Raw genomic sequence first — 115,343 nt, forward strand, 5'->3', positions numbered from 1 at the left:
GTGAACGAAAGTGGCAAGGGTTGTAATCGGTTAATCTCTTGACACTGTTTATTACCTTTTATTGAGACAAGCTGTTCGGAAAAAACAACAAATGAACGAAAAGGAACATGTGTGATGGTTCTGGTTTGATTATTTTGTAAAAGAGATAATTGGTTTGATTCTAGACATAATTCGTATGAGTCATCATCGTGTTCATTTTGATGAACATTGCGAAGGTCTGAAATGATTAAATTAGCCTCTTGTGTAAGAGAGATACTATCGGAGGTTTGCTCATTAAACAGGTTTGCCTGAATTAAAAATGTGAATGCGATCGCCCCAATCACGCCGAATAAGGCTAACGATGCTAATAATTCGATTAAGGTGACGCCGGATTGGTTCAAATTTCTTATCTTTTTCATCATATCACCTTACTTTTTGTGAGTTTTATACTATATTTAGTATATAGGAAATCATAGGAAAATGGTGAGCGAAATGGCTAAAAACAATAAAAGGTTAGATAACGAGCGCGGTTTTACGCTGATCGAATTACTCGTTTCTCTATCCATCTTGTCGATCGTCGTGGTGATCTTCTTTTCTTTTTTCACTCAAGCAGCACTGTTTAACCAAAGGGCAGATACGCAGGTGGCAGCGGTGAATGTGGCACAAGTGGTGATGAATGATCTGAAGAAGTATGTTAAAGAAACTGGAGTGCCATTTAATAACATTCAATGTGATTCTCCTTATGAATTTTCAGGTTCTGAGGTTTTCGATGGGAATAGCACTTATCTTACTGACGAAGGTTCGTTCTATATCTTGAACAACAATAAACGGTATTTCGTTGAGACGTCCATGTGTCAAAACGAACAAGAAAAGGATGTCGCTCTAGTTAGATTAAGAGTGGTGTTAAAAGAAGGTTCTCCTAGTAGCTCCGTTACAATCGAAACGTTTGACTACTTAACAGAGAGTGAGGTGCGGAATGAAGAATCTTAATAGCGAAAAAGGTGCTGCGTTAATTGTTGTGTTACTTACGATTGTTGTTATTGGCTTGATGTCAGTTGCGTTGGTGAATCAGGTGATGGGGAGTCACGTGCAGGGGCAGAGGGCGGAGGAGAAGGTGATAGCAAGTAATAATGCTTTTCTAGGACAGAAGCATTTTAGATCATCTATAGTTAGTAAGGTAGAAGGGCAATCCCTTGAAGCAAAAGACCTATTAGAGGTTCTTAACACAACATTTAAAGAACACTATAAGGTTTTATTAGGAAGTTTGAATGATCAATCCTACGAGGTTATAGTAGAAGATATTTCACTAGTTGCAGATAATACTTTGAATATTAGATATAGTACTAAGGGTATTTATAAAGGGTATAAATCTAACCAAGAAGAGATATTAATGCTTCATAAAGTCCAGACAGAAGAAGTAGGTAAAAGATTTAAAGGAAAAGGAGTTATAGATCAATTACTTTACAACAACGGCCATCCACCACCAGATATTCTGAGAGGGCCAATCCAAGTCAATACACTAAAGATAGTAGGGAATAATAATATATTAAATATAAATGGTGATCTAAAAGTGAATAAAGAGATCCAAACTTCAGCAGTAGGTATTAAAGAAGTGAATATCTTTGGTGATTTCTATGTCAGTCAAGGAGCTAAATGGGATTTAAAAGGTGCGATTTGTGTTGAAGGAGACTTAATTGGGGACTTTGAAGGTATCAACACCACCAACGAAGAATGTGGAATTGAGAAAAATACTGTATATTATACTGGTGAATTATACAAAAAAGAAGGGATTGTCACAATTGATCGGTGGAGCGTCTGCTCTCAAGGTGCAATAAATCGCAATGAATGCGAAGGTCAGTAATTTGCCCGACCTCCCCACAATTGATATGATAAATATCGGTCACAAAATGTTGGTGAGTGTCATTATTTAAGGTAGATATTCAGAATGGTTTGGAAGGAGCGCATCGAGTGATTACAATTAAGACAGAGCGTGAGATCAAGTTAATGCATGAGGCGGGAAAGCTGTTGGCCCGCTGCCATAAAGAAGTTGCAAAGATGATTAAACCAGGTGTGACAACGATGGAGATTGATGCATTCGTAGAAGATTACTTAGCTAAACACGGTGCTACACCGGAGCAAAAAGGGTTTCATGATTACCCTTATGCTACGTGTGCATCAATAAACGATGAAATTTGCCACGGCTTTCCTAGAAAACAACCACTAAAAAATGGAGATATCGTAACCATTGACTGCGTCGTGAATTTAAACGGTGGTTTGGCAGACTCTGCTTGGACCTATACCGTTGGTGAGGTATCTCCTGAGGCTGAAGAACTGTGCAAAGTAACGAAGCAATCGTTATATCGAGCGATTCGCCAAGCAAAGCCAGGCAAGCGGCTTGGGGATATTGGGCATGCGATTCAATCCTATGTTGAGGCAAAAGGCTACTCTGTCGTTCGTGATTTTGCCGGACACGGCTTAGGACCAACCATCCATGAAGAACCGAACATTCCACATTTCGGTGTTCAAGGCAGGGGACTTCGATTAAAAGAAGGAATGGTCATTACGATTGAACCGATGATTAACATTGGGGTATGGGGATCTCAAATGGACTCCAATGGCTGGACAGCTAGAACTGTGGATGGGTCTTTGTCTGCTCAGTACGAACATACACTTGCCATTACAAAAGACGGTCCTGTTATTTTAACTGAACAAGATGATGTGTAACATGGACGCTCCTCAATTCGTTGAGGGGCGTTTTAATTTGTTCATGGATAATAAGATAGAAATTGGAAAACATAACCGAATCGACAGAGTAAGGTGGAGAAACGAAATGGACTCGGGAATTGTTGAAGTAGTCATCCGTAGTTTTGGTGCGTATACCATCTTAATGGTGATTAATAACATGCTCGGGAAACAGACCCTCTCTCAGATGACGAATCATGATTTTATTACAGCCGTGATGATGGGGGCAATTGGAGCAAATCTTGCATTTGATACGCAGGTGAGCTATTGGCATTCGTTTATAGCTTTATTGATTATTGGAGGAATTGGATACTCAACAACCTATCTTTCTTTAAAGAACAGAGGGGTTCGAAAGTGGTTTTCCGGGGAGCCTTCGATGTTTATTGAGAATGGGAAAATTCTTGAGAGTAATATGAAAAAACAGAAATTCAATATGGACTCGTTGAATCAATCGTTAAGGGAGAAAAACATTTTTGATATAAATGAAGTTGACTATGCTGTGCTTGAACCGGACGGACATTTGTCTGTAATGAGGAAAAATGATAACTCAAGTTTGTTCCCAGTGGAGTTAATTATGGACGGTAAAGTAATCGAAAATAACTTGAGAGATATTAAACTTTCTAAAGAGTGGCTGGAACGAGAAGTTCGTAAACGTGGATATGAAATAAAAGATGTTTTTTATTGCGTTCGTGGACCTGACGGATCTTTCGCGTTCGATTACCATGACGACCGCTTACGTTCGCCGATTGATCGAGAGCGTTAGCGTGGATAGGCAAGCACCTTCTTCTTTTCCTCACATAATCTAATGAAGAGCGATGTGAAAGGGGAGGGTAATGTGTACAACGATGACAGACAGTTCCCTGGTGGCATTTATTCATTTTTGCTACCGGGTCAAGGTGGGCAACAGCAACAGTTTGGTCCAGGAGGATTTCAACCGTTCGGACCGGGGGGGCAGCAACAGCCGTTTGGACCGCCACCAGGTCAAGGTGGGCCGCCATTTGGACCACCACCGGGCCAAGGAGGTCAAGGAGGACCCCCATTTGGACCACCACCAGGTCAAGGGCAGCAAGGAGGCCAGGGGGGACCACCACCGGGGCCGCCACCATCTTCGCCACCAACCCAAATGCAAGCGGGTCCTGCAGCAGCTTCTGCAGGAGTAGGGGGACCAGGAGGAGCCCAAGTCTTTGCTGTTGATCCTGGTGCGTTAACAGGATGTTTGTTCCGATACACATACATTCGGCTAATCACAGGACAACGCTTTTGGTTCTGGCCGGTGTTCATTGGTAGAACATCGGTTGCCGGCTGGCGTTGGAGACCTAGAGAGTATCGATGGGTTTACACCGGATTTGATACGAGGTTGATCTTGTCATTTTCATGTTAAGAATAAAAGGCAGTCTCCTAGAATGGAGGCTGTCTTTTGCTTATTGCACATACAGACCAAAATGTGAAAATGATCGTGAATACATCGTTATTGACCTACAAATTGAATAGATTGTCACCTCTATCGTACCCTTCATGAAACGAATAAACATGCTTCTATAAAAAGATAAAAAATAACCAAAAAAATTAGTGCTTAGGTTTTACAAAAATAGGTTTATTACGCCTTTATTTATGGTAAAGTTTTAGAAATGGGGATGATGAAGAAATGAGGCTCTATTTGTTTAGGAAATCTGTATCCCTGTATGTTAAACGGGTAATGTTTGCATGCATTAGCCATTTACAACACAAGAGATAAGCGGGAGGAAAGCAAGATGATGAGCGGAAATCATATGGTTACTATAGGTGAGGTCATTATTGAGAGAAGTGAAGAGATAGCGATTCGTCTCTCTGAAGAGCATGATGAGAATTACAACAGTTGCCCAAATCATGGCCTTACAATTGAAGAGACCAATGAATATCGTAAAAGTTTCTTTATCATGTTAGGAGAAGCGTTGAAGTCCGGGAAGTCGGAAGATAAATTAAATCAAGTCTACCTTTGGGGGAAAGAAGCTGGGAAGACTGCAGTGAAAAACGGGGTTTCTGCAGATACCGCCATTCTCCAATTAAGCCCTCTGAGAAAGGTGCTCTATGAAGCTATCAGGGAAGAATTCCAAAAGCTCGCCTTGGGATTTGATGCTTATTTTGCTGTGTCAGATAGGCTTGACCCCCTCATTGATCATGCTGTCTATTCCTTTACGCAAGCGTTTGTGGAATATAACGAAGAAACATTCTCAAGAGCTCAAGACGAGCTCCTCGAACTCAGTGTACCCGTTGTTCCATTGACTAGAAACGTTGCTATTCTTCCTGTCATTGGAACCATTGACACCTATAGATCAAAGAAAATGTTGGATCAGGCTTTGCAAAAAGGAACAGAGCTTGGGTTATCTTATATGATTATTGACCTGTCAGGGGTTCATATGATTGATACAGCGGTAGCTCAGAACCTTTTCCAACTTAACGACGCTCTAAAAATAGTCGGAATAAAAGCCATCATTAGCGGATTGCGCCCTGAATTGGCTCAAACGATTGTGAGTTTGGGCATCTCCTTTAATCAAATGACGGTAACGAACAACCTTGAACATGCCTTAATGAAATCAGGATTAACAATACAACCGGAAAATGATGAAGAACGAGTGCCTGCTAAAAGTTTGCTATTCTAAAAATTAAAGATATCATCCGTTAAATGACGGATGATTTTTTTGTCCGTCGCAAAAGTATGATTTTTCAGTTTTTGTCTGAAAAAATATGGAATATATCTCAATCTTTAGCGCGATTTCTAAGTTTTAAGCACTGGAAATCTTTACCCTTAGCACACAAAAAGGAATCAATATGGCATAATGATGTCCGTGGAGGTGTTGAGTACATGTTAAAAAAACTCATTTACTCAGTATTGGCTGTTGCAGTTGCAGCTCCTTTAGTTGTTGGAAATACAGCTGAAGCAAGCACAACGCACACAGTAGAATCAGGAGATACGTTGTACAAAATTTCTCAACAATACAACGTAAGTCTATCTGATATTATCGATGCAAACAGCGACATCGATAACCCGGACATGATCTACCCTGGGCAGCAAGTCACAATTGGTTCTGCTCAATCAGCTCAGCAACCAAGTCAAACATCTGAGCAAACTTCAAGCGAGCTTTCAGAGTTTGAACAAGAAGTGGTTCGTTTGACAAATGAAGAGCGTACACAGCGCGGACTGCCTGAGCTTGAAATTGCAGAAGACGTGTCTGATGTTGCTCGTGACAAGTCGGCTGACATGAGAGATAACAATTACTTTGATCACAACAGCCCGACTCACGGAAGCCCGTTTGACATGATGCGTAGCTATGGAGTAGATTACAACGCAGCTGGTGAAAACATTGCTGCTGGTCAACAAACTCCAGAACAAGTTGTGGATGCATGGATGAACTCTCAAGGTCACCGTGAAAACATTCTAAGCAACAACTACACTGAAATCGGTGTAGGTCACGTTGAAGGTGGACAATACGGTCACTACTGGACTCAAATGTTTATCTCTAGATAAAGAGATGCAAGAATAATAGATTCACTTATATGAACCTGAGCACCTGCTTCTTGCAGGAACTCAGGTTTTTTTATGTTAGGATGTGTGTGACTAAAAGCAAGAAGCTTCACTGGTGGAATAAACTGTGAGGTCTTTCGGACTTCGGATCATCCACTTATTTTTTGATTGGCGGAGATAATTGTGTGATTGGCGTACTTATTCATCATTTGGAGGTGATAAATGTGTAATTAAGGCACTTATTTTCAAATTAGCGGAGTTAGCTCTCTTCAAGGCAATTGCATCCCTTCACCCAAATTGTCGGGGGTCTGACCCCGTACAATTTTACAAGAGGTTATCTTCGGTTTTTAGAGCGCGGTCCGTTTTTGGGTTGTCGGGTCCGGGTGGTGAATTTTTAGTAAGGAACCAACCACCAACGGCAATTCCTACTAAGACGGTCCAAAAAAAGGCTTTCCATGGGGTGGACTCCGGAACTGAGTGTGGAATTATTGCTACGTCAGGATGGGCTAGGGTGAAAACAACAAGTTTGATACCCACCCAGCCAACAATTAAGAAGGCCGCTGTCTCCAATCCTGGACGTCGATGAAGAACCCTAACGAAATACGTAGCAGCAAACCTCATGATCACAACCCCGATTAAACCACCGGTCAGAACAACAGCGAATTGTCCTCCATCCAGCTCTCCAATGTTCGGTAAAGGTGTAGGAGAGAGGGTCAAAGAAAGTGCGATCGCTGCAAGGATCGAATCGACAGCAAAAGCAATATCTGCGAGCTCCACTTTGAGAACGGTAAGCCAAAAACCTGCTCCATTTGTTTTTTGTGCGGCTTTCTCCATCTTTTGAGATCGTTTTCTTAATACAAACCGTTTTACGATATGGTTCAAGGCGATAAACAGCAAGTAGACAGCACCGATGGCTTGGACTTGCCAAACGTTAACTAGGAATGAGATGGCGAATAAAGAGAGGAATCTAAAAATAAAGGCACCGGCCAATCCGTAAAATAATGCTTTCTTCCGCTCTTTATCAGGTAAGTGTTTAACCATAATGGCAAGAACGAGGGCGTTATCTGCGGCCAATATTCCCTCTAATCCGATTAAAACGAGTAACACCCAAGCGTACTCAAGAAAAAGCGTAGCATCCATTAAACGAACCTCCTTTTACCTACTTTGTCCAACATTTCTAGAATTAGTAGTATATATTACACAACAGAAATCAGAATTTTCGGTTAAATAAAAGAAAACCCACCTAAAATATGGTACGATACACATAAAGTCATTTATAAAAGTGAGGTGCATTCGTTTGTTTGAATGGAATTGGATGACCAAAGATGACGCGATTGCCATTGCAAAATGGGAGTACGAAGAACCTTATCATTTTTACAATATGACAGAAGATGAGGATGACTTGGAAGAGTGGTTAAACCCTTTTAACTGGAAGCATACCCTTGTTGCTTATAAGGACGGCGAGCTAGTTGGATTTGCGACATTTCGCTATAAAGCTAACAATGAAGTGGAAGTGAGTCTGGGTATGAGACCGGATTTGACTGGAAAAGGGTTTGGAAGACAATTTGTCGAACAAGTCAACAATGAAGCCTGTCATCGTTATCGGGCAACTTGCCTTATCGTAAACGTGGCTGCATTTAATGAAAGAGCAATTGCGGTCTATGAACGGGCAGGTTATCGGAAGGTAGCGGCATTCTTGCAACAGACAAATCATAGCAACTATCCTTTTGTAAAACTGAAGAAGAGGATTCATATGGAAGCTAGTAAATAAACAATCATGTATAGGTCAAAGTGTTATTGGACCGACTTGTTGGATTCCTACAAGTCGGGCCTCTTCATATCTATCGGCAGAAGGAGACGAATAGGAGGGTATTATGTTATCACTGTACTTTACTCGACACGGGGAGACGGTATGGAATAGAGAAGGACGTCTTCAAGGCTGGCAGGACTCTCCACTTACAAAGAAAGGAGAGCAGACTGCAAGTAACCTGGGTCATTACTTTTCCAATATCCGCCTTGATACCATCTATTCCAGCCCAAGTGGCAGAACGATAAGGACTGCCGAATTAATCAACAAAGGTGCAAATACACCGATTGTATTGGATAGCAGACTCCGTGAAATTCATTTGGGTGAATGGGAAGGTATGACAAAGGAAGGGATCGCGAAAAAGTACTCAAAAGAGCGGATTGAAACCTTTTGGTCAAATCCTGAGTGTTATAAGCCCGCTGGAGGGGAGACATTTTGTGAAGTTGAAAGCAGGGTGAATGATTTTCTCACTGATTTGTATCAGAAGCATCCGAATGGTCATGTCCTTCTCGTGACTCATACTGTTATTGTAAAACTATTGTTAAAAAGGTTTCACAACCGAATGCTCGATCAACTTTGGGATCCACCGTTTATTCATCCAGGGTGTTTGAATTTAGTTCAAATTGATCGTAAACAGCACATGAATGTTTTGCTAGAAGGGGACATGAGATACGAAAAGCGCCTGGGTTAAGAAGGTACAATATTGATGAAACGTAGGGGGATTAGTCATGAAGACAATTGGTGTGATTGGTGGAATGAGCTGGGAATCAACACAAATATATTACAGGCTGTTAAACGAATATGTAAAAAAACGTTTAGGTGGACTTCATTCCGCTTCATGTATCATTCACAGTTTGGACTTCGCGCCGATCGAGCAAATGCAAAGAGAGGGGAAATGGACAGAGGCGGGTGATGAGCTTGCTCGCATAGCGAAAAACTTGGAGTTAAGTGGAGCCGAAGGGATTATGATTTCCTCGAGTACGATGCATAAGCTTGCTTCGGTCATTGAAGATGCCGTTTCCATCCCTCTTATCCATATCGGAGATGCCATTGCGGAAAGTATAAAGATGAGAAACACTAAAAGTATCGCTCTCCTTGGCACCCGCTATACAATGGAAGAACCGTTTATGATCGAGCGCTTGAAGGAACATGGCTTGAATGTTGTTATTCCTGAAAAAAACGACCGTGAATTGATTCACCACGTTATATTTGAAGAGCTATGCGTAGGAAAAGTAAGAGATACTTCGAGAAAGAGGATGCTTGAAGTAGTAGAAAAAATGTATGGAGAAGGGGTTCATGGTATCGTTTTAGGGTGCACGGAGTTACATATGCTCATCAATCAAAACGATGTAGATCTCCCCATCTTCGACTCCACGCAACTTCACGTTGAAAGAGTAGTTGACTTTATGCTCGAAGAAGAGAACGTCCGGATGTAAAGAACCGATCGCATACCAACGACCGAAGACTTAACTCTGATACCACAGAGACAAGATCCTCACAACGAAAGAAAGGCATGGAAAAAGACAAACTTGAATTTTTTCAGTGCCTTCACGCATCAAAAGGAGAGTGAATGATGTGAAACGAATCTTTTTCGTGTCCTTTCTTTTTATCCTTTTAGCAGGCTGTACTAGTCAAGAAACAGGTTCAAACGATAGTGAAAAAATCGAAGAGACCGATCATCGGGATCAAATAGCACTCGAAGAAGAGTATGAGCAAAGGCTCCAAGAAAAAGATGCTGAGATTGGAGAGCTAAAAGAAATCATTGAACAACTAGAACAAGAAATTGAAGAAAACAAACATCAAGAGGAGACCGAGGTAGAGAAAAAAGAGGAAGAAGCCGACTCAGACGAGGCTCGGCTTCAACTGAATCCTGACCACGACTTTTATACGCAGTTTTGGTTTTCTCAGGTTCAAACAGCCATGGAAGAAGAGTTAGGCTTCGAGCCCGGTGTGACAGAGTGGCAATCATACGAAGGTGAAGAAAGTGAACGCTACCGTGAAGGAGAAAGCATGTATTCATCTATGGGAGCCCTTGCGCTCGACTGGGTAAGAGAGAGGGAAATGGAAGTATACATGGACACGGAAGAGGAGTTGGCTATTCGTACGTATCTGGACCACGATTCAGGTGAAGGGAAAGTGCTAATTCTGTTATGGGGACTAAAAGATGATGCTGTTGCTGGATCTGACTATTTGCTTCACCTGGATCAGTCGGAAGAGGTGTGGCATTTGGTAGAAGTTGAAACGAGACATTATTGCAGAAGGTCCGTAACAGATGACGGTACCATGTGTAACTGAAGCCATTGAAAAAACAAATAACCTCTTTCAGTACCTTTTTTAAAACCAAGGAGGATATACACGTGTTTTATCACATAATCAACGAACAAACAAAACTTGAAATCCTTCAGGAAAAGCATGGAGAAGCTCTTTTTCATCTAACAGATGAAGGGCGCGTGTATTTAAGTGAATGGATGCCGTGGGCTCCCAATACAAAAACTGTTGAAGACACGAAAACGTTTATTCGCTCAACAATGAAAAGCTTTGGTGAGCAAAGAAGCCTTACATGTGCCATTTTATATCAAGATGAAGTGGCCGGTACGATCGCTTTTCATGACATTGACTATGCTAATAAAAAAACGAGCCTAGGATATTGGCTAGGGGAAAAGTACCAAGGGAAAGGCTTGATTACGTCTTCTGCTCGAGCACTTACTACCTATGCTTTCCATACGATCGGGTTGAACCGATTGGAAATCCGAGCTGGTGTTCACAATAAAAAAAGCAGAGCGGTGGCAGAACGTCTGGGATTTACGTACGAAGGTACGGTAAGGCAAGCAGAATTTATACGAGATCACTACATTGATCACGCAATTTACGGAATTTTAAAAGAAGAATGGAAAAACTAAACCTTTAATAGTTTACAAGTACAATGGTTTGTGGTTAGAATACAAGTAACAACATACTCCGTGTTCGCACTAGGGGTGCTTAAAGAACCGTAACTGGTTTTAATAGCTGAGATTCAGGTGAAATTCCTGTTAACCCTTTGAACCCGAACTAGGTAATACTAGCGTGGGGAAGTGCAGTAGACGTCTTTAGCGTATCATTGCGCTTGTTTTTGTTGACTAACACTGCATTTCTCAAATATGAGAAGTGCAGTTTTTTTATTTCATTTAGCGACCGGACTTGTTGAATAAACAGATAAAACTGGAGGAGATTTTCAAATGCAAGGACTAAGTTGTGGAACAAGTAGAATCGTAGGTTGTCGTTTTTCCATCTATCCGATGGCTGATAACTTTGTAGACATTATTAAAGGTGCATTAGAAGAAGTGGACACGGCTAAAGTATGGATGCAAACAGATGATGTAAGTACGTGTGTGAGAGGCAGAAGTGAGCACGTATTTGATGTTACAAAAGCCATCTTCACACATGCGGCTAAAACTGGCGTACACGTCGTCTTTAACGGTACATTTTCAATTGGTTGCCCTGGAGATTCAGATGCAGACACATACATGTCAGAAGACGATGTACGATTGAACGAAGAACAAGCCAGAGTGGAACAAGTAGAAGTAGCTACTCAATTCGCTCTTTATCCAATGAATAACCCTGATTACATGCAAGTGATTGCCGATCAAGTAGCGGTAGCTGACGAGCACGGTACTTTTACAAAAGGCGTTCACTATGCGAGTCGTTTAGACGGAGATGTTCATAATGTCTTCCAAAGCCTTGAAGAGTCTTTCGTTAATGCATCTAAGACACATGAGCGAAGTCATGTAACCATGACAGCAGCAGTATCTGCAAATAGCCCATCAACGAAAGATAAATAAAGGACGGTGCACGGAATGTCAAACGCGTGGAAACTGAGAGAAATTGTTTTAATGTCCATTTTAGGCGTCGTCTTCGGCGTGATTTATTTGATGTTTTACTTCTTTGGTCAAGGCCTGAGGAACGTGTTAGCTCCTTTTGGTCTCGGCCCATTTGGATACGAAGTGATTTTCGGGATTTGGTTTATCGTTTCAATTATCACGGCTTATATCATAAGAAAACCTGGAGCCGCATTAATTTCTGAAACAATTGCGGCTACGATTCAAGTTCTTATCGGTAGTCCAGCTGGACCTCGACTTATTTTATCCGGTCTCATTCAAGGACTCGGAGCAGAAGTAGTTTTCGCTGCGACTCGGTGGAAGAATTACAATTTGAGTGTCCTCGTTTTGGCTGGGGTTTCAGCGGCCATCTTTAGCTTCGTGTGGGGCTGGTTTATCTCAGGATTTGCGGCTCTTTCTACCTCAATGGTACTGGCTATGTTCATCGTCCGTTGTATCAGTGGTGCATTATTGGCGGGGCTCTTAGGTAAGTGGATTAGTGATCAACTTGCAAATACAGGAGTACTAAGAAGCTATGCACTTGGAAAGGAGTGGCAGGCAAAGCGTGAACAAAAAGCATCTTAACAACACGCTTGTAGACGTTGAAAACTACTCGTTTGACTATGAAAGCAATCCTTTTGACCCTCTCTTTAACGAGTTGACGTTTTCGATTAGAAAAAATGAAACGGTTCTTTTGATGGGGCCAAGTGGAGCCGGGAAGAGTACCCTGGCTCTTTGCCTTAACGGGTTGTATCCTGAAGCGGTTGAAGGGTATGCAAAAGGCAGTATTCGGTTTGAAGGGAGACCGATTGAAGACTTCAAACCTGGTGAGTTAAACCAACGTGTGGGCGTCGTATTTCAGGATCCTGAGAGTCAGTTTTGCATGATTACAGTGGAGAATGAACTGGCATTTACCATGGAGAATTTGCAGGTACCAAGAGAGCAAATGGACAGAAAGATGGATCACGTTCTAGAATCCGTAGGAATGACCGCGTTTAGGCAACGAAACATCCATGAATTGTCGGGTGGGCAAAAACAAAAGGTAGCTCTTGCCTCTGTTCTATTGTTAAACCCATCCCTGCTCATCTTGGATGAACCGACAGCCAACCTTGATCCTGCTTCTCGTTATGAATTTATCCAACTCATATACAAACTTAAACAGGAGTGGAATATGAGTGTGCTGATTATCGAACACCAACTTGATGATTGGGTTGAGCAAACGGATCGTGTTCTTGCCATGAATCGTCATGGTCAGTTAATTGCGGATTGTCCGCCTCATGAAGCGTTTTATGACCGCTACAAAGAGATGGTTGGTGAGGGTATCCATTTACCCAAAGTCGTTAAAACAGCTCAAGCAAGTTCCACTTATGCTAAGCCACTTACTGAAGCCGAGCTCCTTAACGTTTTAGGGGAATCGGCGTTAGAGGAAAAAGTGAAGTCTTCCGGTATCCAAGAGGAAAATCAAGAAGTGATCCTTGAATTGAAGGGGGTCTCCTTTTTCAGAAAGAAACATATCCCCATTTTGAATGGTGTAGACCTTTCTTTGAGAAAAGGTGAATTTGTGGGCATCGTTGGTGAAAATGGAGCTGGGAAGTCCACACTACTTCAAATCATGGCCGGGATTTTAACAACAAAAGAAGGGAAGCGGCGTTTCATAAATAAAGAGTATGAGAAGTGGGATGAACGTGAATTACGCCGTGAACTAGGTTTCGTTTTTCAAAATCCAGAGCACCAATTCATTACCGATACGGTTTACGAAGAAATTTCCTTTGGTATGACCTTGAATGGCAAAAAGGAAGAGGATGTAAATGACCGTACCGAGTATCTAATGGATAAGTTTCATTTGGAGAAAAAGAGGTGGGCAAATCCTTTTTCTTTAAGTGGTGGTCAAAAAAGGAGATTGAGTGTGGCGACCATGCTTGACGAAACGCCTCGTTTACTTCTTTTTGATGAGCCTACATTTGGTCAGGACGCGAGAACGACCCATGAGCTTATGAACATGATTACGGACTTAAGAAACCAAGGTACCGCCATTGTTTTCGTCACTCATGACATGGATCTCGTCAATAACTATTGTGACCGAGTTTATGTGTTAAATGAGGGCGAAGTTGCTTACGAAGGGGTCCCATCTGAATTATGGAGCGAAAAAAGTCTATTAGAAAAGGCAAAACTTCGTCTCCCTTACCAAGTTCGCTTACAACAAGAGTTGAAACGGATGGAGAGAAAAGAGGTTGTTGGCCATGCTTAATTCAATCAACCCGACAATGAAAGCCGTAACCATTTTCGTTCCTGGCCTGTTACTTGCTTTCGTTTTTGATCCGTTTACACCTTTTGTTTATCTCATCTTTACCATTGCCATGACGTTTCTGTTAAGTGATCTGTCTTTAAAGCGTTGGCTACTTATTTTTACTCCTTTCGTGTTTGTAGCGCTCAGCTTTTCGTGGATGACGATGCTGTACTCAAGCGATACGTTCAGTGACGGACGTATTTTGTTCTCTTTTTGGTGGTTTGAGGTTACAGAAGGGGCACTGATGGTTGCTCTTAGCTTGGGTCTTCGTTCACTGTGTCTTGTAGCGCTGTCACTCATGTTTGTGCTTACAACGGATTCGACCAAATTCATGTTGAGTTTGATGCAACAAGCGAAGCTCCCACCTAAGCTCACGTTCGGTATTTTGGCAGGTTATCGCTTTTTACCTACTTTCAAACACGAAATGGAAGTGCTGCGTCAAGCTCATAAAATTAGAGGGGTCGGTAGAGCAAAAGGTATCAAAGGAAGAATTCAACAGTTTCGCCGGTATGCAATCCCCCTACTTGCAAATGCAATACGAAAGGCAGAACGAGTAGCTGTGGCAATGGAATCAAAAGGATTTACAGGCTCTACAGAGCGCTCTCACTATCATAAAATGACAGTTCGAAAAAGGGACTGGGTTTTTCTTTCCGCATTTGTGTTCGTATTTTTCGCAACGGTTTTTGCTTCTTATATGTTTGGATATCTAAATATCTTTGGACGTCAATTTTAGTTCAATGCCTCAGAGGGAAACGCAACCCTCTGGGGCTTTTTTGTCCATTCTTATACAGAGGATTACCATCCTGGCGTATAGAAGTAAGGTGATACTTCAGGCATTGAAGAAGTTTGGTTTATCTCTTTTTCGACCACTTAATTTTAATGAGGAGGCTGTTTGAGTGAACATCAATCGAGATCAACAGATCCCAATTAAACGTGAAATTGTGAGAGAGAGGCTAGAGAAAGAATTGACTAATACTCAAGGTGTGGTTGGGCTTTTTTACGGAGGATCAATGGCTTCTGGAACGATGGATCTTTATTCGGATTTGGATGTACGGGTGGTGGTTGAAGATAGGCATTTTACTTTGTTTGTGGGTATAAAGAAAGAACTTGCACGAAAATGGGGACATGTCTTGTTCTTTGAAGACTTGGGTGACCAAGCCCCTTATACGATTGCTCATTATGATGGCTTTTTTAAGGTCGACTTGTTTTTTTATAAAGCAAGTGAATTAGAGGCTTCTGTATGGCAAAAAGACATTCTGATCGTATATGATCCAACCGGTATCGTAACTGCGATGCTTGATGAGTCTGACAGGTTGTCGTATTCGTTTACAAAGGAAGATTTCAAAAGGTGGAGGGGGAAGACACTTGCCTACGTTCACGAAGCCTACCGAAGAGCGATGCGAGGGGAATGGTACTATGCGCACCAGTGTATCGATTCCATCCGTTGGTCCATTGCGAATGGATGGCTTGTGGAAAAAGGCAACGTACCAAATGCACCAATGGACTGGGCAAAAATAGAAGGGAAACGGAGTCCCCTTTCAGTGGAGCAACAAAAACGCCTTAGAAAGTTGGAACACAGGCCTGATTTCTATCATCAGGATAGGTTGCTTGGGGAGTTACTCAGAGCCTATCTGCCTTTAGAAAAGACGTTAAGTCGCATCACAGAAAGTAAAGTCAATCAAGAAGAGACTGAGCGCATTTGGAAGATGGCACTGGTAGGGGAGGAGTAGAAGGGGGGCGTGTATATCCTTTATTATGGGGGATTGATCATATCAGAGAGGGAAGCATTGATCGGCTCGGGTACTTATGATGAATATTACACAAGATATAATGAATCCTTAGTCACTTATAATGAATAAGGAAAAGGATATATTGAATCCTTGTCATTTATAATGAATCATGCCGAGAATATACTGAATCCGAGCAAAAAGAGTCGGTCTCGGGTGGGAGAAAGATGAAAGCAAGCTTGTCACCCTGGCACAACGAAAAGACAAGCACCTTTTAAGCGATGCTTGTCTTAAATCGTTTACGTAAAGTATTCCAGCTTTGCGTTAGGAAAGTACTTCTCGATGTAACTGTGAAGGGTTTCTTTTAGGTCTTCTTGCTCGTCCGTTTGATAGACGTATTTACCAATTCCATATTTGCCCCATTTGTACTTTCGCTTTTCTTCATCTAGCTCAAGCTTTGTCATTGGGTAATTTTTTTGGATTCTTTTTTTAGCAGGCTTGGTAAATCGGTGTTGAATCAGTTCAAACGTTAAATCATCACGGGCCTGTTCTGAAAGCTCGGAATCCAATTTCTTAAACATTTCCTCGTATCCTTCTTTCCACCCTTCGTGGATGTAAATAGGGGCCACGATAAAACCTAGAGGATAACCTGCTTTAGCGACTTTTCCCGCGGCTTGAATTCTGTAATCGAGAGGAGACGTTCCTTGTTCGAAATTTTTTATGACATAATCGGCATTGATGCTAAAGCGGAAGCGGGTTTTTCCTTTGTGATCGGCATCAAGCAAGTGATCCACATGATGATACTTTGTAACAAACCGCAACTTTCCATTTTCGGAATTACCGAAGTACTCAATCGCTTTTTTTAATGAATGGGTTAAATGATCTATACCGACGATATCAGACGTACAGGCAGCTTCGAAACGTGTGTCCTGAGGAGCTCGTTCGGTCATATAGTCCTCTGCTTGCTTAAAAATCTCATCAAGGTTGACGTATGTGCGAATATAAGGCTTGTCTCCCATCGTCGTTTGCAAATAACAGTATTGGCAATGCCCCATACAACCAGTGGCGAGAGGGATTGCGTATTCTGCAGAGGGCTTAGACGTATCGAACTTCAACGTTTTCCTCACACCTACAACGAGAGTAGACTTAGCATTGCGGTACTTTTGCAGGTGATTTTCACCAGGAATGTTACGCACTTGGTTGTGGGATGTCGTACTACGAATCTCGATACCAATATCCTCGAACTTTTTCTTTAACTCGACACCAAGAGGGTACTCTAAAGCTCCGGGTTCAATGTATACCAACTGAGGCATAAAGGGCTTAATCACAGGTTTTCACACCTTTCGTTTCTATATTCTCTAATACAAGTCCTAATCTTGAGGGATGTCAAAGTATTCATTGTACATTTGTTCAGCTTCTTGATAGCTGGAATACATAGCATATTCGTCTGTTAATGGGTAGTGTTCTTCAAACAAAAACAAACTCATGCTTCCAGGGTTGTGGGGGTCTTCGATAATCGAAGCTTCTTGAATTTGTGCTACGTTTTGTGTGTGGGGGTTTCTATAGATCACATAAACCGTATCGCCGGAATGAAGTTCAGATATATTCATAAATCCTGCTCCTTTGCTTTAATGATATGTATAGGTTGAGTTAGTGCCGTGTTCTTATACAAAAAGGAGGATGTAAGATATTACTAAATGCGTAGACCAAAGCAAAAATCACAAAAAAGCCTGCCGCAAGTTTCTGCGGCAGACTTTATTAGATGGGCTTATTGTTCATCCTTAGTTGGTTCTTCAAACGGAACAGGATCATTGTCCAAGGCTTGCGAGTCATCACCGTTGTTTTCTAAAGCAGCAAGTCGTGCATCAAGTTCCTTTATACGTTGCTCGAGAGCGGCCACTTCTCCTTTGGAAGCAAGGTCGAGGTCACTGAAGAATCGTTGTGCTTTCTCTTTTGAGCGGCGATTCCATGTTTCTTCTGTTTCAGTTCCCTTTTTTTCAAAAGCCTCAAACATTTCATTCGCCTCGTCCGGCGTTACTTTTCCTTTAACAATCAGCTCTTGGAAGTATTTTTCAGCCTTTTCTTTGCTTGTTACAGCAGCTCCAAGTCCGATTAAAAATCCTTTTTTTAATAAATCACTCATGCTTATCACTCCTTAGTATAGTTCAATCGTTTTCCCTAAATCCTGAAACCCATCGTTTGTGACGGTACAAAAAGAACCCGCTCATGACGATACTGAAAGTGGACAATCCGGCAGTGACATACAGTAATTCTTCAAGTGCCATCAGCATGCTTACAAACAAGAACGTAAGGCTGATAAAAAAGGTCAAGCTGGATATACCGATTAAAAGAAGGTAGCGGTGATGATCATAACCACGCCATTCTCTTCTTGTTTCAGCCCTTCTTGCGTACTTAGGCCCTTGAAGCCACTCATTTAAGTTACGTGGAACGGCGAGTAAAGGTTTCGCCGAATCTTTAAGAACTTGAAACTGCAAGCTTCCTTCCTCTTCTTCTGTATCGTTGATCCACTCTTGGACGACAGGTTTTCCAAGTCTGATAAAATCAATCTCGGGGTCGACGATCGTCAGAAGTCCTAATGCAATGGAGGCGGCCCTACCGAGAAATGCAAACTCGGTAGGGAGTTGAATGGGTTGTTCTTGAACAAGTTCTTGGAGGTCTTCAAAGATCTCGCCAATTAATTCTTGGTCGACTGTACCAATGCCATTTTCCAAGTAGGCCTCAACGGATTGTTTAAGGATTGCTTGGAGCTTATGTTTATTGGCATGAGGTAGAAGAAACCCAAGCTCTTGGAGTTGTTTGACAACAAGGGGGTAGTCTTCTAGGACGAGCCCTTGAACAATCTTTCTTAATTTAAGCGCATCTTGTTTTTTGATCTCACCGACCATCCCGAAATCAAGCACCACCAATGTACCATCACGTTTCACTAGAATGTTTCCCGGATGAGGGTCGGCATGAAACATTCCATCGTCCAATAATTGATCCATGAAGAATTGAAAAACCCGCTCTGCCAATTGTTTTTGGTTGATGTTATTCTTTTTTAGAAAAGATGTATTATTCATTTTTTCAGCATCAATCCACTCCATCACGAGGACTCGGCGGGTTGAGAAATCTTCATAGTAGTGAGGGATATACAAGTTTTCATTATCATGAAAGCGTTTCTTGAAATAAACCCCGTTTTTAAGCTCTTTTGAGAAGTTCAGTTCGTCTCCCATGACTCTTACAAGCTCTGTGTGGAGAGATTTTAAGTCCGCTTGCTTACCGAACTTCGTAAACCTTTTCGCAATCCATAGAACGATTCGTAGAGCTTTAAAGTCGGTTTTGAATATCTTCTCGATATTATGGCGCTGGATTTTTATGGCTACATCTTCGCCATTGTGTAGTCGGCCTTTATACACTTCTCCGATAGAAGCAGAGGCCACTGGTTGGTCACTGATCGACTCGAGCCAATCCCCGATATTTCTGCCCCATTCCTTTTCGAGGATTTGCCTGGAGATTCTGGCAGGGACCGGTGGGACCCGATCAATTAAATCCTCCAATTCCTTTAGAAAAACCTCAGGGAAAAGATCAGCTCTAGAACTTAAGAATTGTCCGGCTTTAATCATTAACCCTTCAAGTTTGATTGCTTTGTATCGGTATTCCGACGCCTGGTTTTGGAGGAGTTTTTCCCATTTTTCTTTTGTTTCTGCATCCCAGTGGGGGTTGCGTTTGTTAAAGAAATAGAGCTGTGTTAAAAACTTAATAAACATTGTGACAATTACAGTAATGCGGTAGAGTGAATTGTTCTTCATAGACGACCTCCTGACTGCCGACACATTGGCTAAAGCTACCTATTCCCTCAATCCCCTCGAAATATGTCATGGATTTTGTGTCCATTTTAATCACCCAATTAGGTTATCCAAACAAGCCCAAAACAAGTATGACATTCAATAATTCAGTCAATGACACAGAAGTCAATTCGTGAGGCTCCGCTGCACACGATCCGATGCTGCCGGCGAAGTGTTACGAAGGGCTACTTCTAGTGGAAAGGAGAAGCGAGGCATAAACAGGTTAGGGTAACATTTAAACATGTTAGTAATTGAACGACAAACAAAACAAGCATCCAGCCTTCAAAAGACTGGATGCTTGTTATCATTTTTATACTTTTTCCTTTGTAACGAACTTCGCGTATAAGAACGTTAGAACAAAGGGAACAGCGACTGCAATAATCATACCGATAAAGAAAGAGAGCCAAAAGTCCGGAATGATGGAGAGAATACCAGGCAAACCACCGATTCCGATTGAGTTTGCAAGTACACCATTCATGGTAATGAACATACCTGCTACAGATGCCCCGATAATCGCACAGATAAACGGGAACTTGTAACGAAGGTTTACCCCAAATAATGCAGGTTCCGTGACACCAAGGTAAGCTGAAACAGAAGATGTAAGGGACAAACCACGCATGTTTTCATTACGCGTAGCGAACATGATCGCAAGTGCTGCGGAACCTTGTGCAATGTTTGATAGAGCAAGGATTGGCCATAAGAACGTTCCGTTACCAGTTCCAACAAGTTGTAAGTCTACTGCAAGGAATGCGTGGTGCATACCTGTAATAACGAGGGGTGCATATACAGCACCGTATAACAGACCGCCGATAGCAGGGAGAGTGGAGAATAACCATACAAATCCACCTGTAATGCCGTTTGCAATCGTAAATGTTACTGGACCGATAATGATAAACGCCAAGAAACCGGTAACGAGTAGGGCAACAGGTGCGACCACAAGCATTTGAATGGAATCCGGTACGCGTTTTCTTAAAGAAATATCAATCTTAGCTAGAACCCAAGCAGATACAAGTACAGGTAAGACTTGTCCTTGATAACCGATGGCTTCAACACTAAATCCGAACAAATTCCATGTAGGCACGTTTCCTTCCGCACTCGCGTCGGCATAGGACCAAGCATTAAGGAGATCCGGGTGAACGAGAATCAAACCTAAAACGATACCTAACAGCTCGCTACCCCCAAACCGCTTGACTGCCGACCAACCAATCAAAGCGGGTAAGAACACGAAGGCGGCACTGGCGATGATATTAATCATCTCTGCAATTCCTGCCCATTGTGGGAAGCGTTCAACAACCGATTCGGCGAAGAAAATGCCTTCACCAGTGAGGATGTTGTTAATTCCGAGAAGAAGACCAGCCGTTACAATTGCCGGTAAGATCGGGATAAAGATATCGGCAAGCATCTTTACGCCCCGTTGCAACCAATTTTGTTTGGATGCAGAGGCTTCCTTTACATCTTCTTTCGAGGACTCGCCAATTCCGGTCATGGCAACCATTTCTTTGTAAACCTTATCAACTGTTCCTTGACCGATAATGACTTGGAACTGTCCGTTCGTCGAGAAAGAGCCTTTTACAATATCGATGCTTTCCAATTTTTCTGAATCCACCTTGGATTCGTCTTTTAAAGACATTCGTAGTCTTGTTACACAATGTGTGGCTTTTTCAATGTTCTCTTCGCCACCTATGGCTTCGAGTATTTCTTTAACCTGCTTTTCGTATTGAGCCATCTTGCATCCTCCTTAAAAACAAAAATATATGGATCGATTGAAGTAAAAGGAAATAAAGTAATCGTTTTCATAAGCGAGGTTAACAGAACCTGTTTGATAGAATTCCCTACGTTGGAACGATTATGAGCAAAAAAAGGACTCGCTCCTTTATACCTCTGAACTTGCCTTGTTAAACCAGTTATGTGTTATAGAATTATTGTATATACAAGTTTCTTAACTCGATTCTTATTTTATCTTGTATATACACCTATTGCAAGCGTTTTAATTTCATTTTTCGACAAAAATTTTATTTCCTTCTCAAAAGTTGATTAATCAAGGCTTTCGGCCATGAAAAAGGGTGAAAACAAAGCAGTTTATCGCCTCATTTTCACCCTTGACGGTTATTTGTTTTTTACGGTCACATTCATACTGAGCAATCGTCTTGAAAGTAAGTAACTAAACAAGGCAAAGACCAAGAAGCCAATCCAATAAGCGATAACTTGAAGGTCCGTCATTCCCCATGGGACTATGGCAGAGATAAGCATGCCCCCAAGCAAGGCGAAGCAGACAACAATTCCCACTAAGAAGACCGGCTGCAACTGTTTGAAGAGGAGAAACTCGCCATTGTGTTCAACTTTATTTCTTTGGTATAAGAAGTATCCGATAGCGAGTGTTGCGATTGTCCATGGGAGGGCTACCAATAGTGGGTTAACTAAACTTTGGTCCTGCTGATTTAAGAAAGGGAATAGCAATGGTGCTGCATATAAGATCCACTCCGGTGGCTCCCAGTTAAATCTGAAGTGAAGGTCAAATCCGTATCCTAGAAGTACAAATAGTCCGAATGGGAAGATCGCGAATATAAAGGTCAGAACAACCTGGGAGATCATTTCTCCGGCAATCGTCCCAATAAACATAGCAAAAGAGAAAAATAACACATATCCAATGAGTGGAGTTAAAAACAGTTCTGTAAGTGAAAACCACTGCAGTCGGTAAGCATATTCAGATGTGAATAGAATTAAATAGGCAGTAAAGAAAGTTACTGTATGAATAACAGAAATGCTTAACGCACCATAAATCCATTTAGCCAAATACATATCCCCTCGTTTAAAAGGAAGGGAAAAGGTAAAGTCGTTTCGTCTCGTATTTCTTTCAATTCCGATCAATAGACCAGCTAAAATTGCTGTTGCTATAAGGACAAAGAAAGGAAGAGATCCACCGATGAACAATCGGTATATGTCATATTCGGTTGCGCTATAAAAGTGTGGGTATTCACGCCAGTTTTCTATGGCGATCATCGTCTGGAATGGTAGGTGGATAACAAAAATGATAGTGAGAATCCAAATGAGCATTTTAGACTGTTTATAATTTTGTATCCACAGTGCTTTATGAAACAAATTCTTCTCCTCCTAACTTTGCCACAAAAACGTCTTCTAGACTCATAGTGAGTTCTTCGAAAAGAAGCGGATTTTCATTTTTTATTGCAGCCTCGACGCCAGTACTCTCATTAGGAATAATAATTGTATATACGCGTCCCGTTTGGTTTAGGATGTTAACCTGACTTTCGATCTCTTTTGGCATGTATTGGGAGAAGACTACTTGAACTTTCTTGTACATGCTTTTCATTTCATCAAGTTCATAATGGCTGTCTACTTTTCCATCTTTAATCATAATAATATCATTGGCCATAAACTCAAGTTCATCAAGGCGGTGAGATGAAATGATGACAGAAACGTCACTTAAAGCTACTTCTTCTACTAGAATTTTAAGTACGCGCCTTTTCACAATCACATCAAGGCCGTCCGTTGGCTCATCTAAAATAATGTAGCGAGCTTTGGTCGAGAAAGCTACAACGAGAGAGAAGAGGGCCTTCATTCCCTTTGAATAATTACCGATTTTTTTTGTTGGCGGCAGTGAGAAGCGATCCATGAGATCATTGAAGTATTTTTCCTCAAAACGTGGATAAACGGCTTTATAAAGTTTGACAAGCTCTTTTGTAGAGTAACTTTTCAACGCTTCCGATGAATCTGGTACAAATATGACATCTTGTTTTGTTTCGGGATGTTTATATATGCTCTTTCCGTCGATCTTTACATCCCCATGGCTTGGATCGAGTATGCCTACGAGTGTACGTAGCAATGTTGTTTTTCCGGCACCGTTCCTTCCGATAATCCCTACGATATTTCCAGGTTTAATGTCGAATGTAATATCTTTTAATACTTGGTGTTGGTGAATGCGTTTGGAAACCTGTTCAACTTTCACGCTTTTCTCCTCCGATCTGCTCATAAAATTGGCTCATCCATTTCTCTATCTCTTCGCGTTCAATGCCAACGTAATGGCTATCAATAACCACTTTTTTCAACGCTTGCTTAAGCGAATCGACCTTTCTTGGGTCGTGTGTATATTGATAGTCTTCTGCAATGAATGTTCCTCTCCCACGTATGGTCATAATCACACCTTGACGTTCCAGTTCTTTGTACGCCTTACTAACCGTGTTTGGGTTGATTACAATTTGTGCACTCAGTTCCCTCACAGAGGGAAGCTTTTCATTTGGGGTGAGAATCCCTTTTGCACACATCTCTTTTACTTGCTGAATGATCTGTTCATAAAGGGGGATATTCTTCTTTGGATCTATGTTAAAGTACATCGGTTCACCACCTTTATTTGTATGATATGCGTGTGATGTGTGTATTATTAGTAGTAGTACACAATTAGTCTAAACCGTAAGGAAACCTTTGTCAATGTTTTCCGTCCCATCACCCACCTATAAAGAAGGAATTACTTAAGGTTATATAGAAACAGCTATAGTGAAGAATCGAAGGGGGAGCAGAGAATGGGAAGAAAGGTTTTGGTACTTGGAGGAACGCGCTTTTTTGGTAAAAGGCTTGTTGAGAAGCTTATTGAAAATGGAGACCATGTAACCGTTGCGACAAGGGGAAAGCAAGAGGATTCGTTCGGAGATAAGGTTGAACGGGTGAAAGTGAATCGTTCGGACAGGGGGTCAATGGAAGGCGCTTTTGAAGGCACACGCTGGGACCTCATTTACGATCAAATTTGCTTTTCACCAAGTGATGCAAAACTGGCTTGTGACGTTTTTAAGGAGCGAACCAAACACTTCGTTCTAACATCAACGTTATCTGTATACGCCTTTGACGAGAAGGAGCGAAAAGAAGAAAAAGATTTCGATCCTTATACATATGAAATCAAGATGGGAACCAAAGAGGATTTTAGTTATGGTGAAGGGAAGCGTTTAGCTGAGGCGGTCTTCTTCCAGCAAGCGAGTTTTCCTGTTACAGCTGTACGCCCTCCTATTGTCTTGGGAGAGGATGATTATACGGAGCGGTTGCATTTTCACCTTTCAAAAGTGAAGAAACATGAGCCTGTTCATATTTCAAACAAAGATACGAAATTATCATTTGTAGAAGCTGGTGATCTTGCAACTTTTTTGTTTTGGATAGGTTCGCATAATCTTTTTGGACCAGTGAACGCTTCCTCCCCCGATCAAGTAAGTCTTTTAGAGTTGATGACCATGATAGAAGAGGTGATAGGTGTAAAAGCGATTATTTCGGAACCAGACTCACCTCAAAATCAATCGCCTTTTAATTTTCCGAAATCAGCCTATCAAGATGTTTCATTAGCTGAGGCATCGGGCTACTCTTTTATGCCATTAACGGATTGGTTGCCTACATTAATCGAGAAGCTTCATCAAAAAAAGTGAACATGATGGGGAAGAGTCGTATAGTCACGACTCTTCCTCTTTTTTATATAGCATTTCAACATGAGGAATGCCATCCTCTAAATATAGATCGGAAATTGGTTTGAAACCATGAGATTCATAGAAATGTTGAATGTATTCTTGGGCGGAAAGTTCAATCATCGTGGCTTTTTTCTCTGTTAGAATGAACGACATGGCGCGGGACATTAATTCATTTCCGAGCCCTCTTTGGCGGAAGCTTTTGTTTACAATTACCCTCCCAATTCGATAGGAACGGTGACTATTACCTGGTGGGATGATCCTCAAGTAACCGGCTATTTCTTTATTTTCTTTTTTAAAAAGATGAAAAGAATTGAAATCGATGTTATCCAACTCTGGGTAAGAACAGTTTTGCTCGACCACAAAGACATCAACTCGTTCTTTTAAAATAGCATATAGTTCTACCGTATCTAGTTCATCAAAGCGTTTGAGGTGCCACATCAATCATTCATCCTTTCTTTGTTCATCCATTTCTATTTCGGATTCAATCGGGGTGAAGATATTCATCTTTACTTACTAAAATTACTTAAGGCGTAGGTCTTTGGTAAGTCCTTTCTGACTGTTTAGCATTATATAGAATGAGGAGTAGACGAGCTTTTTTCTATTAAATCATGCAAGCACTCTTTTTGGTATATAAAATTTGTCTACTCCATAATAAATGTGAGGGGAATGTAAATGCGTGAGCACACAGAATGTGTGTATTGTGGTAGACCGATTGAACAATTTGAAATTGAATTGTTTAAAAGTGGTGATCATGGTGAACCGGAATGTAAAAGTGACGAATGCGCAGAACTTCGTATGAACGGAATTCAATCCGACGATGATCCTGAGAATCTTGAGGATGAGAGTGGGGGGGAAGAATAATGGTATTACCTATTGGTTTAGGGCGACCGGTCCGTGTGTTTATCGATCCCGGTCATGGGGGGAGTGATCCCGGTGCTATTGGCAACGGGTTACGAGAGAAAGATTTATGTTTGAGTACGGCATTGGTGCTAAGAGATATGCTTCAATCAGAGTACCAAAACGTAGAAGTAAGATTGAGCCGTCAGACCGATGTGTTTGTAAGCTTGGCCGCTAGATCTCAAGCGGCTAACAGTTGGAATGCAGACTTGTTTGTGTCGATCCATTATAACGCTGCGACTGCTGCCGCTCGTGGTTTTGAAACATTCCGTTTTACAAATGCACCAGCACGAACACGACAAATTCATCAAGAAATGCACAGAGTGATGTACAACCAAGCGTGGAGAGGTAGAACGCCTGATCGAGGATAAAAACAGCAGGATTTGCTGTGTTGCGTAATACGAACATGGCTGCAGTTTTAACAGAAGGTGGGTTTGTGACCAACACACAAGATGCTTACTTGTTACGCTCTTCCGCTTTTATTAGAGAAGCAGCGAGAGCCCATGCAGACGCAATTGCCGCCATCTTCTCAATTGTGCAAAGAAGAAGTTCAGGTGGATCTGGTGGTTCAGGCGGTAGCGGGAATACGTGGACAGGTCAAGTATTACGAAATGGCGACCGGGGTCCTTTAGTGAGGAGCCTGCAGGAGCAGTTACTAAACTTGGGGTATAATCTTGGTTCTTTTGGTGCTGATGGAATCTTCGGTAATGTAACTGAAAATGTTGTACGTGAGGTGCAACGAAACGCAGGTATTTCTGTTGATGGTGTAGCTGGGCCCCAAACGTACCAGGAGATTCGAAATGCTAGACCATCTGGCTTGCTTGTGATTGTAGATGTTGACACGTTAAATGTAAGGAACCTCCCTTCCTGGGAAGCAAGTGCCCTTGCAGGTACCGTTCGTCGTGGGGAAGCATTTACCGTAGTGGATCGAGTGAGCGTTCCAGGTAGCTCTACAGACATGTACCGTCTGAAAAGCGGCCTTTATATTACTGCGAGTGATGCATTCGTACGTACTCGTTCCACCTAGTTCATTTTTGGCGGCCTTTAGATAAGGGCAGCTTGTTTTTTATTTACGTAAACGTTTTCTTTACCTCTACGTTTTCCTGTGGTAAAAATGGAGTAACTTGCCATAAGGGGGAAATTGATTTGAAACGAAAATGGTGGAAAGAAGCAGTAGTTTATCAGATTTATCCTAGAAGTTTCAAAGATTCAAACGGTGATGGGATCGGTGATATTAGAGGGATCATTGAGAAGGTTGATTATCTTAAGGAGCTTGGAATCAGCGTAGTTTGGCTTTCACCGGTTTATAAGTCTCCCAACGATGATAATGGTTATGATATTAGTGGGTATCAAGAGATTATGGGCGAGTTCGGCACGCTGGATGATTGGGATGATTTACTGACCGCTCTTCATGACCGTGGGATAAAATTGATTATGGATTTGGTCGTGAACCATACGTCAGATGAACATCCTTGGTTTGTTGAATCGAGAAAATCAAAGGACAATCCATACAGAGATTATTACATATGGCAAGATGCGAAGCCTGATGGCAGTGAGCCAAACAATTGGCTGTCGTTCTTCAGTGGATCGGCATGGGAGTATGATGAGGGTACTGAGCAGTATTTCCTTCATTTATTTACAAAGAAACAGCCGGACTTGAACTGGGAAAATGAGAGAGTAAGAAATGAAGTATTTGATATGATGACGTGGTGGCTCGATCGTGGGATAGACGGGTTTAGAATGGACGTGATTAATAACATCTCCAAAACACCTGGTTTACCGGATGGGTCTGTGAAGGACCCGAAATCAAAATATCAATTTGCTCCCGAACACTTCGCCAACGGTCCAAGACTTAGAGAGTATTTGGCGGAAATGCGTGATAAGGTACTGAACCACTATGACATCATGACAGTAGGAGAAACGGCCTTCTTCCCAGTAGAAGACGCCTGTGATATTACCGATGAAGAAAATGGCTATGTAAATATGGTGTTCCAGTTTGAACATATGGCTGTTGATGGAAAACCGGATACTCATGCAGGAAAATGGGACACTAGGCAATGGAAGCTCCAAGAACTGAAGCAGATTATGACGAAGTGGGACAAAGGCCTTGAAGGTGTCGGTTGGAACAGCTTGTACTTAAACAACCACGATCAGCCAAGACAAGTGTCACGGTTCGGGGATGACAAGAATTATCACGAAGAATCAGCAAAGCTGTTAGCTACTTTCCTTCATACAATGCACGGTACACCTTATGTCTACCAAGGAGAAGAACTAGGCATGACAAACGTTCGATTTGAAAAGGTGGAAGACTATCGTGATGTAGAGATTCACAATATGTATCACGATTTCACTGAAAAAAGAGGCGAGTCGCACGAGACAGTCATGGAGAGGATTTGGACAAAGGGGCGAGACAATGCCCGAACACCCATTCAGTGGGACGATTCTAAACACGGAGGATTTACGAAGGGAACACCGTGGATAGGCGTAAATCCGAATTATAGAGATATTAACGCTAAACAGCAGATAGACGATCCCAATTCCATATTAAATTACTATAAAAACCTGATTGCTCTTAGGAAAAAACACGACATTTTAGTATACGGGACTTATGATTTATACCTTGAAGAACACGAAGAATTGTACGTATATACAAGAACGCTTGGCGATGAAAAGGTACTTGTTGTATTGAACTTCTTTGGAGGAACGCCTGAATTCGTTTTACCGAAAGAGTTGGAAGACTTTAATGGGGAACGGCTAGTAGGGAACTACAAAGATGGAGCTACACAACCTTTAGAAAGAATGACATTACGCCCATACGAAGCCCTTGTATTTAAAGGTGAGTAATAAGAAAAGTCCCGAGACAATGTCTTGGGACTTCTTTAATCGATTCGTTTGTCTCAAAATCCTTTTGAGACATCACATTTACATAATTGTTCGGGGGTCAGACCCCATAGCCGTCAACTTAAGGATTGAGCGTAGTAAATCAGTGGAAGAAAGGTGTAGCCGGAATGTTCTTCGCTTTCCGCGGCGGTGCCGGCGAGCCTCCTCGGGCAAAGCCCTTGCGGGGTCTCTCCTGGCTCCCACGGCCGCAGGAGTCTGCGAACATTCCGGCTACACCTAATCACATGTCCAAGTTCATATCATTTGTGATAAATAAGAGCTTACCGGCTCATCCTGTCGGGTATCTTCCCTTTACAATGTAAAGGGAGGTATTTTTTATGAAGAAGAAAAACATTCTAAAAAAATCAAAAGACGCACTCCGTCGGACTTTTCTACGTTGGCAAGTTGAACAATTATTTAAATCATGGAAGTCGTATTATGGCATTCATAAAATAAGAAACATTAAACAGGAGCGCTTTGAGTGTCACTTGTATGGCCAACTCATTGCACTTTTGATATCTAGTATGATTACATTTGAAGCGCGAAGTGCGTTATATGAAAACGAAGAGATTGAAGTTAGTGAGATGAAATGCACGAAAGAATTACGTGAGAGTGCAGAAGAGTTCTTCCGAGCAAGTGGATCACCAATTAAGATAAATAACCTATTTCATCAATACACAGAAGTCATTCGAAGGAGATGTAGGAAGTGTAAAAAGAAGAATTGTGAGACACCTTTTCTAGTCTTAAAGAACACGATGAAGGAGGAAGAAAAGCTGATACTCTTACATGTTTGAATAAGATGTTTGTTTAAAAGAGAACATCATTTAAAGTAGAAAATGGAGTGAAAGGTGGCGACTCCAGCGGGAATAGCATCAGCCGAAGACCCCGCAGGGCGCCTTTCCCGAGGAGGCTAAGGCGATGCCCGCGGAAAGCGTCCACCTGTAACGGAATTAACCCTTTGTTAAAAAAACTTCCGAAAGGAAGCTTCTTTGTCATGTGAAAAAATGAGAGTGAATGATCAATAAGATAAAAAGCCGCCAAGTTTTGCTTAACTTGACGGCTATGGGGTCAGACCCCAGCATTAGTCGTTGTCTTGGAGGTAGTGGGGCGGCTTTGCTTTTGCTGCCCAGACGAATACGAATGCGACAGCACCAACGAGCACCAGCGGCGGCGCGATCATGATCAAAAAGAATGTCAAATCCATCGTAACTCCTCCTTTATTTGAATGGCAAAGGCTTCTAGGTTGCGTGTCTGTTACGAAAAAACCACTCGTAACAGGATTTTAAAACAAGCAACCGTTCCGCTCCTTGCATAGATAACATTGAAATCGTAAAAATCGAACTTTTTCAGTGCCTTTATTTTTTACCTTCTACATAATCTGCGTCGAATAAGAACAAACGCATGAGTAAGATGAGCGACGGAATAAGAAGCAACAATCCGCCGATAAACGCGATAATTAACGCGAGTGCCATAGCATCATTTGTAAAACCATCATAAATCGTCAAGTACGGATACAGTAGGTATGGCAAGTGTGCCGATCCGTAGGCAAAAAACGCTGTGAAAAACTGGACCATCACGAGAACGAAGGCCGTTCCATAGTTTCGGCGCTTCCAGATCAGAACCGTGGCTGCAACGAATGTGACGAAGGAAATGCCAAACATCCACCAAAGGTCCATCATGTTGGAAAAGTGTACTGGGTTTCTTTTTCCAAGTAAGAAGAAAACCACGATACCGGTAATAATGGTTGGTCCAGCCCAGGATAGAGCATACTTTCGTACGACTTCAAGTGCCGGTTTATCTTTTGCACGACTTGCGTAATAAGTCAAAAACGCTGCCGAGATAAACAGAACACTGAAGATAGCAAGGAAGACGACTCCCCATGAGTAGGCACTTGTAAACAGCTCTCCGTATAAAAGCTGAACATTCCCGTTATCAACGACCAAATAACCACCTTCTGAAATCGTAAGAACGGTTGTCAATGAAGCGGGAATTAATAGTCCTGTTGCTCCATAAAGGAATGAATACAAATGACTGTCTTTTGCTCCGTAAGTGGCGAACGCATAGTAAGAACCACGGAGAGCTAAAAGGATAATCGCTACGCTTCCTGGGATGAGGAGTGCAGTTCCATAATAGTAAGCCGTATCTGGAAAGAACCCGACAATACCCACGAAGAAAAAGACGAGAAAGACATTGGTTACCTCCCAAACAGGTGAGAGGTAACGCTGAATAATGTTGTGTACAACATGTTTTTTATTTGTAATATGACTATAGTAACTGAAGAAGCCGGCGCCGAAATCAATCGACGCCACAATCAAGTAGCCGTAAAGGAAAATCCAAAGTACCGTAATACCAACGACTTCATAGCTCAATGTCGGTACCTCCTTTATTCATTGCTAACACGTTTTTGCTGTGCCATGCCACGCTTTTCAAGCTCATGTTCTACAGGGTTTTTCTTGAACATTCTTCGAAGAACGACAGCACATGTGACACCAAGGATGATATAGAGTGTAACGAATAGGACAAACATCACATCAACATGAGCAGAAGTAGTTGCCCCTTCTTCCGTACGCATAATACCATTAATAATCCATGGTTGACGCCCAACTTCAGCAAAGACCCATCCAGACTCAATGGCAACCATGGATAATGGTCCACCTGCTGCGATTGCCCATAAGAGTGGTTTGTTAAGTGGGTTCCATTTCTTTCTCCAGCTCATCACCACGAACAATACGGAGACGAGGGACAAGTACATCCCAATGCCAACCATTAAGTCAAAGGCGTAGTGAACCCAGAGCGGTGGAAGTTCATCTTCCGGAAAGTCATTTAAACCTACAACTTCGGAATCCGGCGTACCACCAGCTAAAATACTTAAAGCGTAAGGAATCTCAAGTGCATACTTAACCTCGTTATCCTCAGTGAGAATTCCGCCTAGGATAAGCGGTGCTTCTGTTTCTGTCTCAAAGTGCCACTCTGCTGCGGCAAGTTTTTCCGGCTGGTATTCGTGCAAGTACTTACCGGATAGATCACCGATAACTGCCGTTGCAATCGCAAAAACAGCACCTGAAACCATCGTTAAGTGCAATGCTTTCTTGTGGTAGACGTGGTTATTTCCTTTAATAAGGTGGATAGCCGCGATCGTACCAAGAATAAACGCAGAAGTCAGGTAACACGTAATGATGACGTGAGCGACTTTCGTTGGTGTCGCAGGGTTAAACATGGCCGCAAGGGGACTCACGTTTGTAAGAACGCCATCCACGATTTCAAACCCTTGTGGAATATTCATAAATCCATTCACTGTAGTAATAAAGAATGCAGATGCTGAAGCTCCTATTACAATCGGAATCACGAGTAAGAAATGCTTCATCTTACTCTTAAAACGATCCCATGTGTACAAGTAAATACCAAGAAAGATCGCTTCAAAGAAGAAAGCGAAAATCTCTAAAAAGAGAGGCAGTCCTATTGTATGTCCTGCAGCCTGCATGAAATTAGGCCACAATAAACTTAGTTGAAGACCAATCGCTGTACCAGTAACAACACCAACAGCCACTGTGACAACAAACCCTCTGGCCCATCGTCTTGCAAGTAATGTATAGTGAGGGTCATTTCGCTTAATCCCCATCCATTCCGCAATGGCAATCATAAGCGGAACCCCAACACCAATCGTGGCAAAAATAATATGAAAACCAAGTGTCAGAGATGTGAGGATTCGGCTGTATATGACCGGATCATATTCAAAACCAAACATAAAGATCCCCTTTCCATTCTTATCAAATCTACAATCTAATTCTATTAGGGTGCATAAATCGATCACTGTACTTATTTTATTAAATGTGAAATAATAAACATATAGGTGATTACACCTAAATACAAGTGATTTTGTGAGCAAACTTTGAACAGGATGTGAACGATTAAAGACAAATCGTTTACGGCAGTTTGCATGGGAATATTGAGTACAAACAATACTAAATAAAGAAAGCTAATATTCAGAGGAGGCACAAGGGATGCCGTGGATTAAACCAGTAAAGCAAAAAGATATTAAAGATTTAGGTGTATATGAACAGCTAGATCAACCTGTCTCCATTTTTCATCGTCTAATGGCTCATACACCTGAGTTGTTAGAGAGCTTTACCCCATTACAGCAAGCAGTTAAACAAGTAACAATTGGAGATCAGACTCGAGAGATCATTATCACTTACGTTTCTGTCTTAAATGGGTGTGAATATTGTACAAAAGGCCACAAAACCGTCTTGGGAACAATGATAGATCAAAAGGAAGTAGAGAGCCTTTTAGCCGACGACATTCGTTTGTTTGATCCTTCCATTCAAGCCATTCTGAACTATGCGAAAAAATTGGTCGTCGATCGAGCCAGTCTTTCAAAAGGAGATATTGAAGAACTGACCAACCTAGGTTTTTCAACAAAAGAAATCGTAGAGATTAATCATGTGGTTGCTTATACAAGCTATACCAATCAGCTTTCAATTGGTTTAGGATTATAATATTCAAGTGGATATGGAGAGAGGAGGAGAGAGATGCGTTGCCTAATTGCTGAAGAGCATGAGCTCATGCGCTTCGGGATTACTCAACTCTTAAAAGACTTATTTCCCGTGGAATATGTGTTGGAGTCAGTGGAAAAAGAGAATATCATTGCTTTACTAAAAAAGTATCCTTTTGATTGGTTACTTTTAAATCCAACTACACTCTCAAACACTTCCCTTGCAGAGTTTTTATCGCTCGTGAACGATTCAAAAAGAGAGGTGAAAACCGTCATTTTATTAGGGGAAGAAGGGTTTGTCGACCTTTCTGTTTTGGAACACTATCCGATTTTAGGTGTCATTAGACACGATGAACCACTCGAAGATCTCATGCGCGCTTTTGAAGGAATGAACAGAGGAAGAACACATTACTCTCTTCAATCCTCGGCTGAAAAAGGAAAAATCAACGAACGGACGGGAGCCTATTTAACAAAAAGGGAAGAGGAAGTACTTTTGCAAATCATCCAAGGTTATACCGTAACCGAATCTGCCTCTGTTCTTGGTGTGACAAAAAAGACGATTGAAAACCATAGGCACAACCTACGAAAAAAGTTAGAGGTCACTTCACAACAGGAGCTTATGAAAGAAGCACAAAGGTTGGGGTATATTCAGTTCAAGTAATAAAAAAGGTCCAGAGCAACTAAACATTGCTTAGTCGCTCTGGAACCTTTAATGTTCACCAAATTCAAGGTTATCTACAAAAATCCTCGTAGACTCTGAAAACCGGTTTCCAGAGAGGATCATGGGCTTTCGAACGACAATTTCATAAAAAAAGCGTTCCTCTTGAACGAACACTTGATATTCAATCGCCGAATCCGAAATCCAATAAGATATTAGTTCGCCCATTGAGTTATGAAGGGTAGAATCAGGGTACTCCGTATAGCCCTCTGTCTCTAACTTATCTCGAAACGCGTTTTCAACAGGATCTTCTTGTCCTAATGAATGTTTGGTAAGTGTAATGTAGGCCTCATGTTTTTCAACAGCGCCATACATACTATAAAACGTTGCCTGATTGTTTTCTATGTGCACATCAAACTGTTCTTCAATGTAAGTGGAAAAGCCAAGCTCCTGATTCTCGTAAAGGACATATTCATATGTTTCGGTCATTCCTTCAAGTTCAAATTCATGGACCATACGATTTTCCCTTGGAGGCAGTTTGGAGGGAGTGTCTTCCACACTTGAAGGGGATTCATATTCTTCCTCTTCATCTCCTGGAGCAGCAGGCACGTAAGAGTTCGCGGGTGGTTCTTGAGATGTATTTGTTTCACTCATTAAATAAGAGGCTGTAAGAATCCCGGCACCAATAAGAAGCAAAAGAGTAGCTACTACATTCGCAAATAGCATCGTGTAGTTCTTGTTGGTGGGTGGGCGTTCTCGGGTCTGTTCTCTGACCCTTTTATAAAGATCTTCAGGTGACTCGGAAGAAGGCAACTTATCATACCTTTTTCGAAGTTCATCCATCCCTTTTTCAAAATTCATTTTCAAACCCTCCTTTAATCATGGCTGTTTTTAGCTTGTTTTTTCCTCGACGCAATCTCGTCTTTACGGAGTTTTCATTTAACCCCATAATCAATGCAATTTCTGAAAGCGTTCGATCATGAAAATAGAACAATACAATGGGGATCCGATATTTCTCTTCCAACTCATGAAGGTTTTCATTTAACAAAATGGCATAATGGCTAAGTGTTTCTTCATATAGTGGGATTACTGTTTGCTTAGCTTGTTTTATTTTGTATCGTTCACGTTTTTGTTTACGGAATAAATCCTTACAAACGTTCAGTGTAATGCTGTAAAGCCACGTTGTGAATTTACCGTGTGTGTAGCTGTTAAAGAAACGATATACCTTAATGAAAACGTCCTGTGTGACATCAGGTAGATCGTCTTCCGATACACCAATCTGACGGGCAAATCTCTCCACAACTGGTTGGTATTGAATAATCACTTCAAAAAAATCATTTTCATGACTAGGAAGCGTTTCTTTGATTGATGGTTTGTCGCGGGGGTCCAATGGGGCTCCTCCTTCCACTCACACCTATTAAACGCCAGTATTTATGAAAAAGTTTCATCATCAGGACTCATTCTATAGAAGCGTTAGTCTTATGAAGGAATGATTTGAAAAAAATGGTTGACGGAAAGTTTGAAATAGTGCTACGATTAATAACGATTTAAAACTCATTATGAAAGGAGGACAAACAAGATGATCTTAGTAAATATCAAAACTGCGCAATTGAATATATCTTGTTGTAGCTCCAATGGTATTCGTAATGAGGAACGTTTCTTTTAATGTCACGATTCTTTTTGCCTTTCCATGCGCAGTTACAATTTACTTGTGACTGCGCTTTTTATATGGGTGAATTCCATATGTATGAAAGCACACGAGCAGGACGCTTGTGTGCTTTTTTATGGTTTTAAATTGTGTTTTCAGAGAGTCATAGGAAAAAAGGAAAGAAGGGATCATTAATAGGCCCAAGGAGCTTGCCAGCACCGACAGGGAAATAGATAGGCATAGACCTTCACCAAGACTCATGGTAGTGAAGGAAATTATTAGAATAGAATCAAAAAACGGCATTTGCCGATCACATAAATAAAAAAAGACCACTTTTGGAGGGGTTACTATGATTAAAAGATGGAAGTTTAGAAGGTTTTACACCAAAGAACATACGACAGGTGGAGGTTAGCAATTGCAATCGTAGTAAAGATCTTAAGACAGGACGTGACGCATAATGTTTTCGGTACTTAAAAAGTTATTATGGTTTTTCAAAGCCCAATGGAAAAGGTACACATTGGCTTTGTCAATATTGATATTTGTAAGTTTCCTAGAGGTTATACCTCCGCGATTGATCGGAGTCGTGATTGATGATATTCACCAAGGATCATTGACAACGGATCGATTAATGATGATTATGGGGGTTATGCTCGGGCTTATGGTTGTCATCTATGGATTAACATACACATGGATGCGACAGCTGTTTGGAGGGGCGTTTGTTATCGAGCGTTTGCTCCGTTCCAGGCTTATGGGCCATCTAATGAAAATGACGCCCACTTTTTATGAAAAGAATAAATCCGGTGATTTGATGGCGATGGCGACAAACGATTTGAAAGCCATCTCCATGACAGCAGGTTTCGGCGTTTTGACGTTGGTTGATGCGACGGTGTTTCTTGTCATTATCTTGTTTATGATGGGTTTTTTGGTGAGTTGGAAGTTGACCATTGCTGCTTTTTTACCGTTACCAATCATGGCGTGGTTGATGAAACGATATGGCAAAATTATTCATGAACGGTTTACAAAAGCACAGAATTCCTTTGGAGAGCTCAATGACCAAGTGTTGGAATCGATCTCCGGTGTAAGAGTTGTGAGGGCTTTTGTAAAAGAAAAGGACGATCAGGCTCAATTCAAAGCAACGACAGATGATGTTCTTAAGAAAAACATCGCCGTTGCAAGAATCGATGCTTTATTTGAACCGACCATTAAGATCCTCGTCGGATTGAGCTACATGATCGGTCTCGGATATGGAGCGTTTCTTGTCTTTAATAATGAAATTACCCTTGGTCAGCTTGTGTCATTTAACATCTATTTAGGTATGCTCATTTGGCCAATGTTTGCCTTTGGTGAACTGATGAACATCATGCAAAGAGGGAACGCTTCATTAGACAGGTTGAACGACACCTTTTCGTATGATGCAGATGTTAAAAACAGTGAGCATCCAGTAGTTGTGGCAGAGCCTGACACGATCGTAATGGAGAATGTTAGTTTTCAATACCCAAGTTCACCAGAATTGGTGCTCAGTAACATATCACTTCAGGTGAAACGGGGAGAGACGATCGGGATTGTTGGAAAAACGGGTTCAGGTAAAACGACCTTGTTAAAGCAGCTGTTAAGAGAATATCCCTTTGGAACAGGAAGTCTAAAGATTTCCGAGGTGGATATGGAACGAATCGATTTACAGACGATGAAAAGTTGGCTTGGTTATGTTCCACAAGATCATTTCTTATTTTCAAAAACGATCAGAGAGAATGTGCGTTTTGGCCGTCCCGATGCTTCTGATTACGACTTTTACAGAGTGTTGGACTTAGCATCAATCACGAAAGATATTGAGACGTTTCCAAACGGCATTGAGACAACGGTAGGGGAAAAAGGCGTGTCGTTATCAGGGGGGCAAAAGCAACGAGTCTCGATTGCCCGTGCTTTACTTAAAAACCCACACATTCTCATTCTTGATGATGCCTTATCCGCTGTTGATGCAAAAACGGAATCGACGATCATCACCAATATTCGTAATGAACGAAAAGGAAAAACCACGTTCATCACGGCACATCGTATGTCAGCTGTGAGTCACGCTGATCAAATCGTGGTAATGGAAGCAGGAAGGATCATTGAAAAAGGAACTCACGACGAGCTCATGGCGAGTCATGGGTGGTACAAAGAGCAATACACAGCTCAGCAAATCAAGGAAAATCTGAAAAACGAAGAAAAGGAGGTGCATAGCTCATGACACCAACAAAACGACTAATTCGCTATGCCCTCGCATTTAAACGAACGATCATTTTTGCACTCGTTCTTTTGGCTATTGCAGCCGCTGCAGAGCTGACCGGTCCATTTATTGCTAAACACATGATTGATAATCACATCATGGGAATTGAACGACCTTGGTATGAGGTAAGTGATGAAGGAGAGGTTGAATACGGGGGCCGTTCCTATATTCGTAGCGATCGGTATGATCGTACAGAAGAGCCCCTATCTACATTACAAGTCTTACAAATTGGTTTAACGTACGTAGCCATTGATGAGCCTTTAGGTTTTGAAGGGGAGCGCACCTTTGATGAGGGCACGTTGACGATTACTAGAGGAGAGGAATCGGCTGTATATGAAGGCACCCAGCTTTCGGGCGAAGAAGTCTTTTCTTTTTTCCAGCCTGAGGTCAAATACTTGATATTCCTTATGGGAGGGTACTTTCTTCTCGTAGTAATGGCTGCATTTTTACACTACCATCAAAGCTTTCTGTTGCAACGTTCGGCCAATCAAATCATTCAAAAGATGAGAACGGATGTATTTCGTAAAGTGCAAGAACTTCCGATTCACTACTTCGATCGCCAACCGGCAGGGAAGATCGTGTCTCGTGTGACAAATGATACAGAGGCCATTCGTGAACTTTATGTTCGAGTCCTTGCTACGTTCTTTACGAGTATCATTTATTTGGTGGGGATTTATATTGCCTTGTTCTTACTTGAACCAACACTTGCGACAGCAGCCCTTGTACTTTTGCCTATTCTTGTCATTTGGGCGGCCCTATATCGAAAGTTGGCATCAAAATATAATCATGTCATACGAGAACGTGTCAGTGACATCAATGGAAAAATAAATGAGAATATTCAAGGGATGCCTGTCATTCAAGCCTTTGGACGGGAAAAAGAAGTGAATGATGAGTTTGAGAAATTGAACAAAGATCACTTCACATACAATAACAAGCTATTGTCTCTAAATGCCCTTACTTCTTTTAATCTTGTAAACATGTTTCGTAACTTAGCATTCGTAGGGTTGATTTGGTATTTCGGAGGCGCTTCTGTTGGAGTCGGGGCTGTTTTTTCCCTCGGGGTCCTATACGCATTTGTAGATTATTTGAACCGTTTGTTTGAACCGGTGAATAACCTCGTGAATCAGCTCGCACAGCTTGAAGAAGCAAGGGTTGCAGGAGAACGAGTGTTTCAGCTCATGGATGAACCAGGGATTACTTTATCAGACGGAAGCGTAGAGCGCTTTAAAGGAAACATCCGTTTTGATGATGTAAGCTTTGCCTATGAAGAAGAGGAGTATGTGCTAAAAAATATTTCGTTTTCTGCACAAAAGGGGGAGACGGTAGCTTTTGTTGGTCATACGGGTTCAGGTAAAAGCTCCATTATGAACGTATTGTTCAGGTTTTACGATCATCAGAAGGGAACCGTTACAATTGATGGAACGGATATTCATTCGATCACAAAGCAAGCTCTTCGAGAGCATATGGCTATTGTTTTACAGGATCCGTTCCTTTTTACTGGAACGATCGCGTCCAACGTGGGAATGAACGACCCAAAAATCTCCCGCAGAGATATTATCGACGCCTTGCACAAAGTCGGAGCGAAAGAAATGATTGATGCCTTGCCTAATGGAGTCGATGAAAAAGTAGTAGAAAAGGGGAGCACCCTTTCTGCCGGTCAACGTCAGCTAATCTCATTTGCAAGAGCACTCGTGTTTAACCCCCCTATTCTTATTCTCGATGAAGCGACGGCGAACATCGATACAGAAACGGAAGCCGTAATCCAGCGAGCACTCGATGTGGTTAAAGAAGGCCGTACTACCTTTGTAATTGCTCACAGGCTTTCCACAATTCGAAACGCCGATCAAATTATCGTCTTAAATAAAGGAGAAATTAAAGAACAAGGAAATCATGATTCTTTGATGAGACAAAGAGGAACCTACCACCACATGTATCAACTTCAGCAAGGAATAGAAAAGTCGGTAGGGTAAGGGAAAGAGCACATGTAAAACACATGTGCTTTTTTTGTGCCCTTTTTTAAGGATAGGAAAGCTAAACCGTAAATAACGGGACCGAAACCGCTAAATAGTAAAATGAAGCCGTTAATCATACTAGCGAACCTGTAAATAGAATACACGTAGCCGTTAATCATTGGTATGAAGCCGTCAATCACTCAAAGAACAACCTCAGATAAACCATTAGGGACGAATACTGACTTCATTTCCATGATGAGAACGTTTTTGATCACTCAGACAACCCAACCCTTTTTTGTATAAACAGATTCTTAAAAAACACATCATACGTAAACGCGGCTGTATCTCCGCTAGTAACTCGCTTTCCATTCTCTGGAAGAACGTCTTCCTCAAAGCGAATCTGCCCCGTTTTTTCGCCATCCGGTAGGAACGTTGGACAAACAATGGTCCAATCCAGATCGCTTTTTGCAAGAGATTGATAGGCTTCTAAGTGGTCTTGCGCAGCGGTCGTCGTTTTTCGTTTGGATTCACTGGATAGAAAACGATAGGTATCCGGTTCCGCTCGAGATTGAAGGATTCCGGCTGTACCTACTGTGACAACACGTTGAATTTGTTTTTTACCAGCCTCTTCTACTAAGAGAGGAGTAAAAATAGACAAGACATTGTTTTTGTCTGTTGATAGACATGAGATGATCCCGTCTTGCCCTTTTAGTGCCTGTTGTAGATCGCGTCTATCTGTAGCATCCCCTTTAAAAACACCCATGTTTGGTGGAAGGGGGGACGGAAGTTTCTCCGGTGAACGAACAAAAAGGGTGTACGTGTGTGTGTCATTTTCTGCAATCTTGAGTAAATGGGAGCCGACTCTACCGGTGGCTCCGAGTAGTAGAATATTCACATTACGCCCTCCTCTGTTTTCTATTATTATAGCTTTGGGTAAAAAGATAGACAAACGAGAAGATGGGAACGCTTCTTTTTCATAAAGAGACATTCGCGTTATAATGAATAAAAAGATCATGTATTCAGGGGAGTTTCGTATGTTTGAGATTGTTGAAGGAATTAGTGCGGTTCTGCGTGAACCGTTTATGAATGCGGCGAACCGCGCGGAATCCATTCCGTTGTTGTTTGCTTTGCTTCTAGGGTTGGTTGGGGCATTGGCACCGTGCCAGTTTTCGGGAAACTTAAGTGCCATCACGTTGTATGGTACAAAGTCTGTTAATCATGGTGTCTCTTGGAGCGATGCTTTTTTTTATACACTCGGTAAAGTGGCGGCATTTATGTTGATCGGAAGTGCCGTTTGGTTAATCGGACAAGAATTTCAGCAAGAGTTGACGCAGTATTTTCCTTGGATTAGGCGTGTACTAGGCCCTATGTTGATTATCGTCGGTTTGTATATGCTTGGCTTGTTTACAATGAGGTGGACACTACGATTATGGAAAAGACCTGAGCACAGCTCGACAGAGAAAAGAGGCAAGTGGGGCGCCTTTATGCTCGGGTTTAGCTTCTCACTCGGATTTTGCCCAACGATGTTTTTGCTGTTCTTTATGTTACTCATGCCGATGACGTTTACGAGTACGACCGGGTTTTTATTGCCGGCAGTATTTGCTATTGGAACGGCGATTCCTTTCCTTATTGTTATTGGGGTAATTTGGTACCTTGGAGCTGGTGGAGCAGTTAGGAAAAAGGGAAGAAGACTTGGCTTTATTGTTCAGCGAACGGCCGGGGCTGTAATGATCCTGATTGGTGTACTGGACATCGCTATGTTTTGGTAGAGAAACTTCGGATACTTCATCCGAACAAAGTGGCAAAGGGATCTCGCCTAAAAGGAAAGGCACTGAAAAAGGATAACGGGTTCCGTTAACTATCGCAACATAAAAATTGTAAAGCAAAATGACCTTCAAATTGTATGGAAATTTGAAGGTCTATTTTTATTGATATAAAGGGATTTCGATCATAATTTTTGAGGGATTTGTAATGCAATTTGTCGATTAAAATGCGGGGATAGATACAGTAGCCAGTCTACCCACTGTGTTTCGAAAATAAAGGGAGGAATTCCGGCTAAATTGAGAAATACCCATATTTCCTTAATAATAAGGGGAGTTTTTCCGCTTACATTATCAAAATCTTTAGATTTTGTCTTATTTAGAGCTGTTAACCGGAACATCTCTGCTTATCTTCGGCTTCTTAACCTCCTTTACCTTCATTAGGCGGAAATTCTCCGCCTATTTCATACCTAAGCAAAAATTGATATGAGCGGGCGTAATTGGTTTGCAAATTGACGTTTTGTGATAGGAAACGGAACCCATTATGAAAAGATACGATCTTATTCTGTGCCTTTTGTTATGTGTAAAGGGAGGAGGCCTCTAAAGTTAGAGTTGGCATTAGTCAAGTTAGTTCCTCTATGAAGGTTTTCTTCCGTTATTTTTCCTCCAACAGATAGCCTTCTTTTTTCAAGACCGCAATAGCTTCGTCCAAAAGGTCTTCGGTAGGTGCTTCAATAGTATGGAGGTGGACACCGCCTGTAAGTTCCGACAAGTAGGCCGCTTTGTTTAGTTCAATTTTTCGAATGAACTTTTCCGCTTCAACACGGTTACTTACCATAATCGATGCAGTAAGGTCTCCGTAGACAGGGTGTTCAACGATGACATCTCGTACAGTGACACCGTGATCGACGAGTAGAAATAATTCATGCTTTGTTTGGGCTGGTGTATGACTGCTAACAATGATTCGTTGATGCTTTACGCCTTTTTCGTCTTCTTTTCCTACCAATACATAGCCTTGTGATGTTGCGAGTATGGGGTTATTTTTGGCTTTTAATAAGGAAATGTCTTGAACAATCACTTGGCGGCTCACATTCATCTGTTCTGCAAAAGCTGAACCTGTTATTGGTTTGTCACTTTCTTTTAACATGGTGACAATGTTTGATCTACGCTCTTCCCCGAGCCACTTCTTCGTCATTATAAAACTCCTCTTCTGTTTTTCCTATCAAGCTAACTAATACGTCAACGGTGCGTTTTAGGTCTTTGTATGTCGTGGTGTGACTAATCGATACACGGACAAATTCTCGTGCTTCTTGGTTATTCTTACCTATAGACGATAATACATGGGAACCTTCTTGTTTGGCAACTTGGCAAGCACTGCCTGTAGATACGCAAATGCCGTAACGATCAAGGGATAACATGGCGTATTGACCCTCGATTTGTGGTATACGAAAGCCAATGATATGCGGGCATCTTTGTGAGAAGGACCCCTCAATTATGGCTTTTGGAATGTTGGAGGTTAAATACTCAATAAAAAACGTCCTAATCTTCTCCAATTCTCGTTTTGTTTGCTCAATGTTTATGTCAAGAACTGCTTGAGCGAAGGCGGCGATGCCAGGGGTGTTTATGGTTCCAGGTCGAAACCCTCGTTCATGACTTCTGCTAGTAAGGGGACTAACTGGATTCCACGGGACTTCCTCTTTTATATACACAGCCCCTACACCTTTTGGCCCGAAAACTTTATGAGCCGACACCGTTAAGGCAGAAACACCAAGGTCTTTTACTGTAAAGGGAATCTTCCCGAAAGTCTGAACAGCATCTGTATGAAATAAAATCCCTCTCTCGTTTAACACATGTCCGATCTCTTGGAGAGGTTGCAAGGTGCCTATCTCCGAGTTTCCATGTTGGATAGATACCAAAACAGTCTCCTTTGTAAGAGAATCTGTGAGTGTACGTAAGTTAACCATACCATCCTTTTCAACATCCAAATACGTCACGTGAAAACCATCGTTTTCAAGTGCTTTAAATACGGATAAAACGGAAGGATGTTCAATTTTTGTTGTGATTACATGCTTGTTTTTTCCTATAAACGGTGCTGTTAAAGAGTAAATTGCTCGTTCGTTTCCTTCTGTACCACCACTTGTGAAAAAGATTTCATCAGGGGAAGCACCAAGCTTTCCGGCAATCACGTCTTTAGAAGCTTCATAGATTTGCGTGGCAGCAAATCCCCCTTCGTGAAGGCTTGCCGTATTTCCAAACACATGTGCAGCTGTTTCGTGATAAACAGCTAATGCCTTTTTACTCATTGGCGAAGTGGAAGCGTAGTCCAAGAAAATCATATGGTTCAATCCTTTCGATAAATAAAACAGTTGTGTTCAGTGTAAAGTTATGTAAAGATATGTGTCAAGACACCTGTAAATAATGAGGAGGTGTATGGATGGAAAAAAAGACTGTCATCATACTTGGGAGCGGTCTTGCTGCATTGACCACAGCGAAAGAATTATCAACGGATTGTGATGTGATTATTTTCACAAAGCAGACGCAAGGGAGCTCTTGGAGAGCCCAAGGTGGTATTGCTGCTGCGATTGATGAAAACGACCACCCAAACCTACATCTAGAGGATACCCTATTTGCCGGGGTAGACCATTGTAATCAAGAGGCGGCAACAATCCTTGTGAAAGAAGGGACTCAAGCAGTGAGGGAGTGGCTCGCTGAAGGAATGGCTTTTGACAAAGACAACAAGGGAGCACTGGCGTTGTCGTTGGAAGGAGCTCACTCAGTGAGGCGCATTCTTCATGCCGGTGGTGATCAAACAGGAAAACGAATGATGGAGCATAGGGTTGGAACATGTTTATCGATCGCGCTTGTTTCAGATAAAAGCGTCGTAGATTTAATCATAAAGGAAGGGAGCTGTAAAGGGATCTCGGTCAAAACAAAGGCTGGAGAAGTGGAGCATGTATTCGGTGATGCGGTTGTCATTGCTACAGGAGGATATGGAGGGCTTTACGAAACCTCTTCCACAGATCCTGGACTTGTAGGAGAAGGGATTGCTCTTGCCTACCGAGCGGGGGCGAGATTATCCGATTTGGAATTCACCCAATTTCACCCCACTCTCCTTTGGACAAATAACGGTGGTGGGGGACTTGTGTCTGAAGCGGTGAGAGGCGAGGGAGGAATCTTAGTCAATGACCAAGGTGATCGAATCATGGCTCATTATGAATTGAAAGATTTAGCACCTAGGGATGTGGTTGCGAGAGTACTCTATGAAAATGTGAAACAAGGTCGAAAGGTTTACCTTGATATTTCTGGAGTTCCTCAGTTTACTGAAAGGTTTCCCACGATTACTTCTATGTGCAAAAATGCAGGAATTAATTTGGATGAGAAGAAGATACCGGTTCGACCCGGTGCCCATTTTTCGATTGGCGGAATTCACACAGACGTAAACGGTTGTTCGTCTGTACATAGGCTATATGCAATCGGCGAAGTAGCCTGCACCGGTGTCCATGGAGCCAATCGATTAGCGAGTAATTCTTTATTGGAGACCATCGTTTTCGGAAAAAGAGCAGCAAAGCATATTCTTAAGAATGACAATCCTCAAGAACACACGCTTGGTACTACACGAAGGGTGAATCTAAAACCTACCCACTTTCCTGATCAAACAACCATTAGGCGCGTGATTACGGATAAGGTCGGTATTGAAAAGGATAATAAAGGTCTTACAAGGGCCATTGCGTGGTTTGAGGACCACTATGTTAAGCACCATTTACATAGTCTGCGTGAACAGTGGACGGACGAAGAAATAGAGAGAAGTAATATGCTAATCGTTGGTTGGCTTTTAGCCTCCTCTTCACTGTTAAGAACCGAATCAAGGGGGACTCATTATAGGTGTGACTATCCTTTTCCAAATCGTGATCGGTGGTTAGGGGAGAGGGTGTTCCGTCATATTAGTGAGAAGATTAGTACAACAGCTTACGAGAGCGAGAGGGGTAACGGATATGAACAAGTGGATGCTTAAATCAATGCTTGAACAGTGGTTGCAAGAAGATATCGGCTTTACAGACTTGACGAGCGACTCGATTTTTTCAGATGAGGATGAATCGGTAGCAGATTACATTGTTAAAGACGATGGCGTCTTTTTTGGACAACAAATTCTTGAAACGGGATATAAAGAATTAGGTCTTCAAACGGAGGTCACGGTTCATAAAAAAGACGGGGAGAAAGTCCAAAAAGGGGATGTTCTGGCCACTGTTAAAGGAAAAACGAAGGATCTTTTACTAACAGAACGAGTGTTGTTAAACGTGATTCAGCGATTATCAGGGATCGCATCAGCTACAAAGCGCGCGGTTGACAGTGTATCAGATTATCCCGCGTTTATTTGTGATACACGAAAGACGACCCCAGGACTTAGAATGCTTGAAAAAGCAGCTGTAAAAGCCGGAGGAGGAAAAAACCATCGTTTCCGCTTGGATGACGCAGTACTCATTAAAGACAATCATATTGCTGCTTGTGGAAGCATAACGGAAGCCTTGAATCGCGTAAAAGATTCCGTCGGTCATATGGTGAAAATTGAAGTAGAAGTGGAAACGTTGGAAGGGTTAAAAGAAGCTGTAGAGGCAGGGGCTGACGTCATTATGTTTGATAATGTATCCCCACAAACTGCTAAAGAGTGGATGGATAACATTCCGGACGGAGTTACGGCAGAAGTATCTGGAAACATCACAGATAAGACAATTACAGAATACGCGGCCTCGGGCGTGCATCGTATTTCCATGGGGGCATTGACTCATTCCGTATCGGCACTTGACATTAGCCTCACTTTTCAAGATAAGGAGCGTGACTCGTTGTGAGTGTGTTGGAAGGCTTATTAAATGAACGATCCGTTATGCCTGGTCGTTACAAAGAACAATCTGAAACCGAGCTTATGACTCTAATTAAACAAATAAAAAAAGAGATGGGCCCTCGCCTTTACCTCCCTGGTCATCACTATCAAAAAGATGAAGTGATTCAATTCGCCGATGATACGGGGGACTCGTTAAAGTTGGCCCAGCTTAGTGCCGAGAACAAACAAGCGGATTATATTGTGTTTTGTGGTGTGCACTTTATGGCTGAGACAGCTGACATCCTAACAACAGAACGGCAACAGGTCATTTTACCCGACATGAGAGCAGGATGCTCCATGGCTGATATGGCAGACGAAAAGCAGACCAGAGTAGCTTGGGAAAAGCTTACAGATCTTTACGGTGAAACGATCATCCCCCTCACCTATGTGAATTCAACCGCAGCCATTAAAGCGTTTGTTGGGAAACACGGCGGGGCATGTGTAACCTCATCCAATGCAAAAGAAATCGTATCATGGGCGTTAAAGGAAAAGAAGAGAATTCTCTTCTTGCCCGATCAGCACTTAGGAAGGAATACTGCCTATGATCTTGGCATTCCTCTTGAACAAATGCGTATCTGGAACCCGATTACCCATGAACTTGAAGGAGAGGCTACCGAAGACGTTAAAGTGCTGTTATGGAAAGGTCATTGCTCCGTTCACGAAAACTTTAGAATGGAACATATACGTATGCTTCGAGAAGAAGAGCCGGACCGTGCCATTTTGGTTCATCCAGAATGTACGTGGGAAGTGGTCCAAGGCAGTGATTTCGCAGGGTCAACGAGCTATATTATTAACATGATAAAAAACGCTCCTATGGGAAGTAAGTGGGCGATCGGTACCGAGATGAATTTGGTCAAACGATTGATCAAAGACAATCCTCATCTGGATATCGTTTCCGTTAACCCATATATGTGTCCATGCTTAACGATGAACCGTATCGATTTGCCTCACCTTGCCTGGTCATTGGAGAACATCGCAAACAACCATTCAAATAACATCATTCAAGTGTCCGATATCATAAAGAAGGACGCCAAGATTGCATTGAATCGCATGCTTGAACTCGTATGATCAATCTCTCGTGCAGGTGAGATACAAATGTCGCCTGCGCGTTTTTATACGACATAAAGTTCAAATGTTCACATAATTTTTAATAATATAAATTTATTTACAATTCAATTTCACTTCCCTATAATGAAACTGAACGATTGCTCAGTCAGGATGTCTTTTTTTATAAAGTAAAATGAAAGCCTTTACATTTTAACTGAATTTCATAGAGGGAGTGGATCATATGGATTTTTCATTAACAAAAGAACAGCAAATGATTAAAGAAATGGTAAGGGAGTTTGCAAAAAAAGAAATTGAACCGAAAGCGGATGAGGTCGATCGTACGAGTCGCTTTCCTGAAGAAACGTTTAAACGAATTGGAGAGCTAGGACTTTTAGGTATTCCATTTCCAGAAGAATACGGAGGATCTGGTGGTGATACAATTTCGTATGCCCTGGCTGTAGAGGAAATCGGTAAGGCATGCGGAGGTACAGGATTGAGCTATGCAGCAGCAGTTTCTCTTGGGGCTTCCCCACTTTACTATTTTGGAACGGAAGAACAAAAGCAAGAATACCTCGTACCTATTGCCAGTGGTGAAACGCTTGGAGCCTTCGGATTGACAGAGCCAAATGCAGGCTCTGATGCCGGGGGCACCCAAACCAGGGCGGAGCAACATGGGGACGAATATGTGATCAACGGTGAAAAATGCTGGATTACGAACACGACTTATTCACGAATGGTCATTGTTACAGCTGTAAATGGAACTGATTCGAACGGGAAGAAGAAAATATCCGCATTTATTGTGCCAACCGATGCACCAGGTGTGACCATTCGAAGTGATTATGAAAAATTCGGCGTTCGTGGCTCGAACACAACGGAAATTCACTTGGAAGATGTGAGGGTACCAAAAGAGAATATTTTGGGTGATCCGGACAAAGGATTCAATCAGTTCTTATATACCCTTGATGGTGGACGTATTTCAATCGCGGCCCTCGCAGTGGGAATCGGACAGGCCGCTTATGAAGCAGCACTTGCTTACAGTAAAGAACGAAAACAATTCGGAAAAGCAATCGGAAGTTTCCAGGCGATCCAATTCAAGCTAAGCGATATGGCAATGGAATTAGAGCTTGCTCGTAATATGGTCCATAAAGCAGCGTGGCTGAAAGATCAAAAGAAGCCGTTTAAAAAGGAATCAGCGTATGCGAAATTATTCGCTTCCGAAGCAGCGACGAGAGCGTGTAATCAAGCGATCCAGATCCACGGGGGTTACGGATACATGAGAGAGTATAAAGTAGAGCGTTACTTAAGAGATGCAAAGCTGATGGAAATCGGAGAAGGAACATCTGAAATTCAGAGACTTGTAATCGCAAGGGAAATCGGCTGCCCACGAGGGTAATCCAAGCGAGGTATGAAAGGAGTTTTATCATGATTAAAAAACTATTAGTTGCCAATCGCGGTGAAATTGCCGTACGAATCTTTAAAACGTGTGAGCGTTTAGGAATTAAAACCGTAGCGATCTTTTCTGAAGCAGATAAAGAAAGTGTTCATACAAAAGCGGCCGATGAAGCTCGTTATGTAGGAGGATCAAGGGTAAAGGAAAGCTATTTAAACATGGAGAACATTCTTAACGTAGCAAAAGAAACTGGCGCAGACGCCATTCATCCCGGTTACGGATTCCTCTCTGAAAACCCTGAATTCAGTAAGCGTGTAAAAGAAGCAGGTCTAACATTCATTGGACCCGATGAAAAAATCATGGAGACCATGGGGAATAAAATCGCAGCGAGAAAAGCGATGATCGACGCAGGTATTCCCGTTGTTCCTGGGACTACTATTCAAGATACGAACGATGAAAGTGCTGTTGCCAATGCGTGTGCAGACATCGGTTATCCGGTCATGATTAAAGCAGCATCCGGTGGAGGCGGCATAGGGATGCAGCGGGTTGAGCATAGAGATGAGCTAGTCAAGGTTCTGCCTTCCGTTATTAAAAAAGCGGAGACCTTCTTTGGCTCTGCCGAACTGTACATCGAAAAGTTTATTGAAAACCCTCGCCATATTGAAGCTCAAGTTGCTGGAGATATCCATGGGCACGTTCAATGCATCGGTGAGCGTGATTGTTCCATTCAAAGGCGCAACCAGAAAGTGATTGAAGAGGCGCCTGCAATTAATGTAAGTGAGTCTACACGAAAAGCTCTTTACCAGTATGCTGAAAAAGCCGCTAAAGACATTGGCTATACAAATGTAGGGACAATCGAATTTCTTGTCGATCAAGATGAGAACATCTATTTTCTCGAAATGAATACCCGATTGCAAGTGGAACACCCAGTCACAGAAGAAGTTTCTGGGATTGACTTAGTAGAATGGCAGATCAGAATTGCAGAAGAAAAAAGGATTTCTGACTTTAAAGAGAGAAATGTGTCATATGATCATGCGATCGAAGTGCGAATTTACGCAGAAGATCCTGTTACTTTTTTTCCTTCCCCAGGGAAGTTAAAGCGTTGGTCTTTTCCTCATATGGAAGGCATCCGCTATGACTTTGGTGTAGAAGAAGGGACACAAGTAACACCGTTTTACGATCCGATGCTTGCAAAAGTCATTGCCAAGGGGCAATCACGATCCGAAGCCATTGAGCAGATGATTGAGTGTCTCGAACAAGCTCAAGTAGAAGGGATTAAGACTAACATTCCAATGCTGCTTGAGACCTTGGCGCACGACGTGTTTAAAAAAGGATTGGCTACAACGCAATTCGTACAAACGTACGTGATCGAGAAAAAGCGCACACAAGTATAAAGCCGGGAGTGAACAGCAATGAAACAAGTCAAAACGAATATGGCCGGAAACGTATGGAAGATCCAAGTGGGAGTGGGAGATGAAGTAACGGCAGGGCAAGAAGTCGTTATTCTTGAATCCATGAAAATGGAAATTCCGATAACTGCAGAAGAATCCGGTGTTGTCGATGAACTAAAAGTAGAAGAAGGCAGCTTTGTAAACGAAGACGATGTTTTACTTACTTTAAAATAATCAAACGTTAAGGAGTCGCAAGGATGCTACTCCTTAACTGTTTTAAATGGAGGTTCTCATGAGCTATCCTGAGCACGTGTGCATAAAGGAAGTTGGACCAAGAGACGGCTTGCAAAATGAAAAATCCTTTATTCCAACGGAAAGAAAAATTGAATGGATCAATACCCTATCTGAAACAGGTCTTTCATATATTGAAATCACCTCTTTTGTTCATCCGAAGTGGATCCCTGCTTTATCGGACTCCTATGAAGTGGCTGTAGGAATTAATCGTAAGCCAGGTGTCACCTATGCCGCTCTCGTTCCAAATATGAAAGGCCTCGAAAAAGCTCTCCAAGCGGATGTGGATGAAGTATCTGTGTTCATGTCGGCTAGTAACACCCATAACCAAAAGAACATTAACAAATCGATCGAGGATACATTGCCTGTCCTGCAAGAAACCGTACGTGAAGCCATGGCCGCGGGGAAAAAGGTCAGAGGGTATTTGTCTACAGTTTTTGGTTGTCCGTACGAAGGGCACGTACCATCAGAACAAGTAGAACAAATTGCTCTTCGCTTGTTCGATATGGGTGTATATGAAGTGTCTTTAGGGGATACGGTAGGTGTTGGGAATCCCAGTCAGGTGGAAATGTGTTTAAACGAATGGGCGAATAGCCTTCCCTTTAAACAAATCGCTCTTCATTTTCATGATACAAGGGGGATGGCACTTGCCAATACACTCGTTGGTCTAAAAGCTGGTATTACGACTTTTGATGGTGCACTGGGCGGCTTGGGTGGCTGTCCGTATGCAAAAGGAGCTTCGGGGAACGTGGCTACAGACGACCTTGTTCATATGCTTAACGAAATGAACGTTTCAACCGGGGTCGATCTTTCAAAGCTTTTAAAATCGGGGCATTTCATTGAAGCGTCTTTAAATAAACCTTTGCGCAGTCATCAAATGGCTGTCACTAGACTAGAACAAAACGTGGGCAAGGAGTGAGTAAAGTGAGCTTTGTAAATATTGAAATGCAAGATGACCACATAGCATGGTTGACGATTAATCGGCCAGAGGCTGCCAATGCTCTTAACAAGCAAGTCCTTGAAGAGGTTGCTGCAGGTATCAACGAGCTTGCAACCAACAAGAAGGTGCGAGCACTAGTCATTACAGCCACTGGTGAAAAAGTCTTCAGTGCAGGAGCTGACCTGAAAGAACGTCGGGAATTGCCTGTTGAAGAAGTGCCCAATGCAGTAAAGAGGATCAGAGAAACGATTGACTTAATCGACGATTTCCCGGCACCAACGATTTGTGCGTTAAATGGTCCGGCATTTGGGGGCGGGTTCGAACTTGCTTTGGCATGTGATATCAGGATTTGTACACCGCACACCACCTTTGCATTAACAGAAACATCTTTGGCTATTATTCCTGGAGCTGGTGGGACACAGCGTTTGCCTAGAGCAATCGGGATGTCCAGAGCGAAAGAGATGATTTTTACAAGTCAAAAAATTGACGCTCACACAGCGAAAGAGTGGGGTCTAGTAAGTCGTGTGAGTACGGCTGAGTCATTATACGATGAAGTTAAAGCGCTTACAGAAAAGATGGCCCAAAACGGCCCTGTAGCATTAAGACAAGCCAAATATGCCATGAATCAAGGTGCAAACACAGACTTGAAAACAGGCATCGCCATTGAAGCGAAAGCCTACGAAATCACGATCCCCACAGAAGATCGTATCGAGGGATTGGACGCATTTAAAGAAAAAAGAAAGCCGCAATATACAGGTAAGTAAGTCTGCCAAGGAGGAATGGAATATGAGTCATGAAGCACTATGGCAAGAAAAAGTAGAGAAGATCTCTCGTGGGGGAAATGAAAAATATCATGAGAGCAACGAAGCGAAAGGAAAAATGTTTGTTCGGGAGCGGTTGAACCTTTTGCTTGATGAAGGCTCTTGGGCTGAAGACGGTCTGTTTGCAAACTCAGAAAAAGAGGGGTTGCCAGCTGATGGGGTTGTAACGGGAACTGGAAAAATTAATGGTCAGACGGTCTGTTTTATGGCGAATGATTCTACAGTAAAAGCGGGCTCGTGGGGAGCGAAAACCGTCGAGAAAATTATTCGCATCCAAGAAACAGCAGATAAACTTGAAGTTCCGATCTTTTACTTGGTCGATTCTGCAGGAGCAAGAATCACCGATCAGTTGGAAATGTTTCCAAATCGACGGGGAGCGGGAAAGATCTTTCACAATGAAGTGAAATTATCGGGGAAAATCCCGCAAGTATGTATTTTGTTTGGCCCGTCAGCTGCAGGTGGTGCTTATATTCCTGCTTTTTGTGACGTAGTGATTATGATTGATGGGAATGCTTCTATGTACCTAGGATCTCCGCGTATGGCTGAAATGGTTATCGGTGAAAAGGTTTCCCTTGAGGAAATGGGTGGCGCAAAGATGCATTGCTCTGTTTCCGGGTGCGGTGATATTCTCGTTTCCTCCGAGAAGGAAGGCATCGAAAAAGCGAAACAATACTTATCTTATTTTCCAAGTAACTATAAACATAAAACGAAAATTGGCGACAGCAAGCCGGCTCCAGAGTTTGAAAAGACACTTGAAGAGCTGATTCCAAGCAATCAAAATGCTCCTTTTGAAATGAAAGACTTTATCGATCGCATTGCTGATGAAGGTAGCTTCTTTGAAATAAAGGCCTTGTTTGCAAAAGAGTTGATTACCGGTTTTGCAAGAATCAACGGAGAAGCAATCGGAATCGTTGCCAATCAGCCTCGTCAAAAAGGCGGCGTTTTATTTCCCGATTCGGCAGACAAAGCGGCACGCTTTATCACCTTGTGTGACGCGTATCATATTCCCCTATTATTTTTGGCAGATGTACCGGGTTTTATGATTGGAACAAAGGTGGAAAAAGCCGGAATTATCCGCCACGGGGCGAAGATGATCTCAGCTATGGCAGAAGCGACTGTACCAAAAATCAGTGTCATTGTAAGAAAAGCTTATGGAGCTGGACTTTATGCCATGGCAGGACCAGCATTCGACCCTGACTGTTGTATCGCCTTACCCTCGGCACAAATCGCTGTAATGGGTCCTGAAGCTGCAGTCAATGCTGTGTATGCCAATAAAATTGCAGCACTGTCACCTGAGGAAAGACCAGCCTTTATTCAAGAAAAACGTAAAGAATACCAAGAGAACATCGACATTTACCGTTTGGCTTCAGAAATGATCATTGATGAGATTGTACCTGCAAACAAATTGAGAGCCGAATTGGAACAGCGTTTTGAACTTTACCGAACAAAAAATCAAGTCTTTACACAGCGTAAACATCCTGTTTATCCCGTGTAAAGAACACACGTAGGAGGGGAAAAGCGTGAAACAGATTCATTCTTCTTTTGAGGAAGCTGTAAGTGAAATCAAAGATGGTGCAACGCTACTTGTAGGTGGTTTTGGTTTGTGTGGAATCCCGGAGAACTTAATTAAAGCACTAAGGGAAAACGGCGCGAAACATTTGACTGTCATATCAAACAATTGCGGTGTGGATGATTGGGGCTTGGGGCTTCTTCTTGAAAACAAGCAGATTGATAAGATTTATGCTTCCTATGTAGGGGAAAACAAAGAGTTTGAACGTCAAGTTTTGGCCGGAGAACTGGAAGTTGAGCTTGTTCCACAAGGGACACTTGCCGAGCGAATCCGTGCCGGTGGTGCGGGAATTCCCGCATTCTATACTCCTGCAGGAGTAGGAACAAAAGTGGCTGAAGGAAAAGAGGTTCGTGTATTTGACGGCAAAGAATACTTGCTTGAAGAAGCGTTTACAGCAGACTTCAGTTTAGTAAGAGCATATCAAGGAGATACACACGGTAATTTGATTTATAGGAAGACTGCTCAAAATTTCAATCCCCTAGTCGCTGCTGCTGGTAAAGTGACCATTGCAGAGGTTGAAAACCTAGTAGAAGCAGGGGAGCTTGATCCTGAAAAAATTCATACGCCAAGTATTTACGTAAATCAGCTAATTGTAGGAGAGCAAGAGAAACGGATCGAAAGAAAGACGCTGGCTCAAGTCTAATTGGAGGAGGCGAACGAAGGATGAGTGTTGTTGAACGTCAAAAAGTAAGAGAACGGATCGCAAGGCGGGCAGAAAAGGAAATTCACGATGGTGATTATGTCAATTTAGGCATCGGAATGCCGACGATGGTAGCCAACTATATTACCGAAAATAAGAAAGTTGTCCTCCAATCCGAAAATGGATTGTTAGGTATTGGGCCGTACCCAACGGAGGAAGAGTTGGATGCCGATTTGATCAATGCAGGAAAAGAAACAGTAACTGCCATAAAAGGAGCGTCATATTTTAGCAGTGCTGAATCGTTTGCCATGATCCGAGGGGGTCATATTGATGTGGCTATTCTAGGAGCGATGGAAGTAGCTGAAAACGGTGATTTGGCCAATTGGATGATTCCAGGAAAAATGATTAAGGGCATGGGTGGTGCGATGGACCTTGTTCACGGTGCAAAAAAAGTGGTCATCATCATGGAGCATGTAAACCGTGCAGGGGAACCAAAGATCTTAAAGGAGTGCAGCTTACCTCTTACTGGTAAACAAGTGGTTAATCGAATCATTACGGATCGTGCCGTAATGGACGTAACGGAAGACGGATTATTGTTGAAAGAAATCATCGGGGACTACTCTGTGGATGATATTCAACAAGTAACAGAACCAACGCTCATGATTGACCCATCACTGAAATAGGCTAGAGAAAAACCGGCTGACAGGCCGGTTTTTTGATGGGTTAAAAGAAAGACACCACAATTAAGTTGAACACCAAATCCACGCTTCACTGTACGAGCCATGATGAAATGCATCCTTCTACCTTCAACTTGAAAAACCTCTCAATCTCTACTCTAAAATATATTCCTTAAATTACTATTTAACTTTACACATAGACCTTGTGTTTTTAACCAAACTATGATTACAAGGGAGGTGAGAAACATGGCAAACCGCTCAAACCAACTAGTTGTACCTGGTGTACAACAAGCATTAGATCAAATGAAGTATGAAATCGCTCAGGAGTTTGGTGTTGAACTTGGCCCGGATTCTACTGCACGCTCTAACGGATCTGTAGGTGGAGAGATCACTAAGCGTCTTGTACAACAAGCAGAACGTCAATTCGGTGGTCAGCAGTAATAACTGAATAACATGGCTGTAGGGGGAGGGGAACCTTCCCCTTTTTGTGTATTGGAGGTTTCAGTGAATGAGTGGAACGTGTCCTGTGTGTAACGGATTTAGAGTTGTCTCAAAACCATGTGATTTATGCAATCGTCCTATGCAAGACTGTGGAAAGTACACCGACTACTTTGATAAGTATAGCGCATATGAGGAAATTGATACGGTGAAGCTGACAAATCATATTCAAAACGATCAGTCGGCCGATCTCTGTGCTCACCTATTTTACTGTAGTCCTTGTCAAAAAGAGACAATTGTATTGATCGATGAAGAGCAAGGCTTTGAAAAACAAAAAGAGACGCCACTCTTTTTTGATTAAAGAGTGGCGTCCTATATAAGGGGGGTTACACACTTAGCGAAGACGCTGTTCTGTTTCAGGGTCGAAGAAGTGGGCTTTATTCATATCGAACGCGAGCTGAATATCTTGGCCGCTTTCTACGTCCGTACGGCTGTCAACACGTGCGATGAACTCTTGCTCTCCAATTTTGGAGTATAGGAATGTTTCAGCACCCATTAACTCAGCAACGTCAATTTTAGCTTCAAGCTGTGTTTCTCTTGAAGACTCAAGGAACACAGGCTCATCGTGAATATCCTCAGGACGAATGCCAAGGATGATATCTTTGTTGTTGAATTTTTCAACGAGCTTAAGCTTACCGGCTGGTACTTTTACTTTCATACCGTTAAGGTCAATGAAGCCATCAACAAGCTTTCCGGAAAGGAAGTTCATGGATGGAGAACCGATAAATCCGCCAACGAATACATTCTCAGGGTAGTCATAGATGTCTTTTGGACGACCTACCTGTTGAATTAAACCGTCTTTCATAACAACGATACGAGTAGCCATTGTCATCGCTTCCGTTTGGTCGTGTGTTACGTAGATCGTTGTTGTTTGAAGGCGTTTGTGAAGCTTTGTAATCTCTGCACGCATTTGTACACGAAGCTTTGCATCAAGGTTGGATAACGGCTCATCCATCAAGAATACTTTAGGATCACGTACGATTGCACGTCCTAGTGCCACACGCTGACGCTGACCACCGGACATTGCTTTTGGTTTACGATCAAGCATTTCAGTTAGTCCGAGGATTTTTGCAGCGTCACGAACGCGACGATCAATTTCCTCTTTTTTAAACTTTCTTAGTTTAAGACCAAATGCCATGTTTTCATATACGTTCATGTGCGGATAAAGTGCGTAGTTTTGGAAAACCATCGCGATGTCACGATCTTTAGGAGCCACATCGTTTACAAGTCCTTCCCCAATGTAAAGTTCCCCTTTTGAAATATCTTCAAGACCGGCTACCATTCGAAGTGTAGTAGACTTACCACAACCAGATGGACCTACGAATACGATAAATTCTTTATCTTGAATTTCAAGGTTAAAGTCTGTTACGGCTTGTACATCACCGTCATAAATTTTGTATAAACTCTTGAAACTAATATCTGCCATGTAAAACACCCTCCACCAAATTCAACTTTGCGCTATGTAAAAGCGCTTTCTTTTATAGATACAGTGTACCTTTTTCCTAGTAAGAGTGGCTATTGTAAACGTGCACAAAAGTTTTGTAGAATTTTGTGCAAAGTGCAAACGTTTTCAGAAAGCAAGGTTTATTAGTGTAACAAAAGGGATGAAGGGATGAAGTGGGCTTATGATATTTTTAAAATAAGCAGGTAAAAAGAATGCACAAGAGGCTGGGTCATTAGGAAGGGTTTCAGGGTGCAATCCGAATTTCAAAAGCGAATGATTTGAAACGCATAACATTGCTCGGATTATCATTTGAAAAACTCTTCTTTCCCAGCCCCTTAAGGCTATGTCTATTTATCTGCCGATTTTTTTGCTCCTTGAACGAGTAACATGAGGTATACGGCAACGCCATTAGGAAATTGTTTAATATCAAGTGACGTTTTCTCAATGAATTTCTCTACTCTGTATTGAAGTGTGTTACGGTGGACAAACATTCTTTTAGCAGCCAGTGATGTATTCATGTTGCATTCAAGATACGTACGTACAGATTGCTGCAGTTCAACATCGTCTTGAACAGGCTTCAATAATTCACGTAAGGTGCGGATCGCGTCTCGATCCAATCGTGTTAACAGCCAGTGATTCAAGGCCTCTTGTTCATGAAAAACCGTTTGAGACGAATAGCGTCTGGCAGCTTTAAAAACGGTTGATTCCAATTCGAAGCGATCCATAATCGACTCAATTGTCGAGTGTGGGGATCCTACTAAAAAGGACAATTCTACATAAAAGTCACTCGTAAGTGCCGAGACGATACTATTATCAAGGGTGTCATCTTCAAACCCTTCGTCCAGACGCTGAACGAGTATCCCTTCTGTTTTTGTTGTCCATAAAAGGGCGTCTATGGAAGAAAATAAATTATGTATGGCTTCCGAGAAACCTTCGTTATCTGTTAACGTTCCTTTCACATGAAAATGAATGAATCGAACCGGAAGAGGTAAATTTGTCTCCGGAACGATTTGATGGACTAAGAGCTGGGACCACATTTGATCTGATTTTGAGACGGGCATGATGGCTCCACCAACTTTGTCAAACAACGTACAAAGCAACGTTATTTCTTCATGAGTGAGCATCTCTTTTTTAAAATGTAACCGATCCCCTGAGTCGTTTTGAATGATAAGTAGTTCATCTTCACTAATTGATGGGGAGGCTAGAGCATGAGTGTACATTTCCTTTAATTTTTCAAACATCATTAATCCTTTCTTGGGAGTAGTCAAGGGTAAGGTGAATATAAAGAAGGTTTTTCAACACGGTAGCATTGAAAAACCTTTCTTTTTATTGTTGTTTCTTCTTAGTGGTGTGGTGAGGACGTTCTTCATTATGAAGATCGAGTGATTCATCAATCTGTCTTTTTCCATAAGTCAAATGATCTTTTCCACCGGCTAGACCTTCATTTGTCATTCGATCCACATCTAGGTAAGCCTCTTCCCGGCCTTGATTTTCCAAATCTTTTTGTGTCATGAATAGTCTCCTTTTTCCTTTTAGTATGGAGGTGAAGGGAGGTATTCATGCAAAAGCGGTTAGTGTTCTTCGTATACGTGATAAAGCATGAGGTCGTGAACACAATCTTCCAAGAACGACTTTTCCTCAGTAGTCATTTGGTCGGCTCCTTGATGATGCCATGTAATGGAGCCGTCCTTGAAATACTTCCCTTTGTATTTATTTTGTTTATAGTAAAAGTCGAAATCCCATTCTTGGTTAATCATATTGTTTTTGATTTCACGGTAATGAAAGTGAGAAAGCATGTGAGTTCCATCCTTTATAAATGGTGTAGTAAGAATTCAGATTTTTCATCCCTATCTTACCATATTGGAACAGGTTTTTTCACGTTCAAACCGAAAAGCCTCCCAACTCGTGACAGATCAAAGCTACGTGTTGAGCCCCTTTTTCTCGAATATGAGCCTCGTCAAAAATCATCGGTTTACTGTTAATATCAAATACATAAAGGCGGTTGTGTTCATCGGAGCCTATGTCCATAGACAATTCATAAAAGGTGTCGGGAAGAAGAGATGCGGTCTCTTTAGCTAAAGATGTAACGTCTTTCGTATCAAGACCTACCTTTAGTGGATCGAGAAGGTGACCCCCATATAAGGTGTGAGTGGTGAATGCCTCACTCCCGGCCACCCGAATCCCAACACCCGAGCACTCCCACTGGCCTTTTACCCTATGAAGAAGCACACGATAATCGTAAGGAGATCCGTTCCAAGTGGTGAGTTTCACTTGTTCTTGTATTAAAAGTGTTCGTTTGCTCAAGACGGGAACCAATAGTCCCCATATGGCTTCTAAGGAAAGAGGAGGGGTACTCCCTTTTTGAGTCGTTAAAATGCAGGAATCATCATGACGTTGTACCAAGCGATAAATGCCTTGTCCTTTCGAGCCATTACTGTCTTTTATAAGAACATTTCTATGAACGGAAACGAATTGTTTAAATTGAGAAAACGAGGTAAGCTCTTCTGTTTTGGGCAGGTTTAAATTTACAATTGAAAGTTCTAAAAGGTCCTTTTTTGTTAAAAATCGAGGGTTGAATATAGACGTATGGGCGTTGGTTAATGCACGTTTAATTTGTGCGAACGTTTCTTTACGTTCAAGACGTCGAAAGGGTACGCGGTTATAGACGACATCAGGCTTCCCTCCATGAGCTTGAATCCATTCTCGGTTATTTTCGTTGTAAATGTATCCCAAGGTTCGGTGAATATCTTCAAGAGAAGAGGCGGTTACAATCATAAGTACACCACCGATCCTCGATAAGGAGCGATGTATGGATAAATAAAGCCTTTCATCTCCTGTGAAAGGCTTTATTGTGTGTGATTCTGTTAAGACGATTACGAAAGGTCCGACTGCTTTCGTCTTTTCACATAGGGCAACGGAGAAAGGGATTGCTCTTTGTGAAGGTTCAACAAACGAAAGGTCTTTTCCACCGAAGGAATACTGAGTAGTATCTTCATCTCCAAGCCAGGTTTCGTAAAAGGGGTCGTAATAAATCATCTTGTATAAACCGGGGTTGTTTGGAGCGTTTGCTCAAACAAATACGTTCCGTACTCGAAAGGCAACTCCCGTGTAAGAACTTCTTCTTTTCGAAGCCGAGGGTGAGAGAAGATGGAACGCCCAGGCTTGGAATTCGCTTCAAACATCCATGTTTTTTCATTCTTATCTACACCGAAATCAAAACCGATTTCACCGATGAATCCATCTACTTGGTTGTCAATTGTCTCACTGATCAGAAGGGCAGCTTTCTTTAAGTCGTGATAGGTTTTTTCAGTGATCGTGAGGTCAGTTTTGAGCTCACTCAAGGATTTGATTTGACCGCCACTTTTTACGTGCGTCGTGACGCTACCGATTCCTGCGACTTTGGCAGCAAAGGCACTAACTTCCCAAGTGCCTTCACGATTTTTGTTTGTATGAATGCGAAAATCGATCGGTTTTTGTTGATAACTCATTAAGTCAATTCCTTGTTGAATAATCATTTGGGTCAGGCCATTCGGAAATTGTTTTTTTACAAGCCTTTGTAAAGAACTATACCGTCTCAGGCGGTTTTTTTCACGATCTCTAAATCGACAGTAAAACATGTTTTCTTCAGGCGAATAAATGATTTGGTGGATGCCAATTCCAAGACTCCCTTTTGCAGGCTTGATATATACCTGCTTGTGCTCATCGAGGTAGCGACGGATGGTTTGCACATCGGGAGAGAGCGTACTTTCAGGCAAGTAAGAATGAACATTCGAATGTTCAAGTGACAGGTGAATGTCCCATTTGTCAAAAAATCCAGGGTTGAACCAAGGGATGGCATACTCTGTTTTCAATCGATCACGTACTTGGGAGTAACCAGGGTGAGCTTCCGTTTTACGATTGGGAATTCGATCATAGACCACATTTGGTAAAGGTACAGTATGCTTTTCCCATCCTTTTTCATTCCAGTAATAGCCTTCAACTAATCCTTCTTCCCATGAAATGTGAGGAGCTCCAAAAACGAAACAGCTTACCCCAAGCTTTTTAGCCGAAGCCAAGTATTTAGCAAACAAAAAAGAACGTTCACCAATAGGACGAAGAAGAGATTGGGTAAAGCCGGCAGTGTAAATGCCGATATGAGGGCCGAAAGCTAATGTACGACCATCTGAATGGATTCGGTATGGGCCGAGATTAGGCAAGTGCAAATCGTTGATCACATCTTGGCTGATCATCCAATCGTTTGTAAAGGACTCTTTTACAGTTACTTGTTGCTCTTTTGTACCAAACAAGATTGAAATGAACTGTCCGTCATAAAAGGTGGACTCTTTAAAGTAGGACCCAGGAAGAATAACTGTCTTTTTATGGTGAGGAGTGATTTTCCACTCGGCAATAATGTTACTCATTAATCACGGTAGCCCCTTTCTTACGCTTCTTTTGCTGCTTTAATACGTGTTTTTTAATCCGCAAGTATGCGTCGATTGGCCCTTGATGTACGGCTCTTCTTCCAAGGTGATCACTAGTGAATAGAACGGTCTGAAAACCGGGCTTTGAGTTTACTTCAAGGATCCACGCTTTTCCGTCGTTGTCCAAACCAATATCAATGCCCAGCTCGAATAAACGGGGGTGATGCTGTTCCAAATGGTCACCTATTTGGTCGATGATGGCGTCTAGAACGCTTTTTTGTTCATCGGAGAGAGCGGTATGATCAAATGGTTTGATTGCTCCTCCTGAAGAAAGGTTTGACACAATCCCCAGTGGTTCTCCATAGCGGATTCCTCTGCCGAGCTCCGTCCATTTACCCGCTGTCCCCTTTCGTATGATGACTCGGAGATCATATGGACATTGATCACCATCGGTTAATGATAGGTAAGGTTGAATAAGGTAAGGAATACCTCCCGTACGTCGCTTCAGTTCTTCACTCAATTTTATTGGTGTCGCTTGGTGCGACATCTTTTGGGTTGTGGAGGCATCGGTCCACTCAAAAGAGCTTTTTGATTTTGTAACGAGGTGAATGCCTTTCCCGCCTGATCCTGCTAGTGGTTTCATAATCACTTGTTTGTGTTCTTTTAACATGGACACCAAAGAAGATGGCTTAAGAAGCCTCGTTTCAGGTAGAAGTCGAGCAAATCCCTCATGAAGCTTTAACGTTTCGAACACTCGCCACTTATCAGGGAGGCCATATCCTAAAAAGTAAGCTTTCTCTTTTAGCTGACGAACAATTGGAGCTGCTTTTTTCGCTTCATCACTTCGACTGTAAAAGCATCGATCGTAAATGACTTTCGGCAGTATAAAGGACGATGGAAGGAAGGTAAGGCTGTTTTTATCAAATTTCAGACCCTTTACGACGTTCGTTTCTGAATCCCAATCAAATGGGGTAAACACGTGCAACGTCACGTTCTTTAATGAAGCTTCCAGGGCGATTTGGGTGACGTACTCTTTTTCTTGGTCGTGCCCGAGTTGTAAAAGACCCATTGTTACTGATGTCAAAGCGATCACCTTCTATTTTTATTAATCTAACCCACTTAAATAGTGACCAAAGGAGAGAAGCTTTTTTACCGATGGCCGAACTTTATCTTGATCGGGTGTATCGTAGGATTTTGATGGTTTGGAGTTTACTTCTAAAATCCACGGATGCCCGTTATTGTCAATTCCGATATCGATGCCAAATTCACCATAGCAACCTGACTCACCTAGTTCCTCTTCAATGGTCTGCGCTGTTTCAATCGCCAATTCATTTAAGAAACGGATGAGGTGAAAGACATGTAATTCAGGGAAAGCACCTTCGAGGGTATCGAGTACCTTCCGTTGCTCCCCGCCTTTTGCAACGTTGGAAACAATTTGATTTTTAACACCACAACGAGCAATTTTGGATGCGACTTCCCACTCTCCTTTTCCATTTTTAATCGTCAAAACCCGAATATCCACGAGTGATCCATCAACGGTGAAAAGAGGTATGGCCTCTTGTACAACGTAACCTTTTTCTTTGAAACGAGGCTCTAGCGTTTTATAAAAATGATCAAACGATCGAAAGTGAAACGTTCGTTGGATGGTGTCAGAAGGGTATTCAGCCTCTAGGGAATGATCGTGACAGGTCATTCTCAAGATGCCATTTCCTTCTCGTCCCCATATGGGCTTGATGTAGAGTTGCTTATACATTTTTGTGAAGGTTAAAAAGCGTTCGCGATCAATGGAAAGAACAGTATCAGGTAGATAGGGTCGTAACTGCGCATGTTGGAATAGGAGTTGATGCATTTCCCATTTATGAATGAACCGGTCGTTAAAGAAAGGGATATTCTTCTCCTTTAACAGACCGAATAATTTTTTTCCTTTTTTCGAATTCTCTTTTTCAGGTGTGGAAAGGCGGTTATACACCACATCGGGAAATGGAATGGGGCCGTACCTCCACATCCCATCCTTTTGATAAAATCCTTTAAGGTCACTCGCCTCTTGATGATTGAGAGGAATCACGACAAACATTGCTCCTGATTTTTTTGCATAATCAGCGAGTTCATCAGAAAAAGATGTAAGATGTCCGAAGGGTTCTTCTCGGTCCAGATGTCCTTCATTTAAGAGCATGGCAACCAAAGGACCGATGTGCCACGCATGACCTTCTTTAATTTTCAAATAATAGAACGTATCCGCTTTAACAACGCCGTCAAAAGGGAATAGACTTGGAGACAGGACCATGGTTTCGTCTGAGAGGTTGCTGTCAATTGCGATAAGGACCTTTTCTTCCCACGACCCAATAGATAAAGTGACTTCTTTTTCTTCTTGATGAAAATACCGTGATGCAAACGATTTGGAAATCGTCACTTGATTTGGTGCACGTTCTGTATGATCAAAGTGAAAACGGACTGTCGTTTGATCGCCAATGAACGACATGGACATCCCTCATTTGTTACTCTATATGATGAAAGGAACCAAACGATTCCTCATGAAAATTGATATGTGAATGTGAAAGACGATAAACTATTCGTACCTGTACTTTTGGGCGGGCAGATACCCTATACTATGAAACCCTAAAAATATTGGTGCAAATACAGGCAAAAGGTGATGCGAGTGCAAACATTTATGCTAATTTCCCTAATGGTTATCATCGGGGCATTTATCGGAGGGTTAACAAACCTGATTGCAATTAGAATGTTGTTTAGACCTTTCAATCCAATAAAAATAGGGAGCTATCAAGTCCCCTTTACACCTGGGCTCATTCCAAAAAGACGCGGTGAATTGGCTGAGCAGCTCGGGAACCTTGTGGTCGGGCATTTAATAACGGTTGAAGGTGTCAAAAGCAAATTATTTGATAACATGCTCATTCAAGAAATACGTACGTGGTTTAAGAAAAAAGTCCATGAACTCTCTACCAGTTCCAGTACGTTGGAAGAGTGGTGGAAAGGCCAATCCGGTGGTGAATGGTCTGCTACAAAAACAAAAGGCCGCTTCACTACGTCCGTAGCGAAAACACTTGTCAAAACCGCGGATGAATACCGAGGCGAACCACTTCAAAATTGGCTTCCCGAAAGTATAATCCACAAAGGTGAAACCTTAATCCCTGAAACAGCCGACCTGCTTTTGGAAAAAGGGAAAGTCTACGTGAGGTCACATGAAGGGAAAGCCAAAATCGAAGAGATGGTCTCTCGTTACTTTTCTACAAAAGGAAGTTTTGGGGGGATGGTTGGAAGAGTGGTCACAAACATCCCGATTTCAGGAAGGATCCAATATGAGTTACTACGGCTTCTTGACGACCATAAATCACAGGAATTTATTGAATCCCAACTAAGAAGAGAATTCGAGGAACTTAAGGAAAAGAACCTCGACGAGCTTTTTCCTAACGCAGATTGGGAAGGCAGAGCCAACCAGATAGCTGAAGAAATTGCAAAAAAGGTCCCAGTCCTTGGGGAGTGGGACAAACCGATGTCAGAGTGGGCATACCGTTACGAGGCCCAACTCGTCGATTCACTCATGCCCGCCGTTCTTGAAACGTTATCCTCCATTATCGAACGCAACCTTCAACGGATGCTTATGAACTTAAAGCTCGACGAAATTGTAGAAGATCAGGTGAACAGTTTCCCTTTGCCGAAGCTTGAGCAAGTGATCCTTTCCATCGCGAAAAAAGAGCTGAAGATGATTGCTCTTTTAGGTGCTTTAATTGGAGCAAGTGTTGGTCTTGTCCAAGGGTTGATTGCGTTGATGTTTTTTTAGGAGGAGCTTTGAGAGGTTTCTTTCAAAGCAGTATTGATAGGTGGGAAGGCATTAATGAGGAACAGGAAGCGGCGAACGGAGAGGATCAAGGCGCTAATCGGTTAAGGAGCTACGTCACCGTTCATCTTATAAATGAAGAGGCTCCGTCGTTGGCATATCATTTCGAAAAGTAAGAAAATGAGAAAGTGAGGGCTAGCGGGTGAACTCACCTGACTATGTATGTTATAGTCATAAAGAAGCATTCGTACGTTTTCTATTAAACGTACAATACATTTAGGAGGATTTTTATTTATGGCTAACCCTTACGACAAAGCGCATGAACTCGCAAGCGTTCTTAAAGAGAGTGAAGAATTCACTACACTAAAAGAGCTTCACGACACAGTAAACAGTGACGATGTTGCTAAGCGTATGCTGGATAACTTCCGTAAAGTTCAAATTGAACTTCAACAAAAGCAAATGCAAGGTGCGCAAATTTCTGAAGAAGAAATTCAAAATGCTCAAAAGCAATTTGAACTTGTTCAGCAGCACGAAACAATCTCTAAGCTCATGGAAGCTGAACAGCGCATGAGTCAAGTGATTGGTGACATCAACAAAGTCATCACAAAGCCACTTGAAGAGTTATACGGTGCTGAAGGTGAAGGCGAGCAACAGTAATTTAACATGTGATTTCAAGACGTTCTCTTTTATAAGGGAGCGTCTTTTTGTGGATTTAGATGGGGCGGTGCTTGGTGTAGGGGGGAGTGGTGGTGGGCAAGTGGATGAAGAAATGTGAAGTCGATGAATAAACCTGGAAAGTCGATGAAGAAATCGGAAAGTCGATGAATAAACCGAGCAAGTCGATGAAGAATCTCCAGCTCCCCCGAGTCTCTCAACCAACCGCTTCACCAAAAAAATGGCCTCCTCCTAACTGTTCCACCTCCACCATAGTCAACCCATATTCCCCTTACCACCAGTCATCTATCAACGTCCCTTTTTTAGGACATTTCCTGTTCTAAAGCTTTTCTCCTATTCATAAGAATGAACCAACGACCCAGAAGATGGAGGGGATGCAAGCATGACATTTCGCTTATTGGCGTTGGACATCGATGGAACCCTGTTAAAATCGAATCACAAACTTACGAAGGAAACAAAAGAAGCAATTGAATATGTGCGCAATAAAGGTGTGTACGTAACATTGGCTACGGGAAGAACGTACCCGGCTGCAAGAAAAGTAGCAAAAGCACTGAAGATCGAGGATCATGAGCTAATCACTCATGATGGTGCGTTTATAGGTTCGTCAGTGGAAGAGCCGATGTTTGTTAGACGAATTGATTCGGACCGTACTTACCAGATAGTGGATATCCTTGAAAACTACCATTGTCATATTAGACTTCTTCACGAGAAGTATGCGTTGGCAAATAAAATCAAGCAAAAGAATCACCTTGTTGCGAGAATGAATATGGGGGTAGGCGATCCCCTTTTTTACGGAGTTAATTTCGTCGAGTCTTTGAGTCACCATATCATTGATCAACCAATTACGGTGCCAAAAATCCGTGCTCATTTTTGGAATGAGATGGAGCGTGCGGATGCCTTGGAAGAGTTGGAAGAAGTGGTGCCTGGCATTAGACTCACTTCATCCGATGAATCGAGTATTGATATCACTGATGAATCTGTGTCCAAAGCGAGAGGGCTTCAGATCGTCGGGCAAAAACTCGGAATTAGTCTACATGAGATGGTGGCGGTAGGAAGCTTTGTTAATGATAAGGAAATGATTTCTCAAGTGGGATTAGGAGTGGCGATGGGGCAAGCGCCTGAAGAAGTGAGGAGAGCGGCCGACTGGGTCACTCGCTCGAATGATCAAAATGGTGTTGGCTATATGATAAAAGAAGTGTTTAGAAAACAACTCAAAGTGACGAATTAATAGACAAAAGAGGATATCCGCCAAGGGGAAGCGTCCCCTTTTTGGATATCCTCTTTTTTTAGATGTGGAAAAGAACGAGACCGCCCGAATCCCGAACCACTCGGCTCGTATGGTCAGAGAGGTTTTGTTCATCAAGCTTTTGTTGACCGATCTTTTTTGCTTCTTGGTCGTTCTCTGCTACAAAACTATCATTAAGTAAATGCTCGCCATTTTTATCGTAGGCGGTAATAAAAAATCTTGGCATGTGTGACTCACCTCTTAAGTATCTGAATTTTCATTCAATCGCTCTTCTATTTTATCTGTAAGGGTTTGCAAAATCAAGAAGTACGTCCAAACGGAGAAAAAACGTACAGAATCTGGTAAAGTAAGATAAGGAAACATGGAAATTGGAGAGGAGAACACCGATGACACTAGAGCTAAAACATGTAACGAAGCGATTCGGCGAGCACACTGCGGTTAATGACATTACCCTAACCATTCCTAAAGGTGAGATGTTTGGGATGCTTGGTGCAAATGGAGCTGGAAAAACGACAACGTTTCGTATGATCTTGGGATTGATTGATCAAACAGAAGGAACGATTACGTGGAAAAGTAATAAAATTGGCTATGAATCGAGTCACCTTGTAGGGTATTTACCTGAAGAAAGGGGGCTGTATCCGAAGATGACCGTCGCTGACCAACTTGTATACTTGGGACGCCTTAGAGGGATGAAAAAGGCGAAAGTTCTGGAAGTATTAAAGCAATGGTTGGAGCGCTTTAACATAACAGAATACTTACATAAGAAAATCGATGAGCTTTCAAAGGGAAACCAACAAAAGATTCAGTTCATTGCCTCGGTTATTCACCAGCCAGAGCTTCTCATTTTGGATGAACCTTTTAGTGGTTTGGATCCTGTTAATGTTGAACAGTTAAAGAAAGCTGTGTTAGATCTGAAAAATGAAGGAACGACGATTGTTTTTTCTTCACATCGGATGGAGCATGTGGAGGAATTGTGCGAACACTTATGTATTCTCCAAAAAGGAGAGCCAATCGTCAATGGGCAGTTAAAAGAAGTGAAACGCTCCTATGGAAAGAAGAAGTTGATGATAGAAGCGGAATTTGACGTTTCTTACTTGGAAGCCGTTGAGGGGGTTACGTCCTTTACACCCTATTCCAATGGAGCAAAGCTTGTCATTACAAAAGAAGCAGTAGCAGATCAGGTGTTTAAGGCTTTGGCTGGACGTGGATCCGTTCGTAAGTTTGTATTAGAAGAGCCGTCTTTAAATGATATTTTCATTGAAAAAGTAGGTGCTTCTTATGAATAAGTTCTTTATTATCTTATTTCATACGTTCTTTTCTAAGCTACGCTCAAAGTCTTTCATCATATCAACCATCATTACGGCCGTAATTGTGGCAGGGATTGCTAACATAGACCGGATCTTTGAGGCGTTTGAAGATCGGGGAACCGAAGTCGCTGAAGTCGGTGTAGTCGATGAAGAGAACGAATACACGGCCCTAGTACAAGAACAGCTTGGACCTTTTTCCGACCAAGTGAGGCTGACTCCTTTATCCGAGTCCGTAGAGGAAGGGATTGACCGCGTTGAACAAGGGGAACTGCAAGGCTTGCTTCTGTTGGAAGAGGGGCCTGACGGGTTGCCTCAAGGGATATTTAAAGCCCAAACTGTGGCTAATCAGCAAGCACCTCAGGTCATTGAACAAGCACTTCAGCAAGTGAAAATTGAAGTGGCAACGGCTAGACTTGGTCTTGATGAAGAAACGGTCGAAAGCATTTATGCTCCAGTAAGCTTTCAAACGGAGGCATTGAGTGATACAGCACGATCAGAAGAAGAGCTCACACAAACCCGATTTTTAGTGAATGCCCTCGTTGTGGTCATTTACTTTTCCGTTCTTGCTTACGGGAACATGATTGCCATGGAAGTAGCGACGGAGAAATCGTCACGAGTGATGGAGATTTTAGTGTCTAGTGTCTCACCAGTTAAGCAAATGTTTGCCAAGATTTTTGGCATCGGTCTTTTAGGGATTGTCCAATACATGTTAATCATTTTAATAGGATTTTTATCAATGAGAGGAAGTATGGAGTCTGATGGGTTTATTGGGGATATGATGTCTGGTGTTCCCGTTAGCCTAATCATCTTTGCTCTTGTTTTCTTCCTACTAGGTTATTTGTTTTATGCGACCATATCCGCTGTTCTTGGATCATTGGTAAGTAGAACGGAAGAAGTAAATATAGTTATTACACCTCTTACGATGATTGTCGTTGTGGCATTCTTGATTTCCATGTTTGGATTAAATGCTCCGGAATCGGGAATTATCACAGTTACGTCCTATATTCCGTTCTTTACACCGATGGTCATGTTTTTACGTGTAGGGATGTTGCAACTACCATTTTGGGAAATTGCCCTTGGTATCATTGTGATGGTGATATCAATCGTTTTTCTTGCTTTAATCGGTGCCCGGATTTATAAAGGCGGCGTACTCATGTATGGTAAAGTATCTTCTTTAAAAGATATCAAACAAGCGCTCGCCCTTTCAAAAAAAGAATCGTAATTATCCACCCTTCTTAGGGCCTTGCATAATATGGGCAGTGAGGGGGGATGGACCATGGACACAAACAGCATACACGACTTGTGCAAAGATCATATGTACCGTTACGTCTTGGTAACACCACACAAGATACGATGGAATCGTTGAGAACGTAGACGAGGACTATTTATATTTGGCCGTACCGACGGGTGGATTGGATGCTGAGGGAGGTATGAGGGTTTATGGAGGATACAGCTATTACCCATATTACTATCAACCCTATTATGGCCCGAGGAGACGGTTTCAACGATTAGTGCTACCACTGGCAGCCCTCACGGCAATTTCACTGCTGCCGTTTAATTAATACGATTAAAAGAACTGTGCCCAATGTTGAAGAGGTACAGTTCTTTTTGTGTGGAAAAATGAAAGTTTAACACCGAACAAACGATCGCTTTTTGTGGTATAATGAGCGAAAAAGGTTGAGGGATGTGAGACAGTGGAGACTGTTCGTTTCATTCATTGCGCAGACCTGCATTTGGATCGGCCGTTTGAAACCTCGAAGCTTCCTGCTTCTTTATTGAACCGTTTAAAACGAAGTGCATACGTTTCTTTTGCAAAAATTATTGATGAAGCCATCGCAAAAGAAGTGGATTTTGTTGTCATCAGCGGAGACTTGTACGATCTTGAACATCGCAGCTTAAAAGGTCAATTATTCATGCGAAAGCAGGCTGAACGATTAAAGGAAAAAGACATACTATTATACATTATTCATGGAAACCATGACCCCCTAACAGAGAATGAGAACGGGATACGTATGCCTGAGAACGTGACGGTGTTCGGTTCAAAAACGTCGAGTGTATTACATAAAAATAATCAAGTGCGAGTGTATGGATTTAGCTACGATAAAAGAAGCATTGTTGAAAATCGGATTAAAGAATATGAGACGGAAAAGAAAGAAGACGCGCTCTTTCATATCGCTCTTCTTCATGGACAGGAAGAAGAGCAACCTGATCATGATCCGTACGCCCCTTTTAGAGTAAATCAACTGATTGACACAGGGTTTGACTATTGGGCGTTAGGGCATATTCATAAGCGGCAAATTATATCGGAAAAGCCATTTGTCGTATACCCTGGCAATATTCAAGGCGGGCATCGCAACGAAAGAGGAGCGAAAGGTGCCTACTACGTTGAACTTTCAAAGGTAGACGGGAAATTAACATTTTTAGATACTTCTGTGGTGGACTGGCACAGAGTGGAAGTGTCTATTAATGGGGTCGATTCGATGGACGGTTTTATTGCTAAATGCGAAAAAACGATTGATGGTGTTGGCAAAGAAAACAAGTTTGATTTGATTGACTTGGTCGTTACTGGTTCCGGTCCTCTTCACCAAGAACTGCAAAATCCGGTGGTGGTGGAGGAATGTATTGACGAACTTAGAGGGGACGAAGACGTTCTTTTCGACTTTTCGTATTGGGTTCACCGTTTGGCAGTGCAAACGAAGCCTGAAATGGACAGAGAGAAAGCGAAGGACCAGTCTAATATTTTAGGAGATGTACTCCAAGTGATCGATGGCATTGAAGTATCGGATGATATCTTTTCCGAACTTTACAATCACCGAACGGCGCGAAAATACGTAACTCCATTAACAGATGCAGAAAAGAAAGAACTTTTGGATCAAGCAGAGCAGTGGCTTGTTTCACGTCTATTAAAGGAGGAAGCCTAAGTGATTATCAAAGAAATCGACATCTACGGATTCGGTAAATGGACGAACGAAAGGTTCACGTTAGACCCTTCCATTCAACTCGTCTTCGGAGAAAATGAAGCAGGTAAATCAACTTTAATGGCGTTTATTCAGGCTGTATTATTTGGCTTCCCGAAAAAGAATGAGCAAAAAAAATCCTATGAACCGCTTCATCATTCTATATATGGTGGCAGCTTGGTCATAAAAACGGAGCATGACGATCAAGTTATTATTGAGAGAGTTCGAAAAAATCGAATGAAAGGTGAAGTTACTGTCAAGTATTCCACTGGTAAGACAGGAGGAGAAGAAGAGCTTGACGTTATACTAAATGGGATCTCACAAACGGTATTTGAAGGGATCTTTTCATTCGACTTGTCAGGTCTACAAGGTTTGGAAAAGATGAATCGGGAAGAAATGAACAGTTTTCTCTATGACACCTCAATCTCAGGAGGGCCTTCATTATTGCAAAGTGAGAAAGAAGCCGATGAACAGATGCAGGCATGGTTTAAATCGAGAGGGAAAAAAACACCAATTAACCTAACCCTAAAAGAGCTCCAAGAAAAAGAAAAAGAAGTTCTGGAGTGGAGGGCAAAACTCGCGGAATATGATGATTTGGCAAACAAGATCGACTCTACAAAACAACGGATTGATGAAGTGGCAACAGATAAACATACATTAAAGCAAACCCTTTCAGAGTATGATCGAGTGAAAAAGATGCTTCCGTTGTATGGGGAATATAAAGTAATAGAGGCAACACTTCCAAATGAAAAGGAGCTATCATTTCCGGAATCTGGTATCGAAAGGCTTGAGCGCTCGATAAACGAAGAAAAAGAGCTTCAAATCAATTACACTGAAAAAGAAGAGCAGAAAGTTCTACTCGAAGAAAAGGTTAAAAGCCTCAGAAACCAGCTTTCTCCATTGGATGTAAAAGAGATTGAACGTCAAGTGAAGAAATTGAATAACGAAGAGGGACGATATAGAGAGCTCACAAAATCAAAAACAAGCGTTTTGCAAAAGAAGGATCTTCTTGAAAAGAAACAAAAGGTAATTGAAATGGAATGGGGCATCGAGGATCAACAACACCTAAAAAAACGTGATATAACACGGCAGGCTAACGATAAACTCAGGGAATTAAGGAAGGTGTACGAAGAGTCGGATGAGGCTCTTACTCGACTTGAGGATCAACAAGGACAGCTTAAAAAAGAGCAAGAACGTCTATTACTAGAGTTTGAGCAAACGGAACAAGGCTTGCTGAGTGAAAGTGAAAAGGCACAAGCAGAGCAAACGCTTGATATGTATCATCAACTTGAAGCTTTTAAACCTCAGCTTACGATGCTAAAACACCGTTTAAACGTTCTTGAATCGAAAAAAGAATCAGAGAAAGACTCGTATGCAACACCCCTCACATTCGGTGCAATTGTTCTCATCTTAATAGGTGGTTGGAGCCTATTTACTGGCGCTATACTTCAAGGGATTTTTACATTAGGAATTGCTTTACTTGCCCTCTTTTTTATTAAGGTACGACCGAAGGGAGATTGGAATCGAGGATCTGGAGAGATCGACCAAGTGAGCAGTGAAATACGTAAGTGGGATGAGATAGAAAAACAGCTCAATCAACAACCAGTATCTAATTGGAAAGAAAAACTTACGTTGCATGAGCGCGCGGTGCGAGAAGCGGAACAAATCAATCGAGAGCTTGGCCAAAGGAAGCGGTCTGCACTAAACGTAAGTCAAGATATATCTTCATACCAACAGAAGGTGAATGAAGCATTGGGTGAACTGCAACGATGGGCCAAATCTACAGGGTTTGAACCAGGATATACTGCAGAACAATATGAAGACATGTTCACTGCCACAACCGAGTGGAAACAGTTGGATGAAGAAAGGCAAAGGTGTAAAAAGGAGCTCATAGAGCTTGATCACCAAATCAATCGTTTTTTGGATAGCGTTAATAATGTGGCAACCTATGTAGGGCTTTCCAAAGAACAGCCCCCATCCCTAATCTTAAGCGAGTTGGAGCGATGGGTTGAAAATGAGAAAGATTTAATTAGCATTTGCGAAAAAGCGGTAAACGACTTGGAAACCTTAACTCAGGAGCTACGAAGCATTAATCGTCGTATGGCAAAAGAAAAAGCGGTTGTATCATCGTTGTTTGATGAAGCCGGAGTAACAGATGAAGAAAGCTTTCGAAAAAAAGAAATGGAGTGGAGAGAAGACAAAAAGAAGAGAACAGATGCGCGCACGCTCCTAGCCCAGATGAAAGCAATATCGTCTAAAGACACGTGGGAAAAGGACTGGGAACGGTGTGAAGAATGGAAAGATACGATTGATGATCACATCGAAAACTTTCTTTCTCGCATACATGCATACGAGCGTGAAGAGAAACAACTCATAGAGCAACGTACAAACTTTAAACACGTTCTTAGAGAATTGGAAAACGGAACAACCTATGAAGACCTTCTCCAACAGTTTGAGGTTTTAAAGCAAGAATTGAACACCTATAGCAAAGAATGGTCAATGCTTGCTTTAGCAAAAGAGATCATTCAGAGAACAAAGAGGCGATATGAAGAAAAAAGACAGCCAGCTGTTCTGCAAGGGGCGGAACAGTACTTCAAAACGTTAACGGATGGCAGATATGTTAAATTGTTCGCTCCCCTCGGTGAAACCAGGTTTGTTGTAGAACGAAATGATGGAGCGAGGTTCGGACCAGCCGATTTAAGTCAAGGCACTTGTGAGCTATTGTATGTAGCGATTCGTTTCTCTCTTGTGGAGCACTATAAACAAGAAGAGCCACTTCCTATTATTATTGATGAGGCTTTCGTAAACTTTGATGCATTAAGAAGGGATCGAGTCATAAAAGCAATCAATCGCCTAGGAAAGACACACCAAATCCTATACTTTACCTGTCATAAAAACGTACAAGAAGAAATGAATCGAGAACCTCTTATTTTAAATGAACAAGTGCTTTTGCGTTAGCTTTTCAACCGCTGCCCTTTTAGAAGGTGGCGGTTTTGTATTGCAACGGATCAGGTTCATGCTAAGGGAACGGCCGAATAAGGGGTGAAACAACGCCTATAAAACCCTTTCATTTTCATATTTGTACATAATTTCGGGCTTTCTTGTTCTTTTAGGTGAAATTATTATAAAATAGCTACACAAGGGGTTTGGGACTAAGTTCGATTACAACATACAATTGAAGGATGTGGTCTTTATGGACAACAACTATAAAATTTATTTAGTAGAAGACGAGAAAAATCTAGCGGAAGTCATTAAAGCTTATATGGAAAAAGAGGGGTGGGACGTAACGATCTTCCTTGACGGGAAGGAAGCACACGATTCCATCAATAAACCACCTCATCTGTGGGTATTAGATATCATGCTACCGGGAATGGATGGCTATCAGCTCTTAAAAGCAATAAAAGCCGACCAAGATACACCTGTTATCTTCATCTCGGCGCGAGACAAAGATCTCGACCGTGTGCTTGGTTTAGAGCTTGGAAGTGACGATTATTTGGCCAAGCCGTTTATGCCGGAAGAACTCGTCATACGTGCGAAGAAATTATTGAAGCGTGTCTATCAAACGGAGGTTCAAGAACATAAAAAAATTGAACTAAATGGATATACAATCGATACAAACTCGAGAACCGTTCACGATTACGAAGAATTAGTTGAGTTAACAACGAAAGAGATGGATCTCATCATTCTTCTTACAAGCAATGTAGGAAATGCCCTTTCACGAGAAGACATTATTGAGTATGTATGGGGCAGCGACTATTTCGGATCGGAGCGAGCGGTTGATGACGTGGTTCGCCGTGTTCGTAAGAAACTCCCACGCGTTCACGTTGAAACACTTTACGGGTATGGATACAGGGTCTTATCATCATGATCAAGCTCAATCTGACACAGCGGATTTGGTTCTCTTTTATCGCCATTATCCTGATGGTCGGGTTATTAATTGGAATCATTTATCCGATTTCTTTGAAGAGCACATTAACAGAGGAAACTTATCGCATTATTGAACAAGAACAAGTAAGGGCAATGAGCCCAAGGGGAGAATACCCTGCACCTCACACTTCGGATGTTGAGTTTCTTGAACGTCGGGACGCAGAGCGTTCCGTCGGACACTTGGTGATCGGTGGGAACCAATTGGGCAGGAGACTTGGTGATCCCGTTCCGACCGAAGTGTTAATTGAGATGGGGCAGCGTGCTCAAGAAGTAGAGCGTCGAGGTAGATACGAGCTCACCTACAATGATGCTACCCTTTTCTATGTCGTGTTTAAGTCCTATACACCTGAAGGGGAGTACTACCACATTACATATATGTGGGATACTTACCGAGACCAAATGGTCAACAGACTTTGGTCAAGGCTGTTCTATATTATGGTGATGGCAGGCTTACTCAGTTTGATACCGGCATTTTGGTTGAAGAACTATTTGAAGGTACCGCTAACTAGCTTAGGCAACCACTTTGAACAAATTGCTGATCGGAATTGGAAAGAACCGTTCCATTGGGAAAGTGATGATGATTTTGAAAAGTTGTCTAACCAATTTGAATCTATGAGACAGAATTTGATGAAATATGACCGGGCTCAACGCACATTCATTCAGCATGCTTCCCATGAGCTGAAGACACCGATTATGGTCGTTAAAAGCTATGCCCAATCCGTGAAAGACGGTATTTTACCAAAGGAAAACATTCCTTCTACAATGGATGTGATTTTGGAAGAAAGTGAACGTATGGAAAAACGAGTAAAAGACATGCTTTATTATACGAAACTTGATTCGTTGAAAGAAACGACGATGGAGAAAGTCGATTTTCCATTTGGCTCACTTGCTTATCAAATCCGCGAACGTTTTTGCATGCAACGAGAAGACGTGACGATTCGCGTTGAAGGTGACAAGACCAACATTTACGGAGACAAAGAACAGCTTCAAGTTCTCCTTGAGAACCTTGTAGAAAATGCCCTTCGTTATGCAGAATCAGAGATTGTCTTACGTGCAGAACAACGAGACCAAAACACGTTAATAGAGGTTGAAAACGATGGAGAGTTCATTCCTGAAAAAGAAATGGAGCATTTATTTACTCCGTTTAGAAAAGGAAACAAAGGGCAGTTTGGTCTTGGGCTTGCCATCGTTAAGAGTATTGCAGAGCTTCACAAAGGAGAACCTGAATTACGGAATACAGAGCGAGGGGTTTGCTTTTCAATCTATTTGCCTAAAACAAATAATAGTTAAACCTACCCCTTTGTCACTGAAATGAGTGGTCTTATGAAAAAACAAACGAAATCGTTACTGCTTCTTATGGTAAATATGTTCGTCGTTATGATGGGGATTGGTCTAGTGATCCCGATCCTTCCTTATTATGTAGATTCATTTGGAGCAGGTTCAATTGAATTGGGCGTTCTTATCGCTCTTTTTGCCTTTATGCAATTCCTTACGGCGCCTTTTTGGGGAAAGCTTTCTGACCAAGTTGGAAGGAAGCCACTTATTGCCATAGGGATGTTTGGATTTGCTGTAGCAGAGTTTATCTTTGCTTTTGCTACTCAAATGTGGATGCTTTATATGTCCAGAATCATCGCCGGGGCGTTTGGTGCTGCAGTCATGCCCACAGCTATGGCGTATGTTGCTGATACCACAACTGAAGAGAAGCGGAGTAAAGGGATGGGCTTATTGGGTATGTCTATGGCTCTTGGTATCGTATTCGGTCCAGGAATAGGGGGGTGGCTTGCTGAAGTGAGCTTGTCTACGCCATTCCTGTTTGCAGGTATAGCTGCATCTCTTGCATGTGTCTTTTCTTTGCTTTTCCTCCCTGAGTCTTTGCCAGAAGATAAAAGAACAGTAAAAGGGGAACTCAAAACAAGCCAATTTAGTGACATGTGGCAAGCGTTACGAAGTCCCGTAGGATTTTTACTCGGTCTTGTTTTCGTACTAAGTTTTGGACTGGCTAATTTTCAAACCGTGTTTGGGATGTATGCGTGGGACCGTTTCCTTTATTCCCCGTCTGAAGTAGGAACGATTGTGATGATTGTTGGTGTTGTAGGGGCAGTTGCTCAAGGAGGGCTGATTGGACGTTTGAGCAAGCGTTTTGGGGATGAAAAAGTAGCCCTGGGGTCTCTCCTATTAAGTGGTGTTGGCTTTATATTAATGAGTTTTGCCTTTAACTACAGCACCCTCATTGTGACAACTTGTTTATTCTTTTTAGGTAACTCTCTTCTAAGACCTTCCGTAAATGCAATGATCTCTAAGCTAGCGGGTAAAAAACAAGGGCTTGTAATGGGTGTTAATAATTCGTTTGTGAGCTTAGGAAATGTAATGGGGGCTTTGCTTGCGGGAAATTTATTTGCTTTTAATATCTTCTTCCCATTTGCTGTCGGAGCCAGTATGATGTTTTTAGCTTTCTTTTCCACGATTCTATGGCTAGGAAAGCAGAAAAACAAGGCAATCAAACACACAGAGGAAGTCATGTAACAATTATGAACCAGGTAAATAACCGTTAGCCGTCAAGTTAAGCAAACTTGGCGGATTTTTTTTGGTTTTTTATCTTATTGATGATTCACTCTCATTTTTTCACATGACAAAGATGCTACTTTTCGGAAGATTTTTTTGACAAGGATATATTCCGTTACAGGTGGACGCTTTCCGCGGGCATCGCCTTAGCCTCCTCGGGAAAGGCGCCCTGCGGGGTCTTCGGCTGATGCTATTCCCGCTGGAGTCGCCACCTTTCACTACATTTTCTAATTTAAATGATGATATTTATTAGACAAACAGCTTATTAAAACGTGTAAGAGTATCAGCTTATCTTCCTCCTTCATCGTGTTCTTTAAGACTTGAAAAGTGTCTCACAATTCTTCTTTCTACACTTCCTACATCTTTTTTGAATGGTTTCTATGTATTGATGAAAAAGGTTATTTATCTTAATTGGTGATATCTGCACTCTCACGTAATTCTTTCACATTTCACCCTCACTGACTTCACCTTTTAGTTTGTAAAGGGAAGATACCCGACAAGGTGAACCATTAAGCTCTTATCTATCACAAATGATTTGAACTAGGACATGCGATTAGGTGTAGACGGAATGTTCGAGACTCCTGCGGCCGTGGGAGCCAGGAGAGACCCCGCAAGGGCTATGCCCGAGGAGGCTCGCCGGCACCGCCGCGGAAAGCGAAGAACATTCTGGCTACACCTTTCTTCAACTGATTTACTACACTCAATCCTTAAGTTGATGGCTATGGGGTTAACTCCCGGTTCCCTTAAAGAGATGTCCTTTGCCCCCAATCTAGTAGTAAAACCCAATGGGCCACGTTCATAGAACAAACGTTTGAGAAAATATGCTATACTGTCAAAAAAGAGAACCTTGGAAAGAGAGGGAGGAGAAGATGAAAAAAGGAATCAAGCACCATAAAGTCGGAGAAGCGGTAGACTCTTACCTGTTAATCAAAAGCTCTAAAAAGGGAACAGCAAGCAACGGCAAACCCTTTCTAACATTAATGCTTACGGATCAAAGTGGAGAAATTGAAGCCAAGCTTTGGGGATGTTCACCGGAAGATGAAGATCTCTTCGTAGGAAAAGCAATCGTACATATTCATGGGGAAGTGAATGAATACCGTGGGAATCGTCAATTAAAAATCAAAGCGATTAGACCAACATCTGAAATGGATCAAGTAAATACAGCAGACTTCTTACAGTCAGCTCCTTTGCCTCCAAACGAAATGTTGGAGAGAATCAATCAATATTTGTTCGAGATGACGAACCCAAAAGTTCAACGCATCACGAGGCATTTGTTGAAAAAGCACCAAAAAGCATTTATGGAAGCGCCAGCTGCAACTAGAAATCATCATGAATACGTTTCGGGCTTGGCTTACCACGTGGTATGTATGCTCGACTTGGCAAAATCCATATCTACGTTATATCCGACGTTAGATACGGACCTTCTGTATGCAGGTGTGATTCTCCACGACTTAGGCAAGGTACATGAATTATCTGGCCCAGTGGCCACAGAATATACAAAAGAAGGAAAACTCCTTGGCCACATTTCCATCGTAGTCAACGAAATAGCGGAAGCCGCAAAAGAGCTTGAGATCGATGGGGAAGAAGTACTCACTCTTCAACATATTGTTTTAAGCCACCATGGAAAAGGAGAATGGGGAAGTCCAAAGCCTCCTATGATTAGGGAAGCGGAGATTCTTCATCACATTGATAATCTAGATGCGAAAATGAATATGATGGATCGCGCTCTTGAAGGGGTACAACCTGGTGAATTCAGTGACAGGATCTTCCCGATGGATAACCGTACCTTCTACAAACCAACGTTTCATGATAAACCATTGGATTTGTAATTTTTATGCCTGAAGGGTTTACTCCTTCAGGTTTTTTGCTTGTAATGGAATGATTGAGGACTCCACAATCAGTGGATAAAAAAACGAACGAGACGATATCTCGTCTGTTCGTTATGAAAGAAGGGTTTATTTTGTTGATTAGTACAAATCTGTACGTGGTGGTTTAGAAGACTTGGCTTCTTGTATTGGAGGTGAGTGGTCCACAATGACCGCCTCTTGTAATACTTCCTTGATTACCTCATCTTGAAACCATTGGTAACACTCAGATTCAAACCATTCATTCCACGTCATTTCCTTACAGTTTCCCCATGCTTCCTGCCAATAAGCAAGTAAAAAGGTTTCTACTTTTTCATGGGCGATCGGAAAGTAAACGAGGGGGGAGTTCTCCCGTTTTTTTCCTAATTCATCTAATGTAAGGCGAATAAGTTCTTCTTGAAACTCTCCGTATGTTAGATCTGATAGTCTCTGTTTAGTCATGTATAAACCCTCCGTATAATTTTCGATGATAGTAGGTCTATTCCCTGATTCTTCTAATGAAAAACGTAAACTATCATATTTTCTGTTATTTACCATATGAATAATAGAAAGGTGGAGTTGAAGAAGGAGTGGAGGAGAGTTGAAGAGAATCAAACTGGTAGCAATCTTAGTTAGTGTTGTGTTTATAGCTTTTGTAGTCAGGATTATCTCCATGACCACTATAGGATCGTTCTTGTTGCAAGTACCTGGTTGGGTGTATTTCCTCTATGCAGGGATTGTTTTTTGTGGCTATAAAGCCGTACAAGCATTTACGGATGACAAGAAAAAAGAGCAGGCGTTGATTGAGCAAGAAGGGGAAATTCTGATGAAAAAAGTAAGAGAAAGTCGCGAGAAAAGTAAAGTTGGTTCTTAAATCTATTCCTAAAAAAAGTTAAAAAGAAAGTCCGCACCAGACTAGGTGCGGACTTTTTGCAATTCTGTATTTTGCTTAATCGCTCGTGAATAAGTGTTTGTACTTTTGCTTCATAAAATTTAACAAACGTAAGCAGAACCTACAATAACCAACAGGATAAACATGACGACTAGAAATGTGAAACCATTTTGGCAGTCACCGGACATGTAGCGTCATCCTTTCATCACAGACGTTTTGGGTGAACCCCCTATATACATATGTTTATAGGGCGTTTTTGTCTAATGGGCATATGTGGATTTCCTTTAGCCTCGTCTGTTAGCCACAATGGTAAACTTGTATTCATCACTTTTAAAGTAAAGTTCGCTATACTCAAACACCTGTTCATTTGCGAGTTTGGAGAAGAGTTGAACCTTGATAATAGGAATGGCTTCATCTAAGTGAAGCAACTTTTGAATCTCGTCGTTAGGAAGCAATGGAAGAACCTCTTGAAAGCTGTCCTTTATCATAAGCTTTTTTTTCTTTTCAATGTAGTCATATTTCGAGCCCGACATCGTTTCATACGATAAATCTGGAAACAGGCTGACAGGCAAATATGTGTCTTCCAAAACGAAGGGGATACCATCGACTAGACGTTGACGCCTTACATAAAACGTTTTTTCTCCTATTTCCAAGTTGAGAACTTGGCGAATGTGATCACACGGTTCCACAAGTTTAAAATCAATGACGGCATTGGAGATTTCCTTCCCGTATGCTTTCATTTCTTCGGTAAACCCTCTCAAAGAATAGATGTTATGTTCAATCTTGGTTTCCTTTACATACGTTCCACTACCTTGGATTTTATACAAAAGTCCTTCTTGAACAAGCAACTGAATCGCTTGACGTACGGTAACTCGACTGGCATGAAAGGTTTCTGCGAGCTTGGCTTCTGTGGGAATGGCTTCCCCTTCTTTCCATGACTTCTTATGTATGTGTTCTTTCATTTGGCTGGCAATTTTTCTATAAAGCGGTGAAGACGTTCTCATATTGTTTTCCCTCACAATCCATTTGTATGGCTTTCTTATAGCATACGTCAGATTTTTTTATTGAGCAAATACATTTTTGTTGACGCTTTCATTTATATGTATTATATTTGTATTAGAAAATAAACAATACAATTTATATACAAATAAATTACACAGGAGGATAACCATCATGAAAAAACAAAACCTTGTCGTCGTAGGTGGCGGAAGTACGTACACATTAGGAATGATTATGAGCTTAATTGAAGAAAAGGAGCATTTTCCTCTTAAATCGATTACTTTTTACGATACAAATGCAGAGCGTCAGGAAAGAATCGCAAAAGCTACGAAAGTGATCTTAAATGAAAAATACCCTGAATTAGAATCCTTCTCTTACACTACGGATAAGGAAGAAGCATTCACAGATGTTGATTTTGCTTTTGTGCAAATTCGTACAGGTGGCCTTCAAATGAGAGAGAAGGATGAGCAAATTCCTCTTCGTCACGGGGCTGTTGGGCAAGAAACATGCGGGCCTGGTGGAATGGCTTATGGTCTTCGATCCATTAAGGACATGATTGAAGTTGTGAATGATGTAAGAGAATACGCACCCGATGCGTGGATCTTAAACTATACAAATCCGGCAGCCATCGTTGCTGAAGCCTTGAGAAGAGAATTCCCGAAAGACGATAAAATCTTGAATATCTGTGATATGCCGGCCGCGATCATGGTGAGTTACGCTAAGATTTTAGGCAAAGAAATTTGGGACCTTGTTCCGGAATACTTCGGTTTAAACCACTTCGGATGGTTTACAAACATTTATGATAAAGAAGGGAACAAGCTTACCGACGATATTAAAAACGCAATCAAAAATGATGGCTTCTTACCAGAAGACTCCGAGATTGTAAATGATCCGTCTTGGATTAAAACGTTCAAACAAGTCGAAACGATGCTCAATGATTTCCCGGACTACTTACCAAATACTTATTTACAGTACTATCTCTATCCATCTCAGATGGTAGAAAAAGAAGATATTGAAAATACGAGAGCACGTCAGGTGATTAACGGGCGTGAGAAGCGAGTTAACGATCAATGTGAAACGTTAATTAACGATCAGTCTACTGAACATGCAGACTTGGAAGTGGACATCCACGGCTGCTACATGATTCGAGTAGCTGCATCTCTTGCCTATAATACGGGAGACACATTCATTGTAATTGTTGAGAACAACGGCATTATCTCAAATATTCAAGACGATGCGATGGTAGAGGTACCAGCAGCTTTAACGTCTAGAGGTCCAAGACCTTATGCGGTTGGGGAAATTCCAACATTCCAAAAAGGCCTGATCGAAGGGCAATTGGCTTTTGAAAAACTCGTAGTCGATGCTTGGTATGAAAAAGATTACAACAAACTGCTCCAAGCATTAACATTGAATAGAACAGTCGTGGATGCTCCTAGAGCGCGGGCGATTCTAGATGATTTAATCGAAGAAAATAAAGCTTTCTGGCCTGAATTGGCAGCAAAATCATAGAGAGAGGATCGGGCTGGTTTAACACCAGCCTCATTTCCACAAAAAACGGGGATACAGGGAGGTAACATCATGAATTTTGCGGCATTGCAGAGGTTCGGGAAATCATTAATGGTCCCGGTAGCCTTGTTGCCTGCGGCAGGGATTTTACTAGGAATAGGTGCGGCTATGAATGGCCCCCTTGCTGATTACTTGCCTTTTTTGCAAACGGATACAATGCAGGTGATAAGTAATGGAATGACGACAATTGGTTTAAGTATCTTTCAAAACTTACCGATTATTTTCGCCGTTGGTGTAGCTATTGGTTTAACAGGCGGCTCTGGAATAGCGGCTTTGGCTGCCTTGCTTGGCTATATTATTATGAATACGACGATTTCTCTTGCCATGAACATTACACCGCAAATGGCAGAAGAGAGTGGCGAATACGGAATGACTCTTGGTATTGCTTCCCTTGAAACCGGGGTATTAGGCGGGATTATCGTCGGGTTATTAGCTGTTTGGGTATACAATCGATTCAAGCGATTCCAACCTCCAGAAGTTCTTGGCTTTTTTGCCGGCGATCGCTCGGTTGGAATCGTGATGGTGTTTATGTCCATCTTGTTAGCGTTCGTGGTTATGCTTGTTTGGCCTCCCATTCAAACGGGCATTAACGCGGTCGCGAACGTCATTGCTACGGATGCAACGAACCCTGCTTACATAGGTCTGTATGGGTTCCTTGAACGAGTATTAATACCAACGGGACTTCACCACATTTGGTATGCACCATTTCTTTGGACTCAGCTTGGTGGAACAGCACAAGTGGCTGGTCAGATGGTATCTGGTGATCAATACATTTTTCTTGCTCAAATTGCAGCAGGGGAAGAGGTTACAGCAGGACGCTTTATGGCAGGGAAGTATCCAATCGTCATGTTCGGTCTTCTTGGTGCCGCTTTTGCAATGTATCGGCAGGCTGACAAAAAGAACCGTCCTGTAGTAAAAGGGATGCTGATCGCTGCAGCAGGAACAGCGTTTCTTACAGGAATTACGGAACCGATCGAGTTTACGTTCCTTTTTGTAGCCCCATTATTATTTGTCATTCATGCCGTGATTACGGGCTTTAGTTTCGCTATTGCTTACATGCTTAACGTACAGCTTGGATGGGCAGGGGGATCTGGATTAATTGACTACATTTTGGTCAATGCTCTGCCTGGTACACCAAACTGGTGGATGAACCTTGTGCTAGGAGCGATCTTCTTTGTGATTTATTACGTGGTATTCTCTTTTGCGATCAACAAATGGAACTTGGCTACACCTGGTCGTGCAGGACAAGAAGCGAAGCTCTATACTCGTAAAGATTACAATGAAAAAAAAGAAACGGAAAACAAACCTGTAGCAAAGAAAGATCAGTATCGTGAAACAGCGAAAGAGATTCTTGTGGCACTCGGAGGAAAAGAGAATCTAGAGAATGTCGATGCTTGCTTTACTCGGCTTAGAGTGACGGTTGTAGATCCGGGTGAAATTGATGAAGATCAACTAAAAGCCCTTGGTGCCGCAGGCGTGATGAAGTATAACAAAAACATTCAAGCTGTTTTTGGAGGAAAGTCAGACCTATATAAGAACGAGATAAATGATATCATTAAAAGAAGTGCTTAAGTAAGCAGAAGATAGAAGGTAGTAGGGATGAACAATCCTTGCTATCTTTTTTAGTGTTGAGAATCAACTTTTAGGTGTTGAATTTGACTAAAGAAAGTTTATAAGAAAAAGGAATCCAAAATGAAAACCTATAATAAATACATATACATTTGCGTCAGTGAATAAGGCTTAGCTTTACGCCACCTCGTTCCCTTGTCGCGGCGTGCTGGCAAGTAGCCGATTCTTAATCATTTCGTGGAAGCAAATCGCTGTACATTCACGATGCAAACGAACCTCACAGCAGTAGGGCTGTCGCTACTAGCGTTCAGCTACGCCTGCGCATATCAACAGGACATAGCATTTTACACAACATGAAAATATACTAATTTTTAAAAAACAGCACATAAGAGAGTCTTATGTGCTGCTTTGCTTCTATTTATTGATCAAACAATCCTTCATAACGACTGTCAATCACGTTAATTTCAACTTCTTCAAACATTTCCTGTTGTTTTTCACCCATACGTTGCATCATGCGCTGGTTAAGGGTGTTATAGAGTTGTTCTTCCACTTCTTCAAAGTCATCTTCAAACGGAGTGCGGTCCGTTACTTGAATGATGTGATAACCAAACTGCGTTGGTACAGGTTCACTAATTTCATCTACTTCAAGGTTATAAGCAGCTTCTTCAAATGGAGCTGTCATTGTACCTCTACGGAAAAAGCCAAGGTCGCCACCCTCAGAACCGGAACCTGGATCTACAGAATACTCTTCAGCAAGCTCTGCAAAGTCTTCCCCGTCTGTGAGACGCTCGTATAACTCATTTGCCAACTCTTCTTCTTCGACCAAAATATGACGGGCTTCTACCTCTTCACCTTTATCATATTCAGCTTGTACCATTTCTTCTGTTGGCTCTCCTTCGTCTTCAACTAGCTTTTGAAGTAACACTTGTTGCTTTACAAGCTCGCGAACTTCTTCCTCACTCGAGATTCCTTGCATTTCCATGATGTTGTAAAACTCGTCATCAGACTCAATTCCCATTGATTCCTGGATGGTTTGAATTTCTTCATCAATATCCTCTTCAGAAACACCTAGCTCTTCAGCTTTGTGGTTCATTACTTTCATTTGAACCAATTCTTGAATAACTTGATCACCATACATGTCTTTTAAACGATTCACAAGCTCTTCTTCTGTTATATCCCCTGCACTTGTTTCCACGATAACCTGATTGTCATCATTCGCTTCCTGTGCTTCAACCTCTGCACTGGAATCAGTTCCGTTTTGCTCCTCTTCGCTCGCTTCATCATTCGTACATGCAGCAAGTAAAAGTACCATTGATGAGGCTGCTAAAATCCACTTCTTTTTCAAACTCTCCATCTCCCTTATGCGCTTTAAACAAGCTGTTATATCACCCTTTACTATAGCACAGAAGGAAGGATATTGAAATGTATGTATGAAGAAGAAAGACTTTACAGTAGTGGTATTATAACTGAAATGTACTTTCGTATAGATTGTTGCTTTATTAATATTTTCTTCATCACGACAAGTGTTGTTGAAGCCTTTCGTTTTCCTTGGTGGAGCTAGCAACCCTCCTCGGGTCTTCCTATGATTGCGTATGCTTTGAGGCGAGGCGTCTGCGTCGAAGCAACTCGAAGCTTAATCGATTCGTCCCTGCGGAGTCTTGCTTTGCCCTCACGGCCACAGGAGCCTTGTGTCCTTCTGCTTCAATTTATCTTGTATAAAAGCAAAATCCTTCCGAAAACTGCGAACTAAAGTGATAAAAAGTAGCCTTATTCTTTATTGCTGCCACAATTTAGAGCGTTTTGAACATGGAGTTAAATCCAAGTAAAAGCTTTAATTTATTCTCAACTCGTGATAAACGTCCAAACCAATGAGGCTTTTTTCAATAGTATGTAATGAACGATGAAAAGGAGGGATACCATGTCACATTCATATGATAATGGCTTTGCGTTATTAGTGGTGTTGTTTATCTTATTGGTTATCATTGGAGCGGTCTGGGCTTATTAATTGTAAGTTCTTTAGCATAGGCGAAAGGGGGTAACGCTTATGAGTCATAAAGGTAACGGTCAAGGCTTTGCGTTAATCGTTGTACTATTCATTTTGCTTGTGATTGTTGGAGCATCTTGGTACTAAAAAAGAACATGAAAATAGCTGTCTCTGTGGAGACAGCTTTGCTTGTTCTTTACATGTTTTTAAGTGAAGAAGATCCTTACAAACGATGATGTGAGTAAAATCATAATAAGAATATTGATCGTTCGAAAGACTTTAGGTTGTTTTTCTTCGGAAATTTCTTTTTGAATACATAATGTATTGGTCATGGAATTAATTGTAAACAGGTATAGCGCTGCAAACAAAACGAATGGAATAAATGGCATAATCATCTAGTAACCCCCATAGCTTAAGCTCATTGTTTAACTTTATCAAAAGAAAGTCGAAAATCATAGTAATACGGTCATATTGTTCCCATTCTCGTTCCTATTGCTTTAGAATGACAGTGAAGGATACATTCATTTCGAGAGGAGAATGATCGGTTCATGAAATGGACGAATAATAAATGGAAAGTCGCCTTTTTCTCTTTACTATCTATTGTAACATTAATCACCATTTTCATCATGGTCATGTTGTATCGTTTCTTGGCTCCGATTGACGATCCTGAGTGGGAACAGGTGGAGAGAGGAGATTGGGAAAATCAATACCCATCCTTCGTACTAGAAGCAAATAAAGATAACTTAAACCATCTTATTCAACAGGAGTTGGATAAAGAAGATCCGAATCGGGAGTACGATATTTACTTGGAGGATGAAGTGTTGTTTCGAGCCTCTTTTTCTGTGTTTGGCACGGAGGTACCTGTGGAAATGAACCTTGCTCCAGAAGTCACAGAAGACGGAAATATCATCTTAGAAGAGACGGCGTTTCGTATCGGAAACCTCTCGCTCCCGTCCGCGCAAATTTTTAGGATGATTGAAAACATGGCAGATCTGCCGGATTTTGTGTACATCAACCCCAATGAATCAAGGATTTACATTCAACTTCAAGAGGGTGTTTCAGAAGACGTGTTAGTTGAAGCGGAAGAATTCAATCTAGAAGAAGACAGAATCAGGTTTACGATCTTTTTAACCTCTTCTGACATGAGTTTGCCAAACGAAGTGGAATAACATACTCCGTGAGAATAAAAAAAGCCTCGTCGCTACGAGGCTTTTTTGTTCGTAAGAGCAGGGTTTTCACAAAGGATGTGAAAGCCTCCACTGTATTCTTCTACAAAAGAATCCCGTGGTGCTCTTCGGATGTGTTTAAAATATAAGAAATCGTGCATGCAAATACCGATATTTAATGCAGACATGAGCGCTGCATAATGAAGTAAGTGCGGAAAGAGAATGGAGATCACAATCGCTCCAAAAGTAATAAAAACCGCCGGGGAGCAGATGGCTAAGATCGAGACTCGCTTAGGCAACGGTTGTTTGACTGCAAAATATAAAAACGGCCATTCCCTCATTTGAATACCCATGGTGGCTTTTTTCCCTAACATCCAAACTGGTATGCAATGAAGCAACATATGAAGGGGAATGACAGCAAAGAGGCATACGATGAGAAAAGTTACACCGTAGTCCACTAAAGAACCTTCTAAAATAAACGTACTAAACACTAAGTAATACAACAGAAAATAAATCACCATAACTAATCCGGACAATAACCACAGTCTGAAACGACCGATGTCTTGCGATACGGATACTGTTTTCCAGCAATTCATCTGCTCACCTCCTCTTGATGCTACTCTAGTAATTTAAGCCCTGTAGCCAATAAAAGCAAGAGGTTTTTGAGAAAAAATATACTTTATTTTTGTTAAGGTCCTTTTAGTGCATTAAACATGAAAAGAAGCTGACCAAATCAAGGATTACCCCCCTTTAGTCAACCTCTGATATTCGTAAGTATTCAGTGAAGATTATGATGATGTGGTGCTTTCTTTTTTAGGCGGCTCTACGGTCTTTTCAACCGGTGCCAGTTTCCCATCAACTTCTGTAAAGTCACTTTCGATTTTAGACAATGACTTTTCAAATATAGCCATAAAATCCGGACCGTAAATATGTTTTACAATGCTTGTGATCTCTGAAAATTCAGGGAACTTACCGTAGAGTTCTTTAATTGGCAATGAACCACTGTAAACACCATAACTTTCAGGCTTGTAATTTGCCAGCGTTTTTAAGAGAAGTTCTTCACCTTCACTGGTCAAAAATACATACGTATTTCGTTTGTCATTTTGGCGTTTGGAGAACGTAAGCAATCCTCGTTCTTCCAACTTCTTTGAGAAGTTAAAGGCGGTGGATACATGCATCACACCGAATTTGGCGATATCCGAGATGGATGCCCCTTCGAGTTGGTAAGAGATGAGCAAAATGTGGTGTTCGTTAATATTAAGTTCGTAAGGCTTTATCCATGCTTGCCAGTCCTTTTCGATCGACTTCCAAAGTGCTTTACTAAGCTGAGCCACTTTATGACTGAACATGATGGACTGTTTAATGGATTGTGATACTTCTGTATCCATAAGTCCCCTCCATCTTCAACAGAATCCATAAGAAAATTAATATTTTCTAAAAATTCATTATTTTTTTAGGAAAATGATATCTAAATCATAACATAGAGGAAAAGTGTTTAACAATAGCGTATCTGTATTTTCTGAAAATTATTCCCCCTGGGAGTCCAGGGGGAGCTACAAAAGCTGATAGGGGGCGACTTGCGGATATCATCACTCCATGTAGTACATGAGGGGAATTCCCTTTCTCTTTGACGCTTCATCCAAAAAGAATTTTAATAAAGAGTTGTGAAGGTAAAAATGATTTCGATTAGAAATTACATTACTATTATAATGTTAGCTAGCAGCTATGGTTTCTTCTGAATGCATTCATGAAATCATGTAACGCGTTTACGGATTGAAGTGTAACAGCGTTGTACAAGGAAATCCTACACCCACCAATCGAGCGGTGTCCTTTAAGGCCGATAAAGCCTTCTTCTTTAGCATGAGATAAAAACTCTTGCTCCAGTTCCACAGAGGGGAGGCGGAATGTAATATTCATCATGGAGCGACTCAATTGATCGGCATGTGGTTGATAGAAGTGATCTGATTCGTCCATTAATTTGTATAACAAACCTGCTTTTTCAGCGTTGGTTTCATAGATTTTTTCAACGCCACCTTGGTCTTTTAACCAGTCCATCACAAGTCCCATTGTATAGATCGAGAAAGTAGGGGGGGTGTGGTAGAGGGAATCCTTCTTTTGATGGGTAGTGTATTGAAGGATCTTTGGTATGGTGGTGTTGGCATCTTCGAGCAAGTCCTTTCTAACAATGACAATGGTGACTCCAGATGGGCCTGCATTCTTTTGAGCTCCTGCATAGAGGAGGTCGACTTTCGACCAATTTACGGGTTTACTGAAAATATCACTGGACGCGTCGATAAAGACAGGCGTATCCAAGTGTGGCTCAGGGAGAGAGTACCACTGTGTTCCGTAAATCGTATTATTTGACGTTAAGTGGAGATAGGCTGTATTTTCCGAAGGTTCCCACGTATGTATTTCCGGGATGGAGCGGTATTGATCGTGAGCTCCGCTGGCGTACGTGTACGTTTCTCCACATCTACTAGCTTCTTCAAAGGCTTTTTCCGACCATGATCCTGTAAGCACATACCCAGCTTTTTTACCAGGTGTCAAAAAATTCATTGGGAGCATGGCAAACTGAAGACTTGCGCCTCCTTGTAAAAATAAAATGTCATAATGATCAGGTACAGAGAGGAGGTGTTTGATTTTCTCTTTCGTACCAAAATGGATGTTTTCATATTCCTTTGAACGGTGACTCAATTCCATAACAGACACGTCTTTAGAAAACCCTTCTTCTTTCGCTCTTCTCTTTACTTCGCTTGGCAATGCGGATGGACCTGGATTAAAGTTATACACGTTGAACACTCTCCCTCTGCTATTCTTTCATTTGGCTAACAAAACTCTTCTCTATTAGAATGCGAATTCCTTTAAGTTTTTCTTTGTTTGTGTAAATGGAAATAACCGTAATATAAAAGACTGTTCTAAAAGGGGTGTCCTTTGTAGAGCAGTCTTTTTGTGGTTGTTTAATTAGCGGTACGGATTCGTTGTTTCACATCTGAGGCCATTTGAGTGAGCTTTTCCTGAGTATACTCACTACCATGCTCTTTCCAAACGGCACCGAATCCATCTCCTTTCCCATATCGGGGAATGAGGTGGAGGTGATAATGAAACACGGATTGGCCAGCTGCTTTTCCGTTGTTGTTCAGGATATTGAGACCAATCGGCTCAAACTCTGCTTTAAGGGCGTTTGCGATCTTAGGCACTGCTGCAAAAAGGTTACGTGATGTTTCCTCGTCTAACTCATACACATTTTCAACGTGATGTTTAGGGATCACAAGCGTATGTCCTTTCGTGACTTGGCTGATGTCGAAAAAAGCTACAACGTGGTTATCTTCATAAACTTTCGATGCAGGAATATCTCCTTTTACAATTTTGCAAAAAATGCAGTCGGGATTCGTATGCGCCAAAACGATCATCCTTTCAAAAATAGTGGGTTGAACAGTGACTATGTAAAGATTGAGACTATTTTAACACAGAAGAGTCGTAAACAAAAAAGGACATGTCTACTTTACTTCATTCGTTCATAGATTTGGAAGTGGGGAGGCGAGATTAGTATGAGTAACGCAACGTTTTCAAAAACAAAACAAAAAATGGCTCTGTTTTTACTGCTGTTTTTGATTTTTATGAGTATGCACATGCAATTTCCGGTATTGACGCCATTTGCGGTGAGCCTTGGAGCAACAGGATTTGTTGTGGGTCTTATGCTCGGAGCTACCTCCTTTGTTAACCTTTGTGGTAATTTAGTTGCGGGAATTTTCATTGACCGGAGTGGCCCACGAAAGTTTATCATTGTACCCCTTTTCTTATTAGGGCTATCTCTCGCACTACACTTTTTCGCAACCGAAATTTCTCACTTGTTTATCCTTAGAATGGTGAACGGTTTCTTACTTGCGTTTTTAACGCCGGCCTGTATGACACTGTTGTCATCGTTTGCAGACAATAGAAGAGAGCAAAGTAAAAATATGGCCATAAACACACTAATGGTTACTGTAGCGATGGCTATTGCCCCATTCATTGGGGGGAAAATAGGAGAATGGTTTGGTGCATCGTGGACGTTTCTAGTTATTTCATTGGTAATGGTTGTGGCATTTATTCTGGCCAGGAACACGGTTCAATCAAACTTAATCATTCGCTCGTATAAAAAGGAGCCAAGCTACCATTCTCTTCTTAAGCGCAAGTTGCTCCCTGTTTATTTAACAGCTTTTGGAATCATGTACGCACAAGGTACGTTGATGTTTGAACTCCCATTTTTATCAGTAGAAACCGACTTTACCAAGGGAGATGTGGGCATGATGGTGAGTATGGTTGGGGCAGGCACGTTAATCACGCTTGGATTGTTTTTTATTCACTGGATGAGTCCCTACGTAAGAATCTTTATTGGTCTTGCCATGATGTGTGGAAGTTTTGGGTGGGTTTTGTTTTTGGGGCATGTCGCTCCACAAATGGGAGCCCTTTTGTTATTTGGGGCAGGGACTGGTATTATTTTTCCTGCGATGATGACCATGTTGACCGAAAGAATCCCTGAGGAAGCAAGGGGAAGAGGTTTCGCTCTTTTGTCTGCGATCTTTTCTTTGGGGACGATTACAAGTCCTTTTATATCAGGATGGATTAGAGAATTTATTTCCCCATACTTTGTTGCGTGGATTGTTCTTATGATTGTCGTTACCATTATGGGCCTTTTAGAGCAAAAAAAAGAAGCACACCGCACGCTTACTTTAACAGCTTAATCCGTTTATAGGGAAATCCTTTTCTATCGAGGTGAGTTTCGATATAGTTAAAGGATAGATAGAGTGAAAAAGGAGACTGATGATGGATAACGTATTGGAAGTATCGGGGCTGACCGGCGGTTATCAAAGAAGTAAACCGGTATTACATGATATAAATTTCTCCATTCAACCTCATGAAATTGTAGGTTTAATTGGTTTAAATGGAGCAGGAAAAAGTACGACAATTAAGCATATTTTAGGCCTCATGGAGCCTCATGAAGGTGGTGTGAAAATTCACGGTAAGACATTGGCTGAAAACATGGAAGCGTATCGAAGCAAAATGGCCTACATACCAGAGACACCATTACTATACGAAGAGCTTACATTATGGGAACATCTAGAGCTAACAGCCATGGCTTATGGAATTGAAGAAGAAACCTTCAAGAAAAGAGCGGACGAGCTGTTGAAGGAATTTCGTATGGAAAAAATGATCCGTTGGTTTCCTAGCCATTTTTCAAAAGGGATGCGACAGAAAGTAATGATCATGTGTGCTTTTCTCGTAAACCCAAGCTTGTATGTAGCTGATGAACCATTTGTTGGCCTTGATCCACTCGGGATCAAATCTTTTTTGGATCATATGAAAAAGATGAAAGAAAAAGGATGCGGGATCTTGATGAGTACTCATATCCTCGCTACTGCTGAAAAGTATTGTGACCGTTTTATCTTACTTCATGAAGGGCGAATTGTTGTAAAAGGAACAATGGAGGAGTTAAGGCAACAGCTACAACTACCAAACGCGGATCTGGATGATATTTATGTCGCTGTCACAGAGGAAGGTCGTCATGGATAACGTAGGAAACCTCTGGAGAAGTAGGCGAGCTGAATATTGGGGTATGGCGATTAAGTACTTGCGCCTGATCGCAAATAGCGGTTTTTTGTTTACCATCTATTTATTGTTTATTTTCGGTAGCTATTATTACGGAGAATTTTTGCTGTGGCTACCAGAAGACTTTCCGACTGTTTGGGTATTTGTTGCTTTATTTTCCTGGCTCGTGACACGAGGGCGTGTTCGTACCTTTGTAAAAGATGCGGATCTTGTTTACTTGCCACCTTTGGAAAGCAGAATGAAGCCTTATTTTCGATCGTCAATTCTTTATAGTTGGATGATGGAAACATTTTGGTTGGCACTGCCTATTCTTGTCCTTGCACCGTTGTTTTTTCACCGACTGTCCGACTCGGGAACATTGTTACTCGCCATTTTAGCTTTGCTAAGTGGACTGAAGCTGTGGAACCTAGCCTCAGGCTTTGAAGAGCAACGCTTTCAGGAGAATAGTAAAGTCATTAGTCACACGGCCCTAAGGACGGTTCTTAACGTGAGTATGGTAGTGGCTCTGTTTACGTTTCAACCGTTATGGGTTGTCGTGATTTTAGCTTTGATTCTTTTAGTTCTGTACTTGTTTTATTTTAATAAAATTAACGATAGCCACGCCGTGAAATGGGACAGACTTGCAAGGATCGAAGACAATACAGTGATGACCTTTTACAGGGTGGCGAATTCTTTTACAGATGTACCTCAATTAAAAGCGGCCGTCCGACCTCGACGCTATTTAAACAGAATGTTCAAGGGAATGAATTACGACCAAAAGAATACGTATTTGTATATGTACAGTCGCTCGTTCGTTCGGTCAAATGATTACTTTGGCATTTTTATAAGGCTGACCTTTCTTGGTAGTTTGTTTCTCTCGATCGTAACGCTTACATGGGGGCTGTGGGTCATTAGTGGGTTGTTCATTTACATGACAGCGATTCAGCTAAAGACATTAAAGGCTCACTTTAGAACAAGTCAAATCATTGACCTGTATCCGGTCTCCTATGAAGAGAGAACAAGGGCTCACTTAAAGCTCATGAATGTGTTGCTCGTGTTTCAGGTGGTTGTGTTTTTCATCGTTTCAATTATCGCTCACGGTCTTACAGAGGCTGTCTCTGTCTTCATCGCCGCTGCTCTAGTCGCGTTTATCTATCCGAACGTTATTATGAAAAGGCAATCAGCATAAAGTAGAAAGGATTGAGCTTTGTTCAATGTCTTTCTAAGCAATGAGGGTAATAGTTGCTTATTTTGAAGGCGACTTCGAGTGGTTTTCTCGTAACAGGCTCGCAATCTAGTGGAGCGAGGGCCATTCAAATCAAGGGAGTAAAAAAAGGTGGGGTCTACTTTTTTCGGTGGCCTCAAAGGAGGGCTTGTTATCACCTATTCAGAAAAGGTAGAACGGGAGATGGCAAGGTTTGAAAGAAACGTATACAAAAAGTCATCCATGCCACAAACTGTGGCAAAACGATGGCAGCGAACGATCAATGAAAAGGTACCTGAGAAGATCCATCAAGTCGTGTCAGAGAGTGTTCGACAAATGATTCGAGCAACGTTAACCGGTACAGCTTATCTATCTGATCAAGAGGTGCTACCCGAAGGATCTCTTATGGAGCGGGAAAAGCGACTCGAAGAGCGGAAGACAATGTATAAGCGTACGGCAGCTGTCGAAGGTGCTGGTACCGGAGCTGGAGGAATATTGATGGGCTTTGCAGACTTCCCCCTCTTGTTAACGATTAAAATGAAGTTCTTGTTCGATGCTGCCAAAATTTACGGTTACGATGTCGAGGATTACGATGAACGTCTCTACTTATTACACGTGTTCCAACTCGCTTTCTCAAAAGAAGGCGCTCGTATCCAAGCGTATGAGAAACTTGTGAATTGGGATAAAGAAAAGGGAAGTAAACCCCAGGTACAAGCGTATCAGAACATCGATTGGAAGACATTTCAGCTCGAGTATCGTGACTTTATCGACTTGCCAAAAACACTACAGCTCATCCCGGGCTTCGGGGCAATTGTTGGGGCTTGGGCAAACTACCACTTTCTAGATCTTCTAGCTGAGAACACGAAGCATGCTTTTCGAGTTAGGTGGCTTGAAGAGGGTGGGGAGTTTGAATAAAGCATTGTTCTAATAAACGGAATGGTAGTCTTGATGCGGATTAGCGAGGTGTGGGGAGAGATTGCCGGCTTGGCCCTGTTTATTTACCGGATGGCCTTTGGGGATTAACGGCTTTTTAATACCCATTAACGGGTACCGACAGGCTTTCTAACGGATGAGCTTCACTCTACAGAGAGTATAAAGACGGTTGGATGAAGTTGATACAAACCATCGTTTACATTAGTAAAAAGGTTGATCCGAATGTTCGGATCAACCTTTTTTATGGTTTATACGTTTACTGCATTGCTTTTTTCACCTACATAGTGAAAGGCAAGAGTGGCTAATGATTTTGCCGCAATGACCATGGCACGCTCGTCGAAGTCGAACTTTGGATGATGGTGAGGATAAGGGTTAACTGTATCAGGGTGCTTTGCACCAGTAAAGAAGAACGCTCCTTTGGCGTGATGAAGGTAGTAGCTGAAGTCTTCGCCGCCCATTTGCGGTTTCGCGTGTTCGACTTCTTTAACGCCGTCTACAGAAGCGAGCTTTTCAGCTACAAGCTGGGCCTCGGTCTTATGGTTGATTAGAGCTGGATATCCTTTTTTGTATCGGTATGAAATATCGGCTCCAGTACTTAAAGCTGTTCCTTCTGTGATTGCTTTGATTTCTTCTTGGATTTTTTCTTGAACTTTTTCGTCAAACGTACGGACGGTTCCGATGAGCTTGGCAGAATCGGCGATCACGTTGAAGGCGTTCTTTGCTTCAAAAGAGCCTATGCTTACAACGGCTGGATCTAGAGGATCAATTCTTCGACTTACGATTTGTTGAAGAGATTGAACAAGCTGAGAGCCAATCACGATGGAGTCTTTTGTGTCGTGAGGTTGAGCACCATGCCCACCTTTTCCTTGAATGTCGATTTCGAAACGATCGGCAGCTGCCATTAAGGGACCTTCGTTATATTGAATCTTTCCAGTCTCTTCAGTTGCCCAAAGGTGTGTTCCAAAAACAACGTCCACACCTTCCATACAGCCGTCATCAATCATAGCAATAGCGCCACCGGGAGCTTGTTCCTCTGCATGCTGGTGGAAAAATTTAATGGTCCCGTGAATGGACTCTTTTTGTGATGAAAGGACTTTTGCCAATACTAAAAGGGTTGCTGTGTGTCCATCGTGGCCACAGGCGTGCATGACACCGGGGACGGTAGAACGGTATGCAACGTCTTTTCCGTCTTCAATCGGTAGAGCATCAAAATCGGCTCGGAGTGCAACCGTAGGACCTGGATGTGCCCCTTTCAAGGTTGCCACAACCCCTCGTCCGCCTACTTTCGTTTGTACATCTAATCCTAATTTCGTGTGGTAGTTTGCAATATAGTGTGGAGTTTTCACTTCCTCGAAAGAAAGCTCAGGATACTTGTGAAAGTGTCGACGGATTTCAACCATTTCGTCAAAGTGATTTTCCAGCTTAGAAAATAAATCGTTCATATTTGTGATTCTCCCCTTTTTAGTTGGAATGTTCAGAAAAAATATAGTATAGAAACACCTCTGTCTAAATAGACAGAGGTAAGATTACCGAGTGTTAAATCCCAAAAGGAATGTAGTTAGCAAGGTACGCGGTAATGCGATTAAAAAGACCGGAGAAAAGCATAATACCTAAAATGATCATGATGATACCGCTCGTTTTTTGGACGATCGGCAAGTAGCGATTCACGTTTCGCATTTTGTTTAATGATTTAGAGTATAACAGACCTACTAGTAAAAAGGGAATGCCTAACCCAATAGAATAAAAGAGAAGAAGGGTCATTCCTCCCCACATGGTGCCGCTTGAAGAGGCGAGGGCAAGGATTGAACCAAGAACGAGCCCAATACATGGGGACCATGCGGCAGCAAACACCAATCCAAACGAAATGGATCGTAGAAAGCTTGCTGCTTTCTTTGGTCGATTGATTCTTCGCTCTTTCATCAAGAAAGAGAAGCTGAATACACCTGTTAGCTGTAGTCCGAAGAGAACAATGATGATACCTCCTAGTTGTTCAAGGAGAGTCATGTTTTGAATAAACAGTCGTCCAAAAAATGTAGATGATGCTCCCAGCACAAGGAAGATCGATGTAAACCCTATAATAAAGCCAATACTTCTTGATAAGATGAGCTTTCTGTCTGCGGCAATTTCATTGTTTGAAATATTTGCTCCTGTTAATTGTGCCAAGTAGGCGGGCACAAGGGGAAACACGCAAGGAGATAAAAAGGAAACGACTCCTGCAAATAGAGCGATCCACATCGATAAAAACGATAATTCATTGATAGTCATGGTGAACCTCCGTCCGATTCGTGATGAAACCACTGCAAAGGTTCGAGCAGTGCTTTTTTTAAGCAATGAGCTTACCGGATGCCTGTTTTAAAAGCCTAGTACGAATGGACTTTTCATAACAGGGGCGCAACCGGGTGAAGCCATTGCCATTCAACTAAAGGCACTGAACGAGTTGGGGCTTACTACTAATTCAGTGACCTCCTAAGATTGTCTACAGCCATTATATTCGTTTTAATAGCAATAATAAACCATGTCACAGGATTGTTGGAATTAAAAGGCCTATGTTTTGTCCATTTCGGTCCAGGGTAAAGCGAGACTAGGACTTATTTGAAAGGGTGTTGTGAAAATGAGTAAAATTGCTTGTGTACTTACAAACATGTTTGAAGACTCGGAGTATACGTCACCGAAAGAAGAGTATGAAAATGGCGGACATGAATTGATGGTCATCGGCAGTAAAGCAGGGGACACAGTCGAAGGAAAAAACGGCGAGGCAAAGGTGAAAATTGATTTAGGGATTGATGATGTAAACCCTGAAGATTTTGACGCATTGTTTATTCCCGGTGGTTTTTCACCGGATATTTTACGAGCCGACGATCGTTTCGTCACCTTTGCAAAACATTTCGTTTTAAAAGACAAGCCGATCTTTGCTATCTGTCATGGCCCTCAATTGCTCATCACTGCTGACGTGTTACGAGGCAGGAAAGTAACTGGATTCAAGTCGATTCATGTGGATTTAAAGCTTGCAGGTGCAAACCTCTTTGATGAAGAAGTAGTCGTGTGTGGCAACTTGGTTACAAGTAGAACACCAGACGATTTGCCCGCGTTTAACAGAGAAAGCGCCAAGTTGCTATAAGTGGGCACTGAAAAAGTATGTTGGATAACCTTTTCAAAAAGGTTGGATGCGTCGCTCTTTTTTATGGAGCGGCGTTTTTTATAGTGTAGGAATGTATGTTTTTTCTTGCCTGTCGGTTTGGCATCCAGCACCTATGAGCTATATGTCCTTTCATTACATCAGAATACATTCTAGTTTAGGCGAAGAAACCGTGTTCTGATGTTTCTAGTCATTATCGTACTACTAGACATAGTGCGAAGCTCTCTTCCTTTTAATGTGAAAGTCAGTTGTCAAAAAAACTTCTTAAACTACAATACGCCTCATCATAAATCAAAAAACCTCTCGCTCTTACAATATAAAGCCATCGTATGAAACCTTTCTTGTCAAAACTCGTATATAATTTAAGGTACCCTAGGTTCTGAAACGTTTTAAGCTAACATACTCACAATTAATTTGGCAAATACTACAAAACAAGTAAAAATGGTGTATCCACATCATTGGGAAAAAAGATGTCGTCCTCATTCACCCGATGACCTTTAACTAGAGAATCCTGTGTTTTTTGGACAACAATTACTTAGAACATTTAAATGAAAAGGAGGACGACGAATGAGGAGAAAACGAAGAATGAGAAAAAAGTACTTAATGTTAGGCGTTATCGCAGTTACTAGCATGTTTGCCCTAGGGATTATTCTATATCTCTCCATTCTAATATACGGCAATTATACAATTGACAATACAAAGTTAGTGATGAATGAAGCTACTGTTCTAATAGATATAGATGGAAATGAAATTACCAAGCTATTTGAAGAAAACCGCCAGCTTGTAACGAAAGATGAAATTCCTGACCATGTTAAAAATGCGTTTATTGCTGTAGAGGATCAGCGATTCCATAATCACCAGGGAATTGACTTCAGAGCGATTGGACGAGCGTTATATCGGGATATTTTAGCAGGAAGTAAGGTTGAAGGTGGCAGCACGATTACACAACAGCTTGCAAAAAATACGTTTCTCGATCATGAAAAGACGTGGCTTAGAAAGACAAAAGAAGTACTCATTGCCGTGAATTTGGAGAAGAGGTATTCAAAAGACGAAATTCTGGAGATGTATTTGAATCGAATCTATTTTGGTCACGGTGCATATGGTATTCAAGCCGCAAGTGAAATGTATTTTAACAAACATGTAAGTGAACTTACGCCTGATGAAGGGGCCTTACTAGCCGCTCTTCCAAAGGGCCCGAACGCCTATTCACCGATTAACAATCCGGAGCGAAGCAAACAAAGAAGAGATCTTGTGCTTACCCTTATGGAACGACAAGGCTATTTGACGGCTGATGAAACCGTGCGCCTGCAGGGGAAGACGATACCAACCACAACCCATACGATGACGAAAGAGCCTGCCTTTGCTTCGTATGTAGACCTTGTTTTAGAAGAAGCAGAAAAAAGGTACGGCCTTACTCGTGAAGAGGTGTTAAGAGGGGGCTACACAATAACAGTCCCTATGGACCTTGAAATGCAAAAAATCTCATACACTCAATTTAAAGATGAACAATCGTTTCCGCAAGGTGGACCTGATCAAGAAGTTGAAGGGGCTTTCGTTCTTTTAAACAATGAGACGGGTGGTGTTGTTGCAGCCCAAGGTGGGAGAGAGTTCGTTTCCCAGCATTTAAACCGCGTAAATGCCAAGCGTCAACCTGGTTCGACTTTTAAAGTGCCTAGTGTCTATGCACCTGCTCTTGAATCAGGGGACTTTACACCATACAGCCTCTTGGAAAACAGAGAAGGGATCAGTCATGACGGTTATACGGTAAGAAATTCTTCCGGACATTATTCTGAATCCCTTATCATGTACGATGCCATCAAAACGTCTGCCAATGTTCCTGCTGTTTCCGTACTGAACGAAATCGGTATACCGGCATCCAAGACGTATCTGGATAAACAACAGGTTTCACTTAACGAGAACGGCTTAGCAATCGCTTTAGGTGGTCTCGATGAAGGGATTACACCAGTTGAAATGGCTTCCTTGTATGTCCCTTTTTCAAATGGAGGCACGTATTATGAACCTCATTATATCGAACATATCATCGATCGGGAGGGAGAGGAACTGACAGGAACACCACTTTATTCTCAGGAAGTCCTGTCTGTTCAGAATGCATGGCACCTGACCCGAATGCTAGAAGCGGTCGTTCAAGAGGGAACTGCTACTGCTGGTACTTTTGAAGGTGCGTTAGCCGGGAAAACCGGGACAACCTCTTACACTGATGTTGATGGGGGAGTGAGGGATCTCTGGTTCACGGGATATACCCCTGAATATACAGGTGCGGTTTGGATGGGATACGATATTACCGACCATAATCACTATCTGACCGACTCGAGTGCCGTTCCTGTTCGTTTGTTTAAATCAATGCTTTCTGAAGCTTCCCAGACCGGCCTGCTTGAAGCCGTTGCATTTGAGAAACCGGATGGCGTTGATGATTTAGAAGAGCCTATCCGTTTCGTGGATATCCATGATCTTCAAGCAGATATTGTAGTGAGTTGGAACGGGGCACATGTGGATTTGAACTGGACGGGCAGTGAGGATGGTCGTCTTCACTACAGAATTTATGAAGTGAATGGATCGGATTTAAGGGAGGTAGGAACAGTCGTAGGTGAAAACGAGTTTACTGTTAAGCGAGTAAATCCGTTTTCCGCAAATGAGTATGTGGTGGTTCCTTACAGCCCCCAAACCGAGCTGGAGGGACCGCCTTCCAATAACGCTGAAGTGAGCTGGAGCTTGTTTTCAAGAGATGCTTCCTGAAGTAAGTAGGTTGAAGGTTGAATTATACATGCATGCCCGGTAGGAGAATTTTCTCCTGCTGGGCTTTTTGTTTTGTTGGGGAGAGGGGGCGCGTGTCGGAGGGGGGGATTTGTTCATCGACATTGAGATTTATCGATCGAGTTTGGTGGTTTGTTCATCGACTTTGGGATTTATCGATCACTTTTGAGATTTATCAATCACATTGCGTGATTCCTCCATCTCCTCTCGGACTCCCCCATCTCATCATTCCTTAAATCACCCACCTCTCTTTTTTCCTAGCAGCCTCATAAAAATTGGGTGGTGTGAGCAAAATAAGGAAAAATAACAATGGAATTGGAAAGGAAGAGAGCATGTGGCAGGAGCTGATTGATCGATTTTTAGGTTTTCTTCCTCAACGGGCTGCCCTATATTCAGGCATTCTTTATGCGGTCATCTGCTTTGTCGCCCTAAAAACGTCCGAGAAGATGACATCGTCCTACTCTTTACCATGGCAAAAAGAAGAGAACCGAAAAGCTCGAGAACAAATCAAGAAAGAGGGGGAAGGAAAATGAAAACACAATCATCGGATCATTACACCATGTCCCCCTTTGAGCTTTCTATCACTCATATTTCCTTTACGATTGGAGCGGGTATTTTAACTCTTCCACGAGCACTTGTCTCCTCCCTAGAGAGCTCTTTCGGGTGGGTTTCCATATTGTTTTGCGGACTTATAATGGCAATCTTCGTTAGTTTGATCGTAAAGCTGCAAAGAAGGTTGACGAAAGAAACGATCTTCGATTATTTTTCTAGATCACATCACTTAAAGTGGTTGGGGAAACTATTTTCTGTTTTGTTCTTTCTTTATTTTCTTGCCTTTTTTGCCATTGAAGGTCGCATCCTTGCCAACGTTGTTCACATTTACTTGCTTGACCAAACCCCTTCTGAAGTTATTTTCTTAATCATGCTTCTAGCAACGACGTATGCATGCAGTAAAGGGGTAGAAGGGATTGTTCATATCAGCCTCATCTATTTCCCTTTCGTACTTCTAGTGTTAGGGATCGTGGTTTTAATGAATGTAGGTAACCTGAATATAAACGAACTCAGACCCTTTGTGGCTACTGAGGTGATTCGTGCTTTCGATGCGAGAAACTTGATTTATTTTTTCTTAGGCTTTGAAATCTTTTTCTTTTGGCTCAAGTATGTGAACCCGATTGAACCCACAGGGAAAAAACAAAAAAAGCACAAACCATTAGTTACTTACTTGCTAGGCGTTGTAGGGATCGTAATTTTATATGCACTGGTCGTCGTGTTCTCATTCGGGGTACTTACGGTAGAGGCGACGAAGATTTTGCCTTTTCCAACGATTGAGCTCTCCAAAGAAGTGGAAGTGCTGGAAGGACTTATTGAGAGGCTTGAGCCTCTCGTGATTGTCATGTGGATCATGACAATATTTAATACAATGGCAATTCTTCAATTCATTGCATCTAATACGTTTCACGCGCAATGGTTCAAAAAAGGGAATGCCAATATCGTGGCATTTACTTTTGGACTTCTTTCTTTCTTCATAGCCTTTTCACCAGATTCCATTCCGGAATCGTTACAGATGTCCGACTGGATTGGCTATGGAGGATTTAGTGTAACGATCCTATTATTAATTGTTGGTTTTATTGTTGTAAAGAAGAGCAACAAGACGAAATCTGGCGCAGCGATCGAACAACAACCAGGGAGGGAGATGGATGGGTAAGAAACTCTTATTGTGTGGATTTGGCTTACTCTTGCTGACCGGTTGTTGGGATCGGGTTGAAATTGAAGAGAGGGGATTTGTCATTTCGGCAGCTGTTAGTAGCGCTGAAGATAACGGAGATTTCGAAAGAGGCAAGGACAAGTTGGCTGTTACTTTACAGATTGCGATTCCAAGTAAAATGGTGGGAGCGGGGGAAGAAGGTATCAAAAATCGACCGTTTTTTTTGATCAAAACGACGGAGCGAACAAATTTTGGCTCAAACCGGAATATCCCCTCCAGACGAAGTCGTTTGCTTAATTATGAGCATCTAAAAGTGGTCCTCTTAGATGATGACTTAGTCAAACAAGACATGCTCAAATATACGCTCGATTTTTATATTAGAGACCATGAAATGAGAAGGAACACGGAACTGTTTGTGGTTGAAGGTGATGCGGATAAAGTGTTGGAAGATGATCGTCCACCTGAACCCCTCACAGGTCTGGCCTTAGTGAGTACTGTTGAAAATGATGTGAGAGATTTGTCTATGATCGAAAAAGCGACGATCTCTGATGTGACAAACAAGTTGCTAGCTAATGTTGCCTTCGTTATCCCGCGAGTTATTGAACGGCAAGCTACTTCCTACAGAATTAGGGGAGGAGCGATTTTTAACGGAGCCGGGGAGTTTAAAGCTATGCTCACGGACGAAAAGGCCATTGGTTACAATCTCCTTTTAGGTGATATGAAAAATGCCATTGTTGAAACTAGTTTAGAGAACCAGGAGGACATCTTTGTTTTTGAGACTGGGAGGATGAGTTCAAGTATTGATGCATCCGTCAATGATCAGGGAACCCCCGTATTCGATGTGAAAATGAAGGCGGAAGGGGCGCTTGTAGAGAGTTGGATTGAAGATGTTGATTCCGTAACTCAAGAAGCATTCAGGGAAATGGAAACAGCAATTGAAGCCTACATGATTGAGCACACAGAAGCTTTTATTCGAGATATGCAAGATGAATTTCATCTTGATGTGACTGGATTGAGTGAAGAGCTTCGAGTGCAGAATCATGAACAATGGCGAAAGATGAAAGATGAGTGGGACGGAGAAGACGGTTTCTTTAAAGACGCAGAAATAACGATTTCTGCTGATGTAAGAATACGCCACTTTATGACAAAGGAACGTGTATTTTAAAAGATGAAGGTCGTTCACAACGGAAAAGGAGGTGTCCTCTGTGTTTAAAAAGCTGTTTAAAAAATTGAACGAAGACAACGTGAGAAGTTCGGATGAGTACGATATTGTGGTCTCTGATAACTTGGATGAAACAAAGAAGACGCTTGATAGCATTATTGGAGAAAGTGATGACGTCGTTGTTAAAGAATTCAAGATAGCCAAAAAACGGCGTGCAATTGTCTACACCATTGATGGCTTAACGAACATGTACAGCCTTGAACAAGGGGTCATTCGTCCTTTAATGAACTTCAATGATGATTTGCCGAAAGAAAAAGATGATAAACGCTTTATTGAGAAAGTGATGCAAGAAACGATTCTTTTTACAGAGGCGGAAACAGCCGATAATATTGATGATGCGATCCTCGGTTTTATGAGTGGGCAAGCGTTGCTTGCAGTAGATGGGGTAAGTACATTCTTTATCATTGACGCTCGAGAGTTTGAGCAGCGAGGATTGAACGAGCCTCCTAGTGAAGTTCTTGTGCGAGGTCCCCGTGACGGATTTAATGAAGTGCTTCATACTAATGTTATGCTCGTTAGGAGGCGTGTGCGGGACCCGAACTTCGTATGTCAATTTGGTCAGATTGGACGACGTTCCAAACGAGACTTTGCATTGATGTATATTAAAGGGATTGTAGACCCGAAACTTGTAGATGAAATGAGGTATCGGTTATCTTGTGTGGATACCGACGATACGGAGGAATCGGGCAACATCGAACAACTTGTAGAAGATAATGTTCTCTCCCCTTTTCCGCAAGTGTTGAGAACGGAAAGACCGGATAAAACCGTCAGTTCACTCATGAACGGTGGTGTGGCTGTGTCATTGGACGGCACCCCGTTTGCTCTTTTGGCACCAGTAACCCTGCAATTTTTGTTTAAGTCGCCGGAAGATAATTATGACAGATGGCAAATTGGAACGCTTGTGCGACTACTTCGCTATGTAGCAGCATTTATTGCTATGTTTTTACCGGCTATTTACATTGCCATGGTTTCTTACCACCCTGGAATGATCCCCACGCTCCTTGCTGTTTCAATCGCAGGTACTCGAGAAGGGGTGCCATTCCCTTCTTTTATTGAAGCCTTCGCCATGGAGTTTACGTTGGAGCTTTTGAGGGAAGCAGGAGTACGTCTACCGCAACCAATTGGTCAGACGATCGGAATTGTTGGTGGTCTTGTAATTGGAGATGCCGCCGTTCGAGCGGGAATCGTAAGTCCGATTATGATTATCGTAGTGGCATTAACGGCCATTTCGTCGTTTTCCCTTCCTTCGTATAATGTGAGTATTACGTTTCGGATGCTTCGTTTTGCGTTAATGATTTCAGCAGCAGGTTTTGGCTTGTATGGGATTGTCATCGGTTTTATATTTATGACCATTCATTTATCGAGCTTGAAAAGTTTTGGGAATTACTATATGAGTCCCTTTGCGCCAATCCGTATTCGCGATTGGGCTGATTTATTTTTCCGTAGTCCCCTTTCAGGGCAAAAGAAGCGACCGCAAGTACCAAATACGTTTGATGACACGAAAAGTAACTGGACAAAGTAGGTTTTCTATAGCGAATTTATGACAATTGCGCCCTTGAACTGTACTTTTTGTCAAACCATTAGTATATTTGTAACGACTGTGTTTTTAGAATTGTGCTAAATAGACGAAAGAGCTTACATAAGAGAGGTGCCCCCCTATGTTTAATGACCGTTTTTTAAAAGCCGCAAGAAGAGAAGAAGTAGACCAGGTCCCGGTATGGTATATGCGACAAGCAGGACGCTCCCAACCGGAATACCGAAAAATCAAGGAAAAGTATTCTTTGGAAGAAATCACTCAGCAACCTGAGCTATGTGCTTGGGTAACAAAGCTTCCTGTTGATCAGTACGACAACGATGCTGCCATTCTTTACAAAGACATCATGACCCCGCTTCCTGCTCTTGGTGTGGATGTGGAAATTAAAAAAGGTATTGGTCCGGTTATTTATAACCCGATTGAATCGATGGCCGATGTGGATCGTCTTGGTGAACTCGACGCCCCTCATCACGTGCCTTATGTATTGGAAACCATTAAGATTCTGCGCGAGCAACTCAATGTTCCTCTTATCGGGTTTAGTGGTGCTCCGTTCACACTCTCAAGCTATATGATTGAGGGAGGACCATCGAAGAATTATAATAAGACAAAAGCCATGATGTATAGTCAGCCAGAAGCATGGTTTAAATTAATGGACAAGCTTGGTGACATGGTGATTGCCTATGCAAAAGCGCAAGTAAATGCTGGTGCACAAGCAATCCAAGTGTTTGATTCATGGGTCGGTGCATTAAACGTAAACGACTATCGTATTTACGTTAAGCCTGTAATGGAACGTATTTTTACAGAGTTGAAAGAGACCAATGTGCCGCTTATTACTTTCGGAGTAGGGGCACGCCACTTGACGAAAGATTGGCATGATCTCCCTGTAGACGTAGTTGGGCTCGACTGGCGTTATCCGATTTCAGAAGCAAGAAAAGACGGAATTACGAAAACTGTACAAGGAAACTTGGACCCTGCGATTCTTCTTGCTCCATGGGACGAGATTGAAAAGAGAGCACGAGAAGTTCTTGATCAAGGTCTTGAGCAACCAGGCTTTATCTTTAACCTCGGCCATGGTGTGTTTCCTGAGATCAAACCGGAAACGCTGAAGAGATTAACCCGCTTTGCCCATGAGTATTCTCAAGATAAACTATCGAAATAAATTCGTGTATGGAGGCGTTGGCAGTGAAAGAAAAATACGGTTTACTCGTAATGGCATACGGAACTCCAAGGAGTTTAGATGAAGTAGAACCTTATTACACACATATCCGACGAGGAAGAAAGCCATCTGAAGAGGCACTTAACGATCTTGTAGGGCGTTATGAGGCAATCGGAGGCATTTCTCCTTTGGCTAAAATTACGGATGAACAAACAGAAAAGCTAGAAGCTGAGTTGAACAAACGATTCTCTGATTGTGAATTTAAAGCCTATCAAGGGCTTAAACATATTGATCCATTTATTGAAGATGCCGTACATCAAATGAAAGAAGACGGTATTGAAAAGGCGGTGAGTATTGTGCTCGCTCCCCACTATTCTACTTTTAGTGTGAAGTCTTACAATGGTCGTGCTAAAGAAGAGTCTGAGAAGATCGATGGACCTACCATTGCAAGTGTTGAAAGCTGGTACGATGAGCCTAAATTTATCGACTACTGGGTTAATCAAGTGAAAAAGACAATGGATGGGATGGGCGAAGAGAAGCGCGACAAGAGCGTCGTTATTTTCTCTGCACACAGCCTACCGGAAAAAATCTTGCAAAACGGAGATCCATACCCTGACCAATTGAAGGAAACAGCGAAGTTAATTGCGGACAAAGCAGGCATTAAAAATTATGAAATTGGTTGGCAGAGTGAAGGAAACACACCGGACCCTTGGATTGGTCCGGACGTGCAGGATCTCACACGTGACCTTTATGAAAAAGAAGGCTATGAAGCGTTCGTTTATTGCCCTGTTGGATTTGTAGCCGATCACTTAGAAGTTCTATATGATAACGACTACGAATGTAAAGTGGTTACAGATGAATTAGGGGTGTCTTATTATCGTCCGGAAATGCCGAATGCAAAACCTGAGTTTATCGACTGTTTGGCGACGGTAATTGAAGAGAAGTTAAAAGAAATAGATCGTTAAATGGAAAAGCTGTCTCTTAGGAGGCGGCTTTTTTGGTTGCGGATGGACCGTGGTGAGTTTCGTATGATCCAGTTATTTTATGGATGTCTTGGACCCTGTTGTGAATGATCCATTTATTATCATTTTGCTCCACTTATTATGAGGCTGCACCAGTTATTTGGGGTTGGTGCCAGTTAGGAGGAAAAGACATTTTCTCCTAACTAAACCAACTTCTTATACCACTCACGATAAACAAAAAAAGTACCGTACGCGATTCGCGTACGGCTCCTTACAGGGAGAGGAAATTATGAGAAAGTGGGGGAGTTATGTTAGTTATATACCCCTCTTATACAAGCCTAAACCTACTTTTAAAACTTTTTTATCTTTTTCTGTTAATCTCTCCGGCAAGAGCATATAGGATGACCCAAGAAGCAAAATGGGAGCTGAAATCGGTTTCGTCTTGCTGGGGATATACTTCTACGAAATCCATACCGCCGACGCCACGTTTACACACTTCATGAACGATCGTTAGAAGTTCATAAGACGTAAGGCCGTTCCCATCAGCTGGACCTCCCGGGTTAAAAGCGTGATCCAAAACATCGCTACAAATACTCAAGTATACAATATCCGTTTCATTGGCAGCGATATCGTACACCTCATTAGCAAATTTACGTAAATCTTTTGCTTCTCTTACATCATTTACAGTTAACGTTGTCGCGCCAACTTCTTTTGCTAATTTCCCGTTTTCCGCTTTATTCCGAGGACCGTGTATCCCAAGGTGAACAAGGCTTTCATTTCGTACACCTTCTGTTTCATACAATCGGTAAAAAGGTGACCCGCGACCATAAGGGTCGCCCACGGAATGTTCATTATTGTCATAATGAGCATCAAGATGAATGATGCCTACTTTTTTTCCTGTCGATTGGGTGAGTGCTTCGACGATAGGATAGGTGATCCCATGGTCTCCTCCTAGAGCAATTGGGAATGCTCCGGTTTCCCAGACTTTTTTAGCAAACTGATTGATTTTGTTTTTCGTATCTTCCGGTTCCGCAGGCGTTACAGCAATATCCCCCATGTCTCCAAGAGTCAAGTGTTCGAAAACATCAATATGGTCGAGCTCTGGGAGGTAACCACTGTACCTACCAGAAGATAGCCGCATGACTTTAGGGCCCAGCTCGCAGCCGGTATAATCTCCCCACGTAACAGCTCCTTCCCAAGGGACGCCATACACAATGGCATCAACGTCTTTTACGCGTTCGGGATTTTTAACAAGGTTTTCTGCTCCTAAAAAGCAAGGTGTGTTACCATAGATCATTTTCTCAGACATTAGAAAGGGCCTCCTTAAAATCAGGTTACTTATTAGATATAGCCTTTTTGTAAAGGTTAAAACCACACATTTTGAATATGTCATATTTACAAGTAAAATAACGTAGGATAACACTTCTATTATGTTTGTATTTCATTGGGATCATTCTTTATCAAATCGTGTCGTATATACGCGTAATGGGTCGAAAATTGAGGAAGGTCGTGTTGATTTGTCGGTAAATTCAGAGGGACAAGGGTAGTAATTTCCCTTATACTTAGTAAAGGTAAAAAAAATAAGGGGATTAGTCATGGACACAAAATGCAAAAATACAAATCAAATTGTCTCGCTGCTGGCTAATGAAAAGAGAAGTATTTTAAAGTCTGTGTTAGTAAAACTACCTTATTCCCGGCATGCCCAAAACGCCCGTGCACAAAACAAATTATCAGAACTTTTTGACACCATGACCGGATACTTGGACGGACGCTCGGACTTTGACTTAGCGGCTTATGGTCGAGATGTGGCAAATTTCCGATCGAATAAGGGAGTTAATTTCGAAGAATTCCTAAATTCAATTGATGAGATTAGACTCGTTGTGTCTGATTATATAAAGGACTTATCAATAGACAAAGAGGATCAAAGCAAATCATTGGTGCGTCTTAATGAATTTTTCTTGCATATGCAAAAACACATTTGTATTCACACAGCTCAGGTTTCTGATGAACAAATAAAGAAAAAAGATGAACTGCTGTTTTCGTTGGAAGAAGATCGACTGGAAATTTTAGACCGGATCTCTACGAGCTTTGCTCATGAGTTCAGAAACCCCCTTACTTCAATCAAGGGATTTGTTCAGCTATTGGAAAGAAGAATGCCTGAACATATGCAGGAGAAGACGTACATTGAATATATTCATAACGAAATTGAAGGATTAGAAGAGAATGTTAATCAATTTTTAATGCTATCAAATACAAAAAATCATCAAGACACTCATTCTGAGACCATTTGGTTTCATCACTTGTTGTTATCTGTAACAGAAGCGTTTCGACCAGTGTGCTCTGAAAACGATATCAGACTTACGCTTGAGATTTCCGATAATTTAATTACGAAGGGGTCGGAAGAGCAATTAAGGCTTGCTGTTATGAAAATCATCCATAATGCTGTCGATGCATTGATGTATGTTGAACATACACGCACGATTTTGATTCGAGCAGAACTTAACGAAGGACACAACAAAATATTTATTGAGAATAATGGACCTAAAATACCGGATTATTTGATGGAAACGATCTTTGACCCTTTTGTGAGTACGAAGGAATTGGGGAAGGGATTAGGCCTCAGTGTTTGCAAACAGATTATAGATAAACATAATGGTTCATTGAAATGTGTGTCTGAAAATGAAAAAACGACGTTTGAAATTTGTCTACCTTCAGAATGAAGCATAGGAAAGACGTGTTTTTTGAAAAGTCTTATGCTATGATTAAGTGTAGTCTTGAAAATGGTAAATGGGATACTGAATTGATTACGCTTCAGTAGGAGTGTTGTTTTTGTGACTAAAGATTGGGAACCGGTCGAGCTTTTAAGACACTATCGGCACGACTGGCTGAATCATTTGCAACTAATAAAAGGAAATCTGGCTTTAGGAAAAACTGAGCGGGTAGAGGTTTTACTCGATGAAATTATCCAACAAGCCAAGAATGAAAGCAAGTTATCAAATATTAATGGAAACCTCCTGGCAGAGCGATTGCTCACGTATAACTGGGAGGCACATAATTTTCGCTTGAGTTTTGAAGTGATTACAGAACCACATGAGCTTCATACGAGAGAGAAACAGATCCTCATGGTTACTGAACGTTTATTAGAGTGGTTTGACCGCCATTGCTATTATGGTGCGGACAACCACCTTCTTTTTGTTTTAAACGAATCAAGAGGGCATCCTGTAATTGAGTTTGATTTTCAGGGTAAACTGATGATTGAGTCTGTTTCTTTAAACGATCTAGAAAGTACCATCGTTTCAACGGGACAAGTGGAAATTCAAGAAGTGTCTATGGGACAGGAAGAATGTTTCGTTAGACTCCATTTTATAAATGATTAGCGGCTTCGAATAATTTAGAGGTGAATCAGAATGTTTGTAGATAAGGTTAATATTTTTGTTAAAGCAGGAGATGGCGGGAACGGTATTGTTGCATACCGCCGTGAAAAGTATATCCCGGATGGTGGTCCGGCAGGTGGTGACGGTGGGCGTGGTGCTGACGTGACGTTCGTTGTTGATGAAGGCCTTCGTACACTGATGGATTTTCGTTATCAACGCCATTTCAAAGCTGAGCGCGGGGAGAATGGACGCCCGAAAAACCAGCATGGTCGCGGTGGGAAAGAAATGATCGTACGTGTACCACCAGGAACAACAGTCATTGACGAAGACACTGGGAAAGTCTTAGCTGACCTTACAGAAGAAGGGCAAACCCATGTTGTTGTAAAAGGTGGACGCGGTGGTCGTGGAAACTCCAGGTTTGCTACACCTGCAAATCCAGCACCGGAACACGCGGAAAATGGACAGCCGGGTCAAGAGAAAAACCTTACGCTTGAATTGAAGGTTCTTGCTGATGCTGGTCTTGTCGGCTTTCCAAGTGTCGGTAAAAGTACGCTATTAAGCGTTGTATCAGCCGCTAAACCAAAGATTGCCGATTATCACTTTACAACACTCGCTCCGAACTTAGGTGTTGTTGAGACTGACGATTCTAGAAGTTTCGTTATGGCTGACCTTCCAGGCCTTATTGAAGGTGCCCATTCTGGAGTGGGTCTAGGACATCAATTCCTACGTCATATTGAACGAACAAGAGTTATCGTTCACGTTATCGACATGTCCGGTCTCGAAGGGCGAGATCCGTATGAAGACTATGTGACAATAAACGAAGAGCTAAAACAATACAAGATGCGTTTGACAGAGCGTCCTCAAATCGTTGTAGCGAATAAAATGGATATTCCGGAATCAGTTGAGAATCTAGCTGCCTTCCGTGAACAAGTAGGCGAAGATGTACAGATCTTCCCAATCTCGGCTGTTACGAAAAAAGGACTTAGAGACCTTCTGCATGCCATTGTGGATAAGATTGAAACAACAGGCGAGTTCCCTCTATATGATGAGGAAGAGCAAGAACAACGCGTTCTTTATAAGTACGAGAAGCAAGAAGCGCCATTCAAGATTACGCGAGATGATGATGGAGCGTATATTGTTGAAGGTGCTGATATTGAAATGGCATTTAAGATGACCGACTTTAATCGTTATGATTCGGTCCGCCGATTCTCTCGTAAAATGCGTCAGATGGGTATTGATGATGCATTAAGGGAAAAAGGTGCCGAAAACGGTGATACTGTTCGAATCCTTCGATACGAATTCGAATTTGTTGAATAAATACATTAGAGGGCTGCTATTTGGCAGTCCCTTTTGTGTATTGTAATATGTAGTTGATCTTCAGATATTGACACTGGTAAAATAACGTAATTATATAGAACAATTCCCTCGTTTATATGAAAAGGTGGTGACATTGATGAAAAGAAAAACCGAGAATTTTTATTTGGTTAGAGAAGACATGCTCTCAGAAGCAATGCTGAAAACCGTCGAAGCGAAAAAGCTGATCGAGAGTGGAAAAGTGGCAAATGTAAGTGAAGCTGCCGAAGTTTTGGATATGAGCAGAAGTGCTTTCTATAAATACAAAGACGGTATTTTCCCTTTTCACACAATGGTAAAAGAGAAAATCGTTACTCTTTCCATCCACTTGGAAGACCGATCAGGGGCACTCTCCAAACTACTTGCTATCATTGCAGAGGAAAAGGGCAATGTTTTAACGATAAATCAGACAATCCCCCTTCAAGGACGAGCGAACTTAACCGTCTCAATCGAAACAGCTTCCATGACCTCAAATATCAACCGCTTAGTTTATCGGATTGAAACGCTTGAATACATTGAGAGAGTGGAAGTCATTGGTTCCGGGACATAGTGGCAATAACGTCAGAAATCTGTTTCACTTGTCGGACATTAGATAACAAAGTACTGAAATGAATGGAAAGCAAAAGGTGGCATTGAAAATGACAAGAAAACTGGGTTACCTGGGGCCAGAGGGCTCATTTTCACACGTGGCATGCGAAACACTCTATCCGGGAGCAGTCCATATCCCATTTCCGACAATACCGGATACGATTGATGCTGCTAAAGAAAACCATATTGATATTGCGGTTGTTCCTCTGGAGAATACCATTGAGGGATCGGTCAATATTACATTGGATTACATTTTGCATTATCAAAGATTGGATATGATTAAGGAACTCACCTTACCAATCGATCAACATCTGATGGTACACAAGAAATATAAAGAGAGCTGGAAGGATGAAATTACAAACGTATTCTCCCACCCCCATGCGGTGGCACAATGTCATCTGTTTGTAAGAAATCACTTGCCTACAGCAAAGGTAGAACATATTAGTTCCACTGCAGCGGCGGCCAAACTTGTTCGAGACCACCCGGATGAACCTATGGCGGCGATTGCTAATGAAGGTGCGGCTTCTATTTATGGATTAGAAATTGTAGGCAGGAAAATCAACGATTATCAAAACAACCACACACGATTTGTAGCTTTATCAAATGAAAAAGCCACAAAGGAAGTAACGAGTTCTTGTCATGAAACCGGCGTAAAGACGACACTTATGGTCACTTTACCCGAAGACCATTCTGGAGCTCTTCATCAAGTATTGTCCGCGTTTTCTTGGAGAAAACTTAATCTTACTAAAATTGAATCTCGGCCGATGAAAACCGGGATCGGAAATTATTTCTTTATTATAGATGTTGAAAACGAGCTCGATGATGTACTTGTTCCAGGTGCAATCAAAGAAATTGAAGCTCTTGGGTGTAAGGTATCCGTCTTGGGTAGCTATACATGTTACTTAAAGATCACAAAATAATATGGTTTGCCATGAATATAAGAGGATGCTCCGTTTGGGCGTCCTTTTTTCTATTTCATGACACTCTTTTGTTGTGCGCGTAAATGCGCTTCAGTTGAGTTGAACTTATTTTTTCATGGGGAGAAAAATGGCACTTTTGTTCTTCTTGTTATACATCTTGTTTTTTTATCATAAATTGTGATGAAAGGAACTGTACGGTTGTGACGGGATAAAGTGACCATTCGCCCATCCTTGCATAGGATGTAAAGAAAACGTTTGGGAGGGATCACGGAAAGTGAAAATACACATTGTTCAAAAAGGTGATACACTCTGGAAGCTATCGCAAAAGTACGGTGTAAACTTCGAAGAGTTAAAAGCTGCAAATAGTCACTTATCCAATCCGGATTTAATTATGCCGGGAATGAAAATTAAGGTGCCGTCTAATGGTGTTCAAGCCAAAGTCGCCGGTGCCGCAAAGGAACAACCTGTTGCCGCTGCAAAAGAAGCACCGATAGCCAAGGAAGCGCCTGTAGTAAAAGAGGCACCAAAGCCAAAGGAAGAACCTGTTGCACCTCAAGTAAAGCCGCCTTCAATCAAAGAAGAAAAGGAAGCTCCTGTAGCGAAAGCAGCACCGCCGCCACAGCCTTCTTATAAGCTACAACAGAAGATGAATTTTAATTTCTACAAACAAAAACCGGAACCTAAAAAAGAAT

117 protein-coding genes and 1 riboswitch (2 of these 118 only partly in view) are annotated in these 115,343 nt (G+C 41.9%); of the genes, 77 read left to right on the forward strand and 40 right to left on the reverse strand.

Annotated features, from left to right (window positions below; all coding sequences use genetic code 11):
* Window positions 1-401: the 5' end (the start) of a PulJ/GspJ family protein gene (locus G476_RS0104255; protein ID WP_084405595.1), read on the reverse strand. The gene continues 931 nt to the left of window position 1, outside the view; the window shows 401 of its 1,332 coding nt (coding positions 1-401); it begins with the start codon at window positions 399-401; its stop codon lies beyond the left edge, outside the window.
* Between the two features lie 70 nt (window positions 402-471).
* Here G476_RS0104255 and G476_RS0104260 point away from each other — a divergent pair, with 70 nt between their 5' ends.
* From G476_RS0104260 to G476_RS0104290, 7 genes are all read left to right on the forward strand, one after another.
* Window positions 472-969 (forward strand): type IV pilus modification PilV family protein, encoded by a 498-nt coding sequence (locus G476_RS0104260; protein WP_169720871.1) that lies wholly within the window; start codon window positions 472-474, stop codon window positions 967-969.
* Entirely contained in the window at window positions 956-1,840 is an 885-nt protein-coding gene (locus G476_RS0104265) for a type II secretion system protein (protein ID WP_026688988.1), read from the forward strand. The genes G476_RS0104260 and G476_RS0104265 overlap by 14 nt, the downstream gene beginning before the upstream one ends.
* 107 nt (window positions 1,841-1,947) lie before the next feature.
* On the forward strand, window positions 1,948-2,703 hold the full coding sequence (gene map, locus G476_RS0104270) for a type I methionyl aminopeptidase (protein WP_026688989.1): 756 nt from the start codon (window positions 1,948-1,950) through the stop codon (window positions 2,701-2,703).
* Between the two features lie 43 nt (window positions 2,704-2,746).
* Window positions 2,747-3,484, forward strand: a complete 738-nt coding sequence (locus G476_RS0104275) for a DUF421 domain-containing protein (protein WP_245579627.1) — start codon at window positions 2,747-2,749, stop codon at window positions 3,482-3,484.
* Window positions 3,485-3,601: 117 nt separating this feature from the next.
* Window positions 3,602-4,102 (forward strand): hypothetical protein, encoded by a 501-nt coding sequence (locus G476_RS0104280; protein WP_035186641.1) that lies wholly within the window; start codon window positions 3,602-3,604, stop codon window positions 4,100-4,102.
* Window positions 4,103-4,472: 370 nt separating this feature from the next.
* A complete protein-coding gene (locus G476_RS21220) occupies window positions 4,473-5,360 on the forward strand; it encodes an STAS domain-containing protein (RefSeq protein ID WP_051314646.1) in 888 nt (295 codons plus the stop codon).
* Window positions 5,361-5,563: 203 nt separating this feature from the next.
* A complete protein-coding gene (locus tag G476_RS0104290) occupies window positions 5,564-6,226 on the forward strand; it encodes a CAP domain-containing protein (RefSeq protein WP_026688992.1) in 663 nt (220 codons plus the stop codon).
* Window positions 6,227-6,547: 321 nt separating this feature from the next.
* Here the strand turns inward: G476_RS0104290 and G476_RS0104295 are convergent, their stop codons facing one another.
* Entirely contained in the window at window positions 6,548-7,363 is an 816-nt protein-coding gene (locus G476_RS0104295; protein ID WP_026688993.1) for a TerC family protein, read from the reverse strand.
* A gap of 157 nt (window positions 7,364-7,520) precedes the next feature.
* Here G476_RS0104295 and G476_RS0104300 point away from each other — a divergent pair, with 157 nt between their 5' ends.
* The 10 genes from G476_RS0104300 to G476_RS21225 all read left to right on the forward strand — a co-directional run bounded on the left by G476_RS0104300 (window position 7,521) and on the right by G476_RS21225 (window position 15,901).
* A complete protein-coding gene (locus tag G476_RS0104300; protein WP_026688994.1) occupies window positions 7,521-7,994 on the forward strand; it encodes a GNAT family N-acetyltransferase in 474 nt (157 codons plus the stop codon).
* Between the two features lie 103 nt (window positions 7,995-8,097).
* Entirely contained in the window at window positions 8,098-8,721 is a 624-nt protein-coding gene (locus G476_RS0104305; protein ID WP_026688995.1) for a histidine phosphatase family protein, read from the forward strand.
* Between the two features lie 37 nt (window positions 8,722-8,758).
* Window positions 8,759-9,466 carry an aspartate/glutamate racemase family protein gene (locus G476_RS0104310; protein ID WP_026688996.1) on the forward strand — a complete coding sequence of 236 codons (708 nt, stop codon included), beginning with the start codon at window positions 8,759-8,761 and terminating at the stop codon, window positions 9,464-9,466.
* Window positions 9,467-9,605: 139 nt separating this feature from the next.
* On the forward strand, window positions 9,606-10,325 hold the full coding sequence (locus G476_RS0104315) for a hypothetical protein (RefSeq protein ID WP_026688997.1): 720 nt from the start codon (window positions 9,606-9,608) through the stop codon (window positions 10,323-10,325).
* Between the two features lie 62 nt (window positions 10,326-10,387).
* A complete protein-coding gene (locus tag G476_RS0104320) occupies window positions 10,388-10,930 on the forward strand; it encodes a GNAT family N-acetyltransferase (RefSeq protein ID WP_026688998.1) in 543 nt (180 codons plus the stop codon).
* A 61-nt stretch (window positions 10,931-10,991) separates the two neighbouring features.
* A riboswitch (TPP riboswitch) is annotated at window positions 10,992-11,117 on the forward strand.
* 128 nt (window positions 11,118-11,245) lie between these two features.
* The gene (locus G476_RS0104325; RefSeq protein WP_026688999.1) at window positions 11,246-11,848 is read left to right on the forward strand and encodes a YkoF family thiamine/hydroxymethylpyrimidine-binding protein; all 603 of its coding nucleotides are present in this window, start codon (window positions 11,246-11,248) and stop codon (window positions 11,846-11,848) included.
* A gap of 15 nt (window positions 11,849-11,863) precedes the next feature.
* Window positions 11,864-12,469 carry an ECF transporter S component gene (locus tag G476_RS0104330; protein WP_026689000.1) on the forward strand — a complete coding sequence of 202 codons (606 nt, stop codon included), beginning with the start codon at window positions 11,864-11,866 and terminating at the stop codon, window positions 12,467-12,469.
* Window positions 12,450-14,132: an ABC transporter ATP-binding protein gene (locus G476_RS0104335; RefSeq protein ID WP_035186107.1), complete on the forward strand. Its 1,683-nt coding sequence runs from the start codon at window positions 12,450-12,452 to the stop codon at window positions 14,130-14,132. Before G476_RS0104330 ends, G476_RS0104335 begins: the two co-directional genes overlap by 20 nt.
* On the forward strand, window positions 14,125-14,904 hold the full coding sequence (locus tag G476_RS0104340; RefSeq protein WP_026689002.1) for an energy-coupling factor transporter transmembrane component T family protein: 780 nt from the start codon (window positions 14,125-14,127) through the stop codon (window positions 14,902-14,904). Before G476_RS0104335 ends, G476_RS0104340 begins: the two co-directional genes overlap by 8 nt.
* 163 nt (window positions 14,905-15,067) lie before the next feature.
* Window positions 15,068-15,901 (forward strand): nucleotidyltransferase domain-containing protein, encoded by an 834-nt coding sequence (locus G476_RS21225; protein ID WP_051314647.1) that lies wholly within the window; start codon window positions 15,068-15,070, stop codon window positions 15,899-15,901.
* A gap of 296 nt (window positions 15,902-16,197) precedes the next feature.
* Here G476_RS21225 and splB read toward each other — a convergent pair whose 3' ends face one another.
* The 8 genes from splB to G476_RS0104385 form a co-directional block, all read right to left on the reverse strand.
* Window positions 16,198-17,226, reverse strand: coding sequence for a spore photoproduct lyase (gene splB / locus G476_RS0104350; protein WP_026689003.1), 1,029 nt, complete (start codon window positions 17,224-17,226; stop codon window positions 16,198-16,200).
* Between the two features lie 42 nt (window positions 17,227-17,268).
* A complete protein-coding gene (locus G476_RS0104355) occupies window positions 17,269-17,508 on the reverse strand; it encodes a transcriptional regulator SplA domain-containing protein (RefSeq protein WP_026689004.1) in 240 nt (79 codons plus the stop codon).
* A 158-nt stretch (window positions 17,509-17,666) separates the two neighbouring features.
* Entirely contained in the window at window positions 17,667-18,041 is a 375-nt protein-coding gene (locus G476_RS21230; protein WP_051314648.1) for a phasin family protein, read from the reverse strand.
* A 22-nt stretch (window positions 18,042-18,063) separates the two neighbouring features.
* Complete coding sequence (locus G476_RS0104365; protein ID WP_026689005.1) at window positions 18,064-19,707, reverse strand: ABC1 kinase family protein; 1,644 nt, start codon at window positions 19,705-19,707, stop codon at window positions 18,064-18,066.
* A gap of 346 nt (window positions 19,708-20,053) precedes the next feature.
* A complete protein-coding gene (gene treP / locus G476_RS0104370) occupies window positions 20,054-21,469 on the reverse strand; it encodes a PTS system trehalose-specific EIIBC component (protein ID WP_026689006.1) in 1,416 nt (471 codons plus the stop codon).
* 380 nt (window positions 21,470-21,849) lie between these two features.
* Window positions 21,850-22,842, reverse strand: a complete 993-nt coding sequence (locus tag G476_RS0104375) for an ABC-2 transporter permease (protein WP_026689007.1) — start codon at window positions 22,840-22,842, stop codon at window positions 21,850-21,852.
* Window positions 22,832-23,707 (reverse strand): ABC transporter ATP-binding protein, encoded by an 876-nt coding sequence (locus G476_RS0104380; RefSeq protein ID WP_026689008.1) that lies wholly within the window; start codon window positions 23,705-23,707, stop codon window positions 22,832-22,834. Before G476_RS0104380 ends, G476_RS0104375 begins: the two co-directional genes overlap by 11 nt.
* Window positions 23,697-24,092, reverse strand: a complete 396-nt coding sequence (locus G476_RS0104385; protein WP_026689009.1) for a GntR family transcriptional regulator — start codon at window positions 24,090-24,092, stop codon at window positions 23,697-23,699. Before G476_RS0104385 ends, G476_RS0104380 begins: the two co-directional genes overlap by 11 nt.
* A 186-nt stretch (window positions 24,093-24,278) precedes the next feature.
* Between G476_RS0104385 and G476_RS0104390 the strand changes: the two genes are divergently transcribed.
* Entirely contained in the window at window positions 24,279-25,163 is an 885-nt protein-coding gene (locus G476_RS0104390) for an NAD-dependent epimerase/dehydratase family protein (RefSeq protein ID WP_026689010.1), read from the forward strand.
* A gap of 24 nt (window positions 25,164-25,187) precedes the next feature.
* Here the strand turns inward: G476_RS0104390 and G476_RS0104395 are convergent, their stop codons facing one another.
* Window positions 25,188-25,640, reverse strand: coding sequence for a GNAT family N-acetyltransferase (locus G476_RS0104395; protein ID WP_342664034.1), 453 nt, complete (start codon window positions 25,638-25,640; stop codon window positions 25,188-25,190).
* 234 nt (window positions 25,641-25,874) lie between these two features.
* Here G476_RS0104395 and G476_RS21235 point away from each other — a divergent pair, with 234 nt between their 5' ends.
* The 5 genes from G476_RS21235 to G476_RS24160 all read left to right on the forward strand — a co-directional run bounded on the left by G476_RS21235 (window position 25,875) and on the right by G476_RS24160 (window position 29,773).
* Window positions 25,875-26,063, forward strand: coding sequence for a hypothetical protein (locus G476_RS21235; protein ID WP_035186111.1), 189 nt, complete (start codon window positions 25,875-25,877; stop codon window positions 26,061-26,063).
* Entirely contained in the window at window positions 26,063-26,470 is a 408-nt protein-coding gene (locus G476_RS23165) for an N-acetylmuramoyl-L-alanine amidase family protein (protein WP_051314649.1), read from the forward strand. The genes G476_RS21235 and G476_RS23165 overlap by 1 nt, the downstream gene beginning before the upstream one ends.
* A gap of 20 nt (window positions 26,471-26,490) precedes the next feature.
* Window positions 26,491-27,126 (forward strand): peptidoglycan-binding domain-containing protein, encoded by a 636-nt coding sequence (locus G476_RS23995; protein ID WP_051314650.1) that lies wholly within the window; start codon window positions 26,491-26,493, stop codon window positions 27,124-27,126.
* A 119-nt stretch (window positions 27,127-27,245) separates the two neighbouring features.
* Window positions 27,246-28,943, forward strand: coding sequence for a glycoside hydrolase family 13 protein (locus G476_RS0104410; protein ID WP_026689012.1), 1,698 nt, complete (start codon window positions 27,246-27,248; stop codon window positions 28,941-28,943).
* A gap of 374 nt (window positions 28,944-29,317) precedes the next feature.
* Window positions 29,318-29,773 (forward strand): transposase, encoded by a 456-nt coding sequence (locus G476_RS24160; protein WP_026689014.1) that lies wholly within the window; start codon window positions 29,318-29,320, stop codon window positions 29,771-29,773.
* A gap of 287 nt (window positions 29,774-30,060) precedes the next feature.
* On the opposite strand, the gene cydS is transcribed toward G476_RS24160, so the two are convergent.
* The 3 genes from cydS to G476_RS0104435 form a co-directional block, all read right to left on the reverse strand.
* A complete protein-coding gene (cydS, locus tag G476_RS24000) occupies window positions 30,061-30,183 on the reverse strand; it encodes a cytochrome bd oxidase small subunit CydS family protein (protein WP_281170427.1) in 123 nt (40 codons plus the stop codon).
* 151 nt (window positions 30,184-30,334) lie between these two features.
* A complete protein-coding gene (locus G476_RS0104430) occupies window positions 30,335-31,348 on the reverse strand; it encodes a cytochrome d ubiquinol oxidase subunit II (protein ID WP_026689015.1) in 1,014 nt (337 codons plus the stop codon).
* Between the two features lie 14 nt (window positions 31,349-31,362).
* A complete protein-coding gene (locus G476_RS0104435) occupies window positions 31,363-32,724 on the reverse strand; it encodes a cytochrome ubiquinol oxidase subunit I (protein ID WP_026689016.1) in 1,362 nt (453 codons plus the stop codon).
* A gap of 256 nt (window positions 32,725-32,980) precedes the next feature.
* Here G476_RS0104435 and G476_RS0104440 point away from each other — a divergent pair, with 256 nt between their 5' ends.
* Window positions 32,981-33,475 (forward strand): carboxymuconolactone decarboxylase family protein, encoded by a 495-nt coding sequence (locus tag G476_RS0104440; protein WP_026689017.1) that lies wholly within the window; start codon window positions 32,981-32,983, stop codon window positions 33,473-33,475.
* Between the two features lie 33 nt (window positions 33,476-33,508).
* Window positions 33,509-34,132 carry a response regulator transcription factor gene (locus G476_RS0104445; RefSeq protein WP_026689018.1) on the forward strand — a complete coding sequence of 208 codons (624 nt, stop codon included), beginning with the start codon at window positions 33,509-33,511 and terminating at the stop codon, window positions 34,130-34,132.
* 48 nt (window positions 34,133-34,180) lie between these two features.
* Here the strand turns inward: G476_RS0104445 and G476_RS0104450 are convergent, their stop codons facing one another.
* Window positions 34,181-34,990: a hypothetical protein gene (locus tag G476_RS0104450; protein ID WP_026689019.1), complete on the reverse strand. Its 810-nt coding sequence runs from the start codon at window positions 34,988-34,990 to the stop codon at window positions 34,181-34,183.
* Window positions 34,980-35,519, reverse strand: coding sequence for an RNA polymerase sigma factor (locus G476_RS0104455; protein ID WP_051314651.1), 540 nt, complete (start codon window positions 35,517-35,519; stop codon window positions 34,980-34,982). The genes G476_RS0104450 and G476_RS0104455 overlap by 11 nt, the downstream gene beginning before the upstream one ends.
* A 715-nt stretch (window positions 35,520-36,234) precedes the next feature.
* On the opposite strand from G476_RS0104455, the gene G476_RS0104460 reads away from it, so the two are divergent.
* Both G476_RS0104460 and G476_RS0104465 read left to right on the forward strand, forming a co-directional pair.
* Window positions 36,235-38,004 (forward strand): ABC transporter ATP-binding protein, encoded by a 1,770-nt coding sequence (locus G476_RS0104460; protein WP_026689021.1) that lies wholly within the window; start codon window positions 36,235-36,237, stop codon window positions 38,002-38,004.
* On the forward strand, window positions 38,001-40,013 hold the full coding sequence (locus G476_RS0104465; RefSeq protein ID WP_026689022.1) for an ABC transporter ATP-binding protein: 2,013 nt from the start codon (window positions 38,001-38,003) through the stop codon (window positions 40,011-40,013). The genes G476_RS0104460 and G476_RS0104465 overlap by 4 nt, the downstream gene beginning before the upstream one ends.
* 253 nt (window positions 40,014-40,266) lie before the next feature.
* Here G476_RS0104465 and G476_RS0104470 read toward each other — a convergent pair whose 3' ends face one another.
* On the reverse strand, window positions 40,267-40,890 hold the full coding sequence (locus G476_RS0104470; protein ID WP_026689023.1) for an NAD(P)-dependent oxidoreductase: 624 nt from the start codon (window positions 40,888-40,890) through the stop codon (window positions 40,267-40,269).
* A 139-nt stretch (window positions 40,891-41,029) separates the two neighbouring features.
* Here G476_RS0104470 and G476_RS0104475 point away from each other — a divergent pair, with 139 nt between their 5' ends.
* A complete protein-coding gene (locus G476_RS0104475) occupies window positions 41,030-41,764 on the forward strand; it encodes an urease accessory protein UreH domain-containing protein (protein ID WP_026689024.1) in 735 nt (244 codons plus the stop codon).
* A 646-nt stretch (window positions 41,765-42,410) separates the two neighbouring features.
* Here G476_RS0104475 and G476_RS0104485 read toward each other — a convergent pair.
* Both G476_RS0104485 and G476_RS21245 read right to left on the reverse strand, forming a co-directional pair.
* On the reverse strand, window positions 42,411-42,950 hold the full coding sequence (locus G476_RS0104485) for a transcription repressor NadR (protein ID WP_026689026.1): 540 nt from the start codon (window positions 42,948-42,950) through the stop codon (window positions 42,411-42,413).
* Window positions 42,919-44,091, reverse strand: a complete 1,173-nt coding sequence (locus G476_RS21245; protein ID WP_051314652.1) for a cysteine desulfurase family protein — start codon at window positions 44,089-44,091, stop codon at window positions 42,919-42,921. Before G476_RS21245 ends, G476_RS0104485 begins: the two co-directional genes overlap by 32 nt.
* Window positions 44,092-44,189: 98 nt before the next feature.
* On the opposite strand from G476_RS21245, the gene nadB reads away from it, so the two are divergent.
* The 13 genes from nadB to G476_RS0104555 all read left to right on the forward strand — a co-directional run bounded on the left by nadB (window position 44,190) and on the right by G476_RS0104555 (window position 56,197).
* On the forward strand, window positions 44,190-45,767 hold the full coding sequence (gene nadB, locus G476_RS21250) for an L-aspartate oxidase (protein ID WP_051314653.1): 1,578 nt from the start codon (window positions 44,190-44,192) through the stop codon (window positions 45,765-45,767).
* Window positions 45,748-46,599, forward strand: coding sequence for a carboxylating nicotinate-nucleotide diphosphorylase (gene nadC, locus G476_RS0104500; RefSeq protein WP_026689027.1), 852 nt, complete (start codon window positions 45,748-45,750; stop codon window positions 46,597-46,599). Before nadB ends, nadC begins: the two co-directional genes overlap by 20 nt.
* The gene (gene nadA, locus G476_RS0104505; RefSeq protein WP_026689028.1) at window positions 46,596-47,699 is read left to right on the forward strand and encodes a quinolinate synthase NadA; all 1,104 of its coding nucleotides are present in this window, start codon (window positions 46,596-46,598) and stop codon (window positions 47,697-47,699) included. The genes nadC and nadA overlap by 4 nt, the downstream gene beginning before the upstream one ends.
* Window positions 47,700-47,919: 220 nt before the next feature.
* Window positions 47,920-49,071: an acyl-CoA dehydrogenase family protein gene (locus G476_RS0104510; RefSeq protein WP_026689029.1), complete on the forward strand. Its 1,152-nt coding sequence runs from the start codon at window positions 47,920-47,922 to the stop codon at window positions 49,069-49,071.
* A 29-nt stretch (window positions 49,072-49,100) separates the two neighbouring features.
* Window positions 49,101-50,462 (forward strand): acetyl-CoA carboxylase biotin carboxylase subunit, encoded by a 1,362-nt coding sequence (locus G476_RS0104515; protein ID WP_026689030.1) that lies wholly within the window; start codon window positions 49,101-49,103, stop codon window positions 50,460-50,462.
* 18 nt (window positions 50,463-50,480) lie between these two features.
* A complete protein-coding gene (locus G476_RS0104520) occupies window positions 50,481-50,693 on the forward strand; it encodes an acetyl-CoA carboxylase biotin carboxyl carrier protein subunit (protein WP_026689031.1) in 213 nt (70 codons plus the stop codon).
* Between the two features lie 58 nt (window positions 50,694-50,751).
* Window positions 50,752-51,669, forward strand: a complete 918-nt coding sequence (locus G476_RS0104525; protein WP_026689032.1) for a hydroxymethylglutaryl-CoA lyase — start codon at window positions 50,752-50,754, stop codon at window positions 51,667-51,669.
* Window positions 51,670-51,695: 26 nt separating this feature from the next.
* Entirely contained in the window at window positions 51,696-52,454 is a 759-nt protein-coding gene (locus G476_RS0104530; RefSeq protein ID WP_035186658.1) for an enoyl-CoA hydratase-related protein, read from the forward strand.
* 22 nt (window positions 52,455-52,476) lie between these two features.
* On the forward strand, window positions 52,477-54,006 hold the full coding sequence (locus tag G476_RS0104535) for an acyl-CoA carboxylase subunit beta (RefSeq protein ID WP_026689034.1): 1,530 nt from the start codon (window positions 52,477-52,479) through the stop codon (window positions 54,004-54,006).
* A 25-nt stretch (window positions 54,007-54,031) separates the two neighbouring features.
* The gene (locus G476_RS0104540; protein ID WP_026689035.1) at window positions 54,032-54,724 is read left to right on the forward strand and encodes a CoA transferase subunit A; all 693 of its coding nucleotides are present in this window, start codon (window positions 54,032-54,034) and stop codon (window positions 54,722-54,724) included.
* 20 nt (window positions 54,725-54,744) lie between these two features.
* Entirely contained in the window at window positions 54,745-55,404 is a 660-nt protein-coding gene (locus G476_RS0104545) for a CoA transferase subunit B (RefSeq protein ID WP_026689036.1), read from the forward strand.
* Window positions 55,405-55,644: 240 nt separating this feature from the next.
* A complete protein-coding gene (locus tag G476_RS0104550; RefSeq protein ID WP_026689037.1) occupies window positions 55,645-55,839 on the forward strand; it encodes an alpha/beta-type small acid-soluble spore protein in 195 nt (64 codons plus the stop codon).
* Between the two features lie 67 nt (window positions 55,840-55,906).
* Window positions 55,907-56,197 (forward strand): hypothetical protein, encoded by a 291-nt coding sequence (locus G476_RS0104555; protein WP_026689038.1) that lies wholly within the window; start codon window positions 55,907-55,909, stop codon window positions 56,195-56,197.
* Window positions 56,198-56,230: 33 nt separating this feature from the next.
* On the opposite strand, the gene G476_RS0104560 is transcribed toward G476_RS0104555, so the two are convergent.
* The 8 genes from G476_RS0104560 to G476_RS0104595 form a co-directional block, all read right to left on the reverse strand.
* Window positions 56,231-57,322, reverse strand: a complete 1,092-nt coding sequence (locus tag G476_RS0104560) for an ABC transporter ATP-binding protein (protein ID WP_026689039.1) — start codon at window positions 57,320-57,322, stop codon at window positions 56,231-56,233.
* Between the two features lie 365 nt (window positions 57,323-57,687).
* Window positions 57,688-58,584, reverse strand: a complete 897-nt coding sequence (locus G476_RS0104565) for a PucR family transcriptional regulator (RefSeq protein ID WP_084405600.1) — start codon at window positions 58,582-58,584, stop codon at window positions 57,688-57,690.
* Window positions 58,585-58,666: 82 nt separating this feature from the next.
* A complete protein-coding gene (locus G476_RS0104570) occupies window positions 58,667-58,852 on the reverse strand; it encodes a hypothetical protein (RefSeq protein ID WP_026689041.1) in 186 nt (61 codons plus the stop codon).
* Between the two features lie 59 nt (window positions 58,853-58,911).
* Entirely contained in the window at window positions 58,912-59,136 is a 225-nt protein-coding gene (locus G476_RS0104575; protein ID WP_026689042.1) for a DUF5342 family protein, read from the reverse strand.
* 85 nt (window positions 59,137-59,221) lie between these two features.
* Window positions 59,222-60,376, reverse strand: a complete 1,155-nt coding sequence (locus tag G476_RS0104580; protein ID WP_026689043.1) for a YheC/YheD family protein — start codon at window positions 60,374-60,376, stop codon at window positions 59,222-59,224.
* Complete coding sequence (locus tag G476_RS21255; RefSeq protein WP_051314654.1) at window positions 60,373-61,740, reverse strand: YheC/YheD family endospore coat-associated protein; 1,368 nt, start codon at window positions 61,738-61,740, stop codon at window positions 60,373-60,375. The genes G476_RS0104580 and G476_RS21255 overlap by 4 nt, the downstream gene beginning before the upstream one ends.
* Window positions 61,733-62,824, reverse strand: coding sequence for a YheC/YheD family endospore coat-associated protein (locus G476_RS0104590; protein ID WP_026689044.1), 1,092 nt, complete (start codon window positions 62,822-62,824; stop codon window positions 61,733-61,735). Before G476_RS0104590 ends, G476_RS21255 begins: the two co-directional genes overlap by 8 nt.
* A 21-nt stretch (window positions 62,825-62,845) precedes the next feature.
* The gene (locus G476_RS0104595; protein ID WP_026689045.1) at window positions 62,846-64,219 is read right to left on the reverse strand and encodes a YheC/YheD family endospore coat-associated protein; all 1,374 of its coding nucleotides are present in this window, start codon (window positions 64,217-64,219) and stop codon (window positions 62,846-62,848) included.
* A gap of 177 nt (window positions 64,220-64,396) precedes the next feature.
* Here G476_RS0104595 and G476_RS0104600 point away from each other — a divergent pair, with 177 nt between their 5' ends.
* From G476_RS0104600 to G476_RS0104615, 4 genes are all read left to right on the forward strand, one after another.
* Window positions 64,397-65,536, forward strand: coding sequence for a DUF445 domain-containing protein (locus G476_RS0104600; RefSeq protein ID WP_026689046.1), 1,140 nt, complete (start codon window positions 64,397-64,399; stop codon window positions 65,534-65,536).
* Between the two features lie 8 nt (window positions 65,537-65,544).
* Window positions 65,545-65,709 carry a hypothetical protein gene (locus tag G476_RS23480; protein ID WP_156906517.1) on the forward strand — a complete coding sequence of 55 codons (165 nt, stop codon included), beginning with the start codon at window positions 65,545-65,547 and terminating at the stop codon, window positions 65,707-65,709.
* Window positions 65,710-65,827: 118 nt separating this feature from the next.
* Window positions 65,828-66,190 carry a YlbF/YmcA family competence regulator gene (locus G476_RS0104610; protein WP_026689047.1) on the forward strand — a complete coding sequence of 121 codons (363 nt, stop codon included), beginning with the start codon at window positions 65,828-65,830 and terminating at the stop codon, window positions 66,188-66,190.
* 400 nt (window positions 66,191-66,590) lie between these two features.
* Complete coding sequence (locus G476_RS0104615) at window positions 66,591-67,436, forward strand: Cof-type HAD-IIB family hydrolase (RefSeq protein ID WP_026689048.1); 846 nt, start codon at window positions 66,591-66,593, stop codon at window positions 67,434-67,436.
* Window positions 67,437-67,494: 58 nt separating this feature from the next.
* Here the strand turns inward: G476_RS0104615 and G476_RS0104620 are convergent, their stop codons facing one another.
* Entirely contained in the window at window positions 67,495-67,680 is a 186-nt protein-coding gene (locus G476_RS0104620) for a YhzD family protein (protein WP_026689049.1), read from the reverse strand.
* A gap of 160 nt (window positions 67,681-67,840) precedes the next feature.
* Here G476_RS0104620 and G476_RS0104625 point away from each other — a divergent pair, with 160 nt between their 5' ends.
* From G476_RS0104625 to yhaM, 8 genes are all read left to right on the forward strand, one after another.
* The gene (locus G476_RS0104625) at window positions 67,841-68,740 is read left to right on the forward strand and encodes an ABC transporter ATP-binding protein (protein WP_026689050.1); all 900 of its coding nucleotides are present in this window, start codon (window positions 67,841-67,843) and stop codon (window positions 68,738-68,740) included.
* Entirely contained in the window at window positions 68,733-69,983 is a 1,251-nt protein-coding gene (locus tag G476_RS0104630) for an ABC transporter permease (RefSeq protein WP_026689051.1), read from the forward strand. The genes G476_RS0104625 and G476_RS0104630 overlap by 8 nt, the downstream gene beginning before the upstream one ends.
* A gap of 472 nt (window positions 69,984-70,455) precedes the next feature.
* Entirely contained in the window at window positions 70,456-71,682 is a 1,227-nt protein-coding gene (locus tag G476_RS21260) for a metallophosphoesterase family protein (protein WP_051314655.1), read from the forward strand.
* Window positions 71,683-74,676 carry an ATP-binding protein gene (locus G476_RS0104640; protein ID WP_026689052.1) on the forward strand — a complete coding sequence of 998 codons (2,994 nt, stop codon included), beginning with the start codon at window positions 71,683-71,685 and terminating at the stop codon, window positions 74,674-74,676. It begins immediately after the preceding gene.
* Window positions 74,677-74,911: 235 nt separating this feature from the next.
* Window positions 74,912-75,586, forward strand: a complete 675-nt coding sequence (locus G476_RS0104645; RefSeq protein ID WP_035186117.1) for a response regulator transcription factor — start codon at window positions 74,912-74,914, stop codon at window positions 75,584-75,586.
* Window positions 75,583-76,935: a sensor histidine kinase gene (locus tag G476_RS0104650; RefSeq protein ID WP_026689054.1), complete on the forward strand. Its 1,353-nt coding sequence runs from the start codon at window positions 75,583-75,585 to the stop codon at window positions 76,933-76,935. Before G476_RS0104645 ends, G476_RS0104650 begins: the two co-directional genes overlap by 4 nt.
* A gap of 33 nt (window positions 76,936-76,968) precedes the next feature.
* On the forward strand, window positions 76,969-78,168 hold the full coding sequence (locus tag G476_RS0104655) for a tetracycline resistance MFS efflux pump (RefSeq protein WP_026689055.1): 1,200 nt from the start codon (window positions 76,969-76,971) through the stop codon (window positions 78,166-78,168).
* Between the two features lie 908 nt (window positions 78,169-79,076).
* Window positions 79,077-80,036 (forward strand): 3'-5' exoribonuclease YhaM, encoded by a 960-nt coding sequence (yhaM, locus tag G476_RS0104665; protein ID WP_026689057.1) that lies wholly within the window; start codon window positions 79,077-79,079, stop codon window positions 80,034-80,036.
* Between the two features lie 138 nt (window positions 80,037-80,174).
* Here yhaM and G476_RS0104670 read toward each other — a convergent pair whose 3' ends face one another.
* On the reverse strand, window positions 80,175-80,513 hold the full coding sequence (locus G476_RS0104670) for a hypothetical protein (RefSeq protein ID WP_026689058.1): 339 nt from the start codon (window positions 80,511-80,513) through the stop codon (window positions 80,175-80,177).
* 139 nt (window positions 80,514-80,652) lie between these two features.
* Between G476_RS0104670 and G476_RS0104675 the strand changes: the two genes are divergently transcribed.
* Window positions 80,653-80,925 carry a sporulation YhaL family protein gene (locus G476_RS0104675; protein WP_051314657.1) on the forward strand — a complete coding sequence of 91 codons (273 nt, stop codon included), beginning with the start codon at window positions 80,653-80,655 and terminating at the stop codon, window positions 80,923-80,925.
* Window positions 80,926-81,044: 119 nt separating this feature from the next.
* Here the strand turns inward: G476_RS0104675 and G476_RS24165 are convergent, their stop codons facing one another.
* Both G476_RS24165 and G476_RS0104680 read right to left on the reverse strand, forming a co-directional pair.
* Window positions 81,045-81,131, reverse strand: coding sequence for a YjcZ family sporulation protein (locus G476_RS24165; RefSeq protein ID WP_084405606.1), 87 nt, complete (start codon window positions 81,129-81,131; stop codon window positions 81,045-81,047).
* A 96-nt stretch (window positions 81,132-81,227) separates the two neighbouring features.
* On the reverse strand, window positions 81,228-81,947 hold the full coding sequence (locus G476_RS0104680; RefSeq protein ID WP_026689060.1) for a GntR family transcriptional regulator: 720 nt from the start codon (window positions 81,945-81,947) through the stop codon (window positions 81,228-81,230).
* A gap of 169 nt (window positions 81,948-82,116) precedes the next feature.
* Here G476_RS0104680 and G476_RS0104685 point away from each other — a divergent pair, with 169 nt between their 5' ends.
* Both G476_RS0104685 and G476_RS0104690 read left to right on the forward strand, forming a co-directional pair.
* Entirely contained in the window at window positions 82,117-83,451 is a 1,335-nt protein-coding gene (locus G476_RS0104685) for a 6-phospho-alpha-glucosidase (protein ID WP_026689061.1), read from the forward strand.
* Between the two features lie 69 nt (window positions 83,452-83,520).
* Window positions 83,521-85,080 (forward strand): PTS transporter subunit EIIC, encoded by a 1,560-nt coding sequence (locus G476_RS0104690; RefSeq protein ID WP_026689062.1) that lies wholly within the window; start codon window positions 83,521-83,523, stop codon window positions 85,078-85,080.
* A 415-nt stretch (window positions 85,081-85,495) separates the two neighbouring features.
* Here G476_RS0104690 and G476_RS21265 read toward each other — a convergent pair whose 3' ends face one another.
* On the reverse strand, window positions 85,496-86,422 hold the full coding sequence (locus G476_RS21265) for a peptidylprolyl isomerase (RefSeq protein WP_051314658.1): 927 nt from the start codon (window positions 86,420-86,422) through the stop codon (window positions 85,496-85,498).
* A 573-nt stretch (window positions 86,423-86,995) separates the two neighbouring features.
* Between G476_RS21265 and G476_RS23185 the strand changes: the two genes are divergently transcribed.
* Window positions 86,996-87,082 (forward strand): YjcZ family sporulation protein, encoded by an 87-nt coding sequence (locus G476_RS23185; protein ID WP_122896230.1) that lies wholly within the window; start codon window positions 86,996-86,998, stop codon window positions 87,080-87,082.
* A 39-nt stretch (window positions 87,083-87,121) separates the two neighbouring features.
* A complete protein-coding gene (locus tag G476_RS23190) occupies window positions 87,122-87,208 on the forward strand; it encodes a YjcZ family sporulation protein (RefSeq protein WP_084405611.1) in 87 nt (28 codons plus the stop codon).
* Window positions 87,209-87,267: 59 nt separating this feature from the next.
* Here G476_RS23190 and G476_RS0104710 read toward each other — a convergent pair whose 3' ends face one another.
* Window positions 87,268-87,450 (reverse strand): hypothetical protein, encoded by a 183-nt coding sequence (locus G476_RS0104710; protein WP_026689063.1) that lies wholly within the window; start codon window positions 87,448-87,450, stop codon window positions 87,268-87,270.
* A gap of 159 nt (window positions 87,451-87,609) precedes the next feature.
* On the opposite strand from G476_RS0104710, the gene G476_RS0104715 reads away from it, so the two are divergent.
* Window positions 87,610-88,230 (forward strand): YpmS family protein, encoded by a 621-nt coding sequence (locus tag G476_RS0104715; RefSeq protein ID WP_026689064.1) that lies wholly within the window; start codon window positions 87,610-87,612, stop codon window positions 88,228-88,230.
* Between the two features lie 32 nt (window positions 88,231-88,262).
* On the opposite strand, the gene G476_RS0104720 is transcribed toward G476_RS0104715, so the two are convergent.
* The 4 genes from G476_RS0104720 to G476_RS0104735 all read right to left on the reverse strand — a co-directional run bounded on the left by G476_RS0104720 (window position 88,263) and on the right by G476_RS0104735 (window position 91,628).
* Window positions 88,263-88,823 (reverse strand): DUF3267 domain-containing protein, encoded by a 561-nt coding sequence (locus tag G476_RS0104720; RefSeq protein ID WP_026689065.1) that lies wholly within the window; start codon window positions 88,821-88,823, stop codon window positions 88,263-88,265.
* Between the two features lie 192 nt (window positions 88,824-89,015).
* A complete protein-coding gene (locus G476_RS0104725; RefSeq protein WP_026689066.1) occupies window positions 89,016-89,615 on the reverse strand; it encodes an HTH-type transcriptional regulator Hpr in 600 nt (199 codons plus the stop codon).
* 328 nt (window positions 89,616-89,943) lie between these two features.
* Window positions 89,944-91,026 carry a 3-phosphoserine/phosphohydroxythreonine transaminase gene (gene serC, locus G476_RS0104730; protein ID WP_026689067.1) on the reverse strand — a complete coding sequence of 361 codons (1,083 nt, stop codon included), beginning with the start codon at window positions 91,024-91,026 and terminating at the stop codon, window positions 89,944-89,946.
* A gap of 158 nt (window positions 91,027-91,184) precedes the next feature.
* Window positions 91,185-91,628 (reverse strand): HIT family protein, encoded by a 444-nt coding sequence (locus tag G476_RS0104735; RefSeq protein ID WP_342664036.1) that lies wholly within the window; start codon window positions 91,626-91,628, stop codon window positions 91,185-91,187.
* 147 nt (window positions 91,629-91,775) lie between these two features.
* Between G476_RS0104735 and G476_RS21270 the strand changes: the two genes are divergently transcribed.
* The 4 genes from G476_RS21270 to G476_RS0104755 all read left to right on the forward strand — a co-directional run bounded on the left by G476_RS21270 (window position 91,776) and on the right by G476_RS0104755 (window position 95,911).
* The gene (locus G476_RS21270) at window positions 91,776-92,948 is read left to right on the forward strand and encodes an MFS transporter (protein WP_051314659.1); all 1,173 of its coding nucleotides are present in this window, start codon (window positions 91,776-91,778) and stop codon (window positions 92,946-92,948) included.
* Between the two features lie 82 nt (window positions 92,949-93,030).
* Complete coding sequence (locus G476_RS0104745; RefSeq protein ID WP_026689069.1) at window positions 93,031-93,777, forward strand: ABC transporter ATP-binding protein; 747 nt, start codon at window positions 93,031-93,033, stop codon at window positions 93,775-93,777.
* Window positions 93,770-94,981: an ABC transporter permease gene (locus tag G476_RS0104750; protein WP_026689070.1), complete on the forward strand. Its 1,212-nt coding sequence runs from the start codon at window positions 93,770-93,772 to the stop codon at window positions 94,979-94,981. The genes G476_RS0104745 and G476_RS0104750 overlap by 8 nt, the downstream gene beginning before the upstream one ends.
* 147 nt (window positions 94,982-95,128) lie before the next feature.
* Window positions 95,129-95,911 (forward strand): EcsC family protein, encoded by a 783-nt coding sequence (locus tag G476_RS0104755; protein ID WP_245579628.1) that lies wholly within the window; start codon window positions 95,129-95,131, stop codon window positions 95,909-95,911.
* 266 nt (window positions 95,912-96,177) lie between these two features.
* Here the strand turns inward: G476_RS0104755 and G476_RS0104760 are convergent, their stop codons facing one another.
* Together G476_RS0104760 and G476_RS0104765 are read right to left on the reverse strand one after the other, a co-directional pair.
* The gene (locus G476_RS0104760; protein ID WP_026689072.1) at window positions 96,178-97,371 is read right to left on the reverse strand and encodes a M20 metallopeptidase family protein; all 1,194 of its coding nucleotides are present in this window, start codon (window positions 97,369-97,371) and stop codon (window positions 96,178-96,180) included.
* A gap of 94 nt (window positions 97,372-97,465) precedes the next feature.
* Window positions 97,466-98,194, reverse strand: a complete 729-nt coding sequence (locus G476_RS0104765) for a cytochrome c biogenesis CcdA family protein (RefSeq protein WP_026689073.1) — start codon at window positions 98,192-98,194, stop codon at window positions 97,466-97,468.
* Window positions 98,195-98,540: 346 nt separating this feature from the next.
* Here G476_RS0104765 and G476_RS0104770 point away from each other — a divergent pair, with 346 nt between their 5' ends.
* The 8 genes from G476_RS0104770 to hemH all read left to right on the forward strand — a co-directional run bounded on the left by G476_RS0104770 (window position 98,541) and on the right by hemH (window position 108,419).
* Complete coding sequence (locus tag G476_RS0104770; protein ID WP_026689074.1) at window positions 98,541-99,047, forward strand: type 1 glutamine amidotransferase domain-containing protein; 507 nt, start codon at window positions 98,541-98,543, stop codon at window positions 99,045-99,047.
* A 585-nt stretch (window positions 99,048-99,632) separates the two neighbouring features.
* Window positions 99,633-101,819: a transglycosylase domain-containing protein gene (locus tag G476_RS0104775; RefSeq protein ID WP_245579629.1), complete on the forward strand. Its 2,187-nt coding sequence runs from the start codon at window positions 99,633-99,635 to the stop codon at window positions 101,817-101,819.
* Between the two features lie 302 nt (window positions 101,820-102,121).
* Window positions 102,122-102,370, forward strand: a complete 249-nt coding sequence (locus G476_RS23785) for a hypothetical protein (protein WP_169720872.1) — start codon at window positions 102,122-102,124, stop codon at window positions 102,368-102,370.
* Window positions 102,367-103,542 carry a GerAB/ArcD/ProY family transporter gene (locus G476_RS0104785; protein ID WP_026689077.1) on the forward strand — a complete coding sequence of 392 codons (1,176 nt, stop codon included), beginning with the start codon at window positions 102,367-102,369 and terminating at the stop codon, window positions 103,540-103,542. The genes G476_RS23785 and G476_RS0104785 overlap by 4 nt, the downstream gene beginning before the upstream one ends.
* On the forward strand, window positions 103,535-104,707 hold the full coding sequence (locus tag G476_RS0104790; RefSeq protein WP_026689078.1) for a Ger(x)C family spore germination protein: 1,173 nt from the start codon (window positions 103,535-103,537) through the stop codon (window positions 104,705-104,707). The genes G476_RS0104785 and G476_RS0104790 overlap by 8 nt, the downstream gene beginning before the upstream one ends.
* Window positions 104,708-104,747: 40 nt before the next feature.
* On the forward strand, window positions 104,748-106,286 hold the full coding sequence (locus G476_RS0104795; protein WP_026689079.1) for a spore germination protein: 1,539 nt from the start codon (window positions 104,748-104,750) through the stop codon (window positions 106,284-106,286).
* A 136-nt stretch (window positions 106,287-106,422) separates the two neighbouring features.
* Window positions 106,423-107,457, forward strand: coding sequence for a uroporphyrinogen decarboxylase (hemE, locus tag G476_RS0104800; protein WP_026689080.1), 1,035 nt, complete (start codon window positions 106,423-106,425; stop codon window positions 107,455-107,457).
* Window positions 107,458-107,480: 23 nt separating this feature from the next.
* On the forward strand, window positions 107,481-108,419 hold the full coding sequence (hemH, locus tag G476_RS0104805; protein WP_026689081.1) for a ferrochelatase: 939 nt from the start codon (window positions 107,481-107,483) through the stop codon (window positions 108,417-108,419).
* Between the two features lie 358 nt (window positions 108,420-108,777).
* On the opposite strand, the gene G476_RS0104810 is transcribed toward hemH, so the two are convergent.
* A complete protein-coding gene (locus G476_RS0104810; RefSeq protein WP_026689082.1) occupies window positions 108,778-109,725 on the reverse strand; it encodes an agmatinase family protein in 948 nt (315 codons plus the stop codon).
* A gap of 286 nt (window positions 109,726-110,011) precedes the next feature.
* Here G476_RS0104810 and G476_RS0104815 point away from each other — a divergent pair, with 286 nt between their 5' ends.
* The 6 genes from G476_RS0104815 to safA all read left to right on the forward strand — a co-directional run.
* Window positions 110,012-111,136 (forward strand): sensor histidine kinase, encoded by a 1,125-nt coding sequence (locus G476_RS0104815; protein WP_026689083.1) that lies wholly within the window; start codon window positions 110,012-110,014, stop codon window positions 111,134-111,136.
* A 111-nt stretch (window positions 111,137-111,247) separates the two neighbouring features.
* Window positions 111,248-111,793, forward strand: coding sequence for a Spo0B C-terminal domain-containing protein (locus G476_RS21275; protein ID WP_051314660.1), 546 nt, complete (start codon window positions 111,248-111,250; stop codon window positions 111,791-111,793).
* A gap of 30 nt (window positions 111,794-111,823) precedes the next feature.
* On the forward strand, window positions 111,824-113,107 hold the full coding sequence (gene obgE, locus G476_RS0104825; RefSeq protein ID WP_026689084.1) for a GTPase ObgE: 1,284 nt from the start codon (window positions 111,824-111,826) through the stop codon (window positions 113,105-113,107).
* A 136-nt stretch (window positions 113,108-113,243) separates the two neighbouring features.
* Window positions 113,244-113,693 carry an ACT domain-containing protein gene (locus G476_RS0104830; RefSeq protein WP_026689085.1) on the forward strand — a complete coding sequence of 150 codons (450 nt, stop codon included), beginning with the start codon at window positions 113,244-113,246 and terminating at the stop codon, window positions 113,691-113,693.
* 88 nt (window positions 113,694-113,781) lie between these two features.
* Window positions 113,782-114,651, forward strand: a complete 870-nt coding sequence (gene pheA / locus G476_RS0104835) for a prephenate dehydratase (protein WP_026689086.1) — start codon at window positions 113,782-113,784, stop codon at window positions 114,649-114,651.
* Between the two features lie 274 nt (window positions 114,652-114,925).
* Window positions 114,926-115,343: the beginning of a SafA/ExsA family spore coat assembly protein gene (gene safA, locus G476_RS24005; protein WP_051314661.1), read on the forward strand. It continues 1,001 nt past the right edge of the window; 418 of the gene's 1,419 nt are visible here — the first part of the coding sequence; its start codon is at window positions 114,926-114,928; the stop codon falls past the right edge of the window.

Source organism: Alteribacter aurantiacus DSM 18675 (genome assembly GCF_000429705.1).
GTDB classification, from domain to species: domain Bacteria; phylum Bacillota; class Bacilli; order Bacillales; family Salisediminibacteriaceae; genus Alteribacter; species Alteribacter aurantiacus.

Bases quoted from the DNA above. Each gene is read 5' to 3' on its own strand.
- G476_RS0104720 (WP_026689065.1), bottom strand. From the start codon at position 88,823: ATGAATTGCTGGAAAACAGTATCCGTATCGCAAGACATCGGTCGTTTC.
- cydS (WP_281170427.1), bottom strand. From the start codon at position 30,183: ATGGATTTGACATTCTTTTTGATCATGATCGCGCCGCCGCTGGTGCTC.
- G476_RS0104475 (WP_026689024.1), top strand. From the start codon at position 41,030: ATGTTTGAGATTGTTGAAGGAATTAGTGCGGTTCTGCGTGAACCGTTT.
- G476_RS0104355 (WP_026689004.1), bottom strand. From the start codon at position 17,508: ATGAATATATCTGAACTTCATTCCGGCGATACGGTTTATGTGATCTAT.
- G476_RS21230 (WP_051314648.1), bottom strand. From the start codon at position 18,041: ATGAGTGATTTATTAAAAAAAGGATTTTTAATCGGACTTGGAGCTGCT.
- G476_RS21235 (WP_035186111.1), top strand. From the start codon at position 25,875: ATGCGTGAGCACACAGAATGTGTGTATTGTGGTAGACCGATTGAACAA.
- G476_RS0104265 (WP_026688988.1), top strand. From the start codon at position 956: ATGAAGAATCTTAATAGCGAAAAAGGTGCTGCGTTAATTGTTGTGTTA.
- G476_RS0104515 (WP_026689030.1), top strand. From the start codon at position 49,101: ATGATTAAAAAACTATTAGTTGCCAATCGCGGTGAAATTGCCGTACGA.
- G476_RS0104290 (WP_026688992.1), top strand. From the start codon at position 5,564: ATGTTAAAAAAACTCATTTACTCAGTATTGGCTGTTGCAGTTGCAGCT.
- G476_RS0104275 (WP_245579627.1), top strand. From the start codon at position 2,747: ATGGATAATAAGATAGAAATTGGAAAACATAACCGAATCGACAGAGTA.
- G476_RS0104310 (WP_026688996.1), top strand. From the start codon at position 8,759: ATGAAGACAATTGGTGTGATTGGTGGAATGAGCTGGGAATCAACACAA.
- G476_RS0104440 (WP_026689017.1), top strand. From the start codon at position 32,981: ATGCCGTGGATTAAACCAGTAAAGCAAAAAGATATTAAAGATTTAGGT.
- G476_RS0104630 (WP_026689051.1), top strand. From the start codon at position 68,733: ATGAATAAGTTCTTTATTATCTTATTTCATACGTTCTTTTCTAAGCTA.
- G476_RS0104385 (WP_026689009.1), bottom strand. From the start codon at position 24,092: ATGTACTTTAACATAGATCCAAAGAAGAATATCCCCCTTTATGAACAG.
- G476_RS0104525 (WP_026689032.1), top strand. From the start codon at position 50,752: ATGAGCTATCCTGAGCACGTGTGCATAAAGGAAGTTGGACCAAGAGAC.
- G476_RS21255 (WP_051314654.1), bottom strand. From the start codon at position 61,740: ATGAGTAACATTATTGCCGAGTGGAAAATCACTCCTCACCATAAAAAG.
- G476_RS0104395 (WP_342664034.1), bottom strand. From the start codon at position 25,640: ATGTGGCACCTCAAACGCTTTGATGAACTAGATACGGTAGAACTATAT.
- G476_RS21270 (WP_051314659.1), top strand. From the start codon at position 91,776: ATGAGTAACGCAACGTTTTCAAAAACAAAACAAAAAATGGCTCTGTTT.
- G476_RS0104790 (WP_026689078.1), top strand. From the start codon at position 103,535: ATGGGTAAGAAACTCTTATTGTGTGGATTTGGCTTACTCTTGCTGACC.
- G476_RS23190 (WP_084405611.1), top strand. From the start codon at position 87,122: ATGAGTCATAAAGGTAACGGTCAAGGCTTTGCGTTAATCGTTGTACTA.
- G476_RS0104565 (WP_084405600.1), bottom strand. From the start codon at position 58,584: ATGATGTTTGAAAAATTAAAGGAAATGTACACTCATGCTCTAGCCTCC.
- G476_RS0104625 (WP_026689050.1), top strand. From the start codon at position 67,841: ATGACACTAGAGCTAAAACATGTAACGAAGCGATTCGGCGAGCACACT.
- G476_RS21220 (WP_051314646.1), top strand. From the start codon at position 4,473: ATGATGAGCGGAAATCATATGGTTACTATAGGTGAGGTCATTATTGAG.
- G476_RS21245 (WP_051314652.1), bottom strand. From the start codon at position 44,091: ATGATTTTCTTGGACTACGCTTCCACTTCGCCAATGAGTAAAAAGGCA.
- G476_RS0104575 (WP_026689042.1), bottom strand. From the start codon at position 59,136: ATGCTTTCTCACTTTCATTACCGTGAAATCAAAAACAATATGATTAAC.
- G476_RS0104645 (WP_035186117.1), top strand. From the start codon at position 74,912: ATGGACAACAACTATAAAATTTATTTAGTAGAAGACGAGAAAAATCTA.
- G476_RS0104680 (WP_026689060.1), bottom strand. From the start codon at position 81,947: ATGAGAACGTCTTCACCGCTTTATAGAAAAATTGCCAGCCAAATGAAA.
- G476_RS0104450 (WP_026689019.1), bottom strand. From the start codon at position 34,990: ATGAATTTTGAAAAAGGGATGGATGAACTTCGAAAAAGGTATGATAAG.
- G476_RS0104725 (WP_026689066.1), bottom strand. From the start codon at position 89,615: ATGGATACAGAAGTATCACAATCCATTAAACAGTCCATCATGTTCAGT.
- G476_RS0104655 (WP_026689055.1), top strand. From the start codon at position 76,969: ATGAAAAAACAAACGAAATCGTTACTGCTTCTTATGGTAAATATGTTC.
- G476_RS0104810 (WP_026689082.1), bottom strand. From the start codon at position 109,725: ATGTCTGAGAAAATGATCTATGGTAACACACCTTGCTTTTTAGGAGCA.
- G476_RS24160 (WP_026689014.1), top strand. From the start codon at position 29,318: ATGAAGAAGAAAAACATTCTAAAAAAATCAAAAGACGCACTCCGTCGG.
- G476_RS0104765 (WP_026689073.1), bottom strand. From the start codon at position 98,194: ATGACTATCAATGAATTATCGTTTTTATCGATGTGGATCGCTCTATTT.
- G476_RS0104715 (WP_026689064.1), top strand. From the start codon at position 87,610: ATGAAATGGACGAATAATAAATGGAAAGTCGCCTTTTTCTCTTTACTA.
- G476_RS0104545 (WP_026689036.1), top strand. From the start codon at position 54,745: ATGAGTGTTGTTGAACGTCAAAAAGTAAGAGAACGGATCGCAAGGCGG.
- G476_RS0104745 (WP_026689069.1), top strand. From the start codon at position 93,031: ATGGATAACGTATTGGAAGTATCGGGGCTGACCGGCGGTTATCAAAGA.
- G476_RS0104560 (WP_026689039.1), bottom strand. From the start codon at position 57,322: ATGGCAGATATTAGTTTCAAGAGTTTATACAAAATTTATGACGGTGAT.
- G476_RS0104520 (WP_026689031.1), top strand. From the start codon at position 50,481: ATGAAACAAGTCAAAACGAATATGGCCGGAAACGTATGGAAGATCCAA.
- G476_RS0104815 (WP_026689083.1), top strand. From the start codon at position 110,012: ATGGACACAAAATGCAAAAATACAAATCAAATTGTCTCGCTGCTGGCT.
- G476_RS0104530 (WP_035186658.1), top strand. From the start codon at position 51,696: ATGCAAGATGACCACATAGCATGGTTGACGATTAATCGGCCAGAGGCT.
- G476_RS0104330 (WP_026689000.1), top strand. From the start codon at position 11,864: ATGTCAAACGCGTGGAAACTGAGAGAAATTGTTTTAATGTCCATTTTA.
- obgE (WP_026689084.1), top strand. From the start codon at position 111,824: ATGTTTGTAGATAAGGTTAATATTTTTGTTAAAGCAGGAGATGGCGGG.
- hemE (WP_026689080.1), top strand. From the start codon at position 106,423: ATGTTTAATGACCGTTTTTTAAAAGCCGCAAGAAGAGAAGAAGTAGAC.
- G476_RS0104650 (WP_026689054.1), top strand. From the start codon at position 75,583: ATGATCAAGCTCAATCTGACACAGCGGATTTGGTTCTCTTTTATCGCC.
- G476_RS23165 (WP_051314649.1), top strand. From the start codon at position 26,063: ATGGTATTACCTATTGGTTTAGGGCGACCGGTCCGTGTGTTTATCGAT.
- G476_RS23185 (WP_122896230.1), top strand. From the start codon at position 86,996: ATGTCACATTCATATGATAATGGCTTTGCGTTATTAGTGGTGTTGTTT.
- G476_RS0104830 (WP_026689085.1), top strand. From the start codon at position 113,244: ATGAAAAGAAAAACCGAGAATTTTTATTTGGTTAGAGAAGACATGCTC.
- G476_RS0104445 (WP_026689018.1), top strand. From the start codon at position 33,509: ATGCGTTGCCTAATTGCTGAAGAGCATGAGCTCATGCGCTTCGGGATT.
- G476_RS0104465 (WP_026689022.1), top strand. From the start codon at position 38,001: ATGACACCAACAAAACGACTAATTCGCTATGCCCTCGCATTTAAACGA.
- G476_RS0104615 (WP_026689048.1), top strand. From the start codon at position 66,591: ATGACATTTCGCTTATTGGCGTTGGACATCGATGGAACCCTGTTAAAA.
- G476_RS0104325 (WP_026688999.1), top strand. From the start codon at position 11,246: ATGCAAGGACTAAGTTGTGGAACAAGTAGAATCGTAGGTTGTCGTTTT.
- pheA (WP_026689086.1), top strand. From the start codon at position 113,782: ATGACAAGAAAACTGGGTTACCTGGGGCCAGAGGGCTCATTTTCACAC.
- G476_RS0104510 (WP_026689029.1), top strand. From the start codon at position 47,920: ATGGATTTTTCATTAACAAAAGAACAGCAAATGATTAAAGAAATGGTA.
- G476_RS0104670 (WP_026689058.1), bottom strand. From the start codon at position 80,513: ATGACTAAACAGAGACTATCAGATCTAACATACGGAGAGTTTCAAGAA.
- G476_RS0104770 (WP_026689074.1), top strand. From the start codon at position 98,541: ATGAGTAAAATTGCTTGTGTACTTACAAACATGTTTGAAGACTCGGAG.
- G476_RS0104760 (WP_026689072.1), bottom strand. From the start codon at position 97,371: ATGAACGATTTATTTTCTAAGCTGGAAAATCACTTTGACGAAATGGTT.
- G476_RS0104295 (WP_026688993.1), bottom strand. From the start codon at position 7,363: ATGGATGCTACGCTTTTTCTTGAGTACGCTTGGGTGTTACTCGTTTTA.
- G476_RS0104435 (WP_026689016.1), bottom strand. From the start codon at position 32,724: ATGTTTGGTTTTGAATATGATCCGGTCATATACAGCCGAATCCTCACA.
- G476_RS0104785 (WP_026689077.1), top strand. From the start codon at position 102,367: ATGAAAACACAATCATCGGATCATTACACCATGTCCCCCTTTGAGCTT.
- G476_RS0104460 (WP_026689021.1), top strand. From the start codon at position 36,235: ATGTTTTCGGTACTTAAAAAGTTATTATGGTTTTTCAAAGCCCAATGG.
- nadC (WP_026689027.1), top strand. From the start codon at position 45,748: ATGAACAAGTGGATGCTTAAATCAATGCTTGAACAGTGGTTGCAAGAA.
- G476_RS0104580 (WP_026689043.1), bottom strand. From the start codon at position 60,376: ATGATTTATTACGACCCCTTTTACGAAACCTGGCTTGGAGATGAAGAT.
- G476_RS0104595 (WP_026689045.1), bottom strand. From the start codon at position 64,219: ATGTCGTTCATTGGCGATCAAACGACAGTCCGTTTTCACTTTGATCAT.
- G476_RS0104340 (WP_026689002.1), top strand. From the start codon at position 14,125: ATGCTTAATTCAATCAACCCGACAATGAAAGCCGTAACCATTTTCGTT.
- G476_RS0104690 (WP_026689062.1), top strand. From the start codon at position 83,521: ATGAATTTTGCGGCATTGCAGAGGTTCGGGAAATCATTAATGGTCCCG.
- G476_RS0104710 (WP_026689063.1), bottom strand. From the start codon at position 87,450: ATGCCATTTATTCCATTCGTTTTGTTTGCAGCGCTATACCTGTTTACA.
- G476_RS0104550 (WP_026689037.1), top strand. From the start codon at position 55,645: ATGGCAAACCGCTCAAACCAACTAGTTGTACCTGGTGTACAACAAGCA.
- G476_RS0104485 (WP_026689026.1), bottom strand. From the start codon at position 42,950: ATGACGAAGAAGTGGCTCGGGGAAGAGCGTAGATCAAACATTGTCACC.
- G476_RS0104535 (WP_026689034.1), top strand. From the start codon at position 52,477: ATGAGTCATGAAGCACTATGGCAAGAAAAAGTAGAGAAGATCTCTCGT.
- G476_RS0104620 (WP_026689049.1), bottom strand. From the start codon at position 67,680: ATGCCAAGATTTTTTATTACCGCCTACGATAAAAATGGCGAGCATTTA.
- nadB (WP_051314653.1), top strand. From the start codon at position 44,190: ATGGAAAAAAAGACTGTCATCATACTTGGGAGCGGTCTTGCTGCATTG.
- G476_RS0104555 (WP_026689038.1), top strand. From the start codon at position 55,907: ATGAGTGGAACGTGTCCTGTGTGTAACGGATTTAGAGTTGTCTCAAAA.
- G476_RS0104390 (WP_026689010.1), top strand. From the start codon at position 24,279: ATGGGAAGAAAGGTTTTGGTACTTGGAGGAACGCGCTTTTTTGGTAAA.
- G476_RS0104365 (WP_026689005.1), bottom strand. From the start codon at position 19,707: ATGAAGAACAATTCACTCTACCGCATTACTGTAATTGTCACAATGTTT.
- G476_RS0104260 (WP_169720871.1), top strand. From the start codon at position 472: ATGGCTAAAAACAATAAAAGGTTAGATAACGAGCGCGGTTTTACGCTG.
- G476_RS24165 (WP_084405606.1), bottom strand. From the start codon at position 81,131: ATGTCCGGTGACTGCCAAAATGGTTTCACATTTCTAGTCGTCATGTTT.
- G476_RS0104685 (WP_026689061.1), top strand. From the start codon at position 82,117: ATGAAAAAACAAAACCTTGTCGTCGTAGGTGGCGGAAGTACGTACACA.
- G476_RS0104775 (WP_245579629.1), top strand. From the start codon at position 99,633: ATGAGGAGAAAACGAAGAATGAGAAAAAAGTACTTAATGTTAGGCGTT.
- G476_RS0104570 (WP_026689041.1), bottom strand. From the start codon at position 58,852: ATGACACAAAAAGATTTGGAAAATCAAGGCCGGGAAGAGGCTTACCTA.
- G476_RS0104305 (WP_026688995.1), top strand. From the start codon at position 8,098: ATGTTATCACTGTACTTTACTCGACACGGGGAGACGGTATGGAATAGA.
- G476_RS0104610 (WP_026689047.1), top strand. From the start codon at position 65,828: ATGGCTAACCCTTACGACAAAGCGCATGAACTCGCAAGCGTTCTTAAA.
- yhaM (WP_026689057.1), top strand. From the start codon at position 79,077: ATGAAAAAAGGAATCAAGCACCATAAAGTCGGAGAAGCGGTAGACTCT.
- G476_RS0104750 (WP_026689070.1), top strand. From the start codon at position 93,770: ATGGATAACGTAGGAAACCTCTGGAGAAGTAGGCGAGCTGAATATTGG.
- treP (WP_026689006.1), bottom strand. From the start codon at position 21,469: ATGGCTCAATACGAAAAGCAGGTTAAAGAAATACTCGAAGCCATAGGT.